Raw genomic sequence first — 112,050 nt, 5'->3', positions numbered from 1 at the left:
ACTGTGCGGCCCAGGCGCGACCGGGCGAGCAACCGGACGATACCGATATTCACCGATTCTGATCGACCATTCGACCGGTTCGTTTCACTGGTGGATAGCCCACCGCTGGAAAAACAGCTACCGGCGGCGTCGACACCGGCCGGCCTCAGTTCCGATACCGATTCAGTGGCTCGGTCTCAGTACTAGTCAGGAATCTCACTCTCGATACTGGTTCAATCTGGACTGCAACTTCGCCGCGGCCTGGCCGGCGGCGGCTGCGAACTCTTCTCCCGCGTCCTCGCCGGCGAAGATGATCCCTCGAGAGGAGTTGACGAGGCCGACGCCGTCGGCGAGGCCGTGCTCGACGGCGGCTTCCGCGTCCCCGCCCTGCGCGCCGATCCCCGGCACGAGGAAGGGCAGATCCGGTGCCAGCTCTCGGACCTCCTCGAGTTCGTCCGGGTTCGTCGCGCCGACGACGAGGCCGACGTTGTCGTTCGCGTTCCAGGTGTCTGCCAGCGCCGCCACCCGTTCGTAGAGCGGTTCACCGGACGCGAGTTCGAGGTCCTGCAGATCAGCACCGCCGGGGTTCGAGGTTCGACAGAGGACGAACACGCCGGCTTCCTCCTCGGCGAGAAACGGCTGGAGGGAGTCACGGCCCATGTAGGGGTTGACGGTGATCGCGTCGACCGTCTCGAGGATCTGGGCGTACTGTCGGGTCGTGTTGCCGATGTCGGCCCGCTTGGCGTCGAGCAGGACCGGGACGCCCTTGCCGTGGGCGTAGGCGACCGTCTCCTCGAGGGCGCGCCAGCCGTCGGGGTCCTCGTAGAACGCGGCGTTTGGTTTGTAGACAGCGGCGTGTTCGTGGGTCGCGTCGATGATCCGGCGGTTGAACGCCCACCGCGGGAGGTCGTACTCCGCGAGGTGGTCCGGGATACGTTTCGGGTCGGGATCCAGCCCGACGCTGACGATGCTGTCGACCGAGGCGATGCGGTCGTGCAGTCGATCGAAGAAGTTCATGCCCTCGAGTGCAAACCCGACGGCCGAAAGTGTTGCTATCGGCCGCGCCTCGAGTGCGATGCCTCCGAGGACGGTGATCCGGATACGACGCTGTCGCCGTCACTCGAGAAACTGCGCGGTGTCATGGAATCGACACGGAAAACTATCCCAACACTCGTCTTAAGACAGGAATATGACGCGACTGGCGCTCATCGCACACGACGAGAAGAAACCGGAACTCATCGAGTTCGCACAGGCCCACCGATCGCAACTGCTCGAGTACGACCTGATCGCGACCGGGACGACCGGCAAGCGACTGATGGAAGCCACCGACCTCGAGATCGACCGCATGGAATCGGGACCGCTCGGGGGCGACCTGATGATCGGCGCGCAGGTGGCGGAGGGACGACTCGATGGCATCGTCTTCCTGCGGGATCCGCTGACCGCCCAGCCCCACGAGCCGGACATCTCGGCCCTGCTGCGCATCTGCGATGTCCACGACACCGCGCTGGCGACGAACGTAGAGAGCGCGACGTACCTGCTCGAGGGCGTGGCCGACTCGGACGACTAGTCGGCGCGTCGAACCGTCTCGGACTCCGCTCGAAGAGTTCGAACGCCGACGCGGCGTCGGCGCTCCGGTCGATCGATCCAGCAAGCTATTTCTCGGTTCACCGGCGTTCTCGAGGCATGGCAACGTACTACGAGGACATCGACGTCGGAGATACCCACACCTTCGGCGACCGAACGATTTCGAAAGACGAGATCATCGAGTTCGCCGAGCAGTACGATCCCCAGACGTACCACGTCGACGAGGACGCCGCCGAAGATTCCATGTTCGGGGAACTCATCGCGAGCGGCTGGCACACGGCGTCGCTGTGTATGCGCGAGTTCGTCGAAAACATCGCCGACGAGGCGTGGCTCGGGGCTCGCGGCATCGACGAACTCCGCTGGATCAAACCCGTCACGCCCGGCGACACGCTCTCGATGACCGTCGAAGTCGTCGACAAACGACCGCTCGAGGACGACCCGACGGTCGGTCACGTCGACACCAGACTGACGGCGTACAACCAGGACGACGAGGCCGTGATCACGTGGATCGGACTCGGCATCGTCGCGCGCCGGGACGCCGAACAGTCCTGATCGGGTCCTCAAGGAACTTCCTCTCGCTCTCGAGGACGAACTGACTCCTCGAGAGACCCGGGGTGAGCGGACGATCGTTCGGTGCTCGGAGGGAGTGTCACGGTATTTAATATCCGTCCGTCTCGACTAGAGGGTATGACTATCTACGAGAGCGACCTTCCCGGCGTCGGGAAGAAATACGAGGTCGAACTCGAGGGGGGAGAACGCCTCGTTATCGTGACACACAACACCGGAAAGCGTGAGGTCTACCTGAAACCCGACGCGGACGCAGACAGCGACAAACTGTTCGAACTGCCGGATCGGATGGCTCGAAAAGTGGGCACGATCCTCGAGGGCGCGTACTTCCAGCCGGTCCAGACGAACCGGGTCGAAACGATGCTCGCCGACGAAACGTTCATCGAGTGGTACGGCGTGCCGGCGGATTCGGACCTCGCTGGGCAGGCGATCGCCGACGCGAAGGTCCGCGAACGAACCGGCGTTTCGATCATCGCGATCCAGCGCGGCTCCGAAGTCATCACGCCGCCGACGCCCGAAACCGTCCTCGAGGCCGAGGATACGGTCGTCGTCGTCGGCGAGCGCGAGGACTGCATCGAGTTCGAACAGTTGCTCGGGAACGGCGGGCAGGAGTGATCGCCGTGGAGGGCTCGCAGGGGGTGACAGCGAGTGGCGACTGAAACCACGCTGATCGAGATCGGCGTCCTGTTCGCCGCGGCGGCGAGTGCCGGCGTTCTCGCGAACCGACTCGGACAGTCGGTCATCCCGTTGTACATCCTGTTCGGAATGGTCTTGAACGAGTACGTGCTCGGTTCCGCGCCGGTCCCCGAGTTCCTCACCCCAGTCGTCGGCGAGACATTCCCCTACCTGGCCGAGACCGACTTCATCTACCTCGGGGCCGAACTCGGAATCGTCTTCCTGCTCTTCTTTCTCGGCCTCGAGTTCAACCTCGAGCGACTGCTCGAGACCAGAAACCGGATCGGCAAAGCCGGGTCGATCGACCTCGCGTTGAACTTCGGCGTCGGACTGGTACTCGGCTGGCTCTTTTTCGGCGACCTCCTGGCTGCGTTCATCCTCGCCGGGATCGTCTACATTTCCTCGTCGGCGATCATCACCAAATCACTCATCGACCTCGGCTGGATCGCGAACGACGAGGCCGACGCGATGCTCGGGACGCTCGTCTACGAGGACCTGTTCATCGCGATCTACCTCGCCGTCGTCTCGGCGCTCGTTCTCGGCGGCGGCAGCGTCGGCGACGCGATCGGTCAGATCGGCGCCGCGATGGCGTTCATCGTCGGACTGCTGGTGCTCGTTTACTTCGGAACCGAGTGGTTCCAGCGACTGCTCGAGACGGACTCCTTCGAGTTTCTCGTCCTCCGGACGCTCGGTGTCCTCGTGCTCGTCTCCGGCGCCGCCCTCTCGCTCGGCGTCAGCGAGGCCGTCGCGGCCTTCTTCGTCGGGATGGCGTTCTCCTCGACCGACCACGTCCACGACCTCGAGCAACTGCTCGCGCCCCTGCGAGACACGTTCGCTGCGGTCTTTTTCTTCTGGATCGGCCTGCTGACCGATCCGAGCGTGTTCGGCGGCGTGGCGGGCATGATCGTGGTCGCCGCCTTGTTCACGACGCCGGCGAAACTCGTCAGCGGCTACCTCGGCGGTCGGATCTACGACCTCGACGAGCGCCGATCGATTCGAGTCGGCCTCGGGATGGTCACCCGCGGTGAGTTCTCGCTGATCATCGCGAGCACTGTCATCGCGGTCGCCAGTTCGGGTTCTGGCGGCGCGATCGGGACGGGTACCGTCGATACGATCTACGCCTTCTCGGTCGGTTACGTGCTGTTGATGAGCATCCTCGGGACGACGCTCATGCAGTACTCCGACCGCGTCGAAGCGGCGCTCGTCCCGCGACTCGAGCGCGCCGCAGGCGCGGAGGGACGACCCGGAAATTAGGGGACTGAATCCCGAAAAGAGATACCTTCAAACCCGTCCGGTTCCTTGCACCGAGCATGGTAGAGGCGGTCGTCTTCGACCTCGACGAAACGCTGGCCGTCCCGGACCGGGATCGGGAGACGATTCTCGAGGACGTCACCGCTGCGACGGGGATACCATCGATCAGCCGCGAGTCGTACCTCGATGCGCACCGCCAGAACCTCACGCAAACGACCCGCAAGCCGATCTTCGCCGAACTGTTGGCCGATCGAGAGACCGACGCGGACGCCGAGGAACTCGCCGTCGCGTACCGCCAGACCATCGCCGATTCGCTGTCGCCCGTCGCCGGCGTCGAATCGCTGCTCGCTGACCTCCGGGACCGCTACAGCGTCGGCCTGCTCACGAACGGCCCCGTTCGGGCCCAGCGGGACAAACTCGAGACGCTGGGCTGGGAACGGGCCTTCGACGCGGCGCTCGTGACGGGCGAACTCGAGGCGGGCAAACCCGACCCGCGAGCCTTCGACGCGATCCTGTCCGAACTGGCCGTCGACGCCGAGAACGCGGTTTACGTCGGCGACGACGTCGAGGCCGATATCGCCGGCGCGACTAACGCCGGAATGGACGCGATTCAGGTGCTGAAACCCGACGGTCCCGCACCGGACGACCGGGCCGCCGGCCACCTAGCGCAGGATTCGATCGCGACGGAGCTCCCGGACGTGCTCGCGACGCTCGAGTGAGTGAAACCCAGGTCCGACGCAGATTGGACGCACTTTCGACGCTGAGTGTTACGCTTCCACGCTGAGTGAACGCGTTTCTGCGGCGACGAATCTCCCGAAAAGTCACTCCGAAATCGATCGGCTCACGTCGTCGAAGACGTCAGACGCTCGCTTGACCTCGCCGCCGTCTTCGACGAACACGAGCGTTTTCGGCGGCGTCGTCGCTTTCGGCCGAACCCTGAGTCCGACCGCCTCGGCGGCGCTTGCCGCGCGATCGCGGCCCCGTTCGAACTCGACGCGGACCCGATCCTCGTGGACGAACACGCTGGCGACCGGCCGCTCCCGTTCTGCCGGCCCCTCGCGTTCTGTCTCTGCTTCACGGTCCGTTTCCTGCGCCTCACGTTTCGTTTCCTCCGTTCGGTCCGACCCCTCCGTTCGGTCCGACCCCTCCGTTCGGTCCGACCCCTCCGTTCGTCCGACGTCGTACGCTCGAGCGCCGTCGGTCGTCGGCTCGACGTCCGTGTCGGCGTCGACGACTGCCAGCCGCTCGAGGTTGCCGTCTTCTCGGCCGTCGATTTCGCTCGCGAGGAGTTCGGCGATGCGACGGCCGTCCGTAACTCGCGTCTCGACCATACGGTCAGGTCGGCCCCGACGGAGTAATCGTCTTCGATCGCGGGGTTCAGTCCTCGGACCCGACTAAGGCGTTTCTGGCGACGGGAGCCAGGTCGGAGACGTCGATTCCCTCCCGGCGCGCGTAGACGACGGCCGCGGCTTCGATCGTGACGTCGAGTTCCTGCTGGAGAGTGTTGATCGCGCCGACGGCCTCGTGTTTCTCCATTCCCTCGGCGACGAGCGCATCGAGGACGCGCTCGAACGCCGACCGCTCCGCGAGGATGTCCTCGTCCGGAACGAAGTCGTCGGGGATCGTCACCGTCGCGGGGTCGAACGATAGCTCGAGGTCGGTTCCGTCCCGGGACAGGAGGTCTTCGCCGGTCGCGACGTCGATCAGTCGCGTCGCCTGATCGGGCGAAAACCAGTCCCGGTCCAGCGAGAGCGCGACGACGAACTCGTTTTCTCGAAGTCTGTCTGTGCCGTTCTGGACGAACGGCGCAGCGACGGCGACGCGAAGACTCATCGAAATTGATTCTTCAGGGCGAGAAAATAACGATGGCGGTTCGAACCGGAGCGATCGATACGGGTGATCGAACCGAAGCGGTCGCCGGACCGAACGACGGCCCGCTCGTCTGGGTTGGCGGCGTCGATCAATCGGAGGCGCGACCGCCGTTTCGGTTGGCTCGAGACGGCGGCGGAACCTCCGAAATCGTCGGCTCGGGCGGATCGGGGAGCACGCACCGATCGAGTTCCCGGTTGACGTGTTCGTACTGGGACGGCTCGTTCGCGAGGGCGTGAGCCGGATTTTGGTCGCTGTCGATGCGGGCCGCACGGATCTCGTCGAAGCCGTTGACTCGAGCCCGAATGCCCCGCCAGTGGTGTTCCGTGTTCGACGGGATCGAAAACGGTCGCGGCGGCTTCCGATCGGGATGGTTCGTCGCCAGAATCGCGTTGTTGACGTTACTGGCCAGCGAATCGTGGTCGATGAGAACGCCGACGCTCGCGTGTTTCGGTGCGCGTGCGGCAAGCACGTCGAGCCCGAGGTGCAACGCCCGATACTCGGCGACGTTGTTATCGGGCGGGGCGTCCGCGGTCGCAACGCGTGCGACTCGAGTGCCGTCTCTGGTTTCGATAACTGCGCCGAGCCCGCCACCCGTCTGTCGGAACGACCCGTCCGTCGCGACGTAGAAGTCTCGATGGTGGGTTCGGGGTGGGTGTGCGATGTGTGGGGTCGGCGACTCGTCGAACAGGTCCCGCAGTGCGGGGCGGCCGTGAGCGGCCATACCACACGTTGGTTCTGAAGGCAACTTAAAGTTTTGCCAGGTATCTGCCCGTGAAATCGCCTCGAACAGCGCAGGGAGTTGTGCAATACACCAAATTCTGGATTGCCAATACGTGCCCGAACCCTCCCAATTGGGGCCGACTTGCAGCGTCGCTCGAGCGAGGACGATAGCCGCATCGAAGTCCGCTCTCATCGACGGAATACCACAACGTATAGGATTCGCGACTCGAACGGCGATGCGTGAGTCGAAGTCGTCCCGCCTTCCTGTTTGGCCTCCTCTCGATCCTCTGGGGATCGGCGTTCGTCGCGATCAGCGCCGGTCTCGAACACTTCCCGCCGGTGTTGTTCGCCGCGTTTCGCTACGATATCGCGGGCTTGCTGATGCTCGGCTACGCCGCCTACGCCGCCGAGAACTGGCTCCCGCGCGGACGCCGGGAGTGGTACGCGGTCGCCGTCGGTGCGGTGTTTCTCATCGCCGGCTACCACGCGTTCCTGTTCGTTGGCCAGCGCCACACCACCGCCGCCGCAGCGGCGATCCTGGTAAGCCTCTCGCCGGTTCTGACCACCGGGTTCTCGCGGGTGCTGTTCCCGGCCGACGCGCTCTCGTCGGCCGGACTCGGCGGCGTCGTCCTCGGACTCCTCGGCGTCGCGATCATCGCTCAACCCGACCCGGGAGACCTGTTCGCGACAGACGTGGTCGCGACGATCCTGGTCTTTCTCGCCGCGACGGCGTTCGCGCTCGGAAGCGTCCTCGTCAGACGGATCGACGCGCCGATCGAGATCGAGACCATGGAGGCCTGGTCGATGCTCGGCGGCGCGCTCGTGATGCACGGCGCGAGTCTCGCGATTCGGGAACCGATCGATCCCTCGGCGTGGACCGCACCCGAAGCGATCGGTGCGCTGGCGTATCTCGCGTGTGCCGCGAGCGCGGTCGGATTCCTGCTCTACTTCGAGTTACTAGAGCGACTCGGCGCCGTCGAGATCAACATGGTCTCGTACGTCGCCCCGATCGTGGCCGCCGTCGTCGGCTGGCTCTACCTCGACGAAGCGATCGAGCCCGCGACGGCCGTCGGCTTCGCCTGTATCGCCACCGGCTTTCTCCTCGTCAAGCGCGAGGCGATCCGGCGCGCGATCGCCTCCGTGGGTCGATAGCCCTCGCCGAACGACTCGAGCCGAACCGTCCCCAGTCACAACGGCTGGAACTACCTACCGATCACAACGGTGGAACCGCCAACCGATCACAGTTCGTCTTCGATTCGATATGAGTGACCCACGTAGAGCGCCCCGAGGTTGCACCCCAGCAGCGCGAGGAAGGTTCCGGTTTCCGGCCCGTTCGAGAGCCCGGTGAGCAAAAGCGGAATGTAGACGAACGGCAGGATGATAGCCAGCCAGAAACTCGCCACTCGGATCGGCTTCGCGACCGACGGGAGGTAACGCTCGAGCGGCCGCTGTGTTGCCTCTTGCCCGTCGACAGATTCGCCCGACGAAGTCCGCCGGCGATCGTGTGGTGATTGGTTTGACATTACGGTTCGAGATAGAACGGGCTACTCCGCTGGCGTGGAAATAGGGCCCCGATCGTCTCGAGAAGTTGTGGAGAATTCAGACGAATGAAGACGAATGTGACGCCAGATATCGACGGCTATCGGCGGAAAACCCAGTCAGCTACCCCCGTGGCCCGAATTCGAGTCAGTCGCAGCGAAACCGCGATCGTGCCCGCTACCAACGGGTGCGTGTCCCGACGAAACGGTCGGTTAACGGACCGTTGATCGAGTGTCCGTTCTCACCGGCGACTGAACTGACGTTTTCACCGGCGACCGAAACCACACTCACAGAAATCGAGCGGCCGCGCTCGTCGAGGAACCGAACGATCGATCCCGATAGCTCGGGGACGCGAGCGAAACGGGAAAGCGGTTACTGGAAGCCGATACGACTGCCCCGGCGACCCGTCCCCGGTTCGGTCACGCTCGAGCCGCCCGCGAAGTCCTCTTTGATCTGCTCGTAGTAGTCGAGGATATCGTCGGTGATCGTCGGGCGAACGTTCTCCATGGCCTGTCTGAAGTGACGCATCTCGACGACGTCCGCCTCGGTGTCCTCGCGAAGGGCTTCGATGGCCGCCTCGCGCCCGATCGACTCGAGGTCGCTGCCGACGTAGCCGTCCGTGATCTCCGCGATCTCCGCGAGACTGACGTCGGCGGCGAGCGGCGTGTCCTGGGTGTGGATCTCGAGGATGCGCTCGCGGCCCTCGACGTCCGGTTCGCCGATCATGACGAGGCGGTCGAACCGACCCGAGCGGAGCAACGCGGGGTCGATCATGTCCGGGCGGTTCGTCGCGCCGATGACCATCACGTTGCCCATGTCCTCGAGGCCGTCGAGTTCGGTCAGCAGCTGGTTGACGACCCGTTCGGAGACGTTCGATCCGACCTCGCCGCCGCGGCCGGGCGCGAGCGCGTCGAGTTCGTCGAAGAAGATCACCGTCGGGGAGACCTGCCGGGCCTTGCGGAAAGTCTGACGGATCGCCTTCTCGGACTCGCCGACCCACTTCGAGAGGAGCTGTGGCCCGCGGACGGAGATGAAGTTCGCGTTGGTCTCGTTAGCGACGGCTTTCGCCATCAGGGTCTTGCCGGTGCCAGGCGGCCCGTACAACAGGACCCCAGCGGGCGGATCGATACCCATCCGATCGAAGCGCTCGGCGTTGTTCAGCGGCCACTCGACGGATTCTTGGACCTGATCTTTGGCATCGTGGAGGCCGCCGACGTCGTCCCAAGAGATCTTCGGTAACTCGACGAGGACCTCCCGCATCGCCGAGGGCTCGACCTCGTTGAGCGCGCCGCCGAAGTCGTCGCGTTTGACGATCATCCGGTCGATCAGGCTCGGCGGGATGTCCTCCTCGTCGAGATCGATCTCGGGGAGGTAGCGTCGGAGCGCCTTCATCGCCGCCTCTTTGGTGAGGCTCTCGATGTCCGCGCCGACGAAGCCGTGGGTCTCGTCTGCCAGGTGCGAGAGGCTGACGTCGTCGGAGAGGGGCATCCCGCGCGTGTGGATCTGCAGGATCTCCTCGCGACCGACCTCGTCCGGGACGCCGATCTCGATCTCGCGGTCGAACCGGCCGGGCCGTCGCAGCGCCGGATCGACCGAATCGACGCGGTTGGTCGCGGCGATCACGATGACCTGGCCGCGGGCCTCGAGGCCGTCCATCATCGTCAATAGCTGTGCGACGACGCGGCGTTCGACCTCGCCCGTGACGTCCTCGCGTTTGGGCGCGATGGAGTCGAGTTCGTCGATGAAGATGATCGCGGGCGACTCCTCGCTCGCGTCCTCGAAGATCTCGCGCAACTGCTGTTCGGACTCGCCGTAGTACTTCGAGATGATCTCCGGCCCCGCGATAGAGAAGAAACTCGCGGAGGTCTCGTTTGCGACCGCTTTCGCGAGCAGCGTCTTGCCGGTCCCGGGCGGACCGTGGAGCAACACGCCCTGTGGCGGCTCGATCCCCAGTTTCTTGAATATCTGGGGGTGTTTCATCGGCAACTCGACCATCTCGCGGACCCGCTGGATCTCGCTCTGGAGGCCACCGATGTCCTCGTAGGTGATGCCACCGCCGGTTTTCTCGAAGCCTGAAATCGGTTCTTCTCGGAGTTCCACGTCAGTATCCTCCGTGATCAAGACGACGCCGTCCGGTTCGGTCTCGACGGCGATCAGGGGGATCGCCTGCCCCGGCGAGCGCATGAACGGGTGGTTCGTCGAGGACATGACCGGGACGATGTCCTCGCCGACGACCGGTCGCTTCAGAATCTGGCGTTTGACCATGCCCGCGGCGTCGGAACCGAACTGCACCGACGCCTCTTCGGGCGGCGCGAGGACGAGTTCGTTCGCCTTCGTCGCCTCCGCCTTCCGGATCGTGACCCGTTCGCCGATCCCCACGTCGGCGTTCTGGCGCGTAAAGCCGTCGATGCGGACGGTGTCCGTGTTCCAGTCCTGTCGGTCGGCCCGCCACACCTTCGCGGCGGTCGTGTCTGCACCTTCTATTTCGATGATGTCGCCCGGACTGAGCTTGAGATGCAACAGCGTGTCCGGATCGAGTCGGGCGATACCGCGCCCCGAGTCGTTCGGGTACGCTTTCGCAACCTCGAGTTGAACTTCGTTCATATTTCGGGATGGACGGCGTTGTCTGTAACTCCGGTACGTGATCGGATAGGTTTTGTGCTCGTGTGAGCAGCGGCTGTGAGCCGGCGTTCGACCATGCTATCGTCTAACACATGGTGGTCGGACAGGGAGGTACATAGATGTACCGGCGTCGTCCGATTTCGCCGTCATGATGGCGACTCGATCCGGCGAGCCAGTCGGCCGAAAGAACGAGGACTTTTGGTTCCGCCTCCCGGCCTCGTAGACATGACACTCCTGACGTTCGACGGTCGAATGGGGGCGAGCGGCGACATGCTGCTCGGAGCCCTTCTCGACGCCGGCGGGGATCCCGCGGTCCTCGAGCCAGTCGAAGACGCGCTCTCGCTCGAGTACCGGATCGACGAGACGACGAAGTGTGGAATCTCCGCGACGACGGTGGACGTGGTCCTGTCCGGGGAGCGAGCCGAAACCGGAGCCGACGGCAGCCTCGAGGAAATCGGCGATGACGACCACGACGGCGGCGGTCACGACGGAAGCGACGGCAGCCGCGACCATCACGCTCACGGCCATGACCACGGAGAGGACTGCAGTCACGGGGGTCACGGCCACAACCACGACGAACACGATCACGGCGGCCACAGTCACCAAAGCGACGGTCATACCCACCACGACGGTGACCACGATCATGCCCACGTCAGTCACGACGGCGACGCTCGAGACGGCGACGACGCCGTCCACGCCGAGGGCCACGGTCCGCACCGAAGCTACCTCGAGGTCTGTGAAATCGTCGAGGAGATGGCCCTCGAACCGGCGGTCGAACGCGACGCGCTCGCCATCTTCGAACTGCTGGGCGAAGCGGAGGCGAGCGTCCACGGCGAGCCACTCGAGGAGATCCACTTCCACGAGGTCGGCGCGGACGACGCCATCGCGGACGTCGTGGGAGCGACCCTGTTGCTCGACGATACCGACGTCGATCGCGTCGTAACCACGCCGCTTTCGACCGGCGGCGGCGCGATCTCGATGAGCCACGGGCAGTACCCGGTCCCGACCCCGGCGGTCGTCGAGATCGCCGAGCGCGCGGACTGGTCGCTTCGCGGGGGGCCCGTCGAAACCGAACTGCTCACCCCCACGGGGGCGGCGATTCTGGGCCACGTCGCCGACGGCGTCGATTCCCTCCCCTCGCTCTCGCTCGAGGAGTCCGGCTACGGCGCTGGCGGCTACGATCTAGACCCGCATCCGAACGTTCTCCGCGCGCTGGTCGGCGAGTCCGACGACGCGGGCCCGCTCGTGCGCGACGACATTACGGTTCTCGAGACGAACCTCGACGACGCGACGCCGGAGATACTGGGCGGACTGCAGGAAACGCTCGCCGAGGCGGGCGCTCGAGACGTCTCGATCGTCCCGACGACGATGAAGAAGTCCCGGCCCGGCCACCTCGTGAAGGTCATCTGCAAACCCGAAAACCGCGAGCGCGTCGCTCGAGCGCTGGCCGAGGAAACCGGAACGCTCGGCATCCGCGAAACGGGAGCGACCCACAGGTGGATCGCCAACCGGGAGTTCGAAACCGTCGCACTCGAGCACGACGGAGACCGCTATGATGTCGGCGTGAAAATCGCGAGTGACGCGGACGGGACCGTCTACGACGTGAGCGGGGAGTACGACGACGCGGCGGCGATCGCGCTCGATACCCAGTGGTCGATCCGGGAGGTGCTTCGACGCGCGGAAGCGAAGGGGCGGGAACTGCTCGAGGACTGAGGGCGGTGCTGATTACCTGGTACTGACGTTATACTACTCGGTACTTACGTTTACCTCGCCGTCTTCGCCGTCTTCACCGTCTTCGGCGACAACGTCCCCTCGATCGATGTCGACGCTTTCCCCGCCGGTCACGACCGTGCTGCTCTGGTTCGTGGACGTGCGCTGGCTCGTCGACCCGTTCGACTCGGTGTGCTGCGACGAGGTGCTCGTCGCGACGCTGTGAGAGACGGCCCGTTCGTCTTCCGTGTCCCAGACGATCGTCCGCACCGTCGAGGTGACCGTGGTTCCGTCGTCGCTCGATTCGTTCGTTTCGATAGTTATGTTGAACATGGTGTCGTCTTCCAGTCCTTCACATTCGATCTCGGCGTCGTCGGGCAGTTCGTCGACGGAGACGTTGGCATCGATGGATTCGTTCGACGCATTGAGGGCCTCGTGACACTCGTCGGTCAGGTTCGTTTCGTTCTCGGAATCGTCGACATCCGCCGGGCCGCCGATACCGGCGACGGCAACGACTCCTGCGCCGATCACGAGTAGTAAACCCACCGCCACTACAATTCCCGTTGTCGATCGTCCCATCGGTTACTCACCGTATTGTCGCCCGAAATCGCACAGTGAATGTTGTTTCATGATTTTTACGTAGTATCTGAAGTTCGTGTATAAAATATCGAATTTGGGTTATGCCCGATCACACCTTCCGTGATCGGAAAGCGGGTAGAAACCCGCTTGCTAGCAGTTCTCCCCTGCTATTTTAGAACAGTCCAAGTTCGACGAGGAGATCGAGGAGACTGCTACCGGTGCCAGTGTCACCGTTACCGGTGTCACCGTTACCGGTGTCACCGTTACCGGTGTCAGGCTCTTCTCCAACGTTGTCATTTGGACCGGGACTGAATTCGAAATCAGTTTCCTCGCTCTGGTCGACGTCAGCGTCGCCACCGTCGCCACCGTCTCCGGCTTCAGCGTCACCGTCGACGTCGACGTCGGCGGAGGAGTCAGCGTATCCGGCCTGTGCTTGCTCGTTCTCTTGCTCGACTTCCTGACCCTGGACCACATCAGCACCGTTACCGCCGTTGTCATCGTGGTACTTGTTGTGGTTCGGGTTCTCACCAGGACTCGAGCTGCTCGCCGCCTGGGTGTTGGAGTTCGACGCGTCTTGTTCTTGATCAACGATCGCTGGTCCGGTGCTCACGTCGACTTCGTGCCCTTCGTGCGTGGCGTCGCCGCCGTCGCCACCATCGCCGCCGACGCCGACGCCGATATCACCGAATCCACCGTCATCGCCGGGTCCGGGTGCTCCGACGCCATCGTTCTGTGCCGCTGCAGTCCCGGCGAACCCCATGAATGCGAGGCTGCCGAGGAGTGCGAATACCATCAGCGCTGTGAATGTGCGTTTCATGTTTGCTTAGTGCATCGTCCGGGCATACACGCGCGGACCGCCGAAACCGGGTCGTCACCAGCGCACCGCGTTTCTGGGTTCTCCCAGCACTTCGAGTGCGCGGTTCCTCGCGGGTTGTCGACCGATCCGAGCGATGCCACGGCGCGTTGCCCGGTTGGTCCCGACCACCAGCGCCCGTATTAACCCGAATTACAGTTTCAATGGTCTATTTTCGATTGTGTCGCCGTTCGATCACCGTTACACGTCACTCTCGAGTTGTCAGTCACTGTATCACCAATTTATCGCCGGAACGGGAAACCTACCGACGATTTAATCGGTGTCTCGAGATCGTATGCAGCGGCTATACCGGCAGCGCGAGCGGGTAATTTCGCATACACACGAATCGAATCTGCTGTGTGTCCGGTTCGCTTGAGTGTCTATCGACACGGAGAGTCCCCGTTTCGTGGATATACAGGCCTACATGCTCGAGTTACTGAACGTCTCGGCCGCGAGCTAGTGTGTCAGTAGCTCTCATAGCACATGGAATCCCGCCGGTCCGAACGGTTTCCGCGAGTAGCGACAGGCTTCGAGTTCGTCTCGGAATTCGAACGGCTCGTTCGAGGCGGTAACGACCTTGTTCTGCCCGACAACCTACAGATAACAAAGACACTATTCGGAAAATGATGGTTCGCACCGCGAAGATGCAGTAAAAAAGACCCTCACAGGGCATTTGAAACGATACCAAAAATACACGATGATATCACGATCACAACTCACGACAGTTCTCGTCGTCGCGATGCTCGCGCTCTCGATGACGGGCGCGGCCCTTCCCGCGACCGCGCAGGACGATTCCGGCGGGGATGGTACCGGCGAGGACGAGCGAACGCTCCACACGCTCCAGGACGGAGAGGACCTCTACTTCGTCTTCGGTGCGGACCTCGGCGACCAATCAGTCGAAGAGTACGTAGACGAACACCTCGAGAGCAGGGAAAGCGACGCGTCCGGCACCTCGAGTCCGGCCGCCGATATCGTCCAGTACCAGGACGTGAACCAGACCAATGTCGACGTACAGGAGGGGGCGGCCTCCATCTCGATCGACGGCGGTGACGCGACGGCCATCCAGGACTCCAGACAGACGAACGAGAACACGCAGGAGGGAGAGGCGATCTCCGAGAACCAGCACCTGCAGGACCAACACGTCGAGTTCCAGGACGTCGGTGACGTCTACTTCCTCTTCGGCGAGGAGAACAACCAGCGCTTCGACGGCTGGGCGGTCGCCGGTGAGAAAGGCGGCGACCACGACGAGAAACCCGACAAAGAGGTAGAGTACTCGGAAGCGACCGTCACGCAGCTACAGCAGGTCGATCAGGCGAACGTCAACGAACAGAGCGTCGCCTTCGCGATTGCCGAGAACGGCAGCGACGCGCTCGCGATTCAGGACAGTTCCCAGCACAACGTCAACTCCCAGAGCGCCGTCGCGAACGCCGAAAACGTAAACCCGAGTAGGGCGAGCGGTGGTACGCAGGTCGCTACCGCCGAGCTGGATCAAGCCCAGGATAGCATGCAGACCAACATCAACCACCAGGGCTTCGCCGTCGCGATCGCCATCGGCAACGAGTCGACGGCGACGTCGATCCAGACGACCGAGCAGTCGAACATCAACGAGCAAATCGGTAGCGCCTACTCGGCGTCCGTCCTCGAGGCGACCGAAGGGATGAACGTCGCGTCGGCGAGCACCAACGGCGGCTCCGACGTCGTCGAGAGCACCAGTGACAAACAGAAGACCCCCCACGACAAGAAAAAGAAAGGAAGCGGATCCACCGACGCGAGCGTCAGCCAGTACCAGGACGTGAGCCAGCTCAACCTCAACCAGCAGAGCGCGGCCGTCGCGATCGCGCTCAACGGAAGCGAGGCGACCGCGATTCAGATCTCCCATCAAGAGAACCACAACGCCCAGATCGGCATCTCACAGGCGCTTCCGTCGAACGCGGCCGGATCGTCACCGGGCGTGCTCTACAGCGAAGAGACGACAGTCTCCCTGAAGGGTGAAAACTCCACCGAGAACCCGATCATGACGATCGACTCGGACGTCGGCGGCCAGCAGAAACAGGACGTCGCCTACCAGCCCGATGCAAACGTTGACCAGTACCAGTCGCTCTTCCAAGAGAACCTGAACGAACAGCACGCCGCGTACGCAGTCGCCGAGGACGACGGTGAAGCGACGGCCTCGCAAGTGAGCATGCAGTCTCAGGAGAACGTGCAGTTCGGCTCCGCGATCGCTCCGTCTGCGATCCCCGCCTAACGATCTGCACTCACAGCAAAACGTCATCTCGAGGCGGTCTCGAGATCGAACCGTTCCCGATTTTTCGCGCGCACGTATCGTCCAAAAGAGCGCCAGCGGTAGTGTTCGGGGACGTACGTTCTTATTCTTCGTCGGCGTCGCTGGTCGCCGATTCGTCGGTGTCGCGATGCTCGGCTAGTGCCTCGTCGATGCGCAACTCGCCCGCGGCGACGCGCTCGGCCAGCGAATCGTCGATCGCGCGGTTCGTCTCGCTGCGCTCGCGCGAGCGATCTTTGATTGCCTGTAACTCGCCTGCGGTGGGCTCGATCTCCCGACGTTCGACGGGTTCGCCCTCGAGTCTCGCGATATTCGCGGCCGCGAGGAGGTCACCGGCCCCTCGAGCGCCCGTTCCGAGGTACGGCGTCGTCCCCGTTTCGTCGACGAGTTCGACGCGAACGCCCTCGAGTTGGTTGACGAGCTTTGCGCTCTGGAGCCGGGAGCCGTCTCCGATCCGAACTAGCGGGTCGACGGCTTCGGCCGCTTCGCGGGTGATGACGTCGACGGCGTCGGCGATCGGAACTTGGAACGTGGCGATAATCATCTCCCCCGCGAGGACGGCGATACCCGGCTTTCGGCCAGGATCGACGCCGATGATCGTTCGGCCCCCCTCGCCCCGGAGTGCAGCGAGGGCCTGTTCGACGGCGCGTCGTGACTCGTTCGGTGCCGCGACGATCGTGGGAACACCCTCGAACGCGTCTGCGTTGTCTTCGTCCGTGATGACGACGTCGGTCTGCTCCGGAAGCTCGTCGTCGGGTTCGACCGTCGTAAACGTCGCTCCGCGATCGCGAAGCTCGTTGACGACGCCGTGATAGACTTCGAAGTCGGTCGTTGCGACGACGATCACACCGTTGCGTTCGGCCCGACGCGGAATAAACTATCCCGTTCTCGAGAAGGCGCCTCCGGACCCTCCCGTGGCCTTCGAGTCTGGACCGGTCGTCTCGAGGACGGTTCCGGGAGGTTTTTGCTGGCAGCGGCCCACGTTCGACCGTGAACGACGAGGCGATTCTGACCGGCTGTCCCCCGGTCGACGACCTGCTCGGCGGCGGGTTCGAGCGCGGTACCGTGACCCAACTGTACGGCCCGCCGGCCGCGGGCAAGACCAACCTGGCCCTCTCGAGCGCCGTCGAGACGGGCGCGAGCGGTGGGACAGCGGTCTACATCGACACGGAAGGCGTCTCCGTCGATCGGTTTCAGCAACTGCTGTCCGCTCGAGTCGACTCCGGGGCATCGGACCAGCGGGTCGAGGACGTCGCCTCCCGAATCGTCATCGAGGACGCGCTCGACTTCGAGGAACAGGAAGAGGCCGTCAGGGACGCCGAAGAGTTCGCCGAGCGCGCGGACCTGATCGTCCTCGACAGCGCGACCGGCTTCTACCGCCTCGAGCGGACCGGCGACAGCGACGGCGGGGAAGCGCTCCGAAGCGTGACCCGTCAGGTGACTCACCTCCTCTCGCTCGCGCGCAAGTACGACCTCGCGGTCGTCCTGACCAATCAGGTGTTCGCCGATCCGGACTCGGATCGAACGCGGGCCTTGGGCGGGAACACCTTAGAGCACTGGACCGGCGTCGTCGTCCGCGTCGAGCGATTCCGCGGCGGCAAGCGGCGAGCGACCTTGGAAAAACACCGCTCGAAGGCCGCCGGCGAATCGGTCCAGTTCCAGATCACCGATGCCGGACTCGAGGGGAGCAGTGACGGGTCGGGCTTTTAATCGAAGGCAGGAACACGGGCGGGGTTTTGTTCGAGGAGAGCACGACGAGTCGGGGTGGCGATCGAGCGGAAGCACGATAGGCCGAAATTCCGATCGGGCAGCGTCGAACCGGCGCTGATACGCCACCGTCGCTTTGCATCGATGCACCAAGAAAAAGACCGATCGACTCGCACCGCCGGCTCAGATTTCGTTGAGTTTTCGCAACAACTGGCCGCGGTACTCCTCGTCGCTCGCGATGCCTTTCATCTCGAGGACGTTGCGCTCGAGTTTGTCGAGCGCGACGCGGAAGCCGTTCTCGGCCCCGTAGCCCTCGCCGGTGCCCGCGACCTGTCCCTTGTTCGTCCGGAGGCGGATCTGCACCTGCACTAGCGGCGTGCCCCGGAGCTTTTCGTTGTGCTGGTGGAGGCGGACGTGGGCGTGCATCACCTGCATCTCTTGGTACTTGTCCGCGACCGCCTGGATGCTCTCCGTGATTGACTCTCGAGTGATGGTGTCGAGCAAGGACACGTTCGTGATCTGGACGTCCATGTGCTCTTCTTCCGTGTAGGTAAGGGCGCGCAGGACGTCGGTCTTCGTCACGATGCCGTCGACGACGCGGTCGTCGTCGTCGGGCGTGACCATCAGCCCAGCGTAGTCGTCGTCGAGCATCTCCTCGACCGCTTCCCTCGCCGTCGTGTCGAGGGTCGTCGTCTCGACGGGACTGTTCATGATGTCGTAGACCGGCACGTCGAGCATTCGATCGTTGTCCCCGACGCGGTCGCCGGTCGTCGTCCGCTCGTTCTCGCGGATGACGAAGTCCGCGATGTCGTGGGTGGTGACGACGCCGGTCAGGTAGCCGTTCTCGTTTACGACTGGCAGCCGGGAGATGCCGTTTTCCCGGAGGTAGTTGATCGCCTTACCGATCCCGTCGTTCTCGTCGACCGTGATCGGATCGTCGGAGTAGATGTCGCCGACGGTGAGCGTATCGAGGTTCTCGAGGACGGCCTCGAGGATCGCGTCGCCGCTGATGACCCCCCAGAGGTCGTCGTTTTCGAACACCGGGGCGACTTTCGAGTTGCTCTCGATGAGCTGTCGTGCGGTCTCGCGAACGTCCTCGTAGCGGTCGAGTTTTGGGGCCGGCGAGTTTCGACTCGGCTTCAAAAGCGCGGAGACTTTCGCGTCGTCCTCGACGTGGGATTGAAGGACCTCCCGCTCGCTGATGACGCCTTCGTACTCCCCGTCGTCGGTGACGATGATTCCTTTGGGGTTGCCGTTCTCGAAGGTCGAACGGACTTTCCCCATGCGCGTTCCGACGTCTACTTCGATGAAGTCTTTGGTGGCGATATCAGCGATATCCATCGTTACGGATGGAAGTACTCGCGCCGGGGTATTTAAGATACCGCCCGTCACGAACGGTTCCGGGGGACGCGCTTTTTTTGCACTGGAGATGTAGGAGGCCCATGGTACCCGATATCGGAATCTTCGGTCGGTACACCTACCTCGTGACGGAACTGTTCTGGGGAGCGCTCGCACTCTTCCTTCTCCGTCGAGCGGGTGCGCTCCGAAAGGCCGCCGTGACGATTCTCGCCCTGTACCCGGTGGCCTACGTCTGGGACCGGTACACGCTCGCGGTCGGCGTCTTCGACATCGAACTCCGCACCGGAATCGATATCGCCGGCATCCCGCTCGAGGAGCACCTCTTCATGGCCGTCGTTCCCGGGCTGGTGATCGGCTTTCACGAGACCATCTTCGGCGGCAGTGACGGGTCGGCATCGCGAGGTGACTGAGCACGACGCAGTGTCGGCCGATCAGGCGCTGTAATGTGGCAAATTCGATGTGTGCCAGCCATCATGTTCTGCGAGTAACCATGAACGTCTTGGTACTCGGGCGTCTCGATAGAAACGAATGGGCCCTGGCCCACCGACCGATTCCCCCGATGCAGAATCCATCGACGAACCGGAATCGTCCTCTAGCGGCGGGTCTCGGTTGGCGTCCGCGGTTCGATTCCTCCTCGCGCTCGCGGTACTGTCCGGGCTCGCCATCGGTGCGATAGCGGCTGGTCCGTCGCTCATCGACGATTTCGGCGAGTTCGACGACCTTCCCGCACCGAGCGGGGATCCGCCGCCGGCCGGCGAGCGCGATCCGGACGTCACCGATCCCGACGATCCGAACGCCACGAGCTACGAAACCGAAGTCGAGACGGTGACGTCCGAATCCGTCGAAGACTTCGTCCACGCGAAGGTCAACGATCGGCGCGCCGAACACGGCCTCGAGCCCCTCGAGTGGGACGGTACGATCGCCTCCGTCGCTCGAGCCCACAGCGAGGACATGCACGACCGAGACTACTTCTCCCACACGAACCCCGACGGCGAAGATCCCTACGACCGGTACAACGACGTCGCTGATTACTGCCGAAGCTACGGGGAGAACCTGGCGATGAACTGGCTCGAGCGTCCCGTCGAAGTACCCGACGAGCAAACGACCGAGGAGTACCAGACCGCAGAAGGGATCGCCGAGGCGCTGGTCGTTCAGTGGATGAACTCGCCGGACCACCGCGACGCGATCCTCGAGAACGGCCAGAGCCACTCGTGGGATCGCGCCGGCGTCGGCGTCTATCTCTCCGAGGAGGGAGAAGTATACGCGACGCAGAATTTCTGTACGGAGTGGTGACGACCGTGGAGACGACCCGCCCCGAGCCGATTTCGAACACGACTCGCTCCGAGCCGAACGACGGAACACACTCGCTATGAATCCGAAAGAAACGATCCTCGAGATCTACGCCACGGCCAGCGACCGCGACCTGACGTATCTCGCCGCGGGGTTCGCCTACTACGCGTTCGTGTCGGTGATCCCGCTGATACTGCTGGCGATCGTCGTCGGCTCGCTGCTCGGCGGCGAGGACGTCGCTGAACAGCTGATCAGGGTCGCCGGCGATTTCCTCCCCGAAGCCGGTGAAACCCTCGTCACTGACGCGTTGACGACCGAGTCGGGCCGCGCGGAAGCGACCATCGTCGCGCTCTTGGTCGCCGCCTGGGGTGGCCTGAAGGTGTTTCGGGGACTCAGTCTCGCGTTCGACCGGATCTACGGCACCGACGCCGAGAACTCGCTTCTCGAGCAGATCACGGACGGACTGGTCGTCATCCTGGCGGGAGCCGGCGGGCTCGGTCTGATGGTCGTGACGGCCGCGATCATCGGCGTGCTCTCGGAGACGGTTCCGCTCGCCGGCCTCCTGAGCTGGCCGCTTCTCGTGGTCGGACTCTTCGCCGTCTTCTACCCGATGTACTACGTCCTGCCGCCGATCTCACTCGAGCCTCGAGAGGCGATTCCGGGGGCCGTCTTCGCCGCGATCGGCTGGACGGTCCTCCAAGCGGGCTTCCAGATCTACGCGGCCAACGCCGGTCAGTACGAGGCCTACGGCGCCGTCGGTGCGATCTTGCTGTTCGTCACCTGGCTGTACTTCGCCGGAATCCTCATTCTGTTCGGCGCCGTCGTCAACGTCGTTGGCTCCCGTCCTGAACTCGCCGAGTGAGCGCTCGCGAACGCGATCGTTTTTCGAACCGGTCGGCCGGTATTTCGGACCGATCGCCCAGCGTCGTGGAGAAAGATTATGCTGTCGGCGACGGGAAACCAAACCATGACCGACGATTCGGATTCTGGGGACCGATCGACGCCCGGCGGCGGCCCGACTCGAGTCGTTTCCGAGACGAGCGTCGACGACATCCTCGAGTCGATCGACTCGTCTTCGGAAGCGGATCCATCCGACGACGAAACGGAGCGAGCGGCGGAGACTCGACGGGAGACGAATCGAGAGAAGGCCGACCGGGAGGAGACGGACAGCGAGAAGACTAATCGAGAAGCGACGAGTCGAGAAACGCCGAACCGAGCGCAGACGACCGAATCGGACGAAAACGGCGACTCGAGCGACCGCTCCCGCGAGTCAGACGACGACGCGTTCGACGCCGAGTCGATCGGCGACTCGAGTCCGACCACGACGACCATCGAAACCGGTCAGCCGGCCGATCCCAACGCCGTCACCGGAGACGCGGACTCGGTCGGAGCGGCCGACGACCCCGCACCGGCGGAGACGGCCGAAAGTGAGGGGAGCGCCACTCGAGAGGACGACGATGCGGACCTCGCCGCGCGTATCGAACGCGGCGCGGTCACCGGTGCGGACGTCAGAGCCGCCGAATCGGGCGACGACCGCGAGGAGACGACCGACATCGGCGAGATCGACCTCTCGATGGACGACCTCGAGTCCTCGAGCGGGAGCGCCGGTTCGTCGGGGCAAAAGCGCGGTCGATCCTCGACCGACGGCCCGCTGTCGGGTTCTGTCGGGTCCGGCGACGCGGATTCCGACGATGACGACTCTACCGAAGCGGATGAGAGCGAAGATTCGGAGTCCGACTCGGGCGGCGTGTTCGGACGGTTGAAAGGGCTGTTCTCGAGGTAACGGGGATCCCTCTCCCAGTCCGAGTGCCCGATTCAACGTTTTCGAGATGAGAACGGATCGGGACGGCGCTGGGTTGGACCGGTCGACTCTCGAAACCGTTGCTTACGCCGCGGCGTGGAGGTCGTACAGAGACGCAACTCCAATGAGCGCACAAAGAAGGCCCACCGACCCAGCGAGCGGGTCATTGACGCCGATGGATGAGCCCGCCACGAGTACGCCGACGACGATCGATGCGACCCCGCCGAATTTTCGTATCCGGATCGCGTCCATATATCGCAGTCACTGTGGGATCGTATTAATCATGCCGCTTACATCACGTGGAACGATACACTATTTTACTCCCGCCGACGGTGGATCCTCGAGACAGAAAGTAGTGGGTTGACAGAAAGTATGGATTGAGGGAGATTTGAACCACGTCAAGACATGCTCGCTTCGCTGCGCGTGACTTGCCTCGTTCAAATCTGCCCAACGTAACGATCCTGTCGCTCGCGAATTTGCTCGCGACAGAAGTAGTGGGTTGGGGCAGATTTGAACTGCCTACGCACTCCGCTTCGCTCCGTTTGTGTCGCCGTGTGCGGAGAACGAATAACAGATGACGATCACAGTCCGAATGAGTTGATAGAACTATACATCAAAGACCGGACCGGCGAGAAGGCCAAATCAACGATCTACAAAGACAGGGATCACCTCAACCAGTTTTGTGACTGGTGTGAGGAGCAAGGGATAGAATCAGTGCAGGACATTGATGGGTCACACTTCCTTGAGTACAAATTCCACCTTCGACAGAAAATAGCAGGTTCAACTATTCGCAACCATTTCAGCACCCTTAGAACGTTTTTCAAGTTCTGCAAGAGGATAGACGCGACCGACGGGAACCAAGAGCTTCACACTAAGCTGGAAACTCCCGACTTCGCCAAGGGCGATCTCTCTCACGACGATATGATGGACTTTGATGAGGTGAAGAAATTGCTACAGTACTTCGATAAGTTCGAATATGCTACTGCCAAACACGCTATGTTCGTCGTGTTTTGGCACAGTGGATGTCGTCGAGGGGCACTTAGAGGGCTTGATCTTGAAGATTACAAGCCAGTTCAACAGCGGGAAAACGGCGATATGGACTTGTCCGTTTCAAACACCGACCAGAATCTTAGCTACTGACTATAGTCTCTATATCTCAATGCCGTTTTGAATTACCGGCTCTGGTGAATCCCTAGACGCTGGCGACTTTCAACTCCATATCAGGTGGCTCGATGCGCTACTCTTGGACAATTTCGGCTTCGGTTTCCGCCGAATCTCCGCTGGCGAAACGATTGGACTCATTCGCAGTGCCACTATGTAGGTCCAACCCAACGCCCTATGGCGATTCACCAGAGCCGAATTACCGGAACCCGGATCGGGGCGTCGGCCTTCCTGCTTAACAAAGATGCCTTGGTCAGTTCGTAAGGAATTGAGGGACTCCTTTGGTGGATAACACTAAAGAAGGTTTACCCCAAACTAATGATAAATGGGTGGAATTTTGGGCCAGGTCCAAGAGAATTATTCTGATTATGTTGATCAGTATCCTGAACGAAGAATGTTTTCTACTTCTGGACCAACTGGACTCCCTCTCAATGACTCAATTCTAACAGGAAGTGGTCATGTCTATGATGCTAACGTTGGGGAGTTGGAGAGAGAGTACTTGTTTTCCGAGAATCCTTCTCTTCCAGCTATAGAAGAATTGCCGTTTGATGTGTTGCAGAAACTGCCGGTACAATTAACCAACATACTCCGGGTTCAGATAACTTCAGACCACAGGCGATATTGGAACCTAACCTACGAGATTCTTGATTCAGTTCAAAATAGATTGCCAATGATAACTCGCGACATGTGGTTTGAATCAAGAATGTTATTTAACCTCGCCCTTAGCACAAAACACTCTGTTGATCGGTCACATAGTTCAGAGGTGTTAAATAACACTGCTTATGTCGCCTCATACGTAGCTTATCCTGTCTTGGAAGGCTATGTCAAATCAAGATCTGGCGATGTAATTGAAAGAGATGGTACTGTTAAAAAAGAGGGTGAAATTTGGAGTCATAAGAATGGTGAATATTATAAATCTGATACAACATGTAGCAGTCTCACGGACTTATTGGTATATTTTGAAGAATCCATCGTAGACGACCATCATGAGTCAAACCTCAACAGATTCCGGGAAGAGGTGGCTAAATTTGTTGATGGGGATAAAGAACACGCATACGGCCTTCTATATCGTTGGAGGAATACACAGCTACATGGTCAAGGCGAAGCGGATGTTCAATATGGGATAGTACTTAATCTACTGTGTTATTTCCTGTGGATAGATGTGATCGATCAGATGGACCGTTGAAGATTTCCAGGATTTTATAGTCGATAGAACTAACATTCTTGACTTCTATTGTATAACCGCACAACGGCGACGGCCCCCGACAAGGGACTTGACGGAATCCAGTTCATCAATACTGGTGTTACCTATAAACGTCCCTACGCTGTCTATGGGTTCACGAGGAGTAAGGCGACGAGTGGGTTGGGGCAGATTTGAACTGCCGACTTCCTCCGTGTGAAGGAGGTATCATAACCGGACTAGATCACCAACCCGCAGCCGTGTGTATCCGTGCGTTCGACTTAAGGCTTCCTTTCAGTCATCGCCAGCGAAACGCTCGAGAATCCGCCGTCGACCGCACTTCACCGCGATTTCAGTCTCGAGGGGAGATGACAGGACGATCGAGACGACCTCGGATTCCATATATCGTTATAGAATATACTACTAGTACGAAGCCGGAAACACGTGTTCAGAATCAGTACGTTAAACTCGGTCCGGTCGCTACGAATACCCATGTCTCAGGAACTCGAACACGAGTGTCCCGAATGCGGGGTCAAAACGTTCTACCGGGCCGCCAGTACGACGTTGCACCTCGGAAAGAAAGTCAAGTGGCACTGCCCGGACTGCGAGTACGGCTTCGTCCAGATCAACGACATCGACTCGAGCGCGGCCTAACCGAGCGACACCGTTTTCTAGCGTTGCCGGTGGGTAGTATCGACTCGAAAATCGGAGCGTATTATTCGAATTCGGCGATCGACTCGAACGAACCGTCCGCGATCGCGTCGGCCACTCGATCGCTCTCGAGGTCCGACGAAACGTGGTTCGGGTACTTTCGTCGGAAGTACCCCACCAGATTCTGGAGGTCCCGCCGGAGGAACGTCGAGGCGTTTTCGTGATCGGTCGGGACGGCCTGGGGCCAATCGAAGATTTTCACGCCGGACTCGCTGACGAAGACGTTGTACTCGCTCATATCGGCGTGGACGTACCCGTGTTCGTACGCGCGGGCGAGTTCCGTCACCAGGAGATCGAGAACGCCCCGCACCTGCTGGTCCTCGAGTTTCGTCTGGGAGAGCTCGACGCCGTCCATCTTCTCCATCACGATGGCGTGGCGGTTCTGGTCGATCGGCCGCGGGACCGACACGTCCGGATAGAGCGACTCGAGGATCTCGTGCTCTCGCTCGGCGGCTTTCCGCGCGGTGTACATCCAGGAGACGTGGTCGTTGTCGGCGGTGTAATCGCGCTCTTTGTGTACCTCGCGGAAGTTCGTGTAGCCTTCGCGGTGGTACTTCAGCGCGAGCGGTTTGTAGGATTTGACCTCGTAGACGTCGCTTTCCTTGCCGACGCCGAGCGGCGATCCGAATTCGGAGATCGTCTCGCTTTCGACGAGCGCGCGCAGGGCCAGCGTATCGTAGCCCTCGAACTGGAGCGTGTACCCCTCGTACTGGATCGTCTTCTTTTCGACCAGCCCGCGTTTGAGACAGCGCTCGAGGCGGTAGTCGACCTCTTCGGGCGTCAGTCCGGAGAAATTCGTCAATTTCTCTCGCTGGACCCACTCGGAGAAGCGCATCCCCTGTTCGACTCCGGAGAGGAGATAGAAGTCCTCCGTCTCGAGTTCCGGCAAGAGACCTGCGACGTTCCGCACCATAGGCGGTGTATCCGCCGGGTACGTAAAAACGTCGTGACGTGGCGCGACGGCGGAATACGTCGGGACAGTAAATCACATAGTGCGATATCAAATCGAAAATCTGCTCGAAACGGTCGTCGAAGCGAGTCCGACCGAACAGCGTCGCTTGCGAAATATCTCGGTCGCGAGTTCGGGATCGAAACCTCTTTAGTATTTTAGGCGGGCCTAAACATATGGAGCGATTCACCGAAGCGGATGGGGCACTGAGCCGGCGCGAATGTGTTGCGTATGGCGGCGCAGCCGCGAGCGCCGGACTGTTAGCCGGCTGTATCGACGATTCCAGTTCGGGAGACGAGCCAGCGGACGGGGAGTCCTACACCGTAACGATGGAACCGGTCGGAGATGTGTCGTTCGACTCGGTTCCCGAGACGTGGGCCGCGAACAACGGGAGCTGGGCGGACATGGGCATCGCGCTCGGGCAGGATCTACCGACGAGCGCCTGGCTCGTCAATCGATACCACACCCAGTACTACGACGAAATCCCGGGCGTCGACGTGGACACGAGCGACATGATCACACTCTCGAACGACGGATCCATCGACCCGGAGGTCTTCTACGAGATGAACGCCGACGTCCACGTCATGGATCCGAACTTTTTGAAGAATCGCTTCGATGGAGTCGAACAGAGCGATATCGACGAAATCGAACGGCGACTCGGTCCGTTTTTCGGAAATTCGATCTTCTCGCGCGGCTACGACTGGCACGACTACGAGTACCTCTCGCTGTACGAGGCGTTCGGGAAACTCGCCGAAGTCTTTCAGGAGACGGCGCGCTACGACGCTTTCGAACGGCTCCACGAGGAGTTCCAGTCGAAGTTAGCCGAGATCGTTCCGCCCGAAGGCGAGCGACCGAACGTGGCGATCTTCTGGGCCTACGGCGAGGAACCGGAGTCGTTCTCACCGTATCTCATCGACGAGGGAACGAGTTTCAAGCAGTGGAACGACCTGCAAGTCACCGACGCGCTGGCCGAAACCGGCGTGAAGGACTTCCACAGCGATCGCGGCGAGATCGACTACGAAACCCTCCACGAGATCGATCCCGAGATTATCCTGCTTCGCGGCCTGGAAGATAAAACCGCAGCGGAGTTCGAAGAGACGGTCCTTGCCTATATGCGAGATCACACCGTCGCCAAAGAGCTCACCGCCGTCGAAAACGGTGATGTCTACCGCGGCGGCCCGCTGTATCAGGGCCCGATAACGAACCTCGTGCTCACCGAGCGCGCGGCACAGCAGGTCTACGACGTCGACGAGGAGTTGTTCGACCGCGAACGGGTGAGCGACATCGTCAACGGCGACAGAGCCGAATGACCTCCGAGCCAGATTCGCCAGCGTCCTTCGACTACGACGTCGTCATCGTCGGCGGTGGCCCGGCCGGCTGTTCCGCGGGCGTTTTCGTCGCCAGGTATGGACTCGAGACGGCCATATTCGACCGCGGCCGCTCCTCGATTCGGCGGTGCGCACACCTCGAGAACTACCTCGGGTTCCCCGCCGGGATAGACGTCGAAACACTGTACGGGCTGATGCACGATCACGCCGAGACAGCCGGATGCGAACGCGTCCCCGATCTCGTGGAGACGGTCACGCGTACCGGCGGGGAAGGTTCCAGCGAGCGATCGGGGTTCGTCGTCGAGACCGAGCAGGGTAAGCGAATCACTACCCGCCGCCTCATCGCGGCAACGCGCTACGGCGGCGAGTATCTGCGCGGACTCGACGAAGAGGACGCGATGTTCGAATCGTACGAACACGACGGCGAGGAACGCGAGCAGTTCGACAGGGAGTACGCCGAAACCGACGGGACGACACCGATCGAGGGGCTCTACGTCGCGTCGCCGTCCGCCGAGAGCGATACGCAGGCCATCGTCGCCGCCGGTCGCGGGGCGCGGGTCGGGATCGGCGTCGTCGAAGACGCTCGTCGGGCGCAGGGGTATCCCGATTCAGTCGCGAACTACTACGACTGGGTGCGACGGGAAGCGGAACTCGAGGGCGAGTGGCGGGACCGAAATCGGTGGGAGCGGTTTTTCGACGAGCGCATTCCCGAGGATCACGATTTCGAGGAGGTGACCCGCCTCGAGATTCGCGAACGGGAAATCAACCGCCGACTCGAGCAGTACATCGACCGTTCGGACCGAGAGCGCCGACGTATCCGCGGGCAGGAACGACTGCTCGAACACGTCGACGACGAGCGAATCCTCGAGGCGGCGCGGGAAATCACCGCGAACCGAGAATCCGAGATTTCGACCGACGAGTAGGAGCGGTTCCACGGCGACTTTCGCAATCGAGCGGAACCGAACGGGATCGATTCGACGACTGGTGGTCAGGACCGCTGGTTCTCCGTCGAGTGTCACGCACGCATCGTCAGACCGCATCGGGACACAGCGTTATCAGACCGATGGGGACAGCATCGTCAGACCAAAGTTCGGAATCGTCGCCGCGCCCGCCGGTCGATCCGTCGAACAATCAAAGCAGTTATAATGTTTTAGGCTAGCCTAAAGTATGAAGCGACGGCGAGACCAATGATCGGAACGACACTCGGAGACATCCGCCAGCACCTCGAGGCGCTCGCCGAGGAGACGGGCCAGTACTACCTGGTCTGCGGACGAACCGGCGAACGTCCCTCACCCGCGATCGGACTTCGCTTCGAGAACAGACCGACGGCCAGAGCGGCCGCGCGGGCGACCGAACAGTATCGTGCAGCACTGCGGCGGTACGATCCGCAACTGCCGCGTTACGACGTAATCGTCTGTGAAGAAGACGGCCACTCCTCACCGAACGAGTCCGAGACAGTCAGTACAAATCACGCTCGAGGCGCGACTGCGAGTCGCGAGACACCGCTTTCCCCGCCGGACGATCGGTCGGCGTCCGAGGAGTCGCTCGTCGATTTCTGTCACGCCATCGCGGGGGCGGTGTTCGAAACCGTCGCCGAATCGTCCCACCAGTCGGTCGAACGGGCGATCATGGACACCTATCTCGAGATCGCAGAGACGATCGAAACGCCGGACGAACTCTGCCTTCGACTCCTCGAGAGCATGGCGATCGAACTCGAGCGGCGACTCGATCCGGAGGCCCAGGCCGCGATTCTCGCGGCAGCGGCCGAGCGACTGTCCTCACCGCCCGCGGACGACGACCCCCTCGAGTTCGCGCTGTCTCGGCTGCAGTCGGTCGCGCTCTTCGATAGTTACACGCTCGAGCGAAACGCCCTCGAAAAGCAGGTTCAGACGCGCTCGTGGACGGTGACGCTGTCGGCGTACCCGCTCGGGCGCGCGGAGACGGGCGTCGTCACGCTCCCGCTGGCGATCGAACTGTTTCGCCACGCTCCCGAGTCGCCGATCTCGATTTCCCGGGCCGAACCGATCGACGGGTCGTCCTCGACGTGGGAACTCGTCGTGCGGAGGTCGACCGACGAACGCCCGTCCGGGCTGGTCAGCGTTCCGTCGAGCTAGCGATCTGCGACGGCCACGGATTCCGCCCGCGTGTCGTCCTGAATTCCTCGCGAGCGATCGCCTCCACAATCTCTAACACGATTCCACTCCTCTCGAGAGGTATGACCGCGACGGATCTCGAAAACCGGGACTGGCGACTGATTACGGACGACGCTCGCGAGGGCGCGATGCAGATGGCTCTCGAAGAAGTCGCCGCCCGAACCGCCCTCGAGGACGACCTGCGGACGGTTCGAGTCTACTCCTGGGAGCCCGGAACACTCTCGCTGGGGTACCGACAGGACGCCGAGACGGTCGACTGGGACTGGTGTGTAGAAAACGGCGTCGGCGTCACGCGCCGACAGACCGGCGGCGGGGGCATCTACCACGACGCGACCGCCGACATCTCCTATACGATCGTCGCGCCCGCCGCGGAGGTGCCCGGCGACCTCATGGAGTGTTACGCCCTGTTTTGCGAGCCGATTCTCGAGGCGTTCGCCGAGATGGGCGTCGACGCCGCCTTCGCCGAGTCCGAACGGGAGTCGATCTACCGGCCGTCCTGTTACCTTCGAGACATCAACCCGGCCCACGACATCGTCGTCGACGGGGCGAAGATCAGCGGCAACGCCCAGTACCGACAGCGCGACGTCGTCATCCAGCACGGCTCGATAAGCTACGGACTCGAGCCCGCGCGCCACGTCGGCGTCTTCGATACCGACCTCGAGGAGGCGACGTTTACGGATCGCGTAACGAGCATCCGCGAACAGACGGGTCTCGAGCGCGGTGAGGCGGTCGACGCGCTCGCCGACACGCTCGGCGCGTGGTGTGACGCCGAGGCGGGGTCGTGGCGAGACGACGAACTCGCGGCCGCCGAGGAACTCGCCGAGCGGAAGTTCGGCAGCGACGCGTGGGTTCGCGACCGGGAGGTACTCGAGGCGAGCGAACACTGATCGATCCGCAGCGCGTCGGTTGGAGGCAGGCTGGTTGGCGTCAGGCTGTCGGCGATAGGCTGGTTAGCGTCAGGGACGAGATCGCTTCGGTATACCTATCACGAACCAGTACTGACGAGGGCCTATGAAGGTCGGCGCACACGTTTCGATTTCCGGATCGCGCGTTTCCTCCGACGACGAGACACCGCCCTACGACGACATCCGAAACGCGGTACACCGCCAGCTCGCTTTCGGCGGGAACTGCGGACAGGTGTTTACGACCTCGCCACAGGTCTGGGCGCAGCCAGAGATCAGCGAGGAAGCCGCCGAGGGGTTCAAAGAAGAGACCGACGACAAACTCGAGGGACCATGGGTGATCCACTCCGCGTATCTGGTCAATCTCTGTACGCCCAAAGAGGACCTGCGCCGAAAGTCAAAAGAGAGCATGCAGGCCGAACTCGACGCGGCCGAACGCCTCGGCATTCCCTACGTAAACGTCCACCTGGGTGCCCACACCGGCGCGGGCGTCGAAGGAGGCCTCGACAACGCCGCGGGCGTCATCGACGACCTCGAGGTTCCCGACGACGTGACGATCCTCATCGAGTCCGACGCGGGCAGCGGGACGAAACTCGGCGGCGAGTTCGCCCACCTCGCGGGGATCATCGACCGCACCGAGACCGACATCGGCATCTGCATCGACACCGCTCACACGCTGGTCGCGGGCAACGACCTCACAACGCCCGCGGCCGTCGACGAGACGATCGGCCGCTTCGACGACGAGGTCGGACTCGAGTACCTCGAGTACATTCACTTGAACGACTCGAAACACGACGTGGGGACCCACAAGGACGAACACGCGCTCATCGGCGAGGGGTACATCGGCGAGGACGGCATGCGCGCCATCGTGAACCACCCGGATCTCCGGGACCTGCCGTTCGCGCTCGAGACCCCGACCGAAGACGGCCGCGGCTTCGCGTGGAACATCGAGAAAGTCAGAGAACTCCGCGAGGACTAACCGCGATTCGCGGCGGCGCGGGACTGACGACGAACCCGTACGAACCGACGGTAAACTCGCGCGGAACGACCGCAGACTCGAGACCGCCACAGCGAACTGACGTCCGCCGCGGCGAACGTGTCGCGCCCGATGTCAGCTTTTATCCGGCACCGACCAGGAGACCTCGACGGTGATCGATTCGTGAGCACCCCCGAGCATCGGTGACCGCTCGTTGGCTTCGATCGAGTACTCGACCTCCGAGGCGGGCGACAACTCGACCATCTTGTTCCCGATGCGGACCTCCGCGGTGTCGCCCTCGCGGAGCTCTCGAGCCAGTTCCTGAATTAGGTCCGACGCTTCTTCTCGCGCGAGGTCGTCCGTATAGGTTGTCGTATCTCCCATACGGACTCATCACCGATCGATCGGAAATAGGTTGGCCGCGAATCCGCAGGCTCGGCCGGTCGATCGGCGACGAGAGGAGCGAGCCGTCGCGGGAGAAACCGACCCGCTTTTACTCGAGACGCCGCAGTGTTGACCCGTGCGCGAGTTTACGGCGGAATACCTTCGTCGAACCCGCGAGGGCATGTGGGCGGATTCTCGAGCGGCGCTCGAGCCGCTTTCGCTCGAGTCACGGAGCCGGATTCTCGACGTGGGCTGTGGAACCGGCGAGTTGAGCGCCGTCCTCGCCGCCGATTCGCCGGGCGAGGTCGTCGGCTGTGACGTTGACGCGACGCTCCTCGAGAGCGCGCGAACTCGAGACGGCGTCTCGACGGTCGCCGGAAACGCGCTCGAGCTCCCGTTCGCAGACGACGCGTTCGATCTGGTCGTCTGTCAGGCCCTGTTGATCAACCTCCCGGACCCGGCGGCGGCGCTCGCGGAGTTCGCCCGCGTCTCGAGCGATCTGGTCGCGGCGATCGAACCCGACAACGGTGCCGTCGACGTCGACTCGAGCGTCGACCGCGAGGAACGACTCGAGCGGCGGGCGCGTCGGGCTTACCTCGAGGGCGTTCGGACCGACGTGACGCTGGGCGGGGGAGCGCGCGAGGCCTTCGAATCTGCCGGCCTCGACGTCCACGAGACGCGCCGGTACGATCACGTCCGACGCGTCGAACCGCCCTATAGCGAGGGAGCGGTGCTCGACGCCCGGCGGAAAGCGACCGGATCCGGGCTAGCGGACGACCGCGAGACGATGCTCGCGGGCGCGCTGACCGAGTCGGAGTACGACGACCTGCGCGGTTCCTGGCGGGAGATGGGCCGAGACGTGATCGACCAGATGGCGTCTCGAGAGTACCGCCGCGAGGAATCGGTTCCGTTTTTCGTCACGACGGGTTCGGTACCGGACACGAGGGGTGCAGTACCGGAGTCGGAGGGTTCAGTTCCGAATCCGACGAGTCCGGTTTCAGAGTGCGAGCGGTGAGCCCGCGGGAAGTCGCTCAGACCACGTCGCCGCGGATCGTCACGCCCTCCTGGGTCGACCGCCACTCGTGGACGGCCTGGGCAGCCTCGTCCGCCTCCGGCTCGTCCATTCCGAGCATCTCGAGGGCCGCAGACAGCGTCGGCAGCGCGAGGTCGCCCTCACGGAGTTTCCGAAACGCCTCTTCGCTCGTGGTGCCGTCGACCCAGAGACAGACCCCGCGCGGATCGAGCAACTGGGTGTAGTCCTCCCGGAGTTTCGCGCCGCGCAGTCGTTGTGTGACGTTGTCCTCGAAGGACGTATTACAGACCTCGAGGTGGACCGGTTCGTCGTCGGGAAGCAACTGGGCGGCCAGACACTTCTCGGGTGCGGCGTGGCCGTTTCGGTTCGCTCGAAGGTGTTCGGGATAGCGCTCGGCCCACTCGGCACGGACCGACTTACCGACGCCCTCGACGTCGTACTCGGCGTCCGCCGCTGGGCCACCCGCTTGATCGTCGCGGACGAGCACGTCTTTCGTCAGGTAGACGTCCAGCCGTTCGACCGGGTCGAGTCCCAGCGCGATATCCCCGAACGCCCACACTTCGCGGACGGGAACCGGCGTGAGGTCATTCTCGACGGTCTCGACGATCGCCTCGAGCCGGTCGACGGCCTCGTCACGAGAGAATCCGCTCATTACGCGTCGTAGCGTCTCGAGCCCCAAATCCGTTTCTCACGGCAGGTAGACGAAAGCCGTGACACGAGGACCAGCCGCGATACGGGGACTAACCACAATATGGGGACACGACGCGATGCGTGGACTAGCCACGCTACGGAGACGACACTGGCCACCGCGTCTTCCGACTGTTCGCTCGAGTGACGAGTCACAACGCTTTATATCAATCGACGTGATATTTAACCGATGGACGAGTCAGCCCCTCCAGACGACGGTGAACTCGAGTTCAGTCTCGAGGACCATCGCCAGTACGAAATCCTCCGGACTGCCATCGAAGACGCGTTGAAACACGTCCTCGTGACGATCATAATGCTCTCGTTAGCGTCCGGATTGTTCGTGATCGGTGCGCAATTCGCTCTCGAGGGCGGGGTGTTGCTTTGGATCGGACTCGCAATCGTGCTCGTCGCCTGTTTCATCGGCGCGATGGCACTCGATGTCCTTCCGGTGTGACTCAGCCCAGAGAAACGGCACAACGGCCTGAAACGACCGGAAGAGGTTCTTTTCGAAGACTCGTGTCAAGAGCGCAGATTTTTGGTCCCCGCCGATGAACGGGCGGGTATGAGACACCGCATCTTCAACGAGGGCAGCGACGACGATCTGGTCTTTATCATGGGCTGGGGAAATCGCTGGACCCACGAAAACGTGAGCTGGCTCATCGGCCGGCTCGCAGATGCCGGGTTTCGGATCCACGCGTTCGAACTCCCGACGAACATCGACGACTTCAAAGCCGACTGGCTCGAGCCGATCGTCGAGTACGTCGTCGACCTCGACGGCTACCAGCTGCTCGCCCACAGCGCCGGCGCGCTCGTCGGCCAGGCCCTCGACGGGGCGGAAAACCACGTCTACCTGAGCCCCTGGTGGGCCTACAGCGAGGACCACCCGGAGTTCGTCCTCGAGCTCGTCGAACGGATCCCGACGGACTTTCCGTTCGTCCCCTTCGGCGGGATGGGCACGGAAGACCTGGGTAGTCTCGCAACGGATCATCAGATCGCGACGACCCCCGAGTGGGTCTCCCCGGCGTTCGTCCGGGAGACGCGCCACGCTCAGCAGGAACTGCTCACGATCGACCACGACGCCGTCGTCTTCTGCTCGCTTCGAGACCCCGTCATCAGCCTCCGACCGATCGGCGAGCGCGTTCCCGCCGAACACGTCGTGCTCTACAGCGGCGGTCACGAGCTGTTTTCCTCCCGCGTTCGCGAACGCTACGTCGATACTCTCATCACGGCGCTGCAAGACGGCGCCAAATCGATCGAAGATCGGCCGACGGTTCCAGTCTGACGCTCGATCGAACGCTGGCTCCGCCCTTTTCCTGCATTCGATGTCCCTTACGCTCAGAGCGCGTCGGTCAGCGCCCGAATCTGCGTCGGTCCGTTCTCGAGCAGTGCGCGCGGAAAACCGCGTCGCGCGTTCGCCAGCGCACTCCGAAGCGCCGCTGCCGGCTCGTCGAAGAGTCCGGTTCCGTGACCGACGAGGATCCGTTCCGGGTTCAAATCCGTAAACGCCTCGAACGGCGGCAGCAGCCGACACAGGAGGTAGACGCCGAGTCGCTCCGAATTGGTCGTATACAACGGTGCCGTTCCGAGCATGTCGGGGACGTACAGCGTGTCGTCTGACTCCCGGTACGGAGCCGCTTCGCACCAGCCCGGCATCGAATCGACCCGCCTGGCGGTGAATCCCGAGCCAGCCAGTACATCGTCGTAATACTCGAGCGGTGCCTGAATCTGGTCGGAAACCCGACCCAACCACGAGGGAACGTAAACGGGAACGTCGTACCGACGCGCAAACGCGGCCGCGTCGCGAGCGTGGTATCGCGAACAGACGGCGACCCCGGAGACGTCGCCGAGCCCGTCGATCTCCTCGTCGATCCCGGGCGCATCGAGCGGATCGAACAGCCAGACGCCGCCGTCGTCGCCGACTACTGCGTGACTCGCGCGCAGTCCGGCCTCCTCGGGATGAGCCATCCACCCGAATCCCCTCTCGAAGGTATCGATAAGCCGGTAGCCACTCGAGGGCGATCGATCGTAGATACGCATCGTCCCGACGTCGAACTGTCGGGTAATAGACGTTTCGATCGGTTCGCTCGAGAGCACGGTGCTGAGTCGATGACGTGTGGTCTCCTCGACGCGGGCCGTGCGAGCGCTAGCGGAGACGAAACCGACATACACCCGCATCGACTAGGCGCTCGTAATGGAGTGTAACCGGTGCGAGGAGCCGTCGATCATGCACGCCGCGTACTCGGGCGCACACCTCTGTGAGTCACACTTTCGCGAATCGGTCGAGAAACGCGTCCGGCGACGGGTCCGCCGGGACGACCTCGTTTCTCCCGACGCGATGCCCGAGGACCCGCAAACGTGGGTTATCGGCCTCTCCGGCGGGAAAGACAGCGTCGTCCTCACGCAGATCCTCCACGAAACATTCGCGGAGGACCCCCGCATCGAGCTGGTCGGGCTGACGATTCACGAAGGGATCGAGGGCTATCGCGACAAGTCCGTCGACGCCTGCGTCGAGTTGGCCGACGACCTCGAGATCCGCCACGAAGTCGTCAGCTACGCCGAGGAGTTCGGCGTCGAGATGGACGACGTCGTCGAGGACGATCCCGAGGACATGGCCGCCTGTGCCTACTGCGGCGTCTTCCGACGGGACCTCCTCGAGAAATACGCCGACGAACTCGGTGCGGATCTCATGCTGACCGGCCACAACCTCGACGACGAGGCCCAGACGGCGCTGATGAACTTCCTCGAGGGCGACGTCGCACAGATCGCGAAGCACTTCGACGCCAGTCTCGGTCCTATTTCCGATCGCGAGGACCAATCCGAGTTCGTCCCGCGAGCAAAGCCCCTCCGTGACGTGCCCGAGAAGGAGGTGGCCCTCTACGCGCACGTCCGAGACCTCCCCGCACACATCACCGAGTGTCCTCACTCGAGCGAGGCCTATCGCGGGGAGATACAGCGACTCCTGTACGATCTCGAGGAGAATCACCCGGGGACTCGCCACTCGATCCTCTCGGGGTACGAGGAACTCGCCGGTCTCGTCGCGGAGCGATACCACGGCGACGACGAGGCGGGAGCCGACCTCCGCGAGTGCGTCGAGTGCGGATCGACGACGACTCGAGAGCGGTGTCGGAAGTGCTCGCTGTTAGACGCGCTCGCCTGAGTTCGATCGGGAACGGACGGACGTTTAGTACCGTCCCCTCGAGGTCGAGTTTCCAGACTCTTGCTGCGTAGTTGAAAAACGAAGTAACCGCGAATCCGTTCTCGAGGTCGAGAGCGCCACGACAAGAACGGATCGACTGTCCGTTCGAAACACGGGATCCGCCAGGGAAGATTACCGAATAACGTCGACGCCGTTTTTCTGCTCGAGTTTGTCTCTGCCGCCGTCACTCTGGGTGCCGGGGTGAGACGCTTCGACGTTGTTACTCGCATCGAAATCGGCGTCGTTGAGCCCTTCGATACTCTGGCGTGACTTATCGGCCTGTTTTTGGGTCGTCGGCCCGAGGACCTGCGCGCTCTGGACGCCGGTCATGATGGCCATGACGCGAACCTTACCCTTGTAGTTCTCCTGGATACGAGCGCCCCAGATGACGTTCGCGCTCGCCTCGAGTCGCTCGGTGATGTTGTCCGCGATGCCTTCGGCCTCTTTCAGCGTGAGGTCCGGTCCACCGGTGATGTGAACGAGGCCGCCGGAGGCACCCCGATAGTCGACGTCGAGCAGCGGGTGGTTCATCGCGTCGCTGACGACTTCCTGTGTCTTGTTCTTGTCCTGGGTCTCGCCGACGAGCATCACCGCGACGCCGCCCTGATTCATGATCGTGGACATGTCCGCGTAGTCCAAATTGATCAGGCTCGGCTGGGTGATCGTCTCCGAAATCCCTTTGACCGTTTCGGCGATAATCTGGTCCATCACCGAGAAGGCCTTGCCAATCGGGAGGTTCGGGACGTAATCGAGGAGCCGGTTGTTGTCGAGGACGATGATCGAGTCGGCCTGTTCTCGAAGTTTCTCGAGGCCTTCCTCGGCTTTGACCGTCCGAGCGCGCTCGACGTTGAACGGCGTCGAAACCATGCCAACGACGATAGCGCCCTGATCTTTCGCGATCTTCGAGACGACGGGGGCGGCACCCGTGCCGGTGCCACCGCCCATGCCGGCGGTCACGAAGACGAGGTCTGCGTCACCGAGAACCTCTTTGATCGTGCTCTGGGCCATTTCGGTCGCTCGTTCGCCCATCGACGGGTCACCGCCGGCGCCGAGGCCGTTGGTAAGGGATTTGCCGACGAGGATCTTCGTGTCGGCTTCGATCATCTTCAGATGCTGCTTGTCGGTGTTGATCGCGACGGTGTCCGCACCGTCGACGCCGATGTTATACAGCCGATTGATCGTATTGTTTCCAGCACCGCCACAGCCGACGATCACGATCCGCGGATCGCCGAACTCGTCGTCGTCCATCGATTCGTCCATCTGACGAGCTTCCGCTTCGGCGTTATCGAGGGCGTCTTGTACGATATCCTGCATCGTTACACCTTCGCCCAGCCGCGTTTACTCGTCTGGTCGCGACGACCGTTCTGTTGTTCGTTGATCATCTCTCGAACGGCCGACCGGATCGCCTCGCTCCGGTTCGGAAACTCGCCCGAGTCGACCAGCTGTTCGACCTCGTCGATCTGCTGTTCCGGGATTCGCAGTGTCACACGCTCCATTGTTGTATTCCCTCTGGGTAAGACGGCGCGCCCCTGTTAGACGCTTTGTCTTACACGGGAGAGTGGCGTGAAACGGGTTTTTCACGCATTTTGACTCTCGTGTAAGACGGTCGTCTTACGCACATATAGCAATGCTACCGATAGGTAATAAAGGTTTTGTCGGACAGAAATTTTCCCGTATTACGAATTTCTCGAGTGCTGGCCGTTCGAATCGAGAACGTCCGCCGCGGCCGTCCGACGCCCGCAGCCGGGACAGAATCCCCAGTCCGATCGCAGTTCGTCGCCACACTCACAGAACAGCCGGTGAGACGCTTTCTCGCCGCAGTTCGGGCAGTAGACGTGGTCTCCCGAGATGGATTCGCCGCACTGGCCACACTGTTGTCCGGTCGAGTTCGGTTCGGTCCGACCCGGACTTCGAGATTGGTGTGGTTGTGTGACAGAATTTCCAACGGCGTCGTTCGCCTCCTGTGTCTTACGCGTCTGCTGAGCCTTCTCGAGGGCCACCGTGACGTTTACGTCCTGAGGCTCTCGCTGTCTCCGCTCTGCGAGTCGGTCCTCGAGGAGTTCGTCGACCCGCTCGCGAACGAACTCGTCAATGCTCTCGTGGCCCGACCCGTCCCGTGCTGGCTCAGCCTGGGTGATCGTCTCCTGGGACTGAGCCGACGAACCGCCCTCGAGATACGTTCGAAGCGCGTCTCGCATCACCTCGCTTTTCGACGCGTCGAACGTCTCGAGTTCGTCGATGAGCTCGTCGTCGGCACGGAACGTGATCTTGCTCATGAGTGTCTCGATTGGATTCGTATTTCAGCCCCGTCCTTATGAATATTTGCCTTTGTCGGACGGCTGTCACACAGCCATCGAATGATAACCCTTATGTCCGTCTCGTCTGCTATGTTCGAGTGCCCGCCCTTAGCTCAGACTGGTAGAGCAGTCGACTGTAGATCGACTTGCCCCCCGTTCAAATCGGGGAGGGCGGACTTTCTTCCGGGTCGATTCAGAGCCGAGCGGAGCCGCGCTATCGTGCGATTCCATCTCGACGTGTTTGGGTTGAACAGGTCAACTGACTCGGGTGACCGCCGTCGTGCGTTCGCGTATAGCCGAACGTATCGGGGAACCTAGAAACTTTCGGCCCGATAGCGCGTACTGCTGTCAGTCGGGTGCACAAGCCTTGAGCGGCGTATTTTTATATAGCGCGTTGAACTCGATATGATAAAAGGATTACACTCCGACTCCAAAAATATCCCTGCTCTGCAACCAGACATATGCGCTCGGTGGTCTATGAGAGCCCTCACCAATGAGGCATAATTTCGGAAACCACCTGAACCACTACCCAGCATTGACATAGTGGGGTGCGGGATATTAAACAGAATGAACACTCTCATCAAAGCAATCCGTATTCTTAGAAGAGAAGGCCCCTTCGAACTACTCAAAAGAGGAGTTCCATATCTCATCGACAATTATGTTGGCCCGTTGTTGTTGCCAAAACCTTATGTTCAATATAATTCTGTCGACGTGAACACGGGAAAATACTTTGACTCGATTGCTCCGTGGAGATGCAATCAAAATAGACCCGATTACGAATCTGGACTGGTTTCGGGAATTGAGGAGTTCACGGAAGAGGGGGATAATGTAGTTATTGTAGGAGGTGGATGGGGTGTTACAGCAGTTAAAGCCGCACAGAAGGTAGGAAATTCTGGGAGGGTGACGGTATATGAGGGGTCAGAGAGACAAATTAACCACGTTCAAGAAACCATCAGGAAACATAATCTCTCCGATAGAGTTGATGTTGTACACGGTATTGTCGGGCCGGAAATTAGTCTTCGTGGGGAAGCAAAAAATGCATCTCGTGTTTCTCCAGAGCAACTTCCTGAGTGTGACGTTCTGGAATTAGATTGTGAGGGAGCCGAAATTGAGATATTGGAGAATCTGACAATTCAACCGAGGGTAATCTTGGTCGAAAGTCACGGGATAAGAGATTCCCCTAGTTCGAAAGTCGAAGAATTGCTAAACGACTTGTCGTATTCAGTGAAATCCAAGGAGATAGCAGACAGAGGGCGTGAAGATGTGTGTTTGGAGAACGATATTTACAGTCTCACCGCAGTTCAAGAGTAACCCTCCGATTGTCATATGATGTAGTGGAGGGATTCACCGAGAGATACTGTATATGGGAAACACCCCGTGTAATTCGATTGATGACCAGCGGGATAACACAGAGGGATTGACGGATACCAACATTCTCGAACACCTACCTTCTCTCCACGTACCTCCCTCCGAAGGTGTCGCTGTTGGTTCGACAGACCCTTCGTATGGTCATCTCCCCATACGTGACTCTATCAGAGGAGTGTACCTCGTCCCACTTCTGACGCATCCGGTCAGAGGCTCGGAAGCAATCATCCATCAACTGCTGGTCACCTCGACACCAGTAGTATAGTTGCTTCACGAAGGCCATATCTGCCTCTGATGGAGACTTTCGCCCCTCGTCGCTCCCTCGCACAGGCGGAGTACCTCTTCGTCTACATCCTTGCTGTCGGTCTTGACGTAGGCTTGAATCGTCCGACGTACCTGTTCGGGTGTTGCATCCGTTTGCCCTCCATCGAACTCCTGTTCGCTCACAGGCTTCTGCTGGCTCGTGAAGGAGAACTTCTGGCGCTTTGGGAGATAGCCGTCCTGCACCTCTGGGACGACTGTGGGCCTGCCCTCGACCGATGTGAAGCCATCGTACACATCTCCGGTAAGTACGAAATACCGGCTCTCGTCGTACACTTCGAGATGCCCTGCCTCCGATAAGTCGCCTCGGTGCTTGTGGTCGTCCGAGCGGTTGCCTTCTGCGATGACGTGTAGCCCTGTCCCCGAACTCGATACCTCGGTGTAAGAGTCGAGTCGTCGCACGATGGTGCGTGCCTCCTCAGTGAACTCGCCGTTTGCCTTGACGACATCGAGGTCGAATCCGACGAAAGGACCGCTCTCGGTGAAGCAGAAGGCCACTTCTCCACCGAGTTGCTCGGCCTTGTCCTGCACCTCGGTGAAGGAGAGATGATTCACCGATTCCTGCCACCCTTCGGACGGAGCGACTGGCTTCTTGTCCTGTGTTACGAGCCACTGGTCGTGTTCCCTCAGGCGACTCGGAATACCACCATCCGTGTTATCCTCGTTGTCCTGCTGGGAGGTGAACTCGAATCGACTCATCGCACGTCACCTCCGTACTTCCGCCAGACGTACTCCACCAACTTCTCGCCATCTACACCGAGCATCGCCTCGACCTCATCCACCAATAGGAGTCCTTCGCCATCTCGACGTCGTCGTACTTGCAGAGAGTGGCGAATCCGAGAGCGGCTCCATCGATTCCCTCGTGGTACCGACTGAATCCTCGCAGGTCTTCTTCCATCACCTTCTGGACTGCCCACTCCTCGACTGGGGCAGCGACACCGGCTTGCGAGAGGACGATGTGCGCTCGACAGAACTTCCAGACGTCTTCCTGTCGTACCTTCTGGCCATCCCATCCCTCGCTGTAGCCGTTGGCACGTCTCTCCGCAGGGTGCTGTCGTCCGTGTTGCAGGAGGAAGAACACCTCGTACCGTTCCTCCTCGTCGTCGTCTGCCTCTCGTGCGTAGAGGGTCGTGCGAGCCGTCGAACACGGTGGGAAACTCGGCTGATGGTCGTACTGATGCTTGTCTTTCTGCACCTCCTCCCACGACTTCGAGCCAGTATCGAGTCGTTCCTCCAAGGCGAGCGGTTGCCCTCCATCGGTTACGGCTTCCGCTGTGTCTGTATCCACGTCCTTCTCGGACGCTTCCCTGTCCTCCTGATTGCCAGAGTCGTTGCTGTTCGCCACGACTGCCAGACCGACTGCTCAGACCACCGGCTGAACAGGCACCCTCAGCAGGAGAAGTGGCTATTCATCGAGCGATACGTTTCTGACTTCCTTACACTACTATTGGTTAGTATCGTACTTAAAGATGGCGACCAATTCTATTCCGGCTTTCTGTACACAGAGGTGTTATTAGGTGACTTTTCTAGACGAGTGTGGACACTCATACACTCTTAAACACCACTGTGTTATATCTGTTGTCTGTAATCCAAAGAGGGGTGGTCTACCAGTCCCTTCACCCTCTCATATAATACTATGACAATCGGGCGGTTACATCAAGTCGAGGTACTCCCTCCGTTGCTCCATCTTCTCCTCCTCGGTCATCTTGTTGTAGTGCTTGTCCAACACGTCGGACGAGACGTCTGCCCTGTCAGAGACGACCTGCTTCGGCACGTCGTTCTTCAAGAGATGGGTGAGGCTCCCCTTCCGCAAGCAGTGGGGACTCCGTGACTGCTCGCACTTGCTGGCGTAGGAGTAGGGATACTGCTCGTCACAACAGCAGGACTCCCCGTAGTAGCAAGGTCGGGTGATGTGATACACGAGGGCACGGATGTTGCTCTGACTGACACGCCCCTGCTCGGTAGTGATGAGCGGCTCTCGTCCGTTGTCGTCCGTTACATCGGGACGAATGTGGGTAATCCAGTCGCTCACGACTTCACAGGTACGCTCCGGCAAGGCGATGATTCGCTCTGCCCTATCGGGTATTCGGCGGTTCGGAATCGTCCGAGAGGAAGATGCTATCTTGATCCTGATCGAGGTACACGTCTAATGCTCGGAGCGCGCCCGCGTAAGCTGCAACCATCACAAACACGAAAACGATCAAGGCCAGGAGACCAAATTCGATCACCATTGTCTGAATAACCTTCTTTTATAATGATATAAACACTGGTATGATGTTTAGATACCGACCGCGACCTGACGGCTGGGTCACACCGTATCAGGTTACAGTACTAATTCGGGGATCGGATCGCCGATCACCGGCCGACGAGATCCGCGTCCGTCGGACTGCCAGCGTCGAACTCTCGGACGTAAGCGTCTAACTGTTCTGGATCGTCCGCGTTCGGAAGCGAGACGTCCGCCGTCAGACACTCGGCGTCCACCTCGAGTTTCTCACAGACCAGGTCGGCGGTCGCCTCGGCCATCTGCCGGTAGGTCGTGAGTTTCCCGCCGACGATGCTGAGGAAGTCCTCGACGCCGTCGTCAGCGTGGTCCAGTCGGACGAACCCCCTCGAGATTCCGCGGCCGCCGCGGGCGGCTTCGTCCGGTTCGTACAGCGGTCTGACACCCCACCAAGTTCGGACGATCGCTCGCTCGCTGACGTCCGGGACCAGTTTCGAGCACTCAGCGACCGTGCGTTCGACCTCCCAGTCGGGCCGTTCGTACTCGTCGGGGTCGTCGACGGGAACGCTCGTCGTCCCGAGGACGACCTCCTCGTCGTGGGGGACGATGATGTCGCCGTCGTCCGGATCGCGACAGCGGTTGAGCACCGGTTCGAACGAGTCGTATTCGACCGAGACCATGACGCCTCTGGTCGGACGCATCGGGATCGAGACGCCCGCCAGTTCGCCGATCCGTTCGGCGTACGCGCCGGCGGCGTTGACGACGATTTCGGGTTCGATGGTGCGTTCTGGCTCGCCGCCGATCGAAACCTGTGAAATTTTCCTCGTTCCGGGTTCGCCGTCGCCCTCCTCGAGCGTCATCGACGTGACCGGCGCGTGAGTCAGAATTTCCGCCCCGTGATCGCGGGCGTCCGCCGCGTTCGCGGCGACCAACCGGGAGGGAACGACGACGCCGTCGGGGACCCACATCGCCCGTTCGACCTCGTGGTTGATCGCCGGCAGCTCCGCCCGGATCTCGTTCGCGTCGACGACCTCCGTCGGAATGCCGATCTCCGCACAGGCGGCGCGTTTCTCCTCGAAATAGTCCGGATCGTCGCCGGCCAACTGGACGAACAGACCGCGGGTGTGGCGAACACAGTCGCCGCCGATCGACCGAAGGATTCGGTTCTCTCGAAGGCACTCTCGAGCGCCCGCTTCGTCGGACTCGGCGTATCGGGCACCGCTATGTAAGAGGCCGTGAGACCGGCCCGACGCGCCCGCGGCGAGGCCGTCGCGTTCGACCAGCGTCACGTCTACGTCCCGGAGCGCGAGGTCTCTGGCGATCCCGACGCCGGTCGCGCCGCCGCCGATAACGAGGACGTCCGTTTGACTGTTCATAGCCGTCGTACGCGGTCCGGACGGACATATGTTTCACTCGAGAGCGAGTTCCAAACGAGTGAGAACACCCCGCGGAACAGCGGTAGGTAGTTGGTGTGATGGTGGCTTCCCGCGGGGTGTGGTGCAGTAGCCGCGGGCGGCGGTAAGGGTCGTCGTCGAAGGCAAGGTGGGTTTCGGCGGGTTCGATGTCGAAGGAAAGTCGATTCCTACAAGTCGGAGCCGAATCGCGGGAGGGTGAAAACGAGGGGGCTCGAGATGGGGTCATCGAGCCGAATCGGATCGATGGCATGGAGCCACTGCGGTCCCGGCGTGGGGAATAGCCGGGATCGGTCCGATCTGCAGGGATCGAGCCATGTCGGTTGTCTCCGCAGGCGTGTGGCCGCGAACGGGGTCACGAGTCGCCCGAATCGGTGTCGGACTCACCAACGCGACACCGAAAGTGAGGTTCCGAGGGGGTCGACTACAATCTGAATGGCACTGGCCGAACACGCCGGTCGAACAGACACTTCGAGGGGCAAAAACGGTGTATATGAGGTCTATAGAGCGATCCGGAGATCGACGGACGTCTCGAGAGGAGTCGGTTCGGAACGCGAGCCACCCACAGCGATCTCAGTCGAGCGGTCGGCACACGCGCTCGCCGGCCGACCGCTTTTCAGCGCGCTTCGGGTACGCCCGCACATGGCCGACGAACCCGACACGGATCGCGCACAGGATCGTATCGGCGACCGAAAAGCCGATCGCGCGGAAACCACCGAATCGATCCTCGAGAACGTCGAGGAACACCTGGGCGAACTCGAGTATCCGATCACCAGCGAGGAGATCGCGTCGGAGTACGGCGACGATCGGATGGCGCTTCCGAACGAGACGGAATCGCTCGGGAGCGTCTTCGATCGACTCGCCGGCGAGGAGTTCGAATCGGCCGAGGAAGCCCGAGAGGCGATCTATGGCGAGATAACGGGACAGGCTGGCGACGTAAACGAGGCGAACCCGGAACGCGACCTCGAGGGCCTCGACGACCGGTCCCAGGATCCGGTCGACGAGGGCGGGACGAACTCGCTGTGATCCGCCAGTGACCGGCGAAAACGGAACAGATGGTGACCAGAAACGCGTTCGCGTTCAATCGGGATCGAAGACATTTGCGGCGACGTCCGTCGAGAGTCCGTATTTGGCCGCCTCGATCGAGCGTGGAACGCCGGTCTCGCTTCCGGCGTAGTGTGCACGGAGCGCCTCGAGGAGCGCGTCCCGAACGCAGGCTCGCGTCGCCGCCCCGACCGCCGTCGCGGTCCCCGAGAACTCGGACCGCTCGCCCGCAGGGTCGTGTCCGACGATAATCGCGTCGCTGGTCGTTCCCGGAAACCCGGTTGTCTCGAGCAGCGTCGCGGCCTTGGCCTCCGCGGCGACCGTCAGGAGGTTCGCGAGCGCCCCGTCGGAAAGGGATCGGGTCGTTCCGACGAGGACGTTGACGGTGCCGACCGGATCGCCGGGTTCGGACGCGCTCTGGAGGTCGTCGTCCGGCAGCGCGCCACCCTGCGGGTCCATCGGCAGTACAGCGGGATTCGAGAGGCCGGCGGTGACGATAGCCGTGACCGACCCGCATCGAGCGCCGCGGGCGTCGCCGACGTCCACGCCGGTCAGCAACGCGGGGCCGCGCTCGTCGAACCCGGCGCGCTCGAGTCGGTCGTCGACGTAGGTCTCGAGGTCCGTTCGCGGCCAGCCGTCCGGGACCGTGAGGTTGTACGCTGAACCGGTCTTCCAGCGCCCGCCGTCGGCCCCGCTCGAGAGCCATTCGACGCCGGCGCGGCGGAGGCGAACGACCCCGTCGCGTCGAGTCGTCTCGAACGCGGTCGGTTCGGCCGAGTCGTCGCTTTCCGTCGGTTCGGGTGAATTGCCGGCACTCGATTCGGGGGCGTCCGTCACGTCGTCACCACCGCCGCTCACTCGTCCCCCGTCGGCTCGACGTCCGATTGTTCGACAGCAGACTGCTCGGTGTCTGGCTCGATATCTGACTGTCCGGCGTCTGACTGCTCGACGCCCGACTGTTCGACGTTCGAGAGGTCGATGCCGAGGGCCTCGAGCGCCCGATCGTTGCGTTCCCTGTCCTTCACGGCCACTCGGAAATGCGACTCGAGCGAGCGGAACGTCCGCGCATCTCTGATCGCGACGCCGCGCTCGCTCGCGGTCTCGATGAGTTCGGATACGTCCTCGTCACCGGCTTCACAGAGCAAGTAGGGGGCGTCGGACGGGAAGACGTCGAATCGCGTCTCGAGCGCCGCGCGCATTCGACCGCGTTCGCGGTCGACGCGCTCGCGAGTCGCCGCGACGAACGAATCCTGCTCGAGACAGTGCGCGCCGACTCGAGCGGCGGGCGTCCCGAGACACCAGGACCGGCGGGCGGTCTCGAGTCGGTCGCGCCGGTCGCCGGACGCGACGGCGAACCCGGCGCGAAGGCCCGGCAGTCCGAAGAGTTTGGTGAGCGAGCGGGCGACGATCACGTGATCGGCGGAGCGAGGGCCCCAGGAACGGCTCGCGGCGGAGGGCACGTCGGTGAACCCGAGGAAGGCTTCGTCGATCAAAAGCGTCGTTCCTGCGTCCCCACAGCGGTTCGCGAACCGCTCGAGCGCCTTCACGTCCGCGGCCTCGCCCGTGGGGTTGTTCGGCGTACAGACCACGGCGAGCGAACAGGACTCGAGCAGATTCTTCGTCGCCTCGAGCATCGATTCGCGTGCGACGAAGAGCGGAGTCGCTCCCTGTAGCCTGACCTCGCGTGCGTACTCGCCGAAACTGGGGTACGGAACGAGCGCCCTGTCGCCCGGCTCGAGGACAGTTTCCATCGCGAGCCGAATCGCCGCGAGACCGCCCGGCGTGGGGACGACGTACTCGCGGTCGCAGTCGACGTACGTGGCGGCCGCCGCCCGAAACTCGGGATAGCCGTCGTCGGGATAGCGACGCGCGTCCGAGAAGGCGTCCGCGTACACCTCCTCGACGCCGTCGAGGACGAACGGGTTCGTGTTCGCCGAGAAGTCGAGCACCGCTCGATCGGTCTCGCCGCCGTGAGCGACACGTTCCGCCTCGAGAACTGACTCAGGATCCATGGGTCGGTTCGTCGCCAGTTCCAGGGATTGCCTCGTCGCCGCCGGTCGCCTCGATGCCGAGTCGATCACAGACAGTGACGAGATGCTCTCTGACTACCGGGAGCTCGTCGTCCGGGACCAGCGAGAGCGCCCCACCCATCGCGACGCCCTCCTTGGCCTCGCCGGCGCAGTATCGCGCCATTGCGACGTGGTCTCCCTCGTCGAATCCGGGATCGGTAACGGTCAGCTCGCAGTTCAGGCGAAAGCAGGTCTCCCCGAGCGAGCCGCCCCGTTCGTCGGCGACGAACGACGTGGTCGCGATCGAGAGTTCGGCGTCGACGCCCGATCGGCGCAGGAGAGCGGCGACAGTCGCCATCTGCGTGCCGCCGGCGAGCGTCACCTCGAGACCGGCCTCGAGCGCGCCCGTCGCGACGCCCATCGCCGCGGCCTGCACGGGATCGCCCACCTGCCGGATCGCCTCGAGCGGTTCGTCGGCGCAGTCGCCGGCCGCGAGGTCGCTCGCGGCGAGCGCCTCCTCGACGACGGCTCGCTTTCGCTCGAGCGGGTTGGTCGGCAGCGACGAGGAGACGTCGGCGGGTTCGCCCAGCGCGGTCAGGACGCCGAGCGCGGTCGTCGTCCCGCCGGGGATGGTTTCGCCGATCAGGATCTCGTCGTCGGGGAGGCTCGCGCCGAACTCGCGAGCGCGGTCGTAGATCGCCGCCGCGTCGGGGACGGCCACCGCCGATCTGACGTCGGCTCCGGAGGCCGCCTCGAGCGAGACCGTCGGTGCCGCCGTTTCCTCGGGAAGCCCCGCGTCGAGGACGGTGAGGTCGAAGCCGACAACTTCCCGAACCGCCCGGGTGACGGCCGCGGGCGTCGGACACCCGCTCGGGCTGACGGGCGTGACGGGTGCCGCGATCGGTTCGCCGTAGGCGACGATCTCGGCGTCCGCGGGCGGCGTGTGCGACATCAGTTCCGGCGTCGCACCCGCCGCGCTGATCCCGTCGATCAGCGCCGTCTCGGTACCGCCGGCGGCGAGGACTACGCGCACGACCGACCTCCCGGATCGTCGGGGTCCGATCGAACGCCTGACGCGATGTCCGACGCGATCGGCGCGTCTTCCAGTCGGTTCACATTGACCGCCAGTCGGGGATCGTAGCTTACGTGTGTCATATCTTGGTCGTTCGTGCCGACGACGTTGACCCCCGTCGGCACCAGATGGGGTTCCGACTCGAGTCGGGACTCGATTCGCACGCCGAGTCGGCGCTTCAGCGCCGCGGGAACGCAGATCGTCCGCGACGCGTCGGCGTCGCCATGCCGGCGGATGATCCGATCCAGAACGGGGGCACAGAGCGCGGGCAGATCCGCGCCGACGGTCACCAGCGGGGGCTCGAGTTCGGGTCGTTCGAGCGCGGCGACGAGATCCGCGACGTAGCCGTCGCCGGCGGTTTCGATCGGCTCGACACCATCTGTCGTCTCGAGGTGCGTCGCCGTTTCGGTCGCGTTCGGCGAGACCGCGGCGTAGATCGACTCGACCCGACTCGCCTCGAGCGCGTGCCGGACGCGATCGATCATCGCCACGCCGTCGATCGGGTGCAGCGGTTTCTCGGTCGAGCCCTCGAAACGAGTGCCCCGCCCGCCGCACATCACAAGAGCATCCACGCGATCACCCCCGCGTGAACGCCTGCGACGCGGCCGATCTCGTTGGCCGCGCCGAAGATATCGCCGCTAATGCCGCCGAGGTAGCGTCCCGCGAGCGCCCACGCGAACGCGGTGCCGAGGAGCGCACCGACGGCGGTGACGACCGCGGTCTGTGTCGGCCACGTGAGCGCGATCACGGCGACGGCGATGAGGAGTGGAACGACGATGCCGAGGGGGGAGACCGCGTCGGTCAGCGACTTGCCCATCCCCTCGTGCTCCGTGCTTCCCAGCGTGGCCATCGCCGCCAGACCGAGTTTGGTCGCGATCTCCGCGACGAGGACGATACCGATCGCGTCGATCACACGGAGGTCGGCCAGCGCGAGCCCACCGAGTGCGAGCGCGGCCACGACGACCGACACAGCAAGGATCGCACCCACGCCCGTCGTCGTATCGGAGAGGACGGCCCGGCGTTTCTCGAGGTCGCCGTGGACCACCAGGGCGTCGCCGAGATCCGCGACGCCGTCGAGATGGTGGATGCCGGTCACCGCGTACACCGCGAGCGGGTAGGCGAGGGCGACCGTCGCCGCAGGGATGTAGTCAGTCAAGAGGAGCGGAATCGCGACGAGCCAGCCGACGAGATAGCCGACGAGCGGGAAGGTCCACGGGCTCGAGCGGAACGCCTCCCAGTCGTCCGTCTCCTGAGAGATCGGAAGTCGGGTGAGAAAGCCGATCGCGCCCCGGAGCGCGGAAGGTAATAAATCCATTATATCCAACCTTTCTCCGGAGGAAGGTAATTGCTTCGAGTTTCCGCGAGATCGAACGACGACGAAGCGAGTCGCTCGAGTGTCACTGGCTCCGCACTCGAGAAACCGACGACGCTGACGGCGTCGCCGACGATGGCGGCGCTGACGGTGGCGAGCGTGGCGGTAATCACGATGGCGAGCGTGACGGCGATCGCGACGGCGACGACGGCGCCGATCCGGACGGTGGCGAGCGCCCGTTCACCGTCTCGAACCGTCGGAAGCGACGTTCCCGGCCGATCGTCGAGGACGTACGCGCCCGGTTTCTCGAGTCGGATCGACCGCGCGCAGGCGAGCGTCGCCATCGGCCAGCCCGAGTTCGGCGACGACGGCACTCGAGCCCATCGTCGGGCGCGAGAGAGCGCGCCCGGGTCGGCCGCCGCGATCGCGAGACAGACCGCCGTCAGTCGCGCCGGGACCCACATCACGAGGTCGTCGAGGCGAGCGCTCGCCGTGCCGATCGGTTTCGACCGGTAGCCGAGCATCGAATCGAGCGTATTGACGCCCTTGACCCAGGCCGCGACGCCGGCGGCCGCCGGCAACGAGACGGGCGCGAGCACCGCGAACGGAATCGACGCGGCGACGAAGCCGTCCGAGAGGTTCTCGGCGGCGCTCTCGACGGCCGCGCTCCGGACGTGTGCCGGGGACAGCTCCGCGGCGTCGCGGCCGGCGAGCCCCCGAAGCCGTTCGCGGGCCCGCTCGAGGTCGGTTTCCGTAGCTGCGATTACCGACCCGCTCAGTCCCAAGAGGAGTCGCAGGCTGGTCGAACAGTAGAGGACGAGCGCGGCGGTTAGCGCGCCGAGTACCGGGGCGACGAGCGTCGCCGCGAAGACCGCCGCGCCGGCGACGGCGGCGAGCCAGAGCGGCAAGACCACCGCGATGGCGACGCCGATTTGGCGCTGTCGCCGCTGCCCCCCGCCCCAGTCTCGGTCGAGCGCGCCGACGAGCCGACCGAACCACGCGACGGGGTGGACTCGGTTCGGCGGCTCCCCGACCGCCAGATCGAGTGAGAACGCCAGCGCGAGGACGGCTAGCGCGGTTACGAGCATCGAAGCGCCTCCCGCTTCCGAGACGAAACTATGACACGGCTCACTCCCACAGCCCCCCTCCCTCGAATCGCCGGGGAAGCGTCTCGAGGGACTCGCCCCCGGATTCGCCGTCCTCGAGAACGATCGCGGTGCCGCCGACGGCTTCGTTGCCGCCGTCGGTCGCCGGGTCGTCGCCGACGTGGACGAGGTCGGACGGCGCGACGCCGAGTCGATCCGCGGCCACCTCGAAGATTTTCGGGGCGGGTTTGCGCCAGCCGCAGCCGACGCTGGTCACGACGGCGTCGAAATCGTCGCGGCTCACGTCCGCTCGGACCAGCGTCCGGCCGACGAGTTCGGGCACGCTGCAGTTCGAGCAGATCCCGACCGGTCCGTGTTCTCGAGCCGCCTCGATGGCCGCTCGAGCGCCGTCTCTGGTCTCGACCTCGGGGTCGAACGCGGCGACGACGGCCCGTCGCGCGGCGTTCGCCGGACAGTCCACCCCGCGGCTGTCGAGCGCTCGAGCGACGTGAGCCGGGAGCGGGACCTCCGCGCCCTCGGGCGCGTCGACGTGCATCTCCGCGTAGGCGTCGGCCCAGTCGGACGGCGCGTCGACGCCTCGCTCCGCGAGTTCCGCGGCGACGGCCTCGGCCGGATCGGCGGGTCGGGACACGGTCACGAGCGTGCCGAACAGATCGAACGTTACTCCCACGCGTGTGTAACTGGCGCAAGCTGACTTTAGTTTCGCGGTCGACCGACGGTTCCTCGAGACGACCGGATCCCCCTGAGTCAGACTGGCGCGCGCGGACGGTGCTGGCGAACGCGGTGAGCCAGCACGGTCGACTCGCGCGAGGGACGGCGCGAACGGAGTGAGCGCCGAGGCTGGGGAGGGTGAGGTCCGGGTGGGATCGAAAGGGGCCGATTCGTTCGGGACGGCGGACGACGCAAGCACCGCAGGAGCGAAGCGACGAGGAGCGCAGCGAGGCCCCCGACCGAACGAATCGGGGGCTTTTAGAGAAATCGCTCGAGTCACGCTGATTTGCTGGGTCGCTGAGTCGCTGGGTCGCTCCCGATCACTACTGGCTCCCGATCACTATCGCGCTCGAGTCGCCCCAACTGCCACGAACTCGAGAACGGTCCCACGAGACGATCCGCCGCAGAAATACAACGGACTACTTCCGAAAACTCGAAACCGAACTAGTCGCGCCGGGCGAACGCGAGGTTGCCCGAGATGTTCTTGATGTAGATTTCAACCACGTCGCCCTCCTCTGCGCCGGGGACGAAGATCGTGTACTTGCCTTTCTCCGCGACGCCGTCGCCCTTGCGGCCCGTGCCGGTGATCTCGACGGTGTAAGTCTGGCCCTCCTCGACGGCCTCGCGCTGTTGTTGCTGCTGGCCACCCGACGAGCGCTTGGTGACCGGTCGGAACGCACCGCAGGCGTCACAGCGCAGCATCGGCGTGCGATCCTCGCGGACCAGACGGGTGTCCGGCAGGCCACACTCCGAACAGAGGACGTACTCCTCGACATAGGCGTCGACGACGGCGTCGAAGTCCGTCTGGGAGAACGATCCGTTGTATCGGGCTCGGCCCTCCTCGAGTTTTCCGCTCGTACCCAGTTCGCGCTGGACGAACCGGTGGAGGTGCTCGGTCTCTCGAGAGAGCACGTCCGCGATCTCTCCGAGATTGGTAAACCGGGTGAACGCGCCGTCTTTCTGTGGCTCGGCGTCGGGAATCTGCAACCGTTCTTCGTCGCCCCCGATGTCGGGGACGTTCTCCATCGCGCGGTCGAGACTCGACTCGTAATCCATATCCGGGTAAACGCCTCGGGAACGTAAATCCGTTCTGCTATGGTGGTCCGGGGCTCGAGCGAGACGCTTCCGATCCGTCACCGTCGATCCAAGCGTCCGCGAACGTTCTTCGCCAGGGTGCGCACTGCAAACCCGGCCTCGCGCCGCGATTTCGTCGAGTAGTACGACCCGAGCGAGTCGGGCACGGTCGGCTCGAAGGTCGGCTCGCGAAGCGATTCGATCCCGGTCGCGAGCAGTTCGATCTCGAGTTCGTGTACCCGATCGTAGACCTCCCACAGCGTCGCGCAGTCGTCGATGTCGATCCAATCCTCCGCAACGATCTCGCCGCCGTCGATCTCGTCGGTGAGTCGCTGCAGCGTCGCGCCGATGCTCGAGCGGTCGTCGACGAACGCTTTCGGCGGTCCGAGCCCTCGATACCGCCTGATATCCGCGGGGTGGAAGCTCAAGACGCCGTGTTCGGTCGCGGTGAGGATATCGCCGCGAACCAGTCCGAAGCCGAACCTGACGACGACGTCACACTGATCTGTAGCGGCCTCGACCGCCGATTCCGGGAGTTCGTTCCAGTTGCCGTCTTCGATCGGGCGCACGCGGCGGATCGTCGACGACTCGAGGCAGTCGATCGTCCCAACCCGTCGGCGATGCTCGAGCGGATGCGATTCGTCCCCGAACAGCTCCGCGAGTTTCCGCTCGGCGACGACCAGCGACCAGGCCCGCTCTCGAGCGAGCAGCGACGCCCCCAGTCGGATCGTGTCCGCGCCGAGGCCGCCGTTGATCGCCGACGCGGCAGCGTCGGGGTCGACACCGGGATCGGTGGGGGCGGCCACCAGCACGAGCGGGATCTCGATATCCGTCCGTTCGACCGCCCGCTCGAGCGCGCGGATCTGCCAGCGCTCGAGGTAGGGATCGGCGAGGAGACAGACGCGCCGGGGTCCCGTTTTGGGCTCCGATTCAGCCGCTGAGTCGGTCGCTACGGCTGGGCTGGTTTCCGTCGCCGGATCGGCTTCCGTCGCCGAATCAGTCTCCGCCGCGCGATCGACGTCCACCCGTTCTCGTGTCGTCGTCATCGGTCCGGAGAATCACCCGCGTTGGTGGCGGATTCCGAGGAGCGAGTCTGGATCGGGGTTTCGCTGGCGGTACGACCTCGAGGGCCGGTCGGGTCGCCCGTTCGATCTCGGACGCCGTTCGAATCGGCGGCTCGAGCCGGATATCCGGTCGAGTCAACGTGTGCGTCGGATTCGGCTCTCTCGCGGGTCGCCAGCGTCTCGAGGGTCTCAGCGACGGTCCCGTCGGGGTGACTCGTCGCGTCGTAGAACGTCCGCGGCGGCCCGACCCACGCGCCCATCTCGAGGGCGCGCTCGATCAGCCACCGGTAGGTGCCGCCCCAGCCGGGGAAGTCGGCGTCGTAGAACGTCCGCTGGTGCCAATCGAGCACGAGAACGCCGGTTTCATCGCGCACTTCCTCGAGGATCCGCTCGCAGTTGTCCCTGATCCCCGACATCGTCCTAGCCGATTCCATCGTCGTCTGGTCCATGATCGTCCACGGGAAGACGACGAACTCGTCGTCGAAGGGCCGGCGAAGTTCGTGACCGTACTGGAACTCGAGGCTGTGCGGGTCGGCCAGCGAGGCGTCGTAGTCGAGCCCGATTTCGCGGTGGTGGTCCCAGGTCTCGGGGCGGGCGAGGTTCAGGTAGTGTTGGCGGTTCCCGCGGACGGGTCGGCCCGTCGCGTCCTCGATGCGGTCTTTCTCGTACCGAAGCCGAGCGAGGTCTCGAGGAGAGGTGAACGATCCCTGTAACCCGACCTCCCAGCCGCCGTTCTCGAGGCTCTCGAGCGTCGCCGCCAGTTGCGGGTCGGTGACGTCGTAGCGCCCGGAGTAGCGACTCCACCCCGAGAGCGTCGCCCACTCTCGTTTGGGCCGCTCTACGAGGCGGCGTTCGTCGAGGACGTAAAACGCCGACCTGACCCCGAGCATCGACTCGAGGGCCATGATTCGTTCGAACTGCCAGTAGGGATTCTTCGCGGACACCAACCCGGCGAGATGACGCGGGTCTCGCTGTTCGAGACTGTCGAAGAGGTAGTTCTGTGGCGTCTTGTAGACGCGATCGATGTCGTGGGTGAGACAGAGCGCGAACGCGTATCCTCCGTCTCCGCGTGAACTCATACCGAAACGTCACCTCGACCGGAAGTAAATAGACTCCGTCGATTTGCAGGGAGCGAGCCGCGGGCCCAACAGCGGATCGAAAACGGGGCGGTGCGTCGCCGACGATCCGCCCGCGACCGGCGGCCTGAAACTGCAGGTAGAACCGTTTCACGTGGATCTGCGCTAGACCCCGTATGTCCGACTCAGATCGGGAGCCGGCGGAGAAACCGACTCGAGACGAGCAGACGGCCGAACGCGAGGGAAAGACGATCGTCCGCGACTCGGCCGGCATCGCCGTCGTTTCGATCGTTCTCATGCTCGCGATCGTCCTGGCGATGATGCAAACCAGCGGAATGATCAGTCTCTTCGCGCCCGACGGCGCCGGAATCCTCTGGGGCGTCCTTCTCGTTCTCGGGCTCGTCGTGATCGGACTCGTCGCCTGGCGCTTGAACGCGGTCGGCGGTCGCTGATCACCTGCTCGCCGATCGTACTGTGCGAACGGCGAATCAGTTGGAACGCCGATGCGTCGGTCGAAAATCGCGGCGATAGACGAGGAGCGGACTATAAAATAGTGGTGTAACCACTATCTCGTGCATATTCCCGCGGTTTCAACTAATCTGCGCCCGTGAACGAGTTATGGACCCAGCTTCCTCGTTTCCCGACGACGCCTTTCGAGTGTTGAGCCACGACGTCCGACTCATCGCACTCGTCGCGCTCGAGGACGCCCAGACGGCGGATTCGTTCGCCGCAGATCCGGTTTCGTACTCCGAGCTCGCAGACCGGGTCGACGACTACCACGCAGAGGCGTTCGACCGCGACGCGGGGAATTTCGACTACCACCTGCGAAAGCTCCGCGAAGCGGGGTTCATCAGCCGCGTCGATGGCGGATATCGAATCAGACAGGCGGGCGTGCAGGTCGTCCGAGCCATCAGAGCGGGCGACATCACCGACCGGGGCGGGTTCGAGACCGTCACCATCGACGAACCGTGCCCGTACTGTGGCGGAACGTCTGCGATCACCCTCGAGGACGACTGGCTGTTCATCCACTGTCTGGATTGCGTGGGGGCGTTCGCACAGGACGAGTCGCTCCCAGCGGGGACGCTTGCGGGCTTCGAGGTCTCCCCCACCGGAATTCGAAACCGCGAACCGCTCGAGGCGTTTCGGACCGCGTTTCGCATGGGAATGCAGGTACATCGACTGTTCGCGGCGGGTATCTGTCCGGAGTGTAGCGGAACGACGACGACCCACACGCTCGAGACGTGCCCGGCGCACGATCCGGGAGGGAGCGGCGTTTGTCCGGAATGTGGCCGAACCACCGAGGAATTCTTCGCGATCTCGTGTGACGTCTGCCAGCGGTCGCTGATGAGCTTTCCGGCGATCGTCGTCGCGACCGACCCACACGTCATCGCCGTGATGTACGAACGGGGCCGCGACGTCACCGATCAGACCTGGATCGCGCTGTCGAAACCCCCCGACTGGCCGTGTCGCTCCGTCGAGACGGATCCCGCCGTACTCGAGTACACGATTCCGGTTCCCGACGGCGAGGCGATCCGCGTTCGACTCGACGACTCGCTGACCGTCACGATCTGTAACCCCTGATACCCCGACTCAATCGGGGAGAAAAACGAACCGGGTCTAGAAGACCGGCGCGATCTCGTCGCTCTGGATGTCCGCGCCTTTCACCGCAACCGACAGTTCCATCGCGCCGTCGTCGGGAGCCAGTGCGAGGGCGTCCGCCAGCCGCCCTACTGGGTCGTAGTTCAGCATGATTCGATTCGCTCCCTCGGAGTCGGCCCGTACGGTTTGCCATATCGCTCGAGCCGCGGCTTCGTGGCCGGACGCGTACCAGAGGTCCGAAAGCATCGTCATTCGAAGCTCCTCGCTTTCGGGAATCGCGCTCGGAAGGGACTCCGCGTTTTCGAGCGCGGGCGGCAGCGACTCGAGGACGAGTCGCATCAGCTTGTGCATCTCGGAAGCGAAGACGCCGGCCACTACCTCGCCGTTTACCGTCGCGACGAGATAGCGGTGGAGCGGCTCGTCTATCGGCGACTCCGCGAGCCGGTCGCCAAGTTCAGCCGGCGAGTACGGCCGGTAAAGATCGGTGTCAGCGTAGAACTCGTTCGATCGATCGACTGCGGCCGACCGCTCGTCGGGACCGGCGTCGTGAACGTCGTACTCGAGCGATTCGGCTGGCGAACCGAGCGGCTCTGCGGGGTGCATGACGTACTCTCGCGCGAGCGAATCGGCCCACGACGACGCGACCGCGCGCGAGGGGTCGTTTCCGTGCTGGATGTTCGCGAACGCGACGCAGTCCTCGCCGAGGCGTGTTCGAGCGTGCTCGAGCCGGCGTTCGACGAGCCGTTTCGCCAGTCCCCGACCGCGATAGTCGGGGTGGACCGCGAGCGCGTTCAACAACGCGGTCGGTCGCAGTTCGCCGTCGAACCGAGCTTCGGTGAGCGAGACGAACCCGACCCCGACGATTTGGTCCGCGGTCGTTTCGGCCACGAAGCCGGTCGATTCCGGCCTGAGTCCAGCGTACGCCCGGTACGGGTCGTGGGAAAACCGCGGCGCGAAGCTGACCGCGCCCTCGTCGGGACTGTTCGCGAAGAGGTCGCCGATCGCCGCCCCATCGGCCGGTGTCGCCGTTCGAATCGTCACGTCGCTCCCGTCAGTCGTCGATCTGGTAGTCATAGGTGTTGTGTGCCGACTATTGAACGACGGTCGTCGATACTCAGAGCGGTCGGTGGAATCAGCGAACCGACCGAGTACACGCCCGCTCTCACGGTGAACCCCCCGCGATCCACCCCGTGTCCGCCCCACCTCTAGCTGGTCGTCGACCGGACCGTGTTACACATTATCAATAGCCACTACAACGACGAAGTTCAATCTACAATAATGTTCCTATTGACGTATTTGCTGCCGCCGTGTCAGTCCCCGTCGCTGCGTCGCGACGACCGCTCGTCGGTCTCGGCTTCGGTCGTGGCCGTCGTTTCGGCGTCCAATCGCGCGTCGTCGATGTCGTCGGTGTCGTCGACTTCGCTGTCGGTTTCGGTTTCGTCGACTTCGGCGTCGACTTTGGTGGCGCTGTCAGTTCCGGCGTCGCTGTCAGTTCCGACGCCGTTGGTGTCAGACGTGCCGAACGACTCCTCGTCCGACGCAGTCTCGTCACGATCAGACGAACTGGTGGCGGGTTCGCCGCTTTTGGTCTCCTCAATCCCGGTTGGATCGGCTGTGCGCTCGTCCGCCGAAGTCGCGTTCGGCGTCGATTCGGCCCCCGACTCCCCGTCTGCGGTGTCGTTTTCGGGATCGGTGCCTGACCACCCCGACTCGTTTTCGCTGGCGGTCGAACCGCCGGTCCCGGTTTCTACACCCGGCCGTTCGCTCGCGGATTCGTTCGACCCGTTACTCGACCGCTCGATCGAATCGGGACTCGATTCGCCCTCGTCAGGACCCGGTATAGCACTCTCGACCGTTTCAGTCTCCGGGTCGACGCCTTGCTCGTCCGAGTCGCCCTGATCGCGCGACGGACCGAGCCCGGGGTTTCTCCCGCCCGGTTCGAAGATCCGAACGGTCGTCGACGCCTCGAGTTCGGACCCGTTCTCGAGCGTCGCGGTCACCTCGAGGGTCGGTTCGCCCGCCCCGCCGGCGTCGATGACGGCCTGTGCCGTCGGTTCGAACAGGCACTTCTGCGGGTTACAGGTCCGTACGGGTGCGTCCACGGACCGGCCGTCGACCGTCGCGACGGCCGACTCGGGGTCGATCGTCGAACCCGCCGGCTGCTCAAGATGGATCGTCGTCGTCCCCTGATTCGTCGTCGAAAGCGATTTCGGGGTGAACTTCAGGTCGCCTCGCGTCGGCTTCGGGTCTGCAGCCGAGATCCGGCCACCGTCGCTCGAGGCCTGATCGCTGAAGTACGCGCCCGAAAAACCGGTCGAACCCACGAGCACCAGTACGGTGATCGAGAGGACGGCGAGCTTCGATACCGTCCCGATCGACCCGGTCATCGGTCCGCTCGTTCGTCCTCGAAGAGGAGTTCGTACAGCTCGTTGACGACCAGGAGCGCGCACGGAACCACGATCAGGAGCGCGATGCCGGCTCGCGTGCCCGCAAACGAAATGACGCGCCCGATGTAGGGAATCGAGAAGGCGACGACCCCGACGATCTGCTCTTCCTCGACTGGGGAGCCGTCCGGCGCGTTGTTGGCGTCTCCCTGCGTCACGAATTCGTGACCGCCGTCGGTTTGCTCGACGTCGACGACCCGGTGTGTCACGATGCTCGTGCCACCGTCGGCACCGTACTCGTCGGGATCGGCGACGTCGAACGTAAGCACGTCTCCCGTTTCGATCCTCGCCGGATCGCGATCCTGTACGATCACGACGTCGCCCGCCTCGATGGTCGGGCTCATGCTATCGGAGAGGACGACGTAGCTCGCGTCGGCACCGACGACGGCCGGTACCGCGAAGACGAGAAAGGGAACCACCAGCGCGACCAGAAACGCCGCTCCCGCGACGCGTAGCGCCCGCCGTTTGCTGATTCCCGAACTCATCGTGGTGTTACGATACCGTGCCGTCGAACGTCTGGCTCTCGTCCTGGAGGAGCGCGAAGTGAATGTCCGTGGTCAGCTCCGCCCCCTGATACTCGTTGCCCATCTCCTCGCTGATCTTGAACGTGTACCCGAACGTCCGTCCGTCGTTGGCCGGATCGCCGTTCGTTCGCGGTGCGGGATGGAATCGAAGCTCCCGTTCTGCGATATCGGCGGCGGTCATCGAATCGCCTTCGTCGAAGACGTCGAAGAAATCCTCGCCGTCGACTGTGAAATCGAAGTCGCTGGGCGGGTTCGCGTCGCTCTCCGAGAGCACCTCGTAGTCGGAGACGTACTCGGACCCTTCCCAGTTGAGCGTCTCTATCTCGAGGTGTTCTTCCATGCTCGAGGCGTCGCTGCCCTCGCCGGGAGTCGTTTCGTGTTCGATGTAGACGGCGAGACAGTCGGCGTCGACGCTCCCAGAGTTGACCGCGTCGCCGTCGAACTCGAGGTCTCGGTCGGCCCACTCGCCGTCGGCGACCTGCAACAGCGCGCGTTCGTCGCCGGGCGCGACGTCTCTGAACGAGTACTCGTACGTGTAGCCGTTCGATACCGACAGCTCCATCGTTCCCGCTTCGATCGCGTTCCCGCTCGAGCGCTCGCTATCGCTGAAGTACGCGAGCGTTCCCGCGCCCGCGCCGGCGGAGGCGAGTCCGATCCCCGCGACGCCCGCCAGCGCACGTCGCCGCGTCAATATCGTGCGTGAGTTGTCTGTCATGGTGTGAAAAACGGTGGCGGGCGATTACTCGTCCTGTCCGGCGACCTGACGGAGCGTGAACGTGTGATCGATCTCGATCGACGCGCCTTGCAGGTCGTTGCCAGCGTCGCTGGCGAACGCCGCATCGATCGTCAGGGTGGCGCTCCCACCGGCGTCGATCCCGCCCAGCGTAACTTCGCCGTCGGCGAATTCGGCGAGCGTCTGCGACTCTGGAGCATCACCGTTCGAGTACTCGAACTCGAGGTCGATGTACTCCGCGAGGTCGGTGTCGCCGCCAATCTCGGTCTCGATCACGAGTTCTTCCGCGTCGATCGAGCCGGTGTTACTGAACGGGAGCTGGACGCCGTCGTAGTCGTCGCCCGGCGCGGCGTTGCCCCAGGTGTAGGAGAAGCCGTCGCCCGCGTTCACGTCGAGATCGATCGTACCCGCGGAGATCGTGTTGTCTTCGGCCGTTTCTTCGTCGCTGAAGAACGCCCAGGTGCCCGCGCCGGCGGTCGCGCCGGCCGCGCCGACCAGTGCCGTACTTGCAAGAACTTTGCGTCGCGTCAGTTCGATGTTCTGCTTCATTTGTCTCTCAACTGCGTTTTCACGCAGTAGCGACGAGGGGTGAGACGGCCTTTTGTATACACGTGCTGTGACCTGAACAAAGAGCCTGTACGGCCGGGAAGAGGTCGTATACTGGCCGTATAGAGCCTCTACGACACCGAATTGGATGGAGTAAGCCGAACACCGATAGCCGCGATCGAACGGCATGGACTTCTCAGGTCGATCCGAAGAATCCACGCACAAAAATCGCTCAGACCCACAGCACAAGCTGCTCTCGAGCGAAGGCAAGAGAATCGACAGGCCGTAGCGTCCAGGTCGTCAGGACGATTCGATATGGGCGACCTCCGGCGGCGGTCCCTCCATGCCGAGGCGGTTCTGCCGGTTGCGGTAGATGTTGACTGCGCCGATTACGGCGATTATCGCCGCCGTGAGTATCGCCCAGACGTCTCCCGATATCGCGGCGAACGGCAGGAGTCCGAGCCACCCGAGAGCGGAACCCGCTCCGAAGCTGATCGCGATTCCTGTGTAAAAGACGCTCCAGGGAATCTCGTCCTCGGGGACGACGTCCATGTAGATCCGAAGCGTTCCGAGTTTCTCCGTGGGGTGGGCGACCATTTCGTGGGTGTCGTACTCGATGATCCCCATCTTGTCGAGTTTCGGCAGATGCGCCTGATGAAGCGCCGTGTAGGTTCGTTTTCGCTGTTTCGACGTAACCTGTGCGCGCGAGACGCCGTTTTCCCACGCCGCGATCTGTTCGGACAGCGTCCGGAGGGAAATCGGCTCCCACTGTTGCATCAGGTAGTGAACCGTAAAGCGCCGACGCCGATTGCTCAGGGCTTGGTACGCGACCTCGCGGTCGATTCGTGCTCGTTCTTCTCGAGCCAGCTGCTGGGAATCCCGCCGACGTTCGCCTGTGAGACTCACGCCACTCACCTCCAGATTGCGATCTGCGACCGATCGGTTCTACTCACTCGAGCGATAGGTGACGCACCTTCATAGTCCGACCGCCCCCGAGGCGGTTCGCCCGTGTGTGTCGGTCCGTTCTCGCACGCAAGTCTCGCGTCCGCGTGCCGGTTCGACGTGACGCGTCCGTTAGTAGTGCCGTCTGCTGCCATTCTGGCTGCGACAAGGGATGTGCTATACTTTTGTATACACAATATATTAGCGACAGTGAGTGTTTACGACGGCGACACACAGCGTCGGTCAGGCTACAGCCACTCTATACTGTCCGTAAGCGTCGTATACTGCGGGAAAATAGATCGATCGATCAGACGAACTCTTCAGCGAGAGTCCGACCGTTCGACCTCCGGCGGCGGCGCCTCGATCGCGAACTCGTGTCGCCGATCGCGGTAAGTGTGAACGGCACCCATCGCGGCGACGGTCAGGGAACCGATCAGCGCCCAGAGGTGCCCAGGAAAGAGCCCGAACGGCGGGAGTCCGAGCCACCCGAGGGTGGCACTCGCACCGAACACGAACGCGATGCCGATGTAGAAGACGCTCCAGGGGACGTCGTCTTCGGGAACGACGTCGATGTAGACCTGCAGCGTCTCGAGTTTCGCCGTCGGGTGCGCGACCATCTCTCGAGTGTCGTACTCGATGATCCCCATCTTGTCGAGTTTCGGCAGATGCGCCTGGTGCAGCGCCGTGTAAGCGCGCTTTCGCTGTTTGGACGTGACCTGGGACGGTGGTACCGCGTTCTCCCAGGCGGCCACCTGTTTCGAGAGCGTGCGAAGTGAAACCGGCGTTCGCTCTCGTAGCAGATAGTGGACGATGAACCGGCGTCGTTTGTTGCTCAGTGCCTGATAGGCGGTTTCTCGACCGATCCGAGTGTTCTCTCCCCCACGATACTGCGTGTCGGTTCGCTCCGGCTGTTGCTGTTTCAGAGTGCTCATAGTCCCCCCATACCGGCTTAGTTCGCCGGCAGACTGACACGAACTCGCCGTCGCCGACCGAGTCGTGAAACCGCGTTTCTCCTCGCGTCTTCGTCCCCCGATCGAGATCGACAAAACGTCGTCGAGAGAGCCTTTTTCACTGTTTTCCGAACGATCGCCACTCTCACACCATCGGTTTCGAAACCGAACATGTTGCACGCAGATATGTGACGGAATACTAATTAGTTCTTCTGCATAACCCATTATGGTAAAATATCAGTCATAAAATGACGGCGTTTCCGAGTCGCTGTAGGAGTACTGTGGTACGCCGTGGCGTCGCACGACGACGACGGACAGAAACCCGTTTAGGTGCCGCCCCACCACAACGGGCAATGAGTTATCGAATCGGACTCGTCGGCAAACCCTCCGTCGGCAAGTCCTCCTTTTTCAACGCTGCGACGATGAACGACGTGCCCGAAGGGGCCTACCCGTTCACGACCATCGATCCCAGCGTGGGCGAAGCCTACGCCCGCGTCGAGTGTGCGGCGCCCGAGTTCGACGAGGAGTGTACGCCGAACGTCGGCTACTGCGACCACGGCACCCGGTTCGTCCCGACGAAACTCGTCGACGTCGCCGGGCTGATCCCCGGCGCACACGAGGGCGCGGGACTGGGCAATCAGTTCCTCACCGATCTGAACGAGACCGACGTGCTCGTCCACGTCGTCGACTTCTCCGGCGAGACCGATCTCGAGGGCGAACCGACCGAGGGCCACGACCCGCGCGACGACATCGCCTTCTTAGAGGAGGAGCTCGATCAGTGGTACTTCGGCATTTTGGAGAAGGGCATCGAGCGCTACGCATCCGGCTACACGACCGAAGACGACGCTATCGAGGAGGAACTCGCCGAGCAAATGAGCGCGTTCAAGACCAACGAGGACGAGATCAAACGCCTCATTCGACGGGTCGGCGTCGGCTTCGATCCCGAGGAGTGGGACGACAAGGACGAACTCGAGTTGGCCCGCGAGATCCGCAAGGAGACCAAGCCGATGGTGATCGCGGCGAACAAGATGGACACGCCCGAAGCGCAGGAAAACTACGAGGAGATCACGGCCGATCCCGACTACGAGCACCTGACGATCGTTCCCTGCAGCGCCCACGCCGAAAAGGCGCTCAAATCCGCCGACAAGGCCGGCGTCGTCGACTACCGACCGGGCGACGACGACTTCGAGATCACGGGCGACGTGTCCGGATCGCAGGAGGAGGGGTTAGAACAGATTCGGGACTTCCTCGACGAGTACGGGGCGACGGGCGTTCAGGCCGCCCTCGAGACGGCCCTGTTCGACGTGCTCGGCGTGATTCCGGTCTTCCCCGGCGGCGCGAACGGGCTGGGTAACGAACGCGGCGAAGTGTTGCCCGACTGCTACCTGATCGACCCCGACTCAACCGCAGAGGACTTCGCCTACAGTCTCCACTCGGACATCGGCGACGGCTTCCTCTACGCGACGGACTGCCGGACGAACCGCCAGTTGGGTAAAGACTACGAGGTCGAGCCTCGAGACGTCATCGAAGTGACGACCACGAACTGATCGTTCCACAGGCGTCGAGACCGTTCGCTCGCCTCCGTCGAGAGACTCGAGGCGTGGACTCGCTGTCCGTAGAACGTGTCACCGGCGCCAGATCGCGCGCTGGGCCGCGTCGTTCAACCGACTCGAGAGGCCGGCGATCCAGCCGTCCGGCGACAGGATCTTCAACTCGCGTTCGTCGACTTCGATGCGGTCCCGACCGTACGGATCGCGCTTTGCCCGCTCGTCGTCGTCTCGATCACCGTTCGCGACGTCGACCGCTACTGACATCGAACAGCGGCCGCACGCTTCGCGGTCCGTAGCCATGATCTATCGTTTGTGATAGGGTCGCACGTGTCTTAAGTCCTGCCGACACGCGAGGGTCGCAGCCGGCGACGGTGTCGACGGACTTTTGCACGTGTCGTGCCATCAGAGCGCATGGAGTACTCACGAGCCGAGCCGGTCGATCTCGGCCGACAATCACCTCGGGGACCGACCCGGTGACCAACATGAGTGACGGCACCCATACCCCCGACGAAACCGATTCGGTCGCGTCCGCGGCCGGCGATACCGCGACCGGGTCGACAGCCGACGCCCTCGCGGACGTCCCCGACTGGGACGACGAGTACGTCGACCGGGTCAGCGACCGATTGTTCCACAACTACGACCTCGAGAGAGACTACGCAGTCGAGGGCGAGCGATTCACGCTCTACGGTCGAATGCAGTTAGTGAACAAGAAGCACTTCCTCCACCCTGCGCTCTCGCTGGCCGAACACGAGTCGACCGAACACCTGTTCGTCGGGCGCGTCGACGCCGTCGACGATCGAACGCTCGATCGGTTCGTCGACCTCGGCGAGCGGCTGGCCGACGAGTGGATCGAGCCCGACGAGGAGCACTTCTCGACGGAGTTCACGTTCGTCACGATTGCGCCCTCGGTCCCCGACTCGATCCGCGAGCGCGTCGCGGGCTTCGACGGGCGGACGCTGTTGAAGTACGGCTTCCACGGCCACTACGAGATCAATCTCGCGGTCGTCGCGCCCGACGACGAGGATCTGGTCGCGAGCGAGAACGCCGACGTCGCGAGCGCCTTCCGGCTCTGGGACCCGATCGAGACGGACGATCCGGGGTTACTCGGACTGCTTTCGCGGCGGCTACAGCTATAGCCCGACTCCTCGACGCCGACGCGTCACTCGAGGGCGAACCGAAATGAAATGGCCGTGTGATTCTGCTCTTCGTGACTCGAGTCGGCGAAAAGCGAGCGCGATCGAAAACCGCGACGGCGAGTCGCGATCAATCGTCGTCCGAACTGACGTCGGCCGCGACTCCGTCACCCGTTCTCCGGGCCGACTGCATGTTGTCGTACCCGATCTTGAACAGCGACAGCGCCAGCCCGATGAGGACGGCGACGATCGCGAACTGAACGATCGCCGACACCTGCCCGAGCAGGGCCGTCTCCGCGTCGGCGGTTATGCCGAGCAGTCGTCCACCGAGGATCTGGTAGAGCCCGACCCAGCTGAGGCCGATAATCGTGATGAACCCCATCAGCGCCATCGGAGCGCCGGTGGAGAGCAACTGTTTGGACTCGTCCCAGTTCGCGAGCCAGACGGTTCCGGCCAGAAGCGCCAGCGATGCGAGCAACTGATTCGCACCTCCGAACAGCGTCCAGAGGTCCTCCCACCGACCGCTGGCGAGCAGGAAGAACGCGACGACTCCGATGATCGACGTGTTGACGTAGCGGTTTGCCGCGTACTCCTCGGCGGTCGTCTCCGGCGTCCCGACGATTTCCTCTAACATGTATCGGCCCAATCGAACGGCCGTGTCCATGCTCGTCAACAGGAAGCTCGCGAGCACGAGCGCCATGAACGGCGCGGCGTAATCGAACGGGATCCCGAGTGCGGTGAGAATCGCACCGCCGCCGGTCGCGAAGTTTGGCAAGGCGAGGCCGATACCGCCGTCGACGCCCGACGGCGTGATAGCGATGATCGTCACGGCACAGAGTGCGACTGCTGCGAGTAGCCCTTCGGCGAGCATCCCACCGTAGCCGATCAGTCTGGCGTCGGTTTCCTTGTTCAGTTGCTTGGCAGTCGTTCCCGACGAGACCAGCGCGTGGAACCCGCTGATCGTCCCGCAGGCGATCGTCAGGAACAGCAGGGGAAACAGCGGCATGACCGGAATGAGCCCCTCTGCGGCGAGCGGACCGCCCTGTCCGAGGAAGCCGTACCACGCCCCCGTCACGATCTCGAGGGAGATCTGGGCGTCGGTTTCGGGATTGACCGCACCGCCGCTGGTTCCCGTGATGAACGTTCCGACGACGACCGCGAGCAGGCTCCCGCCGACCCCCGCGTACAGGAGGAACGAGGAGAGGTAGTCCCGTGGCTGCAACAGCATCCACACCGGAAGGATGCTGGCCGCTGCTCCGTAGACGAGCATCACCAGAACCCACGCGCCGATGTTCGCGCTCTCGAGCAACACCGGGAAGAACGACGCCGAGTCGAGCAGCACGATCGTTCCGTCGGGGTAGTCGCCGGGAACGATCGCGAGCGGGTACTGGATGCCAATCCAGACCGACGCGAAGACGCCGGCGACGAAGATGACCGTCCCGAGCGAGAACGGGAGGTTCAGCTGGTAGAGCCAAACCCCGAAGACGAACGCGAGGGTCACGTAGAGGAGACTCGCGGTCGCCGCTGATGGGTAGGCGTTCAACACGACGCCGATGACGAGCGCGAACACCGCCACGACGAGGATCGTCAACAAGAACGCGAACCACAGCAACATGTTCTTGCCGCGTTCCCCGACGTACTCACCGATGATGTAGCCGATCGACTTCCCCTCGTGTCGAAGGCTGCTGGTCAACGAGACGAAGTCGTGGACCGCCCCCAATAACGGGTTGCCGATAGCGACCCACAGCACGGCCGGTATCCATCCCCAGACCAGCGCGGCCGTGATCGGGCCGACGACGGGCGCGCCGCCCGCGATACTCGAGTAGTGATGCCCCAGTAGTACCGGCTTCTTCGCCGGCACGTACTCCTGTCCGTCCTGGTACTTGTGTGCCGGCGTCTCCCGACTGTCGTCTAGCCCCACGAACTGCGAGAGATACCGTCCGTACGCGATGTACGAGACGGAAAACGTCACCAACACCAGTGCCACGATCCATATTACTCCTACCATGTTATCCTCTCTCTAGCCCGGGTAGGACGGGAGGAATATAAATATAATTCATTGTAGTCTCCGATAGTCTCGAATAGAGAGGCGGATCGGCCTCGAGCGGTTCGGTCCGATAATATTTCGATGAGAACCAATATTGTGTTATTGTATAAGGGAGAAATATCTTCGGGAAGCAAACCCGGGCGAGTCGCCCGCGATCAGTTTCCGCCGACATCGATCTCGAGCGAGTCACCCACCCGAGCGAGCCTGTCGCCCCGAATTTCTTCGACCGCCGTCTCGATCTCGGCGACGATCGGCGGCGAGAACACTCGAGCGGCCGTCTCGAGTCGCTCGCGTTCGGTCTCGACCCGATCGCGGAGATAGCTGGCACCCCGTCCGTTCTCGTCGGGATCGGGTTCGGGCGTGAGCCGATTGGCGACCAGGCCCCGGACCTCGAGATCTTGCTCGGCGAGGTCGTCGATCGCGCGTTCGGTCTCCCGGATCGAGAGCGAGTCGGGGTTGAACACGAGGAAAAACGCCGATTCGTTTCGGAGCATCTCACCGGCGGCCTCGAAGAACTCCTTGCGATCCTGTAAGTGTGCGAGGACGGGATCGCCGTCCATCACGCGACGGGGTTCCTGATTCCCGATCGCCGCCTTCTCGAAGAGGTCGATGCTCTTGCGGCGTTTGGCTATCAGTCGGTCGATCCAGCCCTCGAGGTAGTCCGGCAGCGAGAGCAGTCGCAGCGTGCCGCCGGTGGGCGAGGTGTCGAAGACGACGCGATCGAACGGATCGCTGTTTCGCATGACGTCGACGAACCGGTCGAACAGCGCCGCCTCGTACGCGCCGGGCGTCCCGTGGGCCATCTCGATCTGTCTGTCGACGGCGTTGACCATGGCCGCCGAGACCTGCTGGGAGAGGTTTCGTTTGACCTCCGCGAGGTGCTCCGATACCTCCGCTTGGGGGTCGATCTCGAGCGCGTGGAGGTGGTCGACGCCGTCGACCGGCCGGGGTTCGTCACCGAACTCCTGGTCGAAGAGGTCGCCGACCGAATGAGCCGGATCCGTCGAGACTACGAGGGTGTCGAGGCCGGCGGTCGCGCACGTGTGGGCGTACGCCGCCGAGACCGTCGTCTTCCCGACACCGCCTTTCCCACCGAAGAAGACGTATCGCTCCATCAGAAGTGGTACTGCCGGCCTTTCCGCTCGACGAGCGAGCCCCGGTCCCACAGCCGTCGCTCCCACGCTTCGAACTCGTCCTCGAGGTACGGCAGGAGTTCGGCCGTGTAGTACGAGACCGGCGACGGGACGCCGAAGGCGTCGGGGAAACACGACAGCATGAACTCGTCCTCGAGATCCTCGGCTTCGCTCTCGATCTTCTCGTAGGCGGGGTGGGAGAACAGTCCGTGAGAGAGCCCCCGGAGCCACTCCTCGAGCGTCGCCCGAAAGCGGGCGATGCGATCGGCGAGAGTCATTACCACTCATGCTCGAGCACGAACGCAAAAAGCTGTCGCGTCGCGAAGCGGGAGTCCGGCGGGACTCGTTCGCTCGCGATGATCGAGACGGTCAGACGTCGAACACGCCGGTTATCACCTTCGATTCGGCCTTTCGAAGGTGCTCTGCCGCGGTCGACGGTGCGCAGTTCAGTTCGCGAGCGATCTCGTCGCTGGTCGCTCCGCGCGGCGTGTCGTAGTAACCGAGGTCGATAGCCGTCCGAACGGCTTCTCGTTGCCGATCGGACAGTCGGTCGACGACGCCGTCGGCCGCGACCCGTTTCCCACCGATCGATTCGATGTCCACGCGAACGTCGTCCGGCAGTCCGTCGATCGCAGCCTGGATGTCGGATCGTCTGCCCACCGCAGTGAACGTATAACTCTCCCCGACGTTCCACTCCGCCGGCGGGATCGTCATCAGGCTGCCGCGCTTGAAGTTCTCCCAGAGCGCTCGAGCGTCGGGCGTTCCGGCTCCCGTCACGAAGCAGTAGCTCTCGCGCTCGGTTACCGGGAGCAGTTCGTACTCGTCGATGGCTGAATCTGCCCGTAGAAGCTCCTCGAATCGAGGAACGTCGCCGCGAACTCGCAGCAAAAACGACGCCGTGGGCGCGACGACGTTCCAGTTGATGACCTGCACCCGCTCGACGATATCGCGTTCGCTCGTCGCCCGTTCGTAGGTCAGGGGCAACTCGAGGTCTCGTGTGCGAATCGTCACTCGAACGCGTTTCATACACCGATACTCGATCGGACGCGGCCAAAAGAATTGGTCCGACCCGCGCCCCGCTCGAGTCCCGGTTCGCGCACTCTTATAAACCCAGTAGAAATGTGCGGCTATACGGATTCCATCCAGCGGCGCGTACCACCAGTCATGCACCGAAATATCGGCACCGTCGATCGGACGATCCGAGGCGTACTGGGTATCTGGTTACTCGTGACGGGGATCGCGGCACTCAGAGACGAGCAACCGACGAAAGCCGCGACGCTCGGCACCGCTGGCGTCGGATTGGTGGTGAATTGGTACACCGGGTTTTGCGGAGGAAACGCGCTTTTCGGTATCGATACGTCGGCGGGTGAGTCTCGCGAATGAACGGACGAACGAAGTCTGAAGCCCGAATGATACGAGACGCTCGAAAGATCGATCTCCTGTTCGTGTACGGCTGTATATTCACGTCGATCATCGCCATCCCCGCGTTCCTTCAGTATCTGTTCTTGTTTCGGGGAATCGAATACACTGAAACGGGGTTTCTGGCCGTTGGAACACTCGCGATGCTCCCGGGCCTTCTCATGGGTACTACAGCGCTGTGGGTCACAGTGCGGGGGTGAGAACTCGTCCCCGCAACGACCCTTTTACTCGAGTCGAGAGCCGAGAGACTAGATCAGCGATTCTCCCGCGATTAGGGCCAGAGGCCGCGCACTTCGTGTGCCTCCGCGATCCGGGAGAGCGCGACGATGTAGGCGCCGTCCCGCCAACTCACGTCTCGGGACTCGACCTCCGATCGAACCGCGTTCCAGGCGGTCACCATCTCGGCCTCGAGTTCGGCGGTGACCTCCTCTAGGCTCCAGGCTCGGCGGTTGATGTCCTGGAGCCACTCGAAGTAACTCACCGTCACGCCGCCCGCGTTCGCGAGGATGTCGGGGACGACTGCAATGTCTCGCTCCTCGAGGATGGCGGCCGCGGCGAACGTGGTCGGGCCGTTCGCGCCCTCGATGACCAGATCGGCCCGGATATCGTCGGCGTTCGCCTCCGTGATGACGTTACCGATCGCGGCGGGAATGAGCACGTCGACGTCTAGCTCGAGCAGTTCCTCGTTCGGGATGACGTCGTCTGCGGTGCTGGTCACCGCCTCCGGTTCCTCGTCGTGGGCCGGAATCGACGCGACGTCGATGCCAGCGGGGTCGTAGATTGCGCCGTTGACGTCGCTGATGGCGACGACAGTCGCGCCCCACTCCTCGAGCTTGCGGGCGGCGTTCGCGCCGACGCTGCCGAATCCCTGGACGGCGACCGTCGTCTCCTCGAGGGGCATGTCGTAGTATTCGCAGGTCTCGCGCGTGACGATGGCGACGCTGTGTCCGGGCGCTTCCTCGCGGCCGTAGCTTCCGCCAACGGAGGGCGGTTTGCCGGTGACGACGCCGGGAATGGTCTCGCCCTGTTGCATACTGTAGGCGTCCATGATCCAGGCCATCGCCTGCGAGTCCGTACCCATGTCGGGGGCCGGAATGTCTCTGGTCGGGCCGATCACGTCGCGGATCTCCTGTGTGAACCGGCGTGTCAACCGCTCGCGCTCGGCCTCGCTCAACGATTTGGGGTCGACGACGACGCCGCCTTTGGCACCGCCGAAGGGGATGTCCATCACGGCGCACTTCCAGGTCATCCACATCGAGAGCCCCACGCACTCGTCTCGAGTCACCTCAGGGTGGAATCGCAGGCCTCCCTTGTACGGGCCGCGAACGCTGTCGTGTTGGGCGCGAAAGCCGGTGAACACGTCGACGCTGCCGTCGTCTCGCTCGACCGGAACGGTGACCTCCGTGACCTTCGCGGGGTGGTCTAACCGCTCGAGGACGTTATCGCTGATCTCGGTCTGGGACCCGGCGCGGGCAAGTTGCCGTCTGGCCGTCTCGAGGGCCGTCTCCGGTTCGTTCGAAGCGTCCGCTCGAGGCGGGGCGGACGAGACATTCGAAGGCATGAATTACTCGACCGGAATCTCTCGATTCCGCATATCCGCACCGCACTCCGGACAGTCAATGGGGGACGTCGCTTGCGTCACCGCTCCGCAGGCAAAGCACTCGTATGTCGATTCCTCGTCGGGGTTTGTCGTGACGTCTTTCATGGGTATCACTGCCGAATCGGCGACGCGGCGCTCGTCGGCACCTCAGTGTAATAGGGATATTAGGAAAGACGTATTCGTTATACTACTAGCAGAATCCGCTCACCTGGGTTCAGTATTCAACCCCCAGTGCGTCAGTTGCCGGAAAACCGATCTCCTCGAAGAGCACCGAGAACAGTTTCCGCTGGACGGTTCGGTTGTGACCGTAGAACGCGGCCGGCGAAATATCGAGCGAGGCCGCGATTTCCTCGCCCGTTTGTTCACGGGGCGATTCGAAGAACCCGCCGTGATAGGCTACTCGGACGACCTCGAGCTGTCGATCGGTCAGCTCCTCGAGGAGCCTGGTCCGCAGGTCGCCGGCCGACGCGCCCTCGACCGGGCGCTTCGAGCGCAGTTCGACCGATTCGAAGCTGTTCGTCACCATTCGCGTCGGGGCTCGCGCGTCGACGGTCTGGGGGACGTCGACGACGATCCGCGTCCCCTCCGGCGTCGCCCGAACGCTCCGGAGGACGACGCCGTGGTCGGCCAGTCGGATCGCGAGAAACGGCGTCGGAAGCTCGAGGAGGAGCGACCCGCCCGACGCCTCCCCGTCGGCGTGAGAACTCCCGCCGCTCGCGTCCTCGCTGAGGATCTGTACGTCGGCGACCGAAACGAGGTCCTCGGCGACGGCGGCGACGGTTTCGACCGTCGCACCGTCGACGGACGCGACGACCGAGACGGCAGCGCCGTCTTCGTGCTGACGAACGCCGCCGTCGAACGAGACCGTACAGTCCGCGCGAGTCGCGAGCTGCTGGAACACGAACGTCTCGTCGTCAATCTCGAGGTCCAGACGCGTCCGCGAGGCGGTCAACAGGGCGTTCTTCCGTTCGACCGCGGCGATCGCCGACGCGATCGTTTCGCCCAGTTCCGCGAAGACGGCCCGGGACGTCTCGCCGAACGCCGACGGGCGGCCGGCGTAGACGGTGAGCACGCCGTAGGAGAACTCGTCGTAGGAGAGCGGAACGCTGATCGCCGACTGGTAGTCCTTCGAGAGCGCGCGCTTTCGCCAGGGCTCCTCGTGGAGCCCCTCGGCGACGTTCGAGACGACGGTGACGGCGTCGGACCGCGCCGTCTCGATCGCCGGTTCACCCGGGTTATCGCCGATCGGGCCCGCCACGGCGTCGAGATAGCCGCGGCCCGCGCCGTCGTGGGCGCGCGCCTCGAGACTGGTTCCGTCCGGGTCCAGCCCGCCGATCCAGGCGAACGAAAAGCGATCGGTCCCCGTGAGCCGGTTGCAGACGGCCGCTTCGATCTCTTCGCGGGTCTCGGCCCTGACGATCGCCTGATCGATCTCGCGGATGAACTCGTTGATGCGATTGAGCCGGGTCAGCTGTCGGTTTCGGTCTTTCAGTTCCCGCTCCTGTTCGTGTAACGCCGATTCGCGCTCGACGCGGTCGAGCGCCGCTTCCGCGGTCGTCGCGAGCAGGTCGACGACCTCTCGAGTGACCTCGTCGAACGCGCCCGCCGCCGTCGATCCGGTGATGAAGACGCCGTTGTTCCCGAGCGGGACGTACGCACCACTTCGAAGATCCGTCTCCGGTTGCGAGAGCCGGTCCGACTCGCGAACGTCGTCGAAATGCTGCGACTCGCTGTCGTCAAATATCTGCGTCTCGCCGTCGACGAACGCCTGACCGACGACTGAGTCGGGCGTCGCTCGGTGCGAGGCGAGTGAGCCGTGTGCGCGCTCTAACGCCGACGTCGCCGCCGCCGGCCGGATAGCGCTGTCGTCGGTGTCGAACAGGTAGACGCCGTTGGCCTCGAGATCGAGGACGTCCACGGCGTCCTCGACGACGATGTCCGCGATTTCCGCCCGAGACTCCGCGAGCAACAGCCGTCTCGCGGTCCGGTGGAGGGCGGTCAGCGCCTCCTCGCGGCGCTTTCGGGCCGTGATGTCGCGGCAGCTATACAGTAACGTTCCGCCCTGAATAGAGACTTCGCGGACGTTGACCAACAGCGTGTGCTCGTCGCCCTCCCTGTCGGTCGCGGTGCACTCGATGTTCGTCAGGACGCCCTGTTCTGCGAGTTCCTCGCGGTCGAACAGGTCGGGTCCGAGAAGCTCCTCGATCGACCCCATCTCGTGGAGTTCGTCGTCCGTATAGCCGAAGATGAAGTGGACGTTCGGACAGACGTAGGTGAACGCCCCCGACTCGTCCGTGATGAGGACCGTGTCGGTCATGTTGTTGAGCGTCACGCGGTGGAGCTCTTCGGACTCCCGGAGCTCCGCCTCGAGTTCGACCCGGTCGGTGACGTCGTTGCCTTCGGCGAGCAGGGAGATGACCGAGCCCGACTCGTCTCGAACCGGGCGGAACGTCACCTCGAGCACCCGTCTCGTCTCCGATCGGTCCCCGTCGCCGTCCGGTGCGGCCGCACACCGACTGGCGAGTTCCCGCCTGACGGGCTCGCCCGACGCCGCCCGCTCGAGGGCCGTCTCGATCGTCGGGCGATCGGCCGGGAGCCACCACGGCGTCGCCTGCAACGGCCGACCGCGAACGTCGGCCTGCGAGGCGTCGATCGCCTCGAGCGCGGCGGCGTTGGCCCGTCGAACGGTTCCCTCGCGGTCGAGCTCCCAGACGTACGTCTCCGGGTCGTCGAAGATCGTCCTGAACCGACGACCGGCTGCCCTGGCGTCGCGGTCGTCGCGCTCGCGGTCGATCACTCGCTCGAGCACTGCGGCGAGGTCGTCGCCCGCCCGTTCTCGCGGGACGTACTCGGCGGCTCCGGCGCTGATGGCGTCGCTCGCCAGCCGCTCCGAGCCCGAACGCGGCGAGAGGACGACCGGCACCGTCGGTCGGCCGGCGCGGACTCGCTCGAGCAGTTCCAGCCCGGTTCCGTCGGGGAGATCCGCGGCGGCGAGGACGACCTCGATGCCGTCGGCCGCGAGTGTTGGTTCAGGGTCGGCCGCGGGTGTCGGTTCGGAGTCGGCTTCGTCTGCCGACGGTGATCCGGATTCGAGCCGTGCAACGGCGTCGGCAACCGTTTTCACGCGAGTGACCGAGAGCGAACCGAACGACGTATCGACGGACGCGGCTTCGAGCGCGCTCTCGAGCGAGGGCGGCCCGTCGGAATCGGTCGTCGGCTCGACGACGAGAACGCGGACCTCGTCGCAGCGGACCGAAGGATCCATACGCAACCCGTATGCGCCCGACGGGATAGAACCCACCGATACGGACGGGACGTGAGAGGACCGCGGGGAGACTTCCGGGGGAAACCAAACCGCCGCGTATCGGCGTCAACTCGCGTTCGGGAGCTCCTCTGACAGCGGAACCCAGCCGTCGTCCGGGTCGACGCGGTCGGCGAGTACCGCGTTGAGCACCGCGCCGACGAGCAGACAGAACCCGCCGAAGTAGACCCACGTCAGTATCAACAGGATCGCGCCGGCGACGTCGAACAGCGCGACCGTCTCGGCGGTCGAGACGTAGACGCGAAAGCCGACGGCGAGAAGCGACCACGTGACCGCGGCGAAAGCCGTTCCGGGAACGATCTCGCGGATCGAAACGTTCGGTTGCGGGAAGACGTAGTAGATCGGCGCGAACAGCGCGAACAACAGCCCCGTCAGCACGAGCAGGCTCGCTCCCGTCGCGAGCGGCCCGGTAAAGAGCAACGACGCGCTGACGCCCAGCGCGCCGACGAGCGCGACCGCGACAGCGACGGTCGCGACGAGCAAGATCGTATAGAGACCCGTCACGAGCGACGCCGAGCGGGCGGCCTCGAGCGACGACCGCGTTCGCCTCGAGGCGTACACGACGGTAAACGCGCTGTCGACCGCCCGAAAGAGGCGGATCGTACTCCAGAGGAAGATGCCGAGCGCGAGCAGCGCCGCTCGCGTCCGGTTCCCGCCGGCGCTGGCGACCGTGTCGAGGTGCTCCCGGTCGATGACCTCCTCGAGTCCCGTCATCGTCTCGAGCGAATCGACGACGGTCTCGAGCGAGTCGACGACGGTGACGGCGACGAGCAGGAGAATGACGAGCGGGACGAGCGCGTTGAACGAGTGGTAGGCCAGCCCCGCGGCTGTGACGCCGATCCGCCGTTCGCGTGCGACCGCCGTGATCTCCGCAGCGAGGCTTCGAACGTTCGACCAGCGCACAGCCCCGCTTCATCAAAGCCGGTGAAATAATTTTCTCTCGACGATAACGGCGGGACGGAACGGCGAGACGAATCAGCGACAAATCAGCGAGACGAACTAGCGGGGCGAATCAGCGACGGAGCCGCCGCTCGAGCGGATTCTCGAACCGACGCTCAGCTACTCGGACGCCGAGTCGACCGCTACTCGTCGACGACGACCGACTGGACGTGGCCGACGACGCCGCTTTTCAGCTTCACCCGGGGGCCGTCCGGATCGTCGCCGTAGACCGTGCCGATCTCGCCGTGGATCGGTTCTTCGTCGGTCGATCGAACGTCCGCGTCTTCCTGTACGATTTCGACCGTCATTCCCTGTCGGAGTTCCTCGGCGGCCGGTCGTTCGGTAGACATCGTACTAGCGCTTCCGAGAAAGCGGTCCGAAAACGTGGTGCCTGCATATTCGGTGTCGTTTTTCAGAGGGGGGGACCACCGCATCGTTGCTTGCCGAAGTCGCGTCGCTACTCGTCGGCGAGGTCGTGTCGCTACTCGTCGTCGAACTCGAGGGCCGCCGAGTTGATACAGAAGCGCTTGCCGGTCGGTTCGGGCCCGTCCTCGAAGACGTGACCGAGGTGGCCGTCGCAGTTCGCACAGCGGACTTCAGTTCGGCGCATTCCGTGGCTGGTATCGACGTGTGTGGTCACCCGCGCGTCGTCGACGTCGTAGAAACTCGGCCAGCCGCAGCCGGATTCGAACTTGGTGTCGGAGTCGAAAAGCGTCGCACCACAGCCCGCGCAGGTGTAGCTTCCGTCGGCTTTGTGGTCGACGTACTCGCCGCTGAACGCCGGCTCGGTTCCCGCCTCGCGGAGGATCTGGTACTGCTCGTCGGTCAGTTCCTCGCGCCACTCCGCGTCGCTCTTTTCGGCCGGGTCGGCTCCACGGTCGGTCGACGACTCGCCGCTCGAGGGCGTGTCAGTCTCTGGGTCCATACGTAACCCTACGGGCGAGAGCCCTAAGAGTCTGTCCGGACGGCTCGATATCTCGGGTCGCGGATCGCCCGGAGAGCCCCGAGGGAACCGATCCGATCGACGGGAAAGCGGCTACCGGCCGGTAATGACGTTGGTGCTCTCGCAGTCGGGACACTGGGTCATCCGCCCGAGCTTCGGCACCTCGAGCCGTCGCCACTCCGAGGAGCCGCCTTCGGCTTCGAATCCGCAGTTCAAACACCGCGAGCGAGCTGCCGTTCCTGAGTCCGAGGACATACCTTCACGTACGGTATCGTCCCCCATAGGAATTTTCACGCCACCGACTGAGAGTCACGCCCCGTTATCGGTTCCCGGTTGGTCGTCGGTCCGCGAGGGTGTCGGTAGTTCACGGCGCGATATCGATCTTCGGACTGGGTAGCAACGCTCAAGCGAGCAGCCGCCGCTTTGAGGCCCCGCCGGCTGCTCATGGGGAGCGCCACGTTCGGTAGCCGCGGGGGGCACCGCACCTGGTTGCTGCCGTCACGACACGCACTTTGACGGGGGTCGACCGCGAAGGAACTCGCATGACGAATACGCGAACCGTCGAGCTCGAGGGTCACATCATCGACTCGGGAGCGATGGGGCGGTGTTTCGGCGCCGTGATGGATCTCGGCGGGGAGTTCGAAGTCGAGGAGTTCGACGTGGGTCGACACAAACACGCCGAAACGTACTGTCGCATGCGCGTCTCCGCGGCGTCCGCGGACGACCTCCGGGCGATCCTGCACGAACTGAATCAAAACGGTGCGACGGTCGCGGATCCTCGGGACGCGACGGTAGAGGCCGCGCCGGACGAGGAGGTCGTTCCAGTTGACTTCTACTCGACGACGAACCACCCGACGTTCGTCCGCGTCGACGGCTCGTGGGTCGAAGTCGAAGACCCCGAGATGGACTGCGCGCTCGTCGTCGAGCGGACCGACGACGGCCCCCTCGTGCGCACGAAAGTGCTCAACGCCGTCGAGGAGGGGGATCTCGTGGTCACCGGCGAAACCGGAATCAGGGTCGAACCGCCCGAACGGCCGCGAAACGGGGGCAGTTCCTTTGGCTTCATGCAAGGCGGCGTCTCGAGCGAGCGCCCCTCCGCCTCGCTGATCGAGGAGATCGCAGACGAGATGCGCGAGGTTCGGGCCGAGGGCGGCACCGTGCTCGTCGTCTGTGGCCCTGCGATCGTCCACTCCGGCGGTCGAGACGCGCTCGCGGACCTGGTTCGGGCGGGCTACGTCGACGCCCTGAGCGCGGGCAACGGCTTCGCCGTCCACGACTTAGAGCGCAACCTCTACGGGACCTCACTGGGCGTCGACACGGAGTCGCTCGAGCACCCCCGGAAGGGTCACAAACACCACATCTACACGATCAGCGAGATCGGCCGCGTCGGCGGGATCGAGGCGGCCGTCGAGGCGGACCTGGTCGACGGCGGTGTGATGTACCAGTGTGTTAGAAACGATGTTCCCTACGTGCTCGCCGGGTCGATCCGCGACGACGGGCCGCTCCCGGACACGATCACCGACGCGATCGAAGCTCAGAACGCGATCCGCGAGCAGGCCCGCGAGGCCGATCTCGTATTGATGCTCTCGACGCTGCTTCACTCCGTCGCGGTGGGGAACTGCCTCCCGTCGACGACCAAAACCGTCTGCGTCGATATCAACCCCGCGACGGTCACGCAACTGCTCGACCGGGGGAGCGCCCAGGCGATCGGCATGGTCACCGACATCGGGACGTTCGTTCCGATGCTCGCCGACGAACTGCTCGAGGACTGACTCGTCGACGAACTGTCCGAGGACTGACCGGCCGCCCACACGGACAGGACAGCTCGTCTCGAACAGTATACGAACGGAACAGCCCGTCTCGTCAGGACGGTTCTCAGTCTGTCTCGAGGAAAATTCGTCGAAACCCAACTAGTGAGGGGTGTCTATTTTATATGCACCTGTCGTACGGAAGACATCCTCGAGGGGTAGCGAGCGGAAGGCTACTGGTCAGGAACGAAAGAATGCAACGGGAACACATCCAGACGGGCAAGGCGATTCAGAAACGGACCGGAAAGACGTTTTACCTCGCGACGCGGTTTCTTCCGGAGCGGGTTCGCCACGCCACGCACGTCCTCTACGCGTTCTTTCGAATCGCGGACGAGGTCGTCGACGACGCGAACGGAACGCCCCCGGCCGAACAGGCCGCTCGGCTCGAGTCGCTCCGAGCGCAGGCCCTCGGCGAACAGCCCCCGGAAGACGACGTGCTCGTGGCGTTCGATCAGCTTCGCGAGCGGTACGACATCGCCGACCGGGAGATAAACGTCTTCATCGACGCGATGAAAACCGACATCGAAACGAACCGCTACGAGACCTACGCCGATCTCGAGGCGTACATGCGCGGTTCGGCAGCCGCCGTCGGCGTGATGATGACGGCGATCATGGAAACCGACGAAGCGGATCTCGCTCAGCCGCACGCGGTGAAACTCGGTGAGGCGTTCCAGATGACGAACTTCCTGCGGGACGTTCGAGAGGACGTCGTCGACCGTGATCGGATCTACCTCCCGCTCGAGAGCCTGCGCGAACACGGCGTCGATGAGAGAGCGGTGGAGAACCTCGAGTTTTCGGGCTCGTTCGCGTCGGTGATGCAGTCGGAACTCAAACGAACGGAACGGCTCTATCGCGAGGGCGTCGCGGGGATCAGATACTTGCCGAACGACTGTCAGTTGCCGGTCTTGCTCGCGGCGGTGCTGTATGCCGAGCACCATCACGTGATCCGGGCGCAGGACTACGACGTCTTGAGCGAGGAGCCGTCCCTGTCGACCACGCGAAAGCTGTTGTGTCTCGCGAAGACGCGCTGGCACTGGCACTGGAACCGGGATCCGGAGGCGGTCTTCAAGCGCGTCTCGGCCGTGCCGCCGAGCGAAACCGGCCGCCGCGGGCCCGGTCACGGAGAGGGCGTGCCAACCCGGTAAATCCGTTCAGAACGCGTTTTCCCACCGTCGTGATAGCGCCGACGTGATCGTCCCCAAGTCGTACCGATCCGTCCGAAACAGTCCGGCGCAGAACAGGAGCGCGACGCCCGCGGCGAGCCAGTTTCCGTAGATGACGTTGATCGCCCCCCACAGCACCGTGAAGCTGACGAGGTCGTCGAGGACGAACTCGCAGTCGTCGACGCGAGCCCGCAGCGCCGAGCGATCGAACGCGAGGTCGACGAGGATGACCGCGACGGTACCCGAGAGGAGCCAGCCGAGGTAGTTCGAGGCGGGGACGCCGTAGTAGGTACCCGCGGGATCGTAGGTCCAGAAGCCGATCGAAACCGCACCGGGATCGAGCACGAGGTCGACGGCGACGACTGCGAGGATCGCGACGGGCAGGCGAATCAACGCGACGTTCGAGGCCCTCTCGAGCGCCGACAGCGTCAGCAGGTACGCGTTGAGCACGAGCGGCACGAAGAAAAGCGGCAGGGCCAGCGGGACCTCGCCGAAGAGCATCGGCCCGAGCTGGATCGAGTACTCGAAGGCCCCGTAGGGCCAGTCGGTTCGAACCCCGACAGTCTCGATGGCGTACGTGTAGAGCGTCAAGGCCGCGAGTCCGGAGAGCGCCCGCCGATCGACCGTCGGAAGCAAGCCGACCACGAGCGGCGACCGCATGACCGCCGTCCCGAAGAGCAAAAACAGCGGGTTGTACGCAAGCGGCCCCGGGAGCACGCCCGCGTCGCTCGCGAGCAACGTCGTCGCGCCGACCAGTGGAAAGACGACCGCGATCGTGAATCGGTGCTCCCGAACGAGCGCCTCGAGCCGTCGCTGGACGGTCGATCGCGTTCCCCGGGCGCTCGAGGTATCCGCGGATCGCCGCGACTCGGACGGGGCGTCCGAGCCGTCACCGCCACGTTCCCGCTCAGACATACACCAGCCTCCAGAGGCCGCCCATAGTCAGAATCGCGCCGACGGCGGTGTTGATCGCGGGAAACCACCAGTAGGCGCGATCGACGTCGACGCTGGCGGTCGCGACGGCCGCGAGAAACGTCGGGTAGACGAGCATGAGCGCGCCGAGTCGGTACTCGAGAGCGCCGAAGGCGACGGCGGCGAGCAGCCAGCAGACGCCGCAGTACGCGTAGGTTCGTCTCTCGCCGAGCACCGTCGCGGTCGTTCGGATGCCGGTCGTTCTGTCGGGCTCGATGTCGGGAATCGCCGAAAACGTGTGCATGCCCATCGCCCACAGCCAGCCGCCGAGGACGGCGATCGCGGGAGGGTGCGTCCCGGCGACGGCCGCGTAGGCCGCTCCCGCGGGGGCGATGTAGAGCCCGTTCGACAGCGAGTCGAGAAACGGCGCGGTCTTGAACCGAAGCGGCGGCGCGCTGTAGGCGGCCCCGAGGAAGAGAAACAGCGCGAGCCACGGCCACGCCGCCGACGGCACCAGCGCGACGAAGAAGATCGGAATGAGCGCGCACGCGACGACCGCCGGCGCGACGATCCGCTGGCCCTCGTAGCGCGTTTCTCGGCCCGATTTTTTCGGGTTCGCCGCGTCGATCTCCCGGTCGTAGACGTCGTTGATCCCGTACAGAAAGACGTTCGCGGGAACCAGAAAGTACGCGAACAGCGCGAGAACCGGCGGCGAGAGGAGGCTGCCGACCGACTCCGCGGCGTAGGCCGCGCCCACGAGCACCGGTCCCGCGAGATACAGCCAGAACCGCGGCCGCGAGAGCACCAGCAGGTATCGAAGCGCGCCCTCGAGCGTGCTCGCGTCGTCGGCTCCCTCGGACCGGACCGTTCCACCGTGCCCGCTCGGTTCGTCGTCGGTCATAGACTCACCCGGCGTAGTCTTCGAGCACCGCGTCGGCCGTGAGTTCGCCGCTGATGAGACACATCGGGACGCCGATGCCGGGCGTGGTGTACGAGCCGGTGAAGTAGAGCCCGTCGACCGCCTTCGAGCGATGGGGCGGCCGGAACAGCGCCGTCTGGCGAAGCGTGTGGGCCATTCCGAGCGCCGTCCCCCGGAAGCTGTTGTACCTGTCGGCGAAGTCTTCCACGCTGAAGCGTTTCTCGAGGACGATGCGGTCGCGCAGTTCCTCGCCGGTGTTCGCGGCGATGTCCTCGAGCACCTGCTCTCGGTACCGATCCCGGCGTTCGGACGTGTCCTCGAGGCCGGGCGCGATTGGCACGAGGACGAACAGGGCGCTGTGGCCGTCGGGAGCGACGTCGTCGTCGGTTTTCGAGGGCACACAGCAGTAGTAGGCCGGGTTGTCCGGCCAGGCCGGCTCTTCGAATATCTGCTCGAAGTGTTGCTCCCAGTTCGTCGGCAGGACGAGCGTGTGGTGAGCGAGTTCCTCGATCTCGCCCTCGACGCCGAGATAGAGCAAGAACGCCGAGGGGGCGTACGTCCGCGACTCCCAGTAGTCCGCGTCGTAGCCGCGCTGGTCGGGCGCGAGCAGGTCCTGCTCGGTGTGTGCGTAATCCGCGTTGCTGACCACGATGTCGGCCTCGAACGCGCCGGGACGCGCGGACGAGTCCGTCCCACCGTGGGGATCGGTTTCGACCAGAAACGCGCCCGCTCTGCCCTTGATCGCCGTGACCGGCTGATTCGTTTCGTAGGTGACGCCGAGCTCTCGACCGAGTTCGACGAACGCGTCCATAACGCCGCCGAGTCCGTCCTCGGGGTACCAGACGCCGAGGTTGAAATCGACGTGGCTCATGAGGTTGTACAGCGCCGGCGTGTTGTTCGGTGACCCGCCGAGAAAGACCAGCGTGTACTGCATGATCTGCTGGAGCTTCGGGTGATCGAAGTACTTCTCGACGTGGCCCTGCATCGTCCCGAGCAAGGAGAGCCCGCGAGCCTGCCGGGCGACGTCGAGGTCGAGGTAGTCCCGCAGGCGCGGTCGGTCCTCGTAGACGAAGTGTTCCATGCCGACCTCGTAGTTTTCTCGTGATTTCTCGAGATACCGTTCTAACGCCTCGCCGGCTCCGTCCTCGTAGGATTCGAAGAGGGATTTCGTCTCCGCGAGATCGGGGGTGATGTCGACCTCGTCGCCGTCTTTGAAGAAGATTCGATAGTGCGGATCGAGGTGGGTGAGGTCGTAGTAGTCCGTCGGCGCGCGGTCGAACTGGCCGAAAAAGCGCTCGAAAACGTCGGGCATCAGGTACCACGACGGTCCCATGTCGAACCGAAAGCCGTCCTCCTCGAGAACGGATGCCCGGCCGCCGAGCTGTTCGTTCTTCTCTACGACGCGAACGTCCGCCCCCGCATCCGCGAGATAGCAGGCCGTCGAGAGTCCGCCGACGCCGGCCCCGACCACGACCACCGACTCACCCGCCAACGAGTTCATTGTGTCCCGATAGTAGGGACTGGATCATAAGCGTGGGTCACACATAGGTAGGCTTTCGTGACAGAACGAAGCCCGTCGAGACAGACCGAGGCGTGTCGCTCGAGCGACTGGCAGTCCGAGCGGGCCGTGGTTCGAGGTGATCGGCGAAGAAATCGGAAAACAGATCGCGCGAATATGAGACTCAGGTCCTCGCCGCGTCGTTCTCCCACACGAGGATGCGCGATCCGTCGCGGTTCGTTCGAGTGCGGTACGCGCGCACAGTCTGGCACCGGACTTGCTATCGACCGGCGGTACTTGTGGCTTGTCGTCGGAGCCCCATAAAAGTATGGGAGAGTATGTCACGCATGGTAGGTCGAAACGATGAAGCGCTACTACCCGTCCGAACGGATCTGTACTGTACTCAACGCTGCCTTTCGCAGCTAGAAGTCGACACCGCGTTTACCCGCGGCGATAAAAGTCGATCAGTCGATGTGTCCTTCGCGTCGCAGTTGGTCTGCGTCCTGCCCGGAGTAGCGCCATTCGATGGTCGCCTTCTCGTCTTGCCAGTCCCACGGCTCTGCAACGACGATATCGTCCTCGTTGATCCAGGTTCGATATTTCATGCGGCCGGGGATTCGACCGAGGCGCTCTTCACCGTCCTGGCAGCGAAGCCGGACGTGGTTACCACCGAGATGTTCGGTAACAACTGCGAACACCTCATCGTTGTTGGGCATGCGAAGGTTCCGCCGCCCTGTGTCTTCAGTCACAACGGTAATTGTATCGCCCGACGGTTAAATCATTTGAGTCGCACGGTATCGTGACACTCACCAAAGCGTCGGCGAGACTCCCAGTCCGAAACGCCACGGCGACGAGAGACGAAAGCGGGCTCTCAGGGTTCGCTGACCTTGAGGACGGGCTTGATCGTTCGCCCGTTCTCCGAATCTTCGACCGCCTGCTCGATCTCGTCGAAGTCGTAGTAGGTGACGAGTTCGTCGAACGGGAACTTCCCCTGCCGGTGGAGTTCGACGAGAACCGGAATGAACTCCTTCGGGTTGGAATCACCCTCGACGATCCCGGTGATCGATCGCCCGTTCAGAATCAGGTCGTTGACGTCGAAACTCGCCTCGGTGCCGAGCGCGGGCGCGCCGACGATCCCGACAGTACCGCGCTGCGTGAGCGAGTCGATTGATTGTTCGGCGACCTCGGGAACGCCCGTCGTCTCGAGGGCGTAGTCGACCCCGCCGCCGGTCAGCTCCCGGACGTGCTCTACGGCGTCGTCGACCGCGGCCGGATCGACGGTTTCGGTCGCGCCGAGATCCGCGGCGAGTTCGCGGCGGTTGTCCTTCAACTCGACCGAGATGATGTCCGTACAGCCCTCGATGTCGGCGGCCATCACCGCCGAGAGGCCGACCGATCCCGCGCCGAAAATCGCGATCGAGGAACCGGTCTTCGGGGCCAGCGAGTTGATGACCGCGCCGGCGCCCGTCTGGATGCCACAGCCGAGCGGTCCGAGCAGTTCCAGTGGGACGTCGTCGTCGACGGGGACGACGTTCCGTTCGGTCGCGATCGCGTGGGTCGCGAACGACGACTGGCCGAAGAACCGGCCGCTGATCGACTCGCCGTCTCGAGAGAGCGGCGACGTTCCGTCCTCCGGACGTTCGCCCCCGAAGTTGTGCGCGAAGAAGTCCTCGCAGTAGGCCGGTTGGCCGGCGCGACAACTCGGACACGCTTCGTCGTAGTCGAAACTCAGGACGACTCGGTCGCCGGGTTCGACCGACGAAACCGCGTCGCCGACGGACTCGACGACGCCTGACCCCTCGTGTCCGAGCACCGCAGGCAGCGGCGTCGGATACAACTGATCGCGGACGATCAGATCCGTGTGACAGACGCCGGCCCCGACGATCCGCACCCGCACTTCGTTATCCTGTGGCTCCTCGAGTTCGACGCTCTCGATCTCGAACGCTCCCCCTTCCTGTTCGACCACGGCTGCATCGATTTGCATGACAGGCCCACCCACGACGGGCGGTGGCAAGTATGTTGTGACCGTTTACGCGAGCCCCGCAAACAGTACCTGCCGTGCGCTCACAGGACTCGTTCGGAATCCGGGTTCTCGAGGTCCCACAGCACTTCCGGGAGGAACGCCTCGAGGTTCTCGATGACGCGGCGATCGCTGACGTTCAGCCCGTCGCAGTGGTCGTGTGCCGAGTCCCGGATATCGACGTGCAGGTCGCCCTCTTCGAGCCAGACGCCGAGTGGAAACACCGAACACCGGGTCGGTTTCCAGTCCTCCTCGAGATGTAGCGAGCAGAGCCCGTCCTCGCGCAGGAACGCACAGGCGTTGCCGTCCTCGTCGACGTGTGCCTCGCGGTCTTTGGGCTCTCGAGTGACGAACTTCTCGCCGCGGAAGTCGGTGGTCGTCTCCGCGAGGTTCGCGCGGGCGGCGAGTTCGATCAGATCCCGATCGTATAGCAAGACGCCGTGATGGCAACACCAGGTGCAGTCGTCGACGCACTCGAACGTGAGGTCGGGGTCGAACTCGACGACGGCCTCGCGCCCCTCGTAGACCTCGATTCGGCGCGGCCCGGCTCCGCGGTCGCTCGGCGTGTCGGTGCTCACGCTCGAGCGGACGGGATGCGTTCGGAAGTGCCTTTCTCCACGAGCGCGTCGAATCCCCCATCACGGGGGCAGACTCACTCCTCGAGAAGGAGGTAGGTGTGCGAGCCGCGGTGCTCGAGCGAGACGCGGTCCGTGCCGACGTTCGTTCGGACGAACTCCTCGACGCCTTTGGCCTGCAGATCGCTGACGTCGATCCGCGGGCGATCGGCGTCGGCGACGGGTTCTCGATCGGTCCGTTCGTCGTCGAAGCGCTCTACGAGTTGACTCATACCTCTCAGTTGGAGCGATAGTACGTGAAACCGATCCGTCCGCGGTGAAAGTGAAAGTGCGGGACTGAATCGGGGCCCCGCTCGGCATCGTTCGACCGTCTCAAACCGGTGCGGTGGGCAGTGCGCTCGAGTGCGGTCGTTCGACAGCCCGCGACTTCCGCTCTGAGTCGCGACGGTCGAGATCAGCCGAGGCGTTTCACGTCGACGCGGTGGCCGCCGTCGATACCGTCGACCCGTCCGAGCACGACGGCGTCGAGAATCGCGTCCGCCGCCCGCTCGCGCCAGGTCTCGAGCGCCCGCTCACGTCGTTTCCTGATTCGATCCGGGTCCTCGTCTCGGTCGTCCTCGGAGCGGTCGTCGAAGGAGGGGTAGGCCTCGAGTACCGCATCCGCGAGGAGGTCGTCCGGCTCGAGGTGGATCGCCTCGCTCACGCGGCCGCCCTCGTCGTGAAAGACGTGGAGTCGGGCGCGCATCCGGCCGTGAAACGGCGGCGTCATCCGGAGGACGGCGGTACCGGGATTCTCGCGGGTGTAGATCGCCGCGTCGACGACGTCCTCCGTTGCGACGGCGATAGATCGGATCGACGACGGGTCTTGATCGGACATGATGGTCGAACCCTCAGTATCAGCGCTCGAATTGCTCAGTATCGAATCTCGAACCCGTCTTCACCCTCGGGGGCTTCGAACTCGGCCTGTACGTCGCTGACGTCTGCGGCCGGGCTCCCCTCGTGACACCACTCGACCATCGACTCGACCGCGTCCTCGGGGCCCTCGAACACCGCCTCGACGCGCCCGTCCTCCAAGTTCTTCACCCAGCCGTCGACACCCGCGTCGCGGGCCGTGTCCCGCGTCGTCGCCCGATAGTAGACGCCCTGTACCGTGCCGGAGACGAAGACGTGCGCTCGCGTTCGCTCGGTCATGTGAGACGGCAGGCGGGCGAGGGGTAAAAATCCGGCCCACCCGCGCCGGCCGAACGCGCGTCGATAGGTGCGCGGCGCGATTTCTCGAGTTGCGCCGCGTGATCCCTCGAGTCGGGCGAGCCGTTTCTTGAGTCTGACGGCGACACGGACGGTGGACTCCCGAGGAAAAGCCAGACAGACGGCGTTCGATGGACGCCGACGCGTACTCTCCGACCGACTACTGGCCAGTTCGGAGGTAATGGAACACGTAGGTCTGTGCATAACCGGCGTACTCCCCGCCGAAACGCTCGCGGATGGCTCGAGAAGTCTCGGCGTAGTTCCCCCGGTCGCAGTCGGGATAGTAGTCGGCGACGGCGGTCTTGATCCAGGTGTCGAGCGGGACGGCCTCGTCGAACCCGAGCGCGAACAGGAGGATACAGTCTGCGACCTTGTCGCCGACGCCGACGAACCGGGTGAGGTACTCGCGAGCGTCCTCGTACTCGAGGTCGCGTGCCGCCTCCGGACGGGCCTCGCCGCTCGCGACCATCTCCGCGGTTCGAACGACGTAGGGTGCGCGGTAGCCGAGCCCGAGGTCTCGAAGTTCCGATTCGGTCGCCGCCGCGAGCTGGTCGGGCCGGGGAAACGCGTGGTAGGTCTCGCCGTCCAACTCGACCGCGTCGCCGTAGGTCCGAGCGAGCGTCGAGACCATGTCGTGTATCCGACCGACGCGCATCTGGGCCGAGCAGATAAACGAGATCAGGGTTCCGAAGGGCGGGTCCTCGACCAGCCGAAGGCCGCGATAGGCGTCGTAAGCTTTCTCGAGCAGCGGGTCGTCCGGCATCGAGTCGACGATCGCTTCGAGGTCGTCCTCGAGTCTGAGCAGGCGACGGATCGTCGCCTCGCGGTCGCTCGTCGCCTCCCACTCGAGGACGCCGCCGGTCGCTCCGGCTTCGCTCGCGCCGCGGCGTCGAACGCGGATGACGTCGCCGTCGACGACGGTCGAGTACCAGAGCCCGTGATCGTCACCCGACGGCGTGTCGGTGCCTTCGCCGGCGTACATCTGCCCGTCCTCGCGCCGCCAGAGGTAGCTCTGTCCGCTCTCGAGTGTCAGATAGAGATCGAAGCCGCCCGGACAGTTCTCGATCGGGATCGCGCCCGTTTCCATTGCCCTGCAATTCGCCAGCGACGGCTTGGGGCTTTCGAAGGTACGACGAGCCGTCGAAGGGGACCGCCCAGGTCGACTCGAGCCGGGCGGGCGGTGTCAAACCGACCACATCGCGTTTTCAGCCCACTCACGCGGGGCGAAGGTTCATACTGTTGGCTATACAATACCACGATATGAACTGCAGGGTTGTCGTCGAGGCCGCCGTGCCCGTATACGACGTCGAGACGGAGAACGAAGCAATTCGTATCGGGATCTCCAAGACCGGCGAGATGTTGAACCCTGATCTGAACTACGTCGAAATCAACATGGGGTCGCGAACCTCGCCGTCCGGCGAGGAACTCGAGCCAGCGTTCATCGCCGCCGACGAGGCGCTCGTCGCCCTCGAACTCGAGATGACCGTGTTCAACGTCGAGCGCGAGGAACACGCCTCGCGAATCGCGCGCAAGGAGATCGGCCAGCGACTCGAAAACATCCCGCTCGAGGTGCTCCGCGTCGAGGTCATCGAGGACGAAGACGACGCCGAAGCCGTCGGGGACGACGAAACCACCGAAGACGGGGAATCCGACGCAGACGCGAACGACCGCGACGCCGAATCGAACGAGCAGGGTTCCGACGAGACCGAGAGCGACGAGAGCGACGACACAGCGACGAACGACTCGAGTAAATCCAAGGCGACCACGGACGACGACGTGTTACCCGAGTTCGAAGAGCTACTCGAGTAGATCGCCGACGCGATAGCGCAGGACGACTTCAACTGGATTTTCTCCCCGTCCGAGCTAAGGCTCTCGAAACCGCTCGATCCATTGGCCCCTCGAGAGCGGGTTCGGTGACCGACGCCGACGCGACCGACAGACTCCCGCCCGTCGCGACAGGTCAGTCTGAACGATAGACGGAGACTGGATCGCTCGGATAACGAGTCGTTGTGAGAAGAAACGTCGGATAGCCTCGACGGCGACGGGGTGAAACGATCCACTGAGACGATAATAATGGGTGCCACTCTGTTGGGCGTTCGTCCGCCAAAAGCCGTTCGGTCGCAGGGAAACCAGGAACTCGGCGAGACGGCGTTGTCACTTCACGGGTTACGTTCCAGAGGAGTCGACGTGTCTTCAGTCGGCGGTAGCGGCGACTGCTTCCTGTTCTTCTTCGTCACGCATGTTGTACGTGATCCCCCCGGCAATCGCAAAAACGGCGGCTTTGTGATCTGTTTTCGATTTGTGAATCGATGTCGGTCGAATGCCGAGCGACTCGTACTCCTCGAGGTTAATCTGACAGTCATCCCACGCGGCACACTGGTTCGATACTTCGGCGAGAAGGCCGTGAAGGTGAATGAGCTCCTGTTTCTTCATAACCATGCAATTGTATCCACTGCAGGGTTATATTATTATCTTGAGACGCGTTAACACGCGAAGCAGGTCCCTGTAGTTGCCTGTTTCCACGAGAGACGACGAGCACATCGGGTCAAATTCGCCGAAACTCCCGACAACGTTCGACGCGGGGTCGGTAAGAAGTGCTTACCGCGTTCAACGGCACCGTTCGGAGCCGTCGGTTCGCGAGAACGGGCCCCGCGACCGACCGTCGTTCCACGCTTCGAACCGACGTTTCAAGAGTCGAAGCCGTACGATACCGATCGAAACGTCGGCTTAGCCGAGCTGTTTGAGCGTCCGGAGGTCGCGGTCCGTCCGCGCGAACTCGGAGGTCAACCGCGAGGCGTGACAGTTCGGGCAGTGAAAGAGTTCCGTCGATTCGGGGAGTTCGGCCGGCGACCGCTGCCAATCTTTGGTACATTCGGGACACAACAGTTGGATCGACGTCTCGTCCATGGTACAGTATTGCACACCGCGGGTGAAAAAGCTTCCTCGGTCGTGTCGGCCGGCCGACTCCCACTCGTGGGTCACCGAGACAGCGCGATGACAGACCGAGCTACCGCCGCGAGAAGTCTACCGGTCGCGTTAGGCCGGCGTCGCCGTGTCCGAGGCCTCGAGCAGTTCCTTGTAGCGGTTTCGAATCGTCACTTCCGAGATGTTCGCGACCTCGCTGACCTCGTTCTGGGTGACCTTCTCGTTGGTCAACAGTGCCGCAGCGTAGACCGACGCGGCGGCGAGGCCGACGGGCGACTTCCCGCTGTGGACGCCCTCCTCGCGGGCGGCGTCGAGCAGCTCTCGAGCCATCCGCTCGGTCTCTTCGGAGAGGTCGAGGCCGCTGGCGAATCGGGGGACGTACTGCTCGGGATCCGCCGGCTGTACCTCGAGGCCGAGCTCCCGGATGATGTAGCGGTAGGTCCGGGTGAGTTCCATCTTCTCGACCCGGCTGACCGCCGAGATCTCGTCGAGGCTTCGCGGTGTGCCGGCCTGTCGGGCGGCCGCGTACAGCGAGGCGGTCGCGACTCCCTCGATCGAACGGCCGGGGAGCAGGTCCTCCTCTAGGGCGCGCCGGTAGATGACCGACGCCGTCTCGCGGACATTTTCGGGGAGGCCGATCGCGCTCGCCATCCGGTCGATCTCGCCCAGCGCCTGCTTCAAGTTGCGCTCCTTGGAGTCGCGCGTTCGGAAGCGCTCGTTCCAGGTGCGAAGGCGCTGCATCTTCTGACGCTGACGGGAGCTCAGGGAGTTGCCGTAGGCGTCTTTGTCCTGCCAGCCAATGTTCGTCGACAGCCCCTGGTCGTGCATCATGTTCGTGGTCGGGGCGCCGACGCGGGACTTCTCGTCTTTCTCTGCGGCGTCGAACGCGCGCCACTCGGGGCCGCGATCGATCTCGTCTTCCTCGACGACGAGGCCGCAGTCCTCACAGACCGTCTCGGCGTGCTCGGCGTCAGAGACGACCCGACCGCCACACTCCGGACAGCGCTCTCTTTCGTCCGTCTCCGTGCTCGTCTCCGCTTCGGTCTCACTCTCACGTGAGTACGTTCGAATCGTTGAATCTGTCATGGTGTTTCGAGTTGGTTACGTGAGACTCCCGGGTGGGGGAACCAGAAGAAACCCGGTCGTCGCAGCTAACATAGTGTAAGGCCGAAGAGCTTAAAAAGCTTTTGCCTACTTTATAAACTGACACCCAAATCGGTTATATACGTTTCGTCTACATGGTGATCTATCGTGATCGATTCGGCGCTGACAGTCAGCCACGTAGATAAAACGTTGTCGGTCGTCGCGACCGGTTCGGTCGGGCAAAAATTGTCGACTAGACGGTAAAAAGGTGTCCCTCGGTGGGCACGTCGAACAGGCCGACTCGAGCGCCAGCGTCGAGCCACGCGTGGCCGTAGGAAAACGACGCCAGCGCGTTCACGAGGTCGCCCTGCTCGCGGAAGTGGGTCCCGTCCTCGAGGTAGGACTCGGCCATCTCGTAGCACTCGTCGGCGGCGTCGGCCATCGGCGACCCCTCGGGGGGTGCGACGGTCGCTTCCGAGAGGGCGTCCGATAGCAGTTCACCGTACCGATCGGTCTTCTCCTCGAGGTCTGCAGCCATCGGTGTAGCTATCGGGACTCGAACCCGTAAGTGCGTCGTCCGATCGACACGTTTCGCGGCAAATATCAATCGGTTTGTACCCCCTGCTGGTAGCGGGTCCAATGCGCTCGATCGAACTGCTCGTTCCCGAGGGGAAACGAGAGCGGACGCTCACCTTCCTCGAGGACGAGGACATCGACTACGTTCGGATCGACGAACGGGGTTCAGCGGGGGAACTCGTCGAGTTTCCGGTCCCGACGGAGGCGGTCGACCGGCTCTTAGAGCACCTGCGCGAGGATATCGGCATCGACGAGGAGTACATCGTCATCTCGTCGATCGAAACCGCCCGGACGCCGCGGATCGACGACCTCGAGGATCGGTTCGTCAACGGCGAAGAAGCCGACGACAGCATCTCTCGAGACGAGATCAGAACGCGCGCGCTCAATCTCACCCCGAGCCGGGTCACTTACTACACGATGACGATCCTGAGCGCGATCGTCGCGACGGCCGGACTCCTGCTCGACTCGCCGGCGATCGTCGTCGGTTCGATGGTGATCGCCCCGCAGGTGAGCGCCGCGCTCACCGGCACAGTGGGGCTCGTGATCAACGACCGGGACATGATCGTCAGCGGAATTCGCTCGCTGCTACTGGGGTTAGGCGTCGCGGTCGTCGGTTCGTTCGTCGTCGCCTGGGTCATCAGAGTGACCGGAGTCGTCCCATCGATCGTCGACATCGGGGCGATCACGCAGATACAACAGCGCGCCTCGCCCGGCGTGCTCGGGCTGGTCGTCGGAGCCGCCGCGGGCGCTGCGGGGGCGTTCGGCCTCGCGACGGCCATCCCCGTCTCGCTCGTGGGCGTGATGATCGCCGTGGCGCTCATCCCGGCGGCCGCGACGGTCGGCGTCGGCCTCGCCTGGGGCGCTGCGAGCATCGCTCTGGGGGCCGCCGTGCTCGTCGTCGTCAACGCGATGTCGATCCTGCTCTCCGGGCTCGTCGTCTTCTGGTATCTCGGATACCGACCGCGCGACTGGACGCCCGGGGCCGTCCGGTCGAACCTCACGTTCCAGCGGGTCGGCACGGTCGCCATCGTCGTGTTCGTGCTCGCGGCCGTTCTCGCCGCCGGCGGGTTCGCGCTCACCCAGCACCTGACCTTTCAGGACGCCGTCAGCGAGGAGGTACAGACCGTCCTCGAGGAGGACGACGATCTCGCGGATCTCGAACTCGTTTCGATCGGGACCGAGTTCGACGACCACGGGATCGTCAGCGAGCGAACCGAAGTCACGATCGAGATCCAACGCAGCGCCGGGCGGGAATATCCGGGACTCGCCGAGACGTTCGCGGCCCGGATTTCGGAGCGAACCGACAGGGACGTCTCCGTGACGGTCGAGTTCGTCGACCGCCGGAGCAGCGACACGTCCTGACGGCACCCGCGAGCGGACCCTCCGATCTCGAGGGAACGCGACGATGGCGGGCCGACCACGGAATGTCGGCAGTCAGTGCCGCGAAGCCGGTCTCGCGGCACGAAAGCCGGGAAACAGAAGGCGTTTTAGGCGTTGTGTCCCAACACGTTCCCATGAGCGACCAGCCTCGAGTCGAAGTCTACACCAAGGAGAACTGCCCCTATTGCGAGAAGGCAAAGGACCTCCTCGACGCGAAAGGCGTCGAGTACGAGACCTACAACGTCACTGGCGACGAGGAACTCTTCGAGGAGATGGTCGAACGCGCGGACGGTCGCAAGACGGCCCCCGAAGTGTTCATCGACGACGAACTCATCGGCGGCTGGGACGAGACCAGCGCGCTCGACGAGACCGGCGAACTCGACGAAAAGCTGGGGATCGAAACCGACAGCGCGGTCGAACACCGGCCGCTGATCATCGCGGGGACGGGCATCGCCGGCCTGACCGCCGCGATCTACGCCGGACGTGGCGACAACGATCCGCTGGTCATCGAGGGCGACGAGCCCGGCGGTCAGCTCACGCTGACGACCGACGTCGCGAACTATCCGGGCTTCCCCGAGGGCATCGGCGGTCCCGAGCTGGTCAACAACATGAAAGAACAGGCCAAACAGTTCGGTGCCGAGCTCAAAAACGGGATCATCGCCGACGTCGACGCCTCGAGCCGGCCGTTCCGGGTGGAGTTGACCAATGGCGACGTCTACACCGCAGACGCCGTGATCGCCGCCTCGGGCGCGAGCGCACGCACCCTGGGAATCCCCGGCGAGGAGGAACTGATGGGATACGGCCTCTCGACGTGTGCGACCTGTGACGGCGCGTTCTTCCGCGGCGAGGACATGCTCGTCGTCGGCGGGGGCGACGCCGCCATGGAAGAAGCCTCCTTCCTCACGAAATTCGCCGACACCGTCTACATCGCCCACCGGCGCGAGGAGTTCCGCGCCGAGCAGTACTGGGTCGACCGCGTCCACGAGCAGGTCGAGGCCGGCGATATCGAGATCATGAAAAACACCGAACTCCTCGAGATCCACGGCTCCCAGGAAGAGGGCGTCGACCACGTCACCCTCGCCCAGAACGAGGAGGGATACCCGAGCGAGAACCTCGCAGACCCCGACACCGAGCAGTTCGAGTTCGACGTCGGGGCGGTCTTCTTCGCCATCGGCCACACCCCCAACACTGACTACCTCGAGGGGACCGGCGTCGAACTGGACGCCGACGGCTACCTCAAAACCCAGGGCGGCGACGGCGCCGGCCAGACCGAAACCGCCGTCCCCGGCATCTTCGGCGCGGGCGACGTCGTCGACTACCACTACCAGCAGGCCGTCACCGCCGCCGGCATGGGCTCGAAAGCCGCCCTCGACGTCGACGAGTACTTAGAAAACCTCGAGCAAACCGCCGCGACCGCTGACGTCGAGGCGGCCGCCGCCGACGACTGAGCGGCTCCGGGAGTGTTCGAGTACTGACCCGCGACGCGTGGAACTTCCATTCTAAAGCGCACGATTCGATGATTCTGACGTGACAGACTCGCCAGCGACGGGACCGCGAGCGAGGCCGACACCCGTGTTCACCAGCGGGCGATCGGGTGACGTATCGGCGGGCCCAACGGCACTCGAGAGGCGGGGCTCCTCGAGTATAGCCGGTCGCGAAAAGGGCGGGTGGTACGCCCTGGTAGGTGTGCGTAGGGTACTAACGACAATGTGCCGCCCCTGGTGGCAGGGATTCCCCCGGCAGCCGCCACTTTCTGGCGGGATTATTTTAAACTATTCATCAGTTGAGCATGTGCGTCCCCGTCCCATACCGAGCCCGCACGGCGTGGCGTCTGCTGGCGGGTCGACACTCGAGATAGCGCGGGCGCTGTCGCTGTGTGGGATAGCGCTCGAAAGAAAGTGAAGTGCTGCGAAAGCCGGACGAAGTCCGGTAGTTAGTGGTCGTTAGTTCTGACGTCGGAGTGCGAGCATCGCGGCACTGACGAGTGCGACGAGTGCGACAGCAACGCCGAAGCCAGGTGCTCCGTCGCCTTCGCCGTCGCCACCGTCGTCGGAGCTACCGTCGTCGGAGCTACCGTCGTCGGAGCTACCGTCGTCGGAGCTACCGTCGTCGGAGCTACCGTCGTCGGAGCTACCGTCGTCGCCACCACTACCTTCTTCGTTGACGGTCAGCGTAACCTCTTCGCTGGCCTCGAAGTCACCGTCGTCTGCGGTGACGGTGAAGGTGTGGTCGCCTGCCGAGAGACCCGACGCTTCGAGCGTCGCGTCTGCCGTGCCGTCAGCGTCGATATCGACCGATCCGGTGTCGACTTCCTCACCGTCGGCGTTCTCGAGCGTGAGGTCTGCGGTGGTGCTCGAGCCTTCGTAGTTGCTGACAGTCACGTCGAACGTAGCGGTTTCGTTGACAGTGATGTCGCCAGCCTCAACGTCGAGGCCGAGTCCTTCTTCGTCGGGCTCAGTGCTTTCGACGAGTTCGACATCCTCAGCGGTGTCCGAAGTTCCGAGCGAGCCGGATGCTTCGAGGTCGAAAAGCGACCCAACCATTTCGCCCTCGAGGTTGTGGGAGGCCTCGAAGGTACCGTCATCGTTCACTTCTGCGGTGGCGGTGTCGACGAACGAGCCTTCCTCGCTTGGCGAGTCAGCGGTCGTGTCGATCTCTGTGCCAGGCGCGAGGTTGGTCGTACCCGTTGCGTTCGATTCCGCGTTTGCAGGCATCTCGCTGACATCGTCCCACTCGAGCTCAGCCTCCTCGAAGGTCACATCGCTCTCAGTGGAGAAGTCCTCGTCGAGGATGTTGCTCTTATCCGAGTCGACGGAGAAGTTGACGTCGTAAGCCTTGTCATCGACATCAAGCTGTGCGTCTCCTTCAAGCGACTGGTAGTCAACCTTGAGGATCAGGTCGCCAGCGTACTCTTCGTGGCTGTCGTACTCATCGGCGTCGATGAGTGGCGTGACGGTGATGTTGTTGGCATTATCGGGCCCCTCACCTTCGAGGATGCTGGTGTTCCAGTAATTGGCGGAACCAATGACACCTGCATCCTGCTCACTGATATTCAGCGAGACACCAGTCCTATCGAAGAAGGCATTATTGATCGCGCTTCCATCTCCCGTGAGGGCGTCGACCGAGCCGTTTGCACCGAAGTCCTCGATAGTCACGAAGAGGTGATCTCCATTGGTCGCAGATTCCGTTGCGATAGTATCTGTTTCGGAGACATCGCCGTCTTCGAAGTCACCGAAGTCGGTGAACGAGTCACCGGTTGGTGCAGTCTGGACGATTACATCGCCCGGTGCGCCTCGATCCTGAATCACGAGGGAAGCGCGGTCATCGCTTTCGTCAATGAAGTCAGCGGCGTAGTCCGTGTCGAAGGAACCGACTTCGATGTCCCAGGTTGCAGCTGGGAGCGCCTCATTGTCGTCGAGTTCGGTGTTTAGATCGTAGCCAGTGATGGTTGCGTTGTGAGCGGTGAAGCCAATCTCGTCAGCGTTATCGCCAGCCGCGTTGAATTGGCCGCCATCAGCTGCTCCAGCTTTGTAGGTGTTGAACTCGAGGACGACTTCGTCGTTATCGGTGTCGTAGTCACCGAGGGTCAGGTTTGCGACGTACCCTTCAGAGTCGTCACCGATCGAGACGGCGGTCTCGTCCGAGTTTGCAACATCGATCGTGATGTTGCCGATGTCTCCCTCTTCGATGGTGTCAACATTGATGATCTCGCGCTGCTGACTGTCATCCGTAATTTCAACGGAGGCGTTGTCAGATGCGTGCGAGTCCGTGTTCGAGAAGGTGAACTCTGCTTCGTCACCTGCGGAGAGTTCGCCATCGAAGTTAGCCGTGAGGGCTTCATCGCCTTCGTCGAGTCCGACGATCGTCAAGACATCGTCATCATCGTGAAGGGTGTTGTCAACGTTAATGTCACTGTCTTCTGTATTTTCACCGTTCGTGTAGGTGTTCTCAGTGGAGTAGAGCCCTTCAAAGTTAACGTCACCATCAGCCAACTCTTCGTTCTGTCCCGGGTCGAAGAGGTCAAAGAGTTCGTTACCGTTGAGGGAGTCAGACGTGACGTTCACCGTCTGGGTATCCCGGTCAGAATTGAAGTCGATGTCGACTTCGCCGTCCTCTGCGACAGTGTCACTGGTGAATTCAGTGTTGAGGTTCTCTTCTTCTGCCCAGAAGCTGGTATATTCATTTTCACCCCAGACGATTGTATATGGCTCCCCAGACTCGAGTTCTGACGTATCGAGGGTTGCGTTATTATCTTCGCTGTCAACGCGGAGTGTCGTCACAGGCTCTGCATCACTGTCTTGTCCTCCGGTTTCGCCTAACCCTTGGAAGACTTTAACACCTGCTTGTCCGTCATCGAAGTCAGTGAATTCGACTTGTTGACCGATCCATACCTCTGAGAAGGACGTGGAGTTTGTATAAGCGGGTCCTTCATTGTAATTGTCGCTGTTGGTCGCTGCATGTGCTGCTGCACCGCCCGCAAACGCTGCGGACGCGGCAACAACCGAGAGGACCAACATCGCGGCAAGGAACAGTGAACGTCCCTTTTCGCGATACGTTGTGTCGTTCGTCATTTATGTTATCTTGTTGTTTCGATTTGTTGGTTAGCGCGCGATTCACCGGTCAGGCGACCGTTACCGGCTTCCGACCTACATGTCATCGGTGCACGACTCAGCCTACCGGGTAGGGGTATATGGGGAATTTCGATGGTTCGTAATAAGTCTTCTTGTCCTATAGGTCCGATTTCGGGAGCGTTGTAAGTAGCGGTTAAACCGTTTCAAACGGCGTCTCGAGCCCTCGAGCGCCGATACACGAAAAGCAACTATATTTTCATGCGAGTGTCTGGCAATGCTGACTACCACCGTTGGTAATATATTGAGTGCGACGAAAGGGAATGCAAAATAGGCGGTAGAACCGCCACAACGGCTGTTCTGTTCACCTCGTCTCACGCGCGCCTCTCGAGACAGGTCGCAATTGGTCGTTCGATCCCGTGACTAAATCGGGTACTAATGATTGTTCGCACGCGTGGGACAGAACCGTTCACTTGAGTTACACCGGATTGCGATCTGTTAAACGCAATAACACGTCTTTTCGACTGGTGAAACTCGAGGCGTCGACCTGCGAGTTACTCGAATTGGCAATATCGAAATTGACGGACGCTACCGCGATAAGGCGTGTACAACGACGGTTGCACGCTGTGAAAGTACTGAGTGGGTACCTATACTGGGACTGCGGAAGCGCAGACACCAGATGAGACGAACACACTCTCCGACCATAATTTCCGCCTCGAAACAGTAATTATATGTCACTACAGGTCAATGAGCCGAACGGAAGCCACCGAACAGCGCGTGTGGGCGTTTCCGTTGAAATGCCCCGGGTGGTCATAGCACCCGAGACGTGGCTTCCAACCCTATGGAGGGTGGTTGCCATGATTGGATATCTTCTCCGCGGGCTTAAACATCCCGTCCGACAGACGAATCGAACCCGACCGCACTCGAGGCCCACGCCGTCCCGCGCCGCCGCTCGAGCGGGGGTGACCGTCGCGTGAGCGCGCTCGAGCCGAGCCTGACCGTGGCCGTCGTCCGTGCGCTCGAGGCCAACGGCCTCGGGTGCGAGGAGTACCGACTCGCCGACGCGTTCGATCCCGACGCCCTCGAGCGGCTGGTGGCCTCCGCCGCGGACCCGATCGAGGTCCGACTCGAGGTCGAAGGGGTCGGACTGGTCGTCACCGACGAGGAAATCCGGGTGCTCGAGGAATGACCGGGGCGGAGTCAGGAGACGGAACCGGCGGCCCGCCGCCGGAACCCGAGCCCTGTCCCCACTGCGGCGCGCCCGTGACGGCCGTGATTCAACTCATCCCGTCGGCCTACCACGCTTATCCCTGCGGCTGTGCGGTTCGGGGTAACCTGCTCGAGTAAATAGCGTTGTCAAACACGTTTTCTTGAACTATGGCGGGTTCGGTTGCTGGAGAAAAGACAACGTTCCTGACTCGAGCGTATCCCGCCAGAGTTGCAGGACGGCAAACGTAACGAGTCGCACCGTTTCGACTTCAATACACGACGCCACAGCATCATCGTGACTAGCCGCTGGTGGTGGATGAAAATGAGTATCTGGGACGTCGAGACGCGGATGAAGGTCGTACCGGTAGTTAAACTCCGGGCCTTCAGTGTAATGATACCGGTAGTTGAGTTCCTCGGTCCAGACGATATCGAAGCGGCCCGACTCTGAAACGATCCCGTCGGAAACGAAGAGATGAAGCTCCTGCGGATTGAGTGACGAATCGAATTCCGAATCGACGATGAGCGGTTCGTACGTTTCAGCGATTGTCCGTGCTCGAGTCAATAGCTGTTGATCTGGAGCACCGGTATCGGCCCATTCCCAATCGGTATCGCCTCTCAAACCTCTGCAACGCGGTGTGCTTCGTCCACTTGGAGGGCTGCTTTCGCGAGTGCGAGGTTTTTGCGCGTCGAACGCCACTCGTTGAGGTCCCCCCACCCGTCATCTTCGGGCTCGAGCCTCGTCGCGAGATCCTCGACGCTGTCCACATCGTATTTGCGCCGGAAGTCTCGAATGTCGCCGTTCATCTCCCGAATGCCTTCCAGTAACTCCGAGTGAGTGTGTGTCGTACGGAGTTCTTCGATTCGTTGGGTAATAACCCGTCCCTCGTCCCGTTTGTACTCTGTCGTGCGCCCGTTTTGCATCGAAACCGCGAGACCCGATTCGACGAACTCGTTCAGATATTTTCTCGTCGTCGGCTCGCTGACGAGTGCCTTCGAAGCGATTGTACTAACTGAGCTGTATACTGTCGTCTCTTCGAGTACCTCCTTTAGACGCTCTCTACTCGTCGTCTCCTCCTTCCAGTGGGCTTTCGCTCGCTCGTTTATATCGGTCATAACGCGACTAACGAGACGGCAGATAAAATATCTTTGGTGTGAAAATATTATTTATCCATTCGTGGGCACTCACCGGCCCTCGATGTCTGGTCGGTGGCAAAATATTAGTCCGCGTACACGCAGGCCTCGAGATACGACTCGACTTCCGAGCGAACGTCCGCGACCCACTCGTCATCCTCGCTCGTCGAGCGGCGCATGATCGTCCCGTTTATCAGCGTGATAATCGTTGCCGCGACCCCCTCGGGAGAACACGGCTGGAAGACACCCCGTTCGATCCCCGCCTCGACGATGTCGACGAGCAGGTCCTCGAACACGTCGTCGCTCCGGTTGAAGTGCGATCGGTAGGCCTCGTCGTGGGTCGCCTGCGCTCGGAGTTCGAACAGCGCGGCCAACGACTGGCGCTCGTCGTCGTCGATGCTCCGCTCGAAAAGGCGGTCGACCACCTCCTCGAGCGCCTCCCGCGGCTCCTCGATCGGCCCCTCGAGCGTCTCCGTGCGAAACGACTCGAGCATGAACTCGAGGGTCTCGAGAACCAAGTCGTCCTTCCCGTCGTAGTGGTGGTAGATCAGCGACTGGCTCTTCGCGAACTCGTCGCCGATTTTGTCGATCGTCAGGTCGGCGTATCCGTGCTCGAGCAGCGTCGAGAGCGTCGCGGCCATGATCTCCTCGCGGGTGTTCGAGGGGTTCTCGAGGATGTCATCTGCCATCGAGATCCCCCCGATGGAGGGGATCTGCGTGGAAGCCTCGACCCACCATCTGAAGAGGTTGACCCCCTCGAGCGGCGGTTCGTGGCTGTTCCCTGTAATCCATATCACCGTAGACGAGATAGGAGTCCAAAAAGGAGTTGATTGAACGTTCAATCACAAGGCCTATAACCACGCTGTTGTGAGTATTCTGTAATGACAGACATTCACCGAGAGAATATAGTTCGATTGGGGGGTTTCTCGGAGAGAAACACGGCGCGAAGTGATTGCTCGGGAACGAAGGTAGTGAGAGTATGACGAGGACGCGCCACTCGGTCGTTTCGGTACTACTGGTCGTTCTCGTCGGGGTGGGGCTCTGCCTCACTCCGATGGGGGCCCTTGGCGACGTGAAAGAGGGAGATTCGCTATCCATGGAAACAGCTGTGGATATTATCAATGAAGAGAATAATAATGGAAATATTGAGTACGGCGTATATGACGTAAACAAGAAGAACCTGGAGTCCGCTCTAGAACTTCAAAATTACACCGCCAACGATAGCAACGGCAATTACATTGCCAACGAAAGCGACGACAGTTTCAGAGACGATCTTTCGGATCCGGTGTTTAAGAAATACCTGATACAAGATGAAACGAGCGCAGAAGTGCCAACACGGGGTAGCAGCGGTGGAGGATACGTTCCTCCTGATCGGGGTGAGCCGGATCTGTCCGCGACCCTCCCGGATAACGAGGTCGGGACGGGAACGATAGAAGAACTCCAATTCAAGATTACAAACGATGGGGAGATCATCTCTGGTTCGGGACAGGGTGTCACCAAAGCCCAAAGCGTCAGCGTCGAGATGGACGACGACGGGCCGTTCGAGGCCCAGATCGACGAGCGCTCGATCGGAACCGTTCAGGACGGCAGCTTTGGCGAAGCGGTGTTCCCGGTGGCCGTCCCCGACGACATCGAACCCGGCGAGTACGAGGTGACCCTCGACATCAGCTACACGTACGCCGAGACGATCGGAACCGACGGCAGCGTCGACCGCGAGCGCGAAACCGAATCCGTCGACGTCACCGTCGAGGTCCCCGACGAACCCCGCTTCGAGGTCGTGGACGTCGATACCGACGTCGAACCCGGTGCCAGCGGCGATGCGGCGATCGAGATCGAGAACACGGGAACGCAGGCCGCGAACGACACTCGAGCGACCATCTCCGGTGGTGGCGGCGTCATCGTCAACGGTGGAGATGCACGAGAGGTTCTCGGTGATATCGAACCCGGCGAGACGGCCACTGCGGTCGTCAACGTCCAGGTCAACGAGGCGGCTAGCGGCGGTGCGAAACCGCTCTCCTTCGAGAATATCAAATACCGCGACGAGTACGGCGTCCAGCGGGATGCCGAGCCCGTAACCGCGAGTCTCGCCCCCGCGGACGAACAGGAGTTCTCCATCGAGAATCTTGAGAGCGATCTCACGGTCGGCTACGAGGGCGACATCAGCGGACAGGTCCACAACGACGGGCCACAGACGGTCGACGGCGCCGTGCTGGTCATCGAGCCGATGAGCGAAACGGTGTTCGTCGAGGACACTCGCTACGCACTTCCCGAGATCGCGCCCGGTGAGAGCGCCGACTTCAGCTATCCGACCGACGTCAGCGGCGAAGCCGACGGCGGCGCTCGCCAGCTTCGATTCACCGTCGAATACATGGGCGGCGACAATACGCCGCTCGAGGACGGCCCGTTCTCCGAGCGCGTGGTCGTCGACGATAGCCAGGACGAGTTCGCGATCAGCGGCGAGAACGCTTCGGTCGAACAGGGCGGGAGCAACGAGGTCGCCCTCGAGATCACCAACGAGCGCTCGGAGACGCTCTCGAACATCAACGCGATGCTGTACACCAGCGGCGAGCTGAATACCGACGACGACGAGGCGTTCGTCGACGAACTCGCGCCCGGCGAGTCCACGGAGATCACCTTCGACGTCTCGGCGACGAGCGCCGCGTCAGCGAAGACCCAGCCGGTCGAACTGGACTTCCAGTACGACACCGAAGGCGGCGAGACCATCGTCTCCGACACCTACCAGCATCCGATCGAGGTCACCGAGAGCGAGGACGATGGCGGCGGAATCACGGGAACGCTCGTCGGCGTGCTGGGCGCGCTCGCCGTCGCGGGCGTCGGAATCACGATCTGGTGGCGACGAGGGTAACTCGATGAGTGAGTCCGATCGCCCCGACGACCGCGCCAGCGACGACTCCGGCGACCGAACGGACGCGCTCGCCAGCGATGGCGGCCGCTCCGGCGAGGGGGACGACGCCGCGAGCCGCGCGAGCGGACTCGTTGGCTCGCTAACCGACCGACTCGGGAGCGGCGGTTCGGACGACGACGAACTGGATCCGTTCACCAGACGAATCAATCCCCTCATCTCGAAGCGTCCGTGGACGGTCGTCGTCGTCTTTCTCCTGCTGACCGGCGTCTTCCTGGCCGGTGCGGGCATGGGCGGCGGCGGGTCCGAAGCCGGCACCGACCAGTTCGCAGACGACACCGCGGAGTCGGAAGCCTACGAGGACATTCAAGACGAGTTCCGCGAATCGGGCCATCAGGGGGGTGGGACGACCGCTCAGTTGTTCATCGAAGACGAGCGAAACGTCCTCTCGCGACCGAACCTCCTGCGGATGCTCGAGTTTCAGGAGAAAATCGGGACCCGAGAGGAACTCCGCGTCGAGTCCTCGACCAGTCCCGCCTCGCTGATCGCCCGACAGCTCGATCCCGAGGCGACGACCGCCGAGCAGCAGTATCGAGCGGTCGACCGCGCCTCGGCCAGCCAACTCGAGCGGGCGATCGCGGACGCCGACGAGGCGGCCGGGCTTCCGGTGAGCACGGACTTCACCCCGGAGTCGGCCGAGGCTGACGTCGCGCAGGTCGCGATCACCTACGACACCCCGTCGATGGTCGACACGGACGACACCGCGGAGTTACAACAAGAGACAGAAGCCGTCGCCGACGAAATCGACGGCTTCGAGAGCGGCGAGAACGTGATCGTCTTCGGGAACGCGATCATCGAGGAAGAGACCGTCCAGCTGTTGAACGATACCGCGATCGTCGTCTTCCCGGCCGCGATCGTGCTCATCCTGTTCTTCCTGCTGGTGGCCTACCGGGACCCGATCGATCTCGGGCTCGGACTCGTCTCACTGCTGATGGCGATGATCTGGACGTTCGGGTTCATGGGCTTCTCTGGGATCGCGTTCTCCCAGTCGCTGCTGGTGGTCTTTCCCTTACTGTTAGCGGTCGGGATCGACTTCGGGATACACATCATCAATCGCTACCGCGAGGAACGTGCCGAGGGCGTACCGATCGGCGAGTCGATGACGCTGACGACGAAGCAGTTGACGGCGGCGTTTCTCATCGTGACGCTGACGACCGTCTTCGGTTTCGCGTCGAACCTCGTCAGTTCCATGAGCGGGATGCGCGATTTCGCCATCGTCGCCTCCGCCGGGATGCTCTTTACGTTCCTCATCTTCGGCGTCTTCCTCCCCGCTTGCAAGGTCGCCTTCGACCGGCTGAGAGAGGGGACCCGCTTCCCGCAGTTCGGAACTACGCCGATGGGCAGCGAGGGGTCCGTGTTGGGCAAGATACTCCCCGTCGGCGTCCGGATCGCTCGAGTCGCGCCCGTGGTCTTTCTGATCGCCATGCTCGTCGTCGGTGGCGGCGTGGCCGCCTATGGGACCGGCGTCGACACCGAGTTCGATCAGGAGGCCTTTTTCCCCGAACAGGATCGGCTCGATCAGTACGAGAAACTACCCGGCCCGCTCGCACCCGCCGATTACACCTTCATGACGGTCCTCGATTACATGGAGGAGGACTTCGATCGAGGCATGCAGAGTTCGGTGACGATCTACATCGAGGACGGGGATTTACGATCCGATACCGCACTCAGGGATATCGACCGCGCGCTAGAGAACCCGCCCGACGAGTTCCAGCGCGACGGACGGACGGCTGACGCGGACAGCATCGTCTCGGTCATCGAGACCCAGGCCGCGCAGGATCCCGAGTTCGACGCGGTCGTCACCCGGTACGACTCGAACGGAGACGGCATCCCCGACCGGAACGTCGACGCCGTCTACGACGAACTGTTCGCCTCCGACGCAGGCGGCGAGGCGAGCCAGTATCTCACGAGCGACCGCGGCTCGAGCCAGATCAACATCAGGATCGACGTCGACGCAGATCAGGCGGAAGCCGTCGACGCCGCCCAGCAGACCGCAAGCGACATGGAGATGGACGCGACGGCGACGGGGCAGCTGGTCATCTTCGAGTCCGTCATCGAGGACACGACTCAGTCGTCGATCAACAGCCTCGTTGTCGCGTTCCTCCTGACCACGATCTTCCTCGTGCTCGCCTACTGGTGGCTCGAGGGGCGGGCGATCTACGGGGTGCTCAACCTCGTGCCGGTGTTGATCACGGTCGCGTTGCTCGCCGGGTCGATGCGACTGTTCGACATTCCATTGAGCCCGATCAACGCGCCGATCCTCTCGGTCTCGATCGGGCTGGGAGTGGACTACACGGTACACTTCATGCACCGGTTCGTCGACGAGTTCGAGGACGGAAACGGCGCCCACGAGGCGTTGCTCACCACCGTCCGCGGGACCGGCGGTGCGCTCACCGGAAGCATGCTCACGACCGTCTGCGGGCTCGGCGTGCTCTACCTCGCCTTGATCCCGCTGATCATGGAGTTCGGCCTGCTGCTCGCGCTGGGCGTGTTCTACGCCTGCTTTACGTCCCTGCTCGTGCTCCCCTCCGTGATCGTCGTCTGGGATCGCCTCGAGAACGGAACGATGAGCATCCCTTCGCTGGGCTGAGGTTCTGGGCCGATGCGTATCCCGTCCCCTCACCCGATCGTCGGGCAGCACGTTCGAACGAAAAGGAAGTGCTTTGCGACTGGAAAAACGAGATCGAACATCACATGGTGGATCGTCGCGACGTGTTGAAACTCACCGGTGCGGTGGCGACGGTTGGGACGGCGGGCTGTCTCGAGATCCTCGCGTCGGCGTCCGAGGAACAGCCGCCCGCGTACAGAGATCACATCGTCACCGACGAGGACGGCTGGGTCGGGTTCGGCTACGTCGACTGGGACGAACTGACGTCGATAAGCGGTGCCGGCGCGGGCGAACGCGAGTACACCATCGAACTCGCCGCCGCCGAGGTGATGCACGGCTATCCCCTCGAGGGGGTGCTCGCGCTCACCGACCGACTGAGGGTCGAACTCGCCGGCTCGGGCCTCGACGACCTACTCCGACCGTACCCGGTTCTGGAGGGGCTCAACGCCGATCACCCCGACCGTGAAGACTCGACGTCGTTCGACTCGACGGTCGACGCAGTCATGACCGTCAACGAATCGCTGCTCGTCCGCGGTTCGATCGACGTCGAGGAGATCGCCGCCCTCGTCACCGAATCCGTCGAGGGAGACACCGTCCGCCGCGAGTACGAACGGAGCGGCGAACGGAGCGGATACGACGTGTTCGTTCCGGTCGAGAGCGACCCCTCGCTCGGAACGCCCGCGCTCGCGGTCGGCGAGGAGGTCATACTCGCCGCCGGCGGCGAGCGCGGGATCGAGTCGGAGACGCCGGCACTCGAGACGGTAACCGACGACGGGGACCGGGCGGTCGAGGAGATTGACGCCTTCGAGTGGCTACTGAGCCACGCTGGCGAGGGGCATGTCGTCTTCGGAGGGTACGGCGAATCGACGAGTTTTCCGCCGGACCCACGCGAACACTGGGGGAACACCGATCCGATCGCCGAGTCGTTCAGCCAGTTCGTCGACGCGAAAGGGGCCGTGGGCTCGCTTACGTTCGAGAACGACGCGACGACGAGCGCGGAACTGGCGATCGACTATCAGTACGATACGATCGACGACAGCTACGCGGCCGCGCTCAGGGGACGACTCGCATCGAGCGCGAGCGAGCGGTCGGTCACGGTGAACCCCGAGGAGCATCGCGTTCGAGCGACGGCGACCTGGATCGACGGTGGCGGAGACGGCGGAAACGAATCGGTTCAGGAGTGACGGACAGCGGGCGTACTGTCGGTGAGCGATCCTGATCGGAGTCGACCACCGCGGTCGCACCGTCGAGGATCGGGTCGTTCAGCGTTTTTGATAGCGTCTGACCCAGAGGATCTGTAACGGGACGATCAGAAACGGCGTGTAAAACGCGACCGAGAGGTTCACCGCGGCGACGCCGATCGAACACACGAACACGGCGGGCGTGATGAGACCGCGAACGGTGACCAGAAATGCGGTTCGCTCGTCGATAGCGTCGCTGGTGAACCCGCGTCGGTCGGCGTACCACCACAGCGCCGTCAGGGCGAATCCGACCATGGCGAGGTTGAGCGCGTACAGCGTCCAGGTGAGCCGAGTGCTGTAGACGCCGAGGAGTTCGGTCGGAAACGGCAGAAACGAGATCGCAAGCAAGAATAGCAGGTTCGCGTACAGCAACAGCCGATCGTGACGCACGATCTCCTGAAACAGGTTGTGGTGGATGATCCAGTAGATGCCGACGACGAAAAACGAGAGCAGATAGCTGAAAAACACCGTCTGCTGGGCTTCGAGTGCACCCGGTAACTCGGCCCCGACGCGGTCCGCCGGGATGTTCGGAACGCGAAACTGCAGCACCAACAGCGTGAGAACGATCGCGAACACGCCGTCGCTCAGCGCCTCGAGGCGATCCGTTCGGTCGCCCTCGAGCATACGAACCTGAACCATGCGCGTTCGTCCACCGCCATCGACAAAATTCGCAGCCACAGTGAGTCGTCGTTCCACGCGATGTATGCCACCGGATACCGTGATACTGGCTTGCCGATTTCGGTCCGAATCGCAACTGTTAAGGATGTTTTAGGCATCCCTAAAGATGAAATGGCAGGATCGAATTCGGCTGAAACGGGGCCGATCGTCCGCGACCGTGACGGGTGGGTGACCAGGCCGCTCGTCCTCTTTTGTCTGACGAGCACGCTGATCACCATCGTCGCCGGGTTCGCTCAGGTCAACTTCGGAACGTACTCGATGACGACGCTCGAGGTCGCTCGAGCGGTGACCGAACCGACGATCCTGTTCAACCTCGACGCCTGGACCGGCTTTCTGTTCGGGACCGAACTTCCCGAGATGGAAGCGGGCGAACTCATCGTCTGGAGCATCCGCCTCCCGCGCGTGTTCGTCGCGATCATCGCCGGCGCGACGCTCGCGGTCTCGGGTGCGATCTTTCAGGCGGTCACGCGCAACGAACTCGCGAGTCCGTTCATTCTCGGGGTCAGTGCCGGCGCCGGATTCGCCGTCCTCGCGACGCTCGTCGTCTTCAGCGGGCTGGCGCCGTTTCTCCCGTTCATCGCGGCTATCGGCGGAACGGTCGCGTTCCTGATCGTCTACGTGATCGCGTGGAAGAACGGAACGAGCCCGGTTCGGCTCGTCCTCGCCGGCGTCATCGTCAACATGGTCTTTCAGTCCCTCCAGCAGGGATTGTTCTTCTTCGCCGACGATCTCGGCATCGTCCAGACCGCGATCTCGTGGCTCACCGGCTCGCTCACCGGAACCGGCTGGCCGGAGGTCAGAATCGCGATCCTTCCGGCCGTGTTAGCGATCGCGATCGCGCTCGCCGGCTCGAGACAGCTCAACCTCCTGTTGCTCGGCGAGCAGACGGCTCGCTCGCTCGGCATGCGCATCGAGTTAGTCCGGTTTTTGCTGTCGGCCGTCGCGATCTTGGCGGCCAGCGTCGCCATCTCCGTCGCGGGAATCGTCAGTTTCTTCGGGCTCGTCGTCCCCCACATCGTCCGAAACACGATCGGCGGCGACTACCGACAGCTGATGATCGGCTGTCTGTTCGCCGGCCCGGCGCTGATGGTCACCGCCGATGTCGGTGCACGCCTCGCGCTCGGTGGGACCCAGATGCCGGTCGGCGTCGTCACCGGCCTGATCGGCGGGCCGTACTTCCTCTATCTGATGCGAAAACAGCGTTCGATGGGTGAGCTCTAATGAACCGAGACAACGCAAACGACGGACGGACCGCGACCTCCGAGTCGACAGACGCACAGGCGGCCGACGACCGACCGACGACCGCGACAGACTCGAACTCGATGCCGGACGTGTCGTCCGAGGAGTACGAACCCACGCGCGAGCAGGCGATCGACGAGGACGGCGTCGTCGTCGACAGCGCCCTCGTCGGCGACCGACTCGAGTTGAGCTACCCGACGGCCGACGAGACGATCGTCGACTGCGAGCGCCTCGACATCCCCGAAGGGGAGGTCACCGCGCTCGTCGGCCCCAACGGAAGCGGCAAGAGCACGCTGTTGAAGGCGCTCTCGAGCCACCTCGAGCCCGAGGAAGGCGTCGTCAGACTCCGCGGCGACGAGCTCCAGTCGTTCGGGCAGAAAGAACTCGCGCGCAAGCTGGGACTGCTCTCCCAGGAGAACGATCCGGTCGGAAGCATCACCGTCGAAGATCTGGCCTACTACGGCCGGTACCCACACCGCGGGTTCTTCGAGGGCATCTCCGCGGAAGACCGCGAGGCGGTCGACCGGGCGATCGATCTCGCCGGCGTCGACCACCTTCGAGACACCGAACTGGGCCAGCTCAGCGGCGGACAGAAACAGCTCGCCTGGATCGCGATGGTGCTGGCCCAGGATACCGACATCCTGTTGCTCGACGAGCCGACCACGTTTCTCGACCTCCACCACCAGTTTCGCGTCCTCGAGACGGTTCGCCAGCTCAACGAGCAAAAGGACGTCACCGTCGCGGTGGTCTTACACGACATCTCACAGGCCGCGCGCTTTGCAGACTACCTGATCGCGCTCCACGACGGCGTCCTCTACGACTGGGGGCCGCCCGAAGAGATCGTGACCGAACAGCTGCTGGCCGACGTCTTCGGCGTCGAAGCGAGCGTCCGGTACGATCCCGAGATCCAGATCCTGCCCAAACGCGCGCTCTCGGAGCGGCGACGGTAGCCGGCCTCGAGCCGCACGATAGGTTCTCATCGCAGCCCCACTCCACCGGTTCGTGAGCGACGGCAGCCCCGATCGCAGAGGTACCTCGCGGATGCCACTTCCAACAAGTACACAACGACGGGGCGAGTGAGAATTGACAATGGACGTTCGGTCGCTCGCGCCGTACCGGTTGTCGAAACCCGAGATCGCGGTTTTCGTCTCGGGTATCGTGAGTATGGGTATCGAGATCCTCGCGGGCCGAGTTATCGCTCCCCAGTTCGGAAGCAGCATTTACACCTGGGGCAGCATCATCACCGTCTGTCTGGCCGCGCTCAGTCTCGGCTACTGGCAGGGCGGGAGGCGAGCAAAGCGTGCGACCACTCGAGAGATGTCGTGGATCCTCTTCGGGACCGCGATCTATATCGCCGTGTTGATCTACGGGAGCGATCTGCTCTTGACCTACACGTCGACGATACCGCTCGGCGCGCGCTACGCGTCCCTGCCGGCGGTCACCGCTCTGTTCGGTCCGCCGACGTACCTGCTCGGCTTTATCAGCCCGTACGCGGCGGAACTCAGCCACAAAGAGGGGATCGGCGAAGCCTCGGGACACGTCTACGCCGTCGGCACCATCGGGAGTATCCTCGGGAGCACGGCCACGACGTTCGTGTTGATTCCCGAGTTCAGTATCGAGACGATCAGCCTGCTGTTTGGCTTTCTCCTCGTCGCGACCGCGTTCGCGATCACGCTCCCCGACGTCTCCCGATCCACGACCGGCACGGCGGTGGTCGTCTCCCTGCTGCTGGTCGGCTCGCTGGTCGGCAGCGTGAGCGCGTTCGACCACAGGGGCGACGTGGTCTACCAGACCCAGACCGACCAGCAGCAACTCGAGGTGATCGACGACGGGGAGATCCGAACCATGTACCTAGACGGGGCCAGACACAGCGCGATGGACCTCGAGGAGCCGGATCGACACGTCTTCGAGTACACGAAGTACTTCAACCTCCCGATGGCGATGACCGACGACATGGACGAAGTAGACAATGTCCTGTTCATCGGCGGGGGCGGGTATACCGGTCCGAAGGAGTTTAAAGACGAGTACGACGTCGACGTCGATGTCGTCGAAATAGACGGCGAAGTGACCGATGCCGCAGAGGAGTACTTCCGACTCGAGCACGGCGAGAACATGACCAGCTACGAGGAGGATGGCCGACGCTTCCTCAAGGATGCACCCGACGACAAATACGACGTGATCGTCCTCGACGCCTACAAGAAAGAGCAGGTCCCCTTCCACCTGACGACCGTCGAGTTCATGGAACTGATCTCCGATCGGCTGACCGACGACGGTATCCTCCTCGCGAACGTCATCTCCGGGCCGAGCGGCTCCGCGGGGGAGTTCTACCGGGCCCAGTACAAGACGGCCGAGCAGGCCTTCCCCGACGTCTATAGCTTCCGAACGTCGAGCTCGAACAGTATACAGAACATCGAACTCGTCGCGACGAACGAGGAAACCGACTTCACGCAGGCGGAGTTACAGCGTCGAAATGACGAGCGCGATCTGCCCGTCGACCTCGAGCCGGCCATCGACAACTACATGGACGAACCCGAAACCGGCGATACGCCGGTGTTGACGGACGACCACGCCCCCGTCGACAGGCTTCTCGATCCGATGGTCGGCCAGCGGTACATCATCGAGGAATCGGACGGCTCGACGAGCACCACCCAGACCGAGACCCCGGCGTCGATCGGCGCACGACCGGCAGTTGCATCCGGGTAGGTCCCCAATCACCGTATTACAGCCGATAGACGCCGGCTCAGCGATCGTGCTCTCGAGCGCGGAGCGTTACAGCCACGCGCTCGTTTGTGTACGGAAGTGTAACACGGATAGAGAAACAGCAACACGACTCGTGAGAGTCGTCAGCGACTGTTTCGAGAGCGGAATTCGAATTCTCCAAAGTATGTAGTAGTCACTCTTAGGTCCATACCGACCGAACGATCGGTGTGAAGGACTCGTACCCGCCGCAGCCACCGACGATCCTCCTCGTCGAAGACAATCCCGGAGACGTGCGGCTGACGCGGGAAGCGTTCGAGCGGTCCACGTTCGATGCGACGATAGAGTGCGTGAAAAACGGCGACGAAACCCTGTCGTATCTGGACGGGTGTGGCGACTCGAGGCCGTACCCGCAACTGCTGTTGCTCGATCTCAACCTCCCGAAGACAGACGGGTTCGCGGTCCTCGAGGAACTCAGACGGAACGACGAGCGCCCTCGGATTCCGGTCCTCGTCCTCACGAGTTCGAACGCCGACGAGGACGTCCTCAGGAGCTACGAACTGTCCGCCAACGCGTACCTCACGAAACCGGACTGCCCCGAGGAGTTCATTGAGATGGTCGAAACGATCGAGTCGTTCTGGTTCGAGGAGGTCCATCTCCCGCCGCCTCCGCCATAGGGTCGAGGAGGTCCA

General features: G+C 63.0%; 119 protein-coding genes and 2 tRNA genes (1 of these 121 cut by a window edge). 50 read left to right on the top strand and 71 right to left on the bottom strand.

Going from position 1 to position 112,050, the window contains the following annotated elements; translation table 11 throughout:
* Window positions 1–62, top strand: the 3' end of a protein-coding gene (locus BM348_RS04510) for a hypothetical protein (protein WP_092902409.1). 118 nt of this gene lie to the left of the window's left edge; 62 of the gene's 180 nt are visible here — the last part of the coding sequence; the start codon falls outside the window, past its left edge; the stop codon is at window positions 60–62.
* 133 nt (window positions 63–195) lie between these two features.
* On the opposite strand, the gene pyrF is transcribed toward BM348_RS04510, so the two are convergent.
* The gene (gene pyrF, locus BM348_RS04505; protein WP_092902407.1) at window positions 196–996 is read right to left on the bottom strand and encodes an orotidine-5'-phosphate decarboxylase; all 801 of its coding nucleotides are present in this window, start codon (window positions 994–996) and stop codon (window positions 196–198) included.
* Between the two features lie 172 nt (window positions 997–1,168).
* On the opposite strand from pyrF, the gene BM348_RS04500 reads away from it, so the two are divergent.
* The 5 genes from BM348_RS04500 (at window position 1,169) to BM348_RS04480 (ending at window position 4,775) form a co-directional block, all read left to right on the top strand.
* Window positions 1,169–1,546, top strand: coding sequence for a methylglyoxal synthase (locus BM348_RS04500; RefSeq protein ID WP_092902405.1), 378 nt, complete (start codon window positions 1,169–1,171; stop codon window positions 1,544–1,546).
* 116 nt (window positions 1,547–1,662) lie between these two features.
* Complete coding sequence (locus BM348_RS04495; protein WP_092902403.1) at window positions 1,663–2,115, top strand: MaoC family dehydratase; 453 nt, start codon at window positions 1,663–1,665, stop codon at window positions 2,113–2,115.
* Between the two features lie 135 nt (window positions 2,116–2,250).
* Window positions 2,251–2,745 carry a cation:proton antiporter regulatory subunit gene (locus tag BM348_RS04490; protein ID WP_092902401.1) on the top strand — a complete coding sequence of 165 codons (495 nt, stop codon included), beginning with the start codon at window positions 2,251–2,253 and terminating at the stop codon, window positions 2,743–2,745.
* Window positions 2,746–2,778: 33 nt separating this feature from the next.
* On the top strand, window positions 2,779–4,059 hold the full coding sequence (locus BM348_RS04485) for a cation:proton antiporter (RefSeq protein WP_092902399.1): 1,281 nt from the start codon (window positions 2,779–2,781) through the stop codon (window positions 4,057–4,059).
* A 56-nt stretch (window positions 4,060–4,115) separates the two neighbouring features.
* Window positions 4,116–4,775, top strand: a complete 660-nt coding sequence (locus BM348_RS04480; protein ID WP_092902397.1) for an HAD family hydrolase — start codon at window positions 4,116–4,118, stop codon at window positions 4,773–4,775.
* 102 nt (window positions 4,776–4,877) lie between these two features.
* Here the strand turns inward: BM348_RS04480 and BM348_RS04475 are convergent, their stop codons facing one another.
* The 3 genes from BM348_RS04475 to BM348_RS04465 all read right to left on the bottom strand — a co-directional run bounded on the left by BM348_RS04475 (window position 4,878) and on the right by BM348_RS04465 (window position 6,649).
* Complete coding sequence (locus tag BM348_RS04475) at window positions 4,878–5,387, bottom strand: hypothetical protein (protein ID WP_092902395.1); 510 nt, start codon at window positions 5,385–5,387, stop codon at window positions 4,878–4,880.
* A gap of 46 nt (window positions 5,388–5,433) precedes the next feature.
* Window positions 5,434–5,889 carry a DUF2240 family protein gene (locus BM348_RS04470; protein ID WP_092902393.1) on the bottom strand — a complete coding sequence of 152 codons (456 nt, stop codon included), beginning with the start codon at window positions 5,887–5,889 and terminating at the stop codon, window positions 5,434–5,436.
* 127 nt (window positions 5,890–6,016) lie between these two features.
* Window positions 6,017–6,649 (bottom strand): reverse transcriptase-like protein, encoded by a 633-nt coding sequence (locus tag BM348_RS04465; protein ID WP_092902391.1) that lies wholly within the window; start codon window positions 6,647–6,649, stop codon window positions 6,017–6,019.
* Between the two features lie 239 nt (window positions 6,650–6,888).
* Between BM348_RS04465 and BM348_RS04460 the strand changes: the two genes are divergently transcribed.
* Window positions 6,889–7,800, top strand: coding sequence for a DMT family transporter (locus BM348_RS04460; RefSeq protein WP_092902389.1), 912 nt, complete (start codon window positions 6,889–6,891; stop codon window positions 7,798–7,800).
* A gap of 86 nt (window positions 7,801–7,886) precedes the next feature.
* On the opposite strand, the gene BM348_RS04455 is transcribed toward BM348_RS04460, so the two are convergent.
* Window positions 7,887–8,171 carry a hypothetical protein gene (locus tag BM348_RS04455; protein WP_092902387.1) on the bottom strand — a complete coding sequence of 95 codons (285 nt, stop codon included), beginning with the start codon at window positions 8,169–8,171 and terminating at the stop codon, window positions 7,887–7,889.
* Between the two features lie 388 nt (window positions 8,172–8,559).
* Window positions 8,560–10,791, bottom strand: coding sequence for a CDC48 family AAA ATPase (locus BM348_RS04450; RefSeq protein ID WP_092902385.1), 2,232 nt, complete (start codon window positions 10,789–10,791; stop codon window positions 8,560–8,562).
* Between the two features lie 243 nt (window positions 10,792–11,034).
* Between BM348_RS04450 and larC the strand changes: the two genes are divergently transcribed.
* Window positions 11,035–12,522 (top strand): nickel pincer cofactor biosynthesis protein LarC, encoded by a 1,488-nt coding sequence (gene larC / locus BM348_RS04445; protein ID WP_092902383.1) that lies wholly within the window; start codon window positions 11,035–11,037, stop codon window positions 12,520–12,522.
* 33 nt (window positions 12,523–12,555) lie between these two features.
* Here the strand turns inward: larC and BM348_RS04440 are convergent, their stop codons facing one another.
* Together BM348_RS04440 and BM348_RS04435 are read right to left on the bottom strand one after the other, a co-directional pair.
* Window positions 12,556–13,098 carry a hypothetical protein gene (locus tag BM348_RS04440; protein WP_139231143.1) on the bottom strand — a complete coding sequence of 181 codons (543 nt, stop codon included), beginning with the start codon at window positions 13,096–13,098 and terminating at the stop codon, window positions 12,556–12,558.
* 172 nt (window positions 13,099–13,270) lie between these two features.
* Window positions 13,271–13,915: a hypothetical protein gene (locus tag BM348_RS04435; RefSeq protein ID WP_139231142.1), complete on the bottom strand. Its 645-nt coding sequence runs from the start codon at window positions 13,913–13,915 to the stop codon at window positions 13,271–13,273.
* Window positions 13,916–14,648: 733 nt separating this feature from the next.
* Here BM348_RS04435 and BM348_RS04430 point away from each other — a divergent pair.
* Window positions 14,649–16,196, top strand: a complete 1,548-nt coding sequence (locus tag BM348_RS04430; protein ID WP_175507102.1) for a hypothetical protein — start codon at window positions 14,649–14,651, stop codon at window positions 16,194–16,196.
* Between the two features lie 121 nt (window positions 16,197–16,317).
* Here the strand turns inward: BM348_RS04430 and BM348_RS04425 are convergent, their stop codons facing one another.
* Window positions 16,318–17,079, bottom strand: coding sequence for a hypothetical protein (locus BM348_RS04425; RefSeq protein ID WP_092902377.1), 762 nt, complete (start codon window positions 17,077–17,079; stop codon window positions 16,318–16,320).
* 143 nt (window positions 17,080–17,222) lie between these two features.
* Between BM348_RS04425 and radB the strand changes: the two genes are divergently transcribed.
* Window positions 17,223–17,942 carry a DNA repair and recombination protein RadB gene (radB, locus tag BM348_RS04420; RefSeq protein ID WP_092902375.1) on the top strand — a complete coding sequence of 240 codons (720 nt, stop codon included), beginning with the start codon at window positions 17,223–17,225 and terminating at the stop codon, window positions 17,940–17,942.
* Between the two features lie 180 nt (window positions 17,943–18,122).
* On the opposite strand, the gene BM348_RS04415 is transcribed toward radB, so the two are convergent.
* Window positions 18,123–19,280, bottom strand: coding sequence for a CBS domain-containing protein (locus BM348_RS04415; RefSeq protein ID WP_092902373.1), 1,158 nt, complete (start codon window positions 19,278–19,280; stop codon window positions 18,123–18,125).
* A 101-nt stretch (window positions 19,281–19,381) separates the two neighbouring features.
* Between BM348_RS04415 and BM348_RS04410 the strand changes: the two genes are divergently transcribed.
* From BM348_RS04410 to BM348_RS04395, 4 genes are all read left to right on the top strand, one after another.
* On the top strand, window positions 19,382–19,708 hold the full coding sequence (locus tag BM348_RS04410) for a lycopene cyclase domain-containing protein (protein WP_092902371.1): 327 nt from the start codon (window positions 19,382–19,384) through the stop codon (window positions 19,706–19,708).
* Between the two features lie 118 nt (window positions 19,709–19,826).
* Window positions 19,827–20,591 carry a CAP domain-containing protein gene (locus tag BM348_RS04405; RefSeq protein ID WP_092902369.1) on the top strand — a complete coding sequence of 255 codons (765 nt, stop codon included), beginning with the start codon at window positions 19,827–19,829 and terminating at the stop codon, window positions 20,589–20,591.
* Between the two features lie 76 nt (window positions 20,592–20,667).
* Entirely contained in the window at window positions 20,668–21,450 is a 783-nt protein-coding gene (locus BM348_RS04400) for a YihY/virulence factor BrkB family protein (RefSeq protein ID WP_092902367.1), read from the top strand.
* Between the two features lie 105 nt (window positions 21,451–21,555).
* The gene (locus tag BM348_RS04395) at window positions 21,556–22,371 is read left to right on the top strand and encodes a hypothetical protein (protein ID WP_139231141.1); all 816 of its coding nucleotides are present in this window, start codon (window positions 21,556–21,558) and stop codon (window positions 22,369–22,371) included.
* Between the two features lie 102 nt (window positions 22,372–22,473).
* Here BM348_RS04395 and BM348_RS21120 read toward each other — a convergent pair whose 3' ends face one another.
* On the bottom strand, window positions 22,474–22,641 hold the full coding sequence (locus tag BM348_RS21120; protein ID WP_175507101.1) for a hypothetical protein: 168 nt from the start codon (window positions 22,639–22,641) through the stop codon (window positions 22,474–22,476).
* A 345-nt stretch (window positions 22,642–22,986) separates the two neighbouring features.
* Between BM348_RS21120 and BM348_RS04390 the strand changes: the two genes are divergently transcribed.
* Window positions 22,987–23,529: a tyrosine-type recombinase/integrase gene (locus BM348_RS04390; protein WP_175507100.1), complete on the top strand. Its 543-nt coding sequence runs from the start codon at window positions 22,987–22,989 to the stop codon at window positions 23,527–23,529.
* Window positions 23,530–23,875: 346 nt separating this feature from the next.
* A complete protein-coding gene (locus BM348_RS20550) occupies window positions 23,876–24,736 on the top strand; it encodes a hypothetical protein (protein WP_139231140.1) in 861 nt (286 codons plus the stop codon).
* Between the two features lie 173 nt (window positions 24,737–24,909).
* On the opposite strand, the gene BM348_RS04385 is transcribed toward BM348_RS20550, so the two are convergent.
* Window positions 24,910–24,984, bottom strand: a tRNA-Val gene (locus tag BM348_RS04385).
* Window positions 24,985–25,222: 238 nt separating this feature from the next.
* On the opposite strand from BM348_RS04385, the gene BM348_RS21115 reads away from it, so the two are divergent.
* Window positions 25,223–25,384 carry a DUF7838 family putative zinc beta-ribbon protein gene (locus BM348_RS21115; RefSeq protein WP_175507099.1) on the top strand — a complete coding sequence of 54 codons (162 nt, stop codon included), beginning with the start codon at window positions 25,223–25,225 and terminating at the stop codon, window positions 25,382–25,384.
* Window positions 25,385–25,445: 61 nt separating this feature from the next.
* Here the strand turns inward: BM348_RS21115 and BM348_RS04380 are convergent, their stop codons facing one another.
* Complete coding sequence (locus tag BM348_RS04380; RefSeq protein ID WP_092902361.1) at window positions 25,446–26,354, bottom strand: serine/threonine-protein kinase RIO2; 909 nt, start codon at window positions 26,352–26,354, stop codon at window positions 25,446–25,448.
* A 212-nt stretch (window positions 26,355–26,566) separates the two neighbouring features.
* Here BM348_RS04380 and BM348_RS04375 point away from each other — a divergent pair, with 212 nt between their 5' ends.
* The 5 genes from BM348_RS04375 (at window position 26,567) to BM348_RS04355 (ending at window position 31,752) form a co-directional block, all read left to right on the top strand.
* A complete protein-coding gene (locus BM348_RS04375; RefSeq protein WP_092902359.1) occupies window positions 26,567–27,700 on the top strand; it encodes an ABC transporter substrate-binding protein in 1,134 nt (377 codons plus the stop codon).
* A complete protein-coding gene (locus tag BM348_RS04370; protein ID WP_092902357.1) occupies window positions 27,697–28,641 on the top strand; it encodes an NAD(P)/FAD-dependent oxidoreductase in 945 nt (314 codons plus the stop codon). Before BM348_RS04375 ends, BM348_RS04370 begins: the two co-directional genes overlap by 4 nt.
* A gap of 264 nt (window positions 28,642–28,905) precedes the next feature.
* Window positions 28,906–29,832 (top strand): DUF7551 domain-containing protein, encoded by a 927-nt coding sequence (locus tag BM348_RS04365; RefSeq protein ID WP_092902355.1) that lies wholly within the window; start codon window positions 28,906–28,908, stop codon window positions 29,830–29,832.
* Window positions 29,833–29,933: 101 nt separating this feature from the next.
* Window positions 29,934–30,758: a lipoate--protein ligase family protein gene (locus tag BM348_RS04360; protein WP_092902353.1), complete on the top strand. Its 825-nt coding sequence runs from the start codon at window positions 29,934–29,936 to the stop codon at window positions 30,756–30,758.
* A 124-nt stretch (window positions 30,759–30,882) separates the two neighbouring features.
* Window positions 30,883–31,752, top strand: coding sequence for a deoxyribonuclease IV (locus BM348_RS04355; protein WP_092902351.1), 870 nt, complete (start codon window positions 30,883–30,885; stop codon window positions 31,750–31,752).
* Window positions 31,753–31,884: 132 nt separating this feature from the next.
* On the opposite strand, the gene BM348_RS04350 is transcribed toward BM348_RS04355, so the two are convergent.
* Window positions 31,885–32,133, bottom strand: a complete 249-nt coding sequence (locus BM348_RS04350) for an amphi-Trp domain-containing protein (RefSeq protein WP_050049675.1) — start codon at window positions 32,131–32,133, stop codon at window positions 31,885–31,887.
* A gap of 136 nt (window positions 32,134–32,269) precedes the next feature.
* Between BM348_RS04350 and BM348_RS04345 the strand changes: the two genes are divergently transcribed.
* The gene (locus BM348_RS04345; RefSeq protein WP_092902349.1) at window positions 32,270–33,148 is read left to right on the top strand and encodes a class I SAM-dependent methyltransferase; all 879 of its coding nucleotides are present in this window, start codon (window positions 32,270–32,272) and stop codon (window positions 33,146–33,148) included.
* A 16-nt stretch (window positions 33,149–33,164) separates the two neighbouring features.
* On the opposite strand, the gene BM348_RS04340 is transcribed toward BM348_RS04345, so the two are convergent.
* On the bottom strand, window positions 33,165–33,818 hold the full coding sequence (locus BM348_RS04340) for a DUF7095 family protein (protein WP_092902347.1): 654 nt from the start codon (window positions 33,816–33,818) through the stop codon (window positions 33,165–33,167).
* A 225-nt stretch (window positions 33,819–34,043) separates the two neighbouring features.
* Between BM348_RS04340 and BM348_RS04335 the strand changes: the two genes are divergently transcribed.
* Both BM348_RS04335 and BM348_RS04330 read left to right on the top strand, forming a co-directional pair.
* Window positions 34,044–34,307, top strand: coding sequence for a hypothetical protein (locus BM348_RS04335; protein WP_092902345.1), 264 nt, complete (start codon window positions 34,044–34,046; stop codon window positions 34,305–34,307).
* Between the two features lie 108 nt (window positions 34,308–34,415).
* A complete protein-coding gene (locus tag BM348_RS04330; RefSeq protein ID WP_092902343.1) occupies window positions 34,416–35,135 on the top strand; it encodes an alpha/beta fold hydrolase in 720 nt (239 codons plus the stop codon).
* A gap of 53 nt (window positions 35,136–35,188) precedes the next feature.
* Here the strand turns inward: BM348_RS04330 and BM348_RS04325 are convergent, their stop codons facing one another.
* A complete protein-coding gene (locus BM348_RS04325; protein WP_092903607.1) occupies window positions 35,189–35,890 on the bottom strand; it encodes a hypothetical protein in 702 nt (233 codons plus the stop codon).
* 154 nt (window positions 35,891–36,044) lie between these two features.
* Between BM348_RS04325 and ncsA the strand changes: the two genes are divergently transcribed.
* Window positions 36,045–37,010 (top strand): tRNA 2-thiolation protein NcsA, encoded by a 966-nt coding sequence (gene ncsA / locus BM348_RS04320; protein WP_092902341.1) that lies wholly within the window; start codon window positions 36,045–36,047, stop codon window positions 37,008–37,010.
* A gap of 171 nt (window positions 37,011–37,181) precedes the next feature.
* Here ncsA and ftsZ read toward each other — a convergent pair whose 3' ends face one another.
* The 3 genes from ftsZ to BM348_RS04305 all read right to left on the bottom strand — a co-directional run bounded on the left by ftsZ (window position 37,182) and on the right by BM348_RS04305 (window position 39,325).
* Entirely contained in the window at window positions 37,182–38,363 is a 1,182-nt protein-coding gene (ftsZ, locus tag BM348_RS04315) for a cell division protein FtsZ (RefSeq protein WP_092902339.1), read from the bottom strand.
* Window positions 38,364–38,365: 2 nt separating this feature from the next.
* A complete protein-coding gene (locus BM348_RS04310) occupies window positions 38,366–38,545 on the bottom strand; it encodes a ribbon-helix-helix domain-containing protein (RefSeq protein ID WP_092902337.1) in 180 nt (59 codons plus the stop codon).
* Between the two features lie 180 nt (window positions 38,546–38,725).
* On the bottom strand, window positions 38,726–39,325 hold the full coding sequence (locus BM348_RS04305) for a double zinc ribbon domain-containing protein (protein ID WP_092902335.1): 600 nt from the start codon (window positions 39,323–39,325) through the stop codon (window positions 38,726–38,728).
* Between the two features lie 123 nt (window positions 39,326–39,448).
* Here BM348_RS04305 and BM348_RS04300 point away from each other — a divergent pair.
* Together BM348_RS04300 and BM348_RS20545 are read left to right on the top strand one after the other, a co-directional pair.
* Window positions 39,449–39,522, top strand: a tRNA-Tyr gene (locus tag BM348_RS04300).
* 391 nt (window positions 39,523–39,913) lie between these two features.
* A complete protein-coding gene (locus BM348_RS20545) occupies window positions 39,914–40,657 on the top strand; it encodes an FkbM family methyltransferase (RefSeq protein ID WP_139231139.1) in 744 nt (247 codons plus the stop codon).
* A 133-nt stretch (window positions 40,658–40,790) separates the two neighbouring features.
* Here BM348_RS20545 and BM348_RS22350 read toward each other — a convergent pair whose 3' ends face one another.
* The 5 genes from BM348_RS22350 to BM348_RS04270 all read right to left on the bottom strand — a co-directional run bounded on the left by BM348_RS22350 (window position 40,791) and on the right by BM348_RS04270 (window position 44,629).
* Window positions 40,791–40,994 (bottom strand): phage NrS-1 polymerase family protein, encoded by a 204-nt coding sequence (locus tag BM348_RS22350; RefSeq protein WP_092902331.1) that lies wholly within the window; start codon window positions 40,992–40,994, stop codon window positions 40,791–40,793.
* Entirely contained in the window at window positions 40,982–41,731 is a 750-nt protein-coding gene (locus BM348_RS04285) for a hypothetical protein (RefSeq protein ID WP_092902329.1), read from the bottom strand. The genes BM348_RS22350 and BM348_RS04285 overlap by 13 nt, the downstream gene beginning before the upstream one ends.
* A 52-nt stretch (window positions 41,732–41,783) precedes the next feature.
* Window positions 41,784–42,320, bottom strand: coding sequence for a hypothetical protein (locus BM348_RS04280; protein WP_139231138.1), 537 nt, complete (start codon window positions 42,318–42,320; stop codon window positions 41,784–41,786).
* Window positions 42,321–42,683: 363 nt separating this feature from the next.
* Window positions 42,684–43,064: a hypothetical protein gene (locus BM348_RS04275; protein ID WP_092902325.1), complete on the bottom strand. Its 381-nt coding sequence runs from the start codon at window positions 43,062–43,064 to the stop codon at window positions 42,684–42,686.
* Between the two features lie 323 nt (window positions 43,065–43,387).
* The gene (locus tag BM348_RS04270) at window positions 43,388–44,629 is read right to left on the bottom strand and encodes an FAD-dependent oxidoreductase (protein WP_092902323.1); all 1,242 of its coding nucleotides are present in this window, start codon (window positions 44,627–44,629) and stop codon (window positions 43,388–43,390) included.
* A gap of 678 nt (window positions 44,630–45,307) precedes the next feature.
* Between BM348_RS04270 and BM348_RS04265 the strand changes: the two genes are divergently transcribed.
* A complete protein-coding gene (locus tag BM348_RS04265) occupies window positions 45,308–45,691 on the top strand; it encodes a DUF5789 family protein (protein ID WP_092903605.1) in 384 nt (127 codons plus the stop codon).
* A 54-nt stretch (window positions 45,692–45,745) separates the two neighbouring features.
* Here the strand turns inward: BM348_RS04265 and BM348_RS04260 are convergent, their stop codons facing one another.
* From BM348_RS04260 to BM348_RS04215, 10 genes are all read right to left on the bottom strand, one after another.
* On the bottom strand, window positions 45,746–46,546 hold the full coding sequence (locus BM348_RS04260; protein WP_092903603.1) for an adenosylcobinamide amidohydrolase: 801 nt from the start codon (window positions 46,544–46,546) through the stop codon (window positions 45,746–45,748).
* A gap of 17 nt (window positions 46,547–46,563) precedes the next feature.
* Window positions 46,564–47,721: a threonine-phosphate decarboxylase gene (locus BM348_RS04255; protein WP_092902321.1), complete on the bottom strand. Its 1,158-nt coding sequence runs from the start codon at window positions 47,719–47,721 to the stop codon at window positions 46,564–46,566.
* Window positions 47,711–48,751 (bottom strand): nicotinate-nucleotide--dimethylbenzimidazole phosphoribosyltransferase, encoded by a 1,041-nt coding sequence (locus BM348_RS04250; protein WP_092902319.1) that lies wholly within the window; start codon window positions 48,749–48,751, stop codon window positions 47,711–47,713. Before BM348_RS04250 ends, BM348_RS04255 begins: the two co-directional genes overlap by 11 nt.
* Complete coding sequence (locus tag BM348_RS04245; protein ID WP_092902317.1) at window positions 48,742–49,347, bottom strand: NTP transferase domain-containing protein; 606 nt, start codon at window positions 49,345–49,347, stop codon at window positions 48,742–48,744. Before BM348_RS04245 ends, BM348_RS04250 begins: the two co-directional genes overlap by 10 nt.
* Window positions 49,347–50,105 carry an adenosylcobinamide-GDP ribazoletransferase gene (gene cobS, locus BM348_RS04240; RefSeq protein ID WP_092902315.1) on the bottom strand — a complete coding sequence of 253 codons (759 nt, stop codon included), beginning with the start codon at window positions 50,103–50,105 and terminating at the stop codon, window positions 49,347–49,349. Before cobS ends, BM348_RS04245 begins: the two co-directional genes overlap by 1 nt.
* A complete protein-coding gene (gene cbiB / locus BM348_RS04235; RefSeq protein WP_092902313.1) occupies window positions 50,105–51,190 on the bottom strand; it encodes an adenosylcobinamide-phosphate synthase CbiB in 1,086 nt (361 codons plus the stop codon). Before cbiB ends, cobS begins: the two co-directional genes overlap by 1 nt.
* Before the next feature lie 40 nt (window positions 51,191–51,230).
* A complete protein-coding gene (locus BM348_RS04230; protein WP_092902311.1) occupies window positions 51,231–51,878 on the bottom strand; it encodes an HAD family hydrolase in 648 nt (215 codons plus the stop codon).
* A 485-nt stretch (window positions 51,879–52,363) separates the two neighbouring features.
* Window positions 52,364–52,975, bottom strand: a complete 612-nt coding sequence (locus BM348_RS04225; RefSeq protein ID WP_092902309.1) for a translation initiation factor IF-2 subunit beta — start codon at window positions 52,973–52,975, stop codon at window positions 52,364–52,366.
* 77 nt (window positions 52,976–53,052) lie between these two features.
* A complete protein-coding gene (locus BM348_RS04220; RefSeq protein WP_092902307.1) occupies window positions 53,053–54,039 on the bottom strand; it encodes a formyltransferase family protein in 987 nt (328 codons plus the stop codon).
* Window positions 54,036–55,136 (bottom strand): polysaccharide deacetylase family protein, encoded by a 1,101-nt coding sequence (locus BM348_RS04215; RefSeq protein WP_175507098.1) that lies wholly within the window; start codon window positions 55,134–55,136, stop codon window positions 54,036–54,038. Before BM348_RS04215 ends, BM348_RS04220 begins: the two co-directional genes overlap by 4 nt.
* A gap of 173 nt (window positions 55,137–55,309) precedes the next feature.
* On the opposite strand from BM348_RS04215, the gene BM348_RS04210 reads away from it, so the two are divergent.
* Together BM348_RS04210 and BM348_RS04205 are read left to right on the top strand one after the other, a co-directional pair.
* On the top strand, window positions 55,310–55,585 hold the full coding sequence (locus BM348_RS04210; RefSeq protein ID WP_092902305.1) for a hypothetical protein: 276 nt from the start codon (window positions 55,310–55,312) through the stop codon (window positions 55,583–55,585).
* Window positions 55,586–55,751: 166 nt separating this feature from the next.
* Window positions 55,752–56,714 (top strand): winged helix-turn-helix domain-containing protein, encoded by a 963-nt coding sequence (locus BM348_RS04205; protein WP_092902303.1) that lies wholly within the window; start codon window positions 55,752–55,754, stop codon window positions 56,712–56,714.
* A 36-nt stretch (window positions 56,715–56,750) separates the two neighbouring features.
* Here the strand turns inward: BM348_RS04205 and BM348_RS04200 are convergent, their stop codons facing one another.
* From BM348_RS04200 to BM348_RS04170, 7 genes are all read right to left on the bottom strand, one after another.
* Window positions 56,751–57,806 carry a GNAT family N-acetyltransferase gene (locus tag BM348_RS04200; protein WP_092902301.1) on the bottom strand — a complete coding sequence of 352 codons (1,056 nt, stop codon included), beginning with the start codon at window positions 57,804–57,806 and terminating at the stop codon, window positions 56,751–56,753.
* 236 nt (window positions 57,807–58,042) lie between these two features.
* Complete coding sequence (locus BM348_RS04195; RefSeq protein ID WP_092902299.1) at window positions 58,043–59,119, bottom strand: hypothetical protein; 1,077 nt, start codon at window positions 59,117–59,119, stop codon at window positions 58,043–58,045.
* The gene (locus tag BM348_RS04190) at window positions 59,116–59,661 is read right to left on the bottom strand and encodes a signal peptidase I (protein ID WP_092902297.1); all 546 of its coding nucleotides are present in this window, start codon (window positions 59,659–59,661) and stop codon (window positions 59,116–59,118) included. Before BM348_RS04190 ends, BM348_RS04195 begins: the two co-directional genes overlap by 4 nt.
* A gap of 7 nt (window positions 59,662–59,668) precedes the next feature.
* Window positions 59,669–60,415, bottom strand: a complete 747-nt coding sequence (locus BM348_RS04185) for a TasA family protein (RefSeq protein ID WP_092902295.1) — start codon at window positions 60,413–60,415, stop codon at window positions 59,669–59,671.
* Between the two features lie 24 nt (window positions 60,416–60,439).
* Entirely contained in the window at window positions 60,440–60,982 is a 543-nt protein-coding gene (locus BM348_RS04180; protein WP_175507097.1) for a TasA family protein, read from the bottom strand.
* Between the two features lie 297 nt (window positions 60,983–61,279).
* A complete protein-coding gene (locus BM348_RS04175; protein WP_092902291.1) occupies window positions 61,280–61,885 on the bottom strand; it encodes a DUF7344 domain-containing protein in 606 nt (201 codons plus the stop codon).
* Between the two features lie 356 nt (window positions 61,886–62,241).
* Entirely contained in the window at window positions 62,242–62,853 is a 612-nt protein-coding gene (locus BM348_RS04170; protein ID WP_139231137.1) for a DUF7344 domain-containing protein, read from the bottom strand.
* Between the two features lie 371 nt (window positions 62,854–63,224).
* Between BM348_RS04170 and BM348_RS04165 the strand changes: the two genes are divergently transcribed.
* Window positions 63,225–64,418, top strand: a complete 1,194-nt coding sequence (locus BM348_RS04165) for a redox-regulated ATPase YchF (protein ID WP_092902287.1) — start codon at window positions 63,225–63,227, stop codon at window positions 64,416–64,418.
* Between the two features lie 78 nt (window positions 64,419–64,496).
* Here the strand turns inward: BM348_RS04165 and BM348_RS04160 are convergent, their stop codons facing one another.
* Window positions 64,497–64,721, bottom strand: a complete 225-nt coding sequence (locus BM348_RS04160) for a hypothetical protein (protein WP_092902285.1) — start codon at window positions 64,719–64,721, stop codon at window positions 64,497–64,499.
* A 182-nt stretch (window positions 64,722–64,903) separates the two neighbouring features.
* Between BM348_RS04160 and BM348_RS04155 the strand changes: the two genes are divergently transcribed.
* Complete coding sequence (locus BM348_RS04155; protein WP_092902283.1) at window positions 64,904–65,557, top strand: hypothetical protein; 654 nt, start codon at window positions 64,904–64,906, stop codon at window positions 65,555–65,557.
* A gap of 127 nt (window positions 65,558–65,684) precedes the next feature.
* Here the strand turns inward: BM348_RS04155 and BM348_RS04150 are convergent, their stop codons facing one another.
* The 4 genes from BM348_RS04150 to BM348_RS04135 form a co-directional block, all read right to left on the bottom strand.
* Entirely contained in the window at window positions 65,685–67,562 is a 1,878-nt protein-coding gene (locus BM348_RS04150; RefSeq protein WP_092902281.1) for a carbon starvation CstA family protein, read from the bottom strand.
* Window positions 67,563–67,756: 194 nt separating this feature from the next.
* The gene (locus tag BM348_RS04145; protein ID WP_092902279.1) at window positions 67,757–68,716 is read right to left on the bottom strand and encodes an ArsA family ATPase; all 960 of its coding nucleotides are present in this window, start codon (window positions 68,714–68,716) and stop codon (window positions 67,757–67,759) included.
* Window positions 68,716–69,012, bottom strand: coding sequence for a hypothetical protein (locus BM348_RS04140; RefSeq protein ID WP_050050901.1), 297 nt, complete (start codon window positions 69,010–69,012; stop codon window positions 68,716–68,718). Before BM348_RS04140 ends, BM348_RS04145 begins: the two co-directional genes overlap by 1 nt.
* 91 nt (window positions 69,013–69,103) lie before the next feature.
* Entirely contained in the window at window positions 69,104–69,760 is a 657-nt protein-coding gene (locus BM348_RS04135) for a helix-turn-helix domain-containing protein (RefSeq protein ID WP_092902277.1), read from the bottom strand.
* Between the two features lie 138 nt (window positions 69,761–69,898).
* Between BM348_RS04135 and BM348_RS04130 the strand changes: the two genes are divergently transcribed.
* Entirely contained in the window at window positions 69,899–70,117 is a 219-nt protein-coding gene (locus BM348_RS04130) for a YgaP family membrane protein (protein WP_092902275.1), read from the top strand.
* The gene (locus tag BM348_RS04125) at window positions 70,114–70,353 is read left to right on the top strand and encodes a hypothetical protein (protein ID WP_092902273.1); all 240 of its coding nucleotides are present in this window, start codon (window positions 70,114–70,116) and stop codon (window positions 70,351–70,353) included. Before BM348_RS04130 ends, BM348_RS04125 begins: the two co-directional genes overlap by 4 nt.
* Before the next feature lie 71 nt (window positions 70,354–70,424).
* Here BM348_RS04125 and gdhB read toward each other — a convergent pair whose 3' ends face one another.
* The 7 genes from gdhB to BM348_RS21110 form a co-directional block, all read right to left on the bottom strand.
* A complete protein-coding gene (gene gdhB / locus BM348_RS04120; protein WP_092902271.1) occupies window positions 70,425–71,714 on the bottom strand; it encodes a glutamate dehydrogenase GdhB in 1,290 nt (429 codons plus the stop codon).
* 3 nt (window positions 71,715–71,717) lie between these two features.
* Window positions 71,718–71,858, bottom strand: coding sequence for a rubrerythrin-like domain-containing protein (locus tag BM348_RS20540; protein ID WP_139231136.1), 141 nt, complete (start codon window positions 71,856–71,858; stop codon window positions 71,718–71,720).
* A 109-nt stretch (window positions 71,859–71,967) separates the two neighbouring features.
* Window positions 71,968–75,018, bottom strand: coding sequence for a bacterio-opsin activator domain-containing protein (locus BM348_RS04115; RefSeq protein WP_092902269.1), 3,051 nt, complete (start codon window positions 75,016–75,018; stop codon window positions 71,968–71,970).
* 105 nt (window positions 75,019–75,123) lie between these two features.
* Entirely contained in the window at window positions 75,124–75,978 is an 855-nt protein-coding gene (locus BM348_RS04110) for a YihY/virulence factor BrkB family protein (RefSeq protein WP_092902267.1), read from the bottom strand.
* Between the two features lie 179 nt (window positions 75,979–76,157).
* Window positions 76,158–76,364: a DUF2196 domain-containing protein gene (locus BM348_RS04105; RefSeq protein ID WP_092902265.1), complete on the bottom strand. Its 207-nt coding sequence runs from the start codon at window positions 76,362–76,364 to the stop codon at window positions 76,158–76,160.
* A 131-nt stretch (window positions 76,365–76,495) separates the two neighbouring features.
* On the bottom strand, window positions 76,496–76,939 hold the full coding sequence (msrB, locus tag BM348_RS04100) for a peptide-methionine (R)-S-oxide reductase MsrB (protein ID WP_092902263.1): 444 nt from the start codon (window positions 76,937–76,939) through the stop codon (window positions 76,496–76,498).
* Window positions 76,940–77,050: 111 nt separating this feature from the next.
* Window positions 77,051–77,212, bottom strand: coding sequence for a hypothetical protein (locus tag BM348_RS21110; protein ID WP_175507096.1), 162 nt, complete (start codon window positions 77,210–77,212; stop codon window positions 77,051–77,053).
* A 287-nt stretch (window positions 77,213–77,499) separates the two neighbouring features.
* Between BM348_RS21110 and BM348_RS04095 the strand changes: the two genes are divergently transcribed.
* On the top strand, window positions 77,500–78,729 hold the full coding sequence (locus tag BM348_RS04095; protein WP_092902261.1) for an ornithine cyclodeaminase: 1,230 nt from the start codon (window positions 77,500–77,502) through the stop codon (window positions 78,727–78,729).
* 230 nt (window positions 78,730–78,959) lie between these two features.
* Window positions 78,960–79,910, top strand: a complete 951-nt coding sequence (locus BM348_RS04090) for a phytoene/squalene synthase family protein (RefSeq protein WP_092902259.1) — start codon at window positions 78,960–78,962, stop codon at window positions 79,908–79,910.
* A gap of 6 nt (window positions 79,911–79,916) precedes the next feature.
* Here the strand turns inward: BM348_RS04090 and cruF are convergent, their stop codons facing one another.
* The 10 genes from cruF to BM348_RS04040 all read right to left on the bottom strand — a co-directional run bounded on the left by cruF (window position 79,917) and on the right by BM348_RS04040 (window position 88,187).
* Window positions 79,917–80,843 carry a bisanhydrobacterioruberin hydratase gene (cruF, locus tag BM348_RS04085; RefSeq protein WP_092902257.1) on the bottom strand — a complete coding sequence of 309 codons (927 nt, stop codon included), beginning with the start codon at window positions 80,841–80,843 and terminating at the stop codon, window positions 79,917–79,919.
* A complete protein-coding gene (locus BM348_RS04080) occupies window positions 80,836–81,741 on the bottom strand; it encodes a prenyltransferase (RefSeq protein WP_092902255.1) in 906 nt (301 codons plus the stop codon). Before BM348_RS04080 ends, cruF begins: the two co-directional genes overlap by 8 nt.
* A gap of 4 nt (window positions 81,742–81,745) precedes the next feature.
* Window positions 81,746–83,260: a phytoene desaturase family protein gene (locus BM348_RS04075; RefSeq protein WP_092902253.1), complete on the bottom strand. Its 1,515-nt coding sequence runs from the start codon at window positions 83,258–83,260 to the stop codon at window positions 81,746–81,748.
* Window positions 83,261–83,721: 461 nt separating this feature from the next.
* Complete coding sequence (locus BM348_RS04070) at window positions 83,722–84,006, bottom strand: translation initiation factor eIF-1A (RefSeq protein ID WP_082146691.1); 285 nt, start codon at window positions 84,004–84,006, stop codon at window positions 83,722–83,724.
* Between the two features lie 122 nt (window positions 84,007–84,128).
* Window positions 84,129–85,241: an NAD(P)-dependent alcohol dehydrogenase gene (locus BM348_RS04065; protein ID WP_092902251.1), complete on the bottom strand. Its 1,113-nt coding sequence runs from the start codon at window positions 85,239–85,241 to the stop codon at window positions 84,129–84,131.
* Between the two features lie 80 nt (window positions 85,242–85,321).
* A complete protein-coding gene (locus tag BM348_RS04060) occupies window positions 85,322–85,855 on the bottom strand; it encodes a YkgJ family cysteine cluster protein (RefSeq protein ID WP_092902248.1) in 534 nt (177 codons plus the stop codon).
* Window positions 85,856–85,929: 74 nt separating this feature from the next.
* Window positions 85,930–86,124 carry a hypothetical protein gene (locus BM348_RS04055; RefSeq protein WP_092902246.1) on the bottom strand — a complete coding sequence of 65 codons (195 nt, stop codon included), beginning with the start codon at window positions 86,122–86,124 and terminating at the stop codon, window positions 85,930–85,932.
* A gap of 182 nt (window positions 86,125–86,306) precedes the next feature.
* Complete coding sequence (locus tag BM348_RS04050; protein ID WP_092902244.1) at window positions 86,307–86,729, bottom strand: hypothetical protein; 423 nt, start codon at window positions 86,727–86,729, stop codon at window positions 86,307–86,309.
* A 35-nt stretch (window positions 86,730–86,764) separates the two neighbouring features.
* Window positions 86,765–87,043, bottom strand: coding sequence for an acylphosphatase (locus tag BM348_RS04045; RefSeq protein ID WP_092902242.1), 279 nt, complete (start codon window positions 87,041–87,043; stop codon window positions 86,765–86,767).
* A 217-nt stretch (window positions 87,044–87,260) separates the two neighbouring features.
* Window positions 87,261–88,187: a DNA-3-methyladenine glycosylase family protein gene (locus tag BM348_RS04040; protein ID WP_092902240.1), complete on the bottom strand. Its 927-nt coding sequence runs from the start codon at window positions 88,185–88,187 to the stop codon at window positions 87,261–87,263.
* Between the two features lie 173 nt (window positions 88,188–88,360).
* Here BM348_RS04040 and BM348_RS04035 point away from each other — a divergent pair, with 173 nt between their 5' ends.
* Entirely contained in the window at window positions 88,361–88,909 is a 549-nt protein-coding gene (locus BM348_RS04035) for a DUF555 domain-containing protein (RefSeq protein ID WP_092902238.1), read from the top strand.
* A 384-nt stretch (window positions 88,910–89,293) separates the two neighbouring features.
* Here the strand turns inward: BM348_RS04035 and BM348_RS04030 are convergent, their stop codons facing one another.
* From BM348_RS04030 to BM348_RS04015, 4 genes are all read right to left on the bottom strand, one after another.
* Window positions 89,294–89,533, bottom strand: a complete 240-nt coding sequence (locus tag BM348_RS04030) for a UPF0058 family protein (protein WP_092903601.1) — start codon at window positions 89,531–89,533, stop codon at window positions 89,294–89,296.
* A 294-nt stretch (window positions 89,534–89,827) separates the two neighbouring features.
* Entirely contained in the window at window positions 89,828–90,007 is a 180-nt protein-coding gene (locus BM348_RS04025; RefSeq protein ID WP_050052027.1) for a DUF7836 family putative zinc-binding protein, read from the bottom strand.
* A 129-nt stretch (window positions 90,008–90,136) separates the two neighbouring features.
* Window positions 90,137–91,111, bottom strand: a complete 975-nt coding sequence (locus BM348_RS04020) for a transcription initiation factor IIB (protein WP_092902236.1) — start codon at window positions 91,109–91,111, stop codon at window positions 90,137–90,139.
* A gap of 250 nt (window positions 91,112–91,361) precedes the next feature.
* On the bottom strand, window positions 91,362–91,646 hold the full coding sequence (locus BM348_RS04015; protein ID WP_092902234.1) for a DUF357 domain-containing protein: 285 nt from the start codon (window positions 91,644–91,646) through the stop codon (window positions 91,362–91,364).
* A gap of 101 nt (window positions 91,647–91,747) precedes the next feature.
* Here BM348_RS04015 and BM348_RS04010 point away from each other — a divergent pair, with 101 nt between their 5' ends.
* Together BM348_RS04010 and grxC are read left to right on the top strand one after the other, a co-directional pair.
* Complete coding sequence (locus BM348_RS04010; RefSeq protein ID WP_092902232.1) at window positions 91,748–93,046, top strand: DUF389 domain-containing protein; 1,299 nt, start codon at window positions 91,748–91,750, stop codon at window positions 93,044–93,046.
* 152 nt (window positions 93,047–93,198) lie between these two features.
* Window positions 93,199–94,512 (top strand): glutaredoxin 3, encoded by a 1,314-nt coding sequence (grxC, locus tag BM348_RS04005; RefSeq protein ID WP_092902230.1) that lies wholly within the window; start codon window positions 93,199–93,201, stop codon window positions 94,510–94,512.
* Between the two features lie 495 nt (window positions 94,513–95,007).
* Here grxC and BM348_RS04000 read toward each other — a convergent pair whose 3' ends face one another.
* Entirely contained in the window at window positions 95,008–97,635 is a 2,628-nt protein-coding gene (locus BM348_RS04000) for a BGTF surface domain-containing protein (protein WP_092902228.1), read from the bottom strand.
* 970 nt (window positions 97,636–98,605) lie between these two features.
* Here BM348_RS04000 and BM348_RS03995 point away from each other — a divergent pair.
* From BM348_RS03995 to BM348_RS22150, 3 genes are all read left to right on the top strand, one after another.
* Complete coding sequence (locus tag BM348_RS03995; protein ID WP_092902226.1) at window positions 98,606–98,821, top strand: HalOD1 output domain-containing protein; 216 nt, start codon at window positions 98,606–98,608, stop codon at window positions 98,819–98,821.
* Window positions 98,818–98,979, top strand: coding sequence for a hypothetical protein (locus tag BM348_RS21105; protein WP_175507095.1), 162 nt, complete (start codon window positions 98,818–98,820; stop codon window positions 98,977–98,979). Before BM348_RS03995 ends, BM348_RS21105 begins: the two co-directional genes overlap by 4 nt.
* A 184-nt stretch (window positions 98,980–99,163) precedes the next feature.
* Window positions 99,164–99,289, top strand: coding sequence for a hypothetical protein (locus BM348_RS22150; RefSeq protein WP_281244662.1), 126 nt, complete (start codon window positions 99,164–99,166; stop codon window positions 99,287–99,289).
* A gap of 167 nt (window positions 99,290–99,456) precedes the next feature.
* On the opposite strand, the gene BM348_RS03990 is transcribed toward BM348_RS22150, so the two are convergent.
* The gene (locus tag BM348_RS03990; RefSeq protein ID WP_092902224.1) at window positions 99,457–99,954 is read right to left on the bottom strand and encodes a DUF7342 family protein; all 498 of its coding nucleotides are present in this window, start codon (window positions 99,952–99,954) and stop codon (window positions 99,457–99,459) included.
* A 104-nt stretch (window positions 99,955–100,058) separates the two neighbouring features.
* Window positions 100,059–100,769 carry a TetR/AcrR family transcriptional regulator gene (locus BM348_RS03985; protein WP_245779390.1) on the bottom strand — a complete coding sequence of 237 codons (711 nt, stop codon included), beginning with the start codon at window positions 100,767–100,769 and terminating at the stop codon, window positions 100,059–100,061.
* A gap of 530 nt (window positions 100,770–101,299) precedes the next feature.
* Between BM348_RS03985 and BM348_RS03980 the strand changes: the two genes are divergently transcribed.
* The 3 genes from BM348_RS03980 to BM348_RS03970 all read left to right on the top strand — a co-directional run bounded on the left by BM348_RS03980 (window position 101,300) and on the right by BM348_RS03970 (window position 106,687).
* Window positions 101,300–102,838: a COG1361 S-layer family protein gene (locus BM348_RS03980; protein WP_092902220.1), complete on the top strand. Its 1,539-nt coding sequence runs from the start codon at window positions 101,300–101,302 to the stop codon at window positions 102,836–102,838.
* Between the two features lie 4 nt (window positions 102,839–102,842).
* Window positions 102,843–105,485, top strand: coding sequence for an efflux RND transporter permease subunit (locus BM348_RS03975; RefSeq protein ID WP_092903599.1), 2,643 nt, complete (start codon window positions 102,843–102,845; stop codon window positions 105,483–105,485).
* A 104-nt stretch (window positions 105,486–105,589) separates the two neighbouring features.
* Window positions 105,590–106,687, top strand: a complete 1,098-nt coding sequence (locus BM348_RS03970) for a hypothetical protein (protein WP_092902218.1) — start codon at window positions 105,590–105,592, stop codon at window positions 106,685–106,687.
* Between the two features lie 78 nt (window positions 106,688–106,765).
* Here BM348_RS03970 and BM348_RS03965 read toward each other — a convergent pair whose 3' ends face one another.
* Complete coding sequence (locus BM348_RS03965) at window positions 106,766–107,383, bottom strand: TMEM175 family protein (protein WP_092902216.1); 618 nt, start codon at window positions 107,381–107,383, stop codon at window positions 106,766–106,768.
* Between the two features lie 150 nt (window positions 107,384–107,533).
* On the opposite strand from BM348_RS03965, the gene BM348_RS03960 reads away from it, so the two are divergent.
* The 4 genes from BM348_RS03960 to BM348_RS03945 all read left to right on the top strand — a co-directional run bounded on the left by BM348_RS03960 (window position 107,534) and on the right by BM348_RS03945 (window position 112,035).
* Window positions 107,534–108,643 (top strand): FecCD family ABC transporter permease, encoded by a 1,110-nt coding sequence (locus tag BM348_RS03960; protein ID WP_092902214.1) that lies wholly within the window; start codon window positions 107,534–107,536, stop codon window positions 108,641–108,643.
* A gap of 101 nt (window positions 108,644–108,744) precedes the next feature.
* Window positions 108,745–109,611, top strand: coding sequence for an ABC transporter ATP-binding protein (locus BM348_RS03955; RefSeq protein ID WP_092903597.1), 867 nt, complete (start codon window positions 108,745–108,747; stop codon window positions 109,609–109,611).
* A gap of 139 nt (window positions 109,612–109,750) precedes the next feature.
* The gene (locus tag BM348_RS03950; protein WP_092902212.1) at window positions 109,751–111,364 is read left to right on the top strand and encodes a spermidine synthase; all 1,614 of its coding nucleotides are present in this window, start codon (window positions 109,751–109,753) and stop codon (window positions 111,362–111,364) included.
* Window positions 111,365–111,588: 224 nt separating this feature from the next.
* Window positions 111,589–112,035 (top strand): response regulator, encoded by a 447-nt coding sequence (locus BM348_RS03945; protein ID WP_092902209.1) that lies wholly within the window; start codon window positions 111,589–111,591, stop codon window positions 112,033–112,035.
* Window positions 112,036–112,050 lie beyond the last annotated feature (15 nt).

The organism is Halostagnicola kamekurae, assembly GCF_900116205.1.
Classification (GTDB): domain Archaea; phylum Halobacteriota; class Halobacteria; order Halobacteriales; family Natrialbaceae; genus Halostagnicola; species Halostagnicola kamekurae.
This window is presented reverse-complemented; position numbering and strand designations above follow the sequence as displayed.

Bases quoted from the DNA above. Each gene is read 5' to 3' on its own strand.
- BM348_RS03970 (WP_092902218.1), top strand. From the start codon at position 105,590: ATGGTGGATCGTCGCGACGTGTTGAAACTCACCGGTGCGGTGGCGACG.
- BM348_RS21105 (WP_175507095.1), top strand. From the start codon at position 98,818: ATGACCGGGGCGGAGTCAGGAGACGGAACCGGCGGCCCGCCGCCGGAA.
- BM348_RS04335 (WP_092902345.1), top strand. From the start codon at position 34,044: ATGGACGAGTCAGCCCCTCCAGACGACGGTGAACTCGAGTTCAGTCTC.
- cbiB (WP_092902313.1), bottom strand. From the start codon at position 51,190: ATGCTCGTAACCGCGCTAGCCGTCCTCGCGCTGGCGTTCTCACTCGAT.
- ncsA (WP_092902341.1), top strand. From the start codon at position 36,045: ATGGAGTGTAACCGGTGCGAGGAGCCGTCGATCATGCACGCCGCGTAC.
- BM348_RS04500 (WP_092902405.1), top strand. From the start codon at position 1,169: ATGACGCGACTGGCGCTCATCGCACACGACGAGAAGAAACCGGAACTC.
- grxC (WP_092902230.1), top strand. From the start codon at position 93,199: ATGAGCGACCAGCCTCGAGTCGAAGTCTACACCAAGGAGAACTGCCCC.
- BM348_RS04310 (WP_092902337.1), bottom strand. From the start codon at position 38,545: ATGGAGCGTGTGACACTGCGAATCCCGGAACAGCAGATCGACGAGGTC.
- BM348_RS04410 (WP_092902371.1), top strand. From the start codon at position 19,382: ATGGTACCCGATATCGGAATCTTCGGTCGGTACACCTACCTCGTGACG.
- cobS (WP_092902315.1), bottom strand. From the start codon at position 50,105: ATGGATTTATTACCTTCCGCGCTCCGGGGCGCGATCGGCTTTCTCACC.
- BM348_RS04245 (WP_092902317.1), bottom strand. From the start codon at position 49,347: ATGTGCGGCGGGCGGGGCACTCGTTTCGAGGGCTCGACCGAGAAACCG.
- BM348_RS04430 (WP_175507102.1), top strand. From the start codon at position 14,649: ATGATATCACGATCACAACTCACGACAGTTCTCGTCGTCGCGATGCTC.
- BM348_RS04030 (WP_092903601.1), bottom strand. From the start codon at position 89,533: ATGAAGAAACAGGAGCTCATTCACCTTCACGGCCTTCTCGCCGAAGTA.
- BM348_RS04475 (WP_092902395.1), bottom strand. From the start codon at position 5,387: ATGGTCGAGACGCGAGTTACGGACGGCCGTCGCATCGCCGAACTCCTC.
- pyrF (WP_092902407.1), bottom strand. From the start codon at position 996: ATGAACTTCTTCGATCGACTGCACGACCGCATCGCCTCGGTCGACAGC.
- BM348_RS04210 (WP_092902305.1), top strand. From the start codon at position 55,310: ATGTCCGACTCAGATCGGGAGCCGGCGGAGAAACCGACTCGAGACGAG.
- BM348_RS04140 (WP_050050901.1), bottom strand. From the start codon at position 69,012: ATGACTCTCGCCGATCGCATCGCCCGCTTTCGGGCGACGCTCGAGGAG.
- BM348_RS04160 (WP_092902285.1), bottom strand. From the start codon at position 64,721: ATGGCTACGGACCGCGAAGCGTGCGGCCGCTGTTCGATGTCAGTAGCG.
- BM348_RS04470 (WP_092902393.1), bottom strand. From the start codon at position 5,889: ATGAGTCTTCGCGTCGCCGTCGCTGCGCCGTTCGTCCAGAACGGCACA.
- BM348_RS04075 (WP_092902253.1), bottom strand. From the start codon at position 83,260: ATGAACTCGTTGGCGGGTGAGTCGGTGGTCGTGGTCGGGGCCGGCGTC.
- BM348_RS04270 (WP_092902323.1), bottom strand. From the start codon at position 44,629: ATGAACAGTCAAACGGACGTCCTCGTTATCGGCGGCGGCGCGACCGGC.
- BM348_RS22350 (WP_092902331.1), bottom strand. From the start codon at position 40,994: ATGGCCTTCGTGAAGCAACTATACTACTGGTGTCGAGGTGACCAGCAG.
- msrB (WP_092902263.1), bottom strand. From the start codon at position 76,939: ATGGACCCAGAGACTGACACGCCCTCGAGCGGCGAGTCGTCGACCGAC.
- BM348_RS03955 (WP_092903597.1), top strand. From the start codon at position 108,745: ATGCCGGACGTGTCGTCCGAGGAGTACGAACCCACGCGCGAGCAGGCG.
- BM348_RS04015 (WP_092902234.1), bottom strand. From the start codon at position 91,646: ATGGCTGCAGACCTCGAGGAGAAGACCGATCGGTACGGTGAACTGCTA.
- BM348_RS04010 (WP_092902232.1), top strand. From the start codon at position 91,748: ATGCGCTCGATCGAACTGCTCGTTCCCGAGGGGAAACGAGAGCGGACG.
- BM348_RS04305 (WP_092902335.1), bottom strand. From the start codon at position 39,325: ATGAGCAAGATCACGTTCCGTGCCGACGACGAGCTCATCGACGAACTC.
- BM348_RS04065 (WP_092902251.1), bottom strand. From the start codon at position 85,241: ATGCAAATCGATGCAGCCGTGGTCGAACAGGAAGGGGGAGCGTTCGAG.
- BM348_RS20540 (WP_139231136.1), bottom strand. From the start codon at position 71,858: ATGAAAGACGTCACGACAAACCCCGACGAGGAATCGACATACGAGTGC.
- BM348_RS21120 (WP_175507101.1), bottom strand. From the start codon at position 22,641: ATGGACGCGATCCGGATACGAAAATTCGGCGGGGTCGCATCGATCGTC.
- cruF (WP_092902257.1), bottom strand. From the start codon at position 80,843: ATGTCTGAGCGGGAACGTGGCGGTGACGGCTCGGACGCCCCGTCCGAG.
- BM348_RS04380 (WP_092902361.1), bottom strand. From the start codon at position 26,354: ATGGTGCGGAACGTCGCAGGTCTCTTGCCGGAACTCGAGACGGAGGAC.
- BM348_RS04185 (WP_092902295.1), bottom strand. From the start codon at position 60,415: ATGACAGACAACTCACGCACGATATTGACGCGGCGACGTGCGCTGGCG.
- BM348_RS04115 (WP_092902269.1), bottom strand. From the start codon at position 75,018: ATGGATCCTTCGGTCCGCTGCGACGAGGTCCGCGTTCTCGTCGTCGAG.
- BM348_RS21115 (WP_175507099.1), top strand. From the start codon at position 25,223: ATGTCTCAGGAACTCGAACACGAGTGTCCCGAATGCGGGGTCAAAACG.
- BM348_RS04465 (WP_092902391.1), bottom strand. From the start codon at position 6,649: ATGGCCGCTCACGGCCGCCCCGCACTGCGGGACCTGTTCGACGAGTCG.
- BM348_RS04040 (WP_092902240.1), bottom strand. From the start codon at position 88,187: ATGGAAACGGGCGCGATCCCGATCGAGAACTGTCCGGGCGGCTTCGAT.
- BM348_RS04155 (WP_092902283.1), top strand. From the start codon at position 64,904: ATGAGTGACGGCACCCATACCCCCGACGAAACCGATTCGGTCGCGTCC.
- BM348_RS04360 (WP_092902353.1), top strand. From the start codon at position 29,934: ATGACCGCGACGGATCTCGAAAACCGGGACTGGCGACTGATTACGGAC.
- BM348_RS04450 (WP_092902385.1), bottom strand. From the start codon at position 10,791: ATGAACGAAGTTCAACTCGAGGTTGCGAAAGCGTACCCGAACGACTCG.
- BM348_RS04035 (WP_092902238.1), top strand. From the start codon at position 88,361: ATGAACTGCAGGGTTGTCGTCGAGGCCGCCGTGCCCGTATACGACGTC.
- BM348_RS04095 (WP_092902261.1), top strand. From the start codon at position 77,500: ATGACGAATACGCGAACCGTCGAGCTCGAGGGTCACATCATCGACTCG.
- BM348_RS04395 (WP_139231141.1), top strand. From the start codon at position 21,556: ATGACCGACGATTCGGATTCTGGGGACCGATCGACGCCCGGCGGCGGC.
- BM348_RS04440 (WP_139231143.1), bottom strand. From the start codon at position 13,098: ATGGGACGATCGACAACGGGAATTGTAGTGGCGGTGGGTTTACTACTC.
- BM348_RS04480 (WP_092902397.1), top strand. From the start codon at position 4,116: ATGGTAGAGGCGGTCGTCTTCGACCTCGACGAAACGCTGGCCGTCCCG.
- BM348_RS04105 (WP_092902265.1), bottom strand. From the start codon at position 76,364: ATGTCTACCGAACGACCGGCCGCCGAGGAACTCCGACAGGGAATGACG.
- BM348_RS04350 (WP_050049675.1), bottom strand. From the start codon at position 32,133: ATGGGAGATACGACAACCTATACGGACGACCTCGCGCGAGAAGAAGCG.
- BM348_RS03950 (WP_092902212.1), top strand. From the start codon at position 109,751: ATGGACGTTCGGTCGCTCGCGCCGTACCGGTTGTCGAAACCCGAGATC.
- BM348_RS04055 (WP_092902246.1), bottom strand. From the start codon at position 86,124: ATGAGTCAACTCGTAGAGCGCTTCGACGACGAACGGACCGATCGAGAA.
- BM348_RS04135 (WP_092902277.1), bottom strand. From the start codon at position 69,760: ATGAAACGCGTTCGAGTGACGATTCGCACACGAGACCTCGAGTTGCCC.
- BM348_RS22150 (WP_281244662.1), top strand. From the start codon at position 99,164: ATGAGTATCTGGGACGTCGAGACGCGGATGAAGGTCGTACCGGTAGTT.
- BM348_RS04325 (WP_092903607.1), bottom strand. From the start codon at position 35,890: ATGCGTATCTACGATCGATCGCCCTCGAGTGGCTACCGGCTTATCGAT.
- BM348_RS04215 (WP_175507098.1), bottom strand. From the start codon at position 55,136: ATGAGTTCACGCGGAGACGGAGGATACGCGTTCGCGCTCTGTCTCACC.
- BM348_RS04195 (WP_092902299.1), bottom strand. From the start codon at position 59,119: ATGACCGGGTCGATCGGGACGGTATCGAAGCTCGCCGTCCTCTCGATC.
- BM348_RS04415 (WP_092902373.1), bottom strand. From the start codon at position 19,280: ATGGATATCGCTGATATCGCCACCAAAGACTTCATCGAAGTAGACGTC.
- BM348_RS04330 (WP_092902343.1), top strand. From the start codon at position 34,416: ATGAGACACCGCATCTTCAACGAGGGCAGCGACGACGATCTGGTCTTT.
- gdhB (WP_092902271.1), bottom strand. From the start codon at position 71,714: ATGCCTTCGAATGTCTCGTCCGCCCCGCCTCGAGCGGACGCTTCGAAC.
- BM348_RS04355 (WP_092902351.1), top strand. From the start codon at position 30,883: ATGAAGGTCGGCGCACACGTTTCGATTTCCGGATCGCGCGTTTCCTCC.
- BM348_RS04180 (WP_175507097.1), bottom strand. From the start codon at position 60,982: ATGAAGCAGAACATCGAACTGACGCGACGCAAAGTTCTTGCAAGTACG.
- BM348_RS04340 (WP_092902347.1), bottom strand. From the start codon at position 33,818: ATGAGCGGATTCTCTCGTGACGAGGCCGTCGACCGGCTCGAGGCGATC.
- BM348_RS04285 (WP_092902329.1), bottom strand. From the start codon at position 41,731: ATGAGTCGATTCGAGTTCACCTCCCAGCAGGACAACGAGGATAACACG.
- BM348_RS04020 (WP_092902236.1), bottom strand. From the start codon at position 91,111: ATGACAGATTCAACGATTCGAACGTACTCACGTGAGAGTGAGACCGAA.
- BM348_RS03965 (WP_092902216.1), bottom strand. From the start codon at position 107,383: ATGGTTCAGGTTCGTATGCTCGAGGGCGACCGAACGGATCGCCTCGAG.
- BM348_RS04045 (WP_092902242.1), bottom strand. From the start codon at position 87,043: ATGACCGAGCGAACGCGAGCGCACGTCTTCGTCTCCGGCACGGTACAG.
- BM348_RS04170 (WP_139231137.1), bottom strand. From the start codon at position 62,853: ATGAGCACTCTGAAACAGCAACAGCCGGAGCGAACCGACACGCAGTAT.
- BM348_RS04050 (WP_092902244.1), bottom strand. From the start codon at position 86,729: ATGTCCGATCAAGACCCGTCGTCGATCCGATCTATCGCCGTCGCAACG.
- BM348_RS04220 (WP_092902307.1), bottom strand. From the start codon at position 54,039: ATGACGACGACACGAGAACGGGTGGACGTCGATCGCGCGGCGGAGACT.
- BM348_RS04190 (WP_092902297.1), bottom strand. From the start codon at position 59,661: ATGAGTTCGGGAATCAGCAAACGGCGGGCGCTACGCGTCGCGGGAGCG.
- BM348_RS04125 (WP_092902273.1), top strand. From the start codon at position 70,114: ATGAACGGACGAACGAAGTCTGAAGCCCGAATGATACGAGACGCTCGA.
- BM348_RS04130 (WP_092902275.1), top strand. From the start codon at position 69,899: ATGCACCGAAATATCGGCACCGTCGATCGGACGATCCGAGGCGTACTG.
- BM348_RS04200 (WP_092902301.1), bottom strand. From the start codon at position 57,806: ATGACTACCAGATCGACGACTGACGGGAGCGACGTGACGATTCGAACG.
- BM348_RS04265 (WP_092903605.1), top strand. From the start codon at position 45,308: ATGGCCGACGAACCCGACACGGATCGCGCACAGGATCGTATCGGCGAC.
- BM348_RS04490 (WP_092902401.1), top strand. From the start codon at position 2,251: ATGACTATCTACGAGAGCGACCTTCCCGGCGTCGGGAAGAAATACGAG.
- BM348_RS04455 (WP_092902387.1), bottom strand. From the start codon at position 8,171: ATGTCAAACCAATCACCACACGATCGCCGGCGGACTTCGTCGGGCGAA.
- BM348_RS04255 (WP_092902321.1), bottom strand. From the start codon at position 47,721: ATGGATCCTGAGTCAGTTCTCGAGGCGGAACGTGTCGCTCACGGCGGC.
- BM348_RS04090 (WP_092902259.1), top strand. From the start codon at position 78,960: ATGCAACGGGAACACATCCAGACGGGCAAGGCGATTCAGAAACGGACC.
- BM348_RS03990 (WP_092902224.1), bottom strand. From the start codon at position 99,954: ATGACCGATATAAACGAGCGAGCGAAAGCCCACTGGAAGGAGGAGACG.
- BM348_RS04375 (WP_092902359.1), top strand. From the start codon at position 26,567: ATGGAGCGATTCACCGAAGCGGATGGGGCACTGAGCCGGCGCGAATGT.
- BM348_RS04405 (WP_092902369.1), top strand. From the start codon at position 19,827: ATGGGCCCTGGCCCACCGACCGATTCCCCCGATGCAGAATCCATCGAC.
- BM348_RS20550 (WP_139231140.1), top strand. From the start codon at position 23,876: ATGGGTGGAATTTTGGGCCAGGTCCAAGAGAATTATTCTGATTATGTT.
- BM348_RS04025 (WP_050052027.1), bottom strand. From the start codon at position 90,007: ATGGACGAGACGTCGATCCAACTGTTGTGTCCCGAATGTACCAAAGAT.
- BM348_RS04365 (WP_092902355.1), top strand. From the start codon at position 28,906: ATGATCGGAACGACACTCGGAGACATCCGCCAGCACCTCGAGGCGCTC.
- BM348_RS04150 (WP_092902281.1), bottom strand. From the start codon at position 67,562: ATGGTAGGAGTAATATGGATCGTGGCACTGGTGTTGGTGACGTTTTCC.
- BM348_RS04205 (WP_092902303.1), top strand. From the start codon at position 55,752: ATGGACCCAGCTTCCTCGTTTCCCGACGACGCCTTTCGAGTGTTGAGC.
- BM348_RS04495 (WP_092902403.1), top strand. From the start codon at position 1,663: ATGGCAACGTACTACGAGGACATCGACGTCGGAGATACCCACACCTTC.
- larC (WP_092902383.1), top strand. From the start codon at position 11,035: ATGACACTCCTGACGTTCGACGGTCGAATGGGGGCGAGCGGCGACATG.
- BM348_RS04000 (WP_092902228.1), bottom strand. From the start codon at position 97,635: ATGACGAACGACACAACGTATCGCGAAAAGGGACGTTCACTGTTCCTT.
- BM348_RS04080 (WP_092902255.1), bottom strand. From the start codon at position 81,741: ATGACCGACGACGAACCGAGCGGGCACGGTGGAACGGTCCGGTCCGAG.
- BM348_RS03975 (WP_092903599.1), top strand. From the start codon at position 102,843: ATGAGTGAGTCCGATCGCCCCGACGACCGCGCCAGCGACGACTCCGGC.
- BM348_RS04165 (WP_092902287.1), top strand. From the start codon at position 63,225: ATGAGTTATCGAATCGGACTCGTCGGCAAACCCTCCGTCGGCAAGTCC.
- BM348_RS04400 (WP_092902367.1), top strand. From the start codon at position 20,668: ATGAATCCGAAAGAAACGATCCTCGAGATCTACGCCACGGCCAGCGAC.
- BM348_RS03960 (WP_092902214.1), top strand. From the start codon at position 107,534: ATGGCAGGATCGAATTCGGCTGAAACGGGGCCGATCGTCCGCGACCGT.
- BM348_RS04225 (WP_092902309.1), bottom strand. From the start codon at position 52,975: ATGGATTACGAGTCGAGTCTCGACCGCGCGATGGAGAACGTCCCCGAC.
- BM348_RS04370 (WP_092902357.1), top strand. From the start codon at position 27,697: ATGACCTCCGAGCCAGATTCGCCAGCGTCCTTCGACTACGACGTCGTC.
- ftsZ (WP_092902339.1), bottom strand. From the start codon at position 38,363: ATGCAGGATATCGTACAAGACGCCCTCGATAACGCCGAAGCGGAAGCT.
- BM348_RS04435 (WP_139231142.1), bottom strand. From the start codon at position 13,915: ATGAAACGCACATTCACAGCGCTGATGGTATTCGCACTCCTCGGCAGC.
- BM348_RS04145 (WP_092902279.1), bottom strand. From the start codon at position 68,716: ATGGAGCGATACGTCTTCTTCGGTGGGAAAGGCGGTGTCGGGAAGACG.
- BM348_RS21110 (WP_175507096.1), bottom strand. From the start codon at position 77,212: ATGTCCTCGGACTCAGGAACGGCAGCTCGCTCGCGGTGTTTGAACTGC.
- BM348_RS20545 (WP_139231139.1), top strand. From the start codon at position 39,914: ATGAACACTCTCATCAAAGCAATCCGTATTCTTAGAAGAGAAGGCCCC.